This is a genomic window from Candidatus Palauibacter sp. (assembly GCF_965197445.1).
Taxonomy (GTDB): Bacteria; Gemmatimonadota; Gemmatimonadetes; order Palauibacterales; family Palauibacteraceae; genus Palauibacter.
On record NZ_CBDANE010000004.1, the window covers coordinates 230,687 to 346,029 of the forward strand.

Annotated in this window: 104 protein-coding genes, 1 tRNA gene and 1 pseudogene (2 of these 106 running past the window's edge); 87 read left to right on the forward strand and 19 right to left on the reverse strand. The window is 68.7% G+C overall.

Translation table 11 applies throughout. From position 1 onward, the window contains the following. A protein-coding gene (gene mtnA, locus ACN9M6_RS04775; protein WP_419161779.1) for an S-methyl-5-thioribose-1-phosphate isomerase crosses the window boundary here: on the reverse strand, window positions 1–881 show its 5' portion. Its footprint begins 220 nt before the window's first position; only the first 881 of its 1,101 coding nucleotides appear in the window; the start codon lies at window positions 879–881; its stop codon lies off the left edge, out of view. A 102-nt stretch (window positions 882–983) separates the two neighbouring features. Here mtnA and ACN9M6_RS04780 point away from each other — a divergent pair, with 102 nt between their 5' ends. From ACN9M6_RS04780 to ACN9M6_RS04790, 3 genes are read left to right on the forward strand one after another with little or no spacing between them, the layout of a single operon-like run. Then, window positions 984–3,098: a prolyl oligopeptidase family serine peptidase gene (locus tag ACN9M6_RS04780; RefSeq protein WP_419161780.1), complete on the forward strand. Its 2,115-nt coding sequence runs from the start codon at window positions 984–986 to the stop codon at window positions 3,096–3,098. Then, complete coding sequence (locus ACN9M6_RS04785) at window positions 3,095–5,041, forward strand: NAD(P)-binding protein (RefSeq protein WP_419161781.1); 1,947 nt, start codon at window positions 3,095–3,097, stop codon at window positions 5,039–5,041. The genes ACN9M6_RS04780 and ACN9M6_RS04785 overlap by 4 nt, the downstream gene beginning before the upstream one ends. Next, a complete protein-coding gene (locus tag ACN9M6_RS04790; RefSeq protein WP_419161782.1) occupies window positions 5,041–5,811 on the forward strand; it encodes a glutaminyl-peptide cyclotransferase in 771 nt (256 codons plus the stop codon). Before ACN9M6_RS04785 ends, ACN9M6_RS04790 begins: the two co-directional genes overlap by 1 nt. Window positions 5,812–5,820: 9 nt before the next feature. On the opposite strand, the pseudogene ACN9M6_RS04795 reads toward ACN9M6_RS04790, so the two are convergent. From ACN9M6_RS04795 to ligD, 4 genes and pseudogenes are all read right to left on the reverse strand, one after another. Continuing rightward, window positions 5,821–6,654: pseudogene (locus tag ACN9M6_RS04795) on the reverse strand (nucleotidyl transferase AbiEii/AbiGii toxin family protein). A 1-nt stretch (window position 6,655) separates the two neighbouring features. After that, window positions 6,656–7,252: a DUF6088 family protein gene (locus tag ACN9M6_RS04800; protein ID WP_419162253.1), complete on the reverse strand. Its 597-nt coding sequence runs from the start codon at window positions 7,250–7,252 to the stop codon at window positions 6,656–6,658. 90 nt (window positions 7,253–7,342) lie between these two features. Beyond that, window positions 7,343–8,527 carry a pyridoxal phosphate-dependent aminotransferase gene (locus ACN9M6_RS04805; protein ID WP_419161783.1) on the reverse strand — a complete coding sequence of 395 codons (1,185 nt, stop codon included), beginning with the start codon at window positions 8,525–8,527 and terminating at the stop codon, window positions 7,343–7,345. Further along, complete coding sequence (gene ligD / locus ACN9M6_RS04810; RefSeq protein WP_419161784.1) at window positions 8,524–11,103, reverse strand: DNA ligase D; 2,580 nt, start codon at window positions 11,101–11,103, stop codon at window positions 8,524–8,526. The genes ACN9M6_RS04805 and ligD overlap by 4 nt, the downstream gene beginning before the upstream one ends. A 107-nt stretch (window positions 11,104–11,210) precedes the next feature. Here ligD and ACN9M6_RS04815 point away from each other — a divergent pair, with 107 nt between their 5' ends. The 19 genes from ACN9M6_RS04815 (at window position 11,211) to dnaJ (ending at window position 30,313) form a co-directional block, all read left to right on the forward strand. Continuing rightward, a complete protein-coding gene (locus ACN9M6_RS04815) occupies window positions 11,211–12,029 on the forward strand; it encodes a Ku protein (protein WP_419161785.1) in 819 nt (272 codons plus the stop codon). A gap of 30 nt (window positions 12,030–12,059) precedes the next feature. Beyond that, window positions 12,060–14,513 (forward strand): penicillin acylase family protein, encoded by a 2,454-nt coding sequence (locus ACN9M6_RS04820; RefSeq protein WP_419161786.1) that lies wholly within the window; start codon window positions 12,060–12,062, stop codon window positions 14,511–14,513. Window positions 14,514–14,612: 99 nt separating this feature from the next. Beyond that, the gene (gene rpmE, locus ACN9M6_RS04825; RefSeq protein WP_419161787.1) at window positions 14,613–14,864 is read left to right on the forward strand and encodes a 50S ribosomal protein L31; all 252 of its coding nucleotides are present in this window, start codon (window positions 14,613–14,615) and stop codon (window positions 14,862–14,864) included. After that, window positions 14,864–15,949 (forward strand): peptide chain release factor 1, encoded by a 1,086-nt coding sequence (gene prfA / locus ACN9M6_RS04830; protein WP_419161788.1) that lies wholly within the window; start codon window positions 14,864–14,866, stop codon window positions 15,947–15,949. Before rpmE ends, prfA begins: the two co-directional genes overlap by 1 nt. After that, window positions 15,946–16,902, forward strand: a complete 957-nt coding sequence (gene prmC / locus ACN9M6_RS04835) for a peptide chain release factor N(5)-glutamine methyltransferase (RefSeq protein ID WP_419161789.1) — start codon at window positions 15,946–15,948, stop codon at window positions 16,900–16,902. Before prfA ends, prmC begins: the two co-directional genes overlap by 4 nt. A 190-nt stretch (window positions 16,903–17,092) precedes the next feature. Next, a complete protein-coding gene (locus ACN9M6_RS04840; RefSeq protein WP_419161790.1) occupies window positions 17,093–17,443 on the forward strand; it encodes a YlbF family regulator in 351 nt (116 codons plus the stop codon). After that, window positions 17,440–18,096: a CDP-alcohol phosphatidyltransferase family protein gene (locus tag ACN9M6_RS04845; protein WP_419161791.1), complete on the forward strand. Its 657-nt coding sequence runs from the start codon at window positions 17,440–17,442 to the stop codon at window positions 18,094–18,096. Before ACN9M6_RS04840 ends, ACN9M6_RS04845 begins: the two co-directional genes overlap by 4 nt. Before the next feature lie 23 nt (window positions 18,097–18,119). Further along, window positions 18,120–19,451: an inositol-3-phosphate synthase gene (locus tag ACN9M6_RS04850; protein ID WP_419161792.1), complete on the forward strand. Its 1,332-nt coding sequence runs from the start codon at window positions 18,120–18,122 to the stop codon at window positions 19,449–19,451. Beyond that, a complete protein-coding gene (tmk, locus tag ACN9M6_RS04855; RefSeq protein ID WP_419161793.1) occupies window positions 19,452–20,147 on the forward strand; it encodes a dTMP kinase in 696 nt (231 codons plus the stop codon). It begins immediately after the preceding gene. A 49-nt stretch (window positions 20,148–20,196) separates the two neighbouring features. Next, the gene (locus ACN9M6_RS04860; protein ID WP_419161794.1) at window positions 20,197–21,855 is read left to right on the forward strand and encodes a S41 family peptidase; all 1,659 of its coding nucleotides are present in this window, start codon (window positions 20,197–20,199) and stop codon (window positions 21,853–21,855) included. Between the two features lie 46 nt (window positions 21,856–21,901). Continuing rightward, on the forward strand, window positions 21,902–22,333 hold the full coding sequence (locus ACN9M6_RS04865) for a hypothetical protein (RefSeq protein ID WP_419161795.1): 432 nt from the start codon (window positions 21,902–21,904) through the stop codon (window positions 22,331–22,333). A gap of 6 nt (window positions 22,334–22,339) precedes the next feature. Next, entirely contained in the window at window positions 22,340–23,023 is a 684-nt protein-coding gene (locus tag ACN9M6_RS04870) for a TIGR04282 family arsenosugar biosynthesis glycosyltransferase (protein ID WP_419161796.1), read from the forward strand. Next, window positions 22,975–24,003 carry an asparaginase gene (locus ACN9M6_RS04875; protein ID WP_419161797.1) on the forward strand — a complete coding sequence of 343 codons (1,029 nt, stop codon included), beginning with the start codon at window positions 22,975–22,977 and terminating at the stop codon, window positions 24,001–24,003. The genes ACN9M6_RS04870 and ACN9M6_RS04875 overlap by 49 nt, the downstream gene beginning before the upstream one ends. Continuing rightward, the gene (locus tag ACN9M6_RS04880) at window positions 23,993–24,667 is read left to right on the forward strand and encodes a carboxymuconolactone decarboxylase family protein (protein ID WP_419161798.1); all 675 of its coding nucleotides are present in this window, start codon (window positions 23,993–23,995) and stop codon (window positions 24,665–24,667) included. Before ACN9M6_RS04875 ends, ACN9M6_RS04880 begins: the two co-directional genes overlap by 11 nt. Continuing rightward, complete coding sequence (gene obgE, locus ACN9M6_RS04885; protein ID WP_419161799.1) at window positions 24,652–25,692, forward strand: GTPase ObgE; 1,041 nt, start codon at window positions 24,652–24,654, stop codon at window positions 25,690–25,692. The genes ACN9M6_RS04880 and obgE overlap by 16 nt, the downstream gene beginning before the upstream one ends. Next, complete coding sequence (gene dprA, locus ACN9M6_RS04890; RefSeq protein ID WP_419161800.1) at window positions 25,680–26,861, forward strand: DNA-processing protein DprA; 1,182 nt, start codon at window positions 25,680–25,682, stop codon at window positions 26,859–26,861. The genes obgE and dprA overlap by 13 nt, the downstream gene beginning before the upstream one ends. A 41-nt stretch (window positions 26,862–26,902) precedes the next feature. Further along, the gene (hemW, locus tag ACN9M6_RS04895; RefSeq protein WP_419161801.1) at window positions 26,903–28,093 is read left to right on the forward strand and encodes a radical SAM family heme chaperone HemW; all 1,191 of its coding nucleotides are present in this window, start codon (window positions 26,903–26,905) and stop codon (window positions 28,091–28,093) included. Continuing rightward, complete coding sequence (gene hrcA, locus ACN9M6_RS04900) at window positions 28,090–29,133, forward strand: heat-inducible transcriptional repressor HrcA (protein WP_419161802.1); 1,044 nt, start codon at window positions 28,090–28,092, stop codon at window positions 29,131–29,133. Before hemW ends, hrcA begins: the two co-directional genes overlap by 4 nt. A 31-nt stretch (window positions 29,134–29,164) precedes the next feature. Beyond that, window positions 29,165–30,313, forward strand: a complete 1,149-nt coding sequence (gene dnaJ, locus ACN9M6_RS04905) for a molecular chaperone DnaJ (protein ID WP_419161803.1) — start codon at window positions 29,165–29,167, stop codon at window positions 30,311–30,313. Here dnaJ and tal read toward each other — a convergent pair. Genes tal through tkt form a run of 3 tightly spaced genes read right to left on the reverse strand, consistent with a single transcriptional unit; the run spans window position 30,303 to window position 33,957 of the window. After that, window positions 30,303–31,457, reverse strand: coding sequence for a transaldolase (tal, locus tag ACN9M6_RS04910; RefSeq protein ID WP_419161804.1), 1,155 nt, complete (start codon window positions 31,455–31,457; stop codon window positions 30,303–30,305). The two genes, dnaJ and tal, sit on opposite strands and share 11 nt — an antisense overlap. Continuing rightward, entirely contained in the window at window positions 31,454–31,921 is a 468-nt protein-coding gene (gene rpiB, locus ACN9M6_RS04915) for a ribose 5-phosphate isomerase B (protein WP_419161805.1), read from the reverse strand. The genes tal and rpiB overlap by 4 nt, the downstream gene beginning before the upstream one ends. Beyond that, a complete protein-coding gene (tkt, locus tag ACN9M6_RS04920; protein WP_419162254.1) occupies window positions 31,918–33,957 on the reverse strand; it encodes a transketolase in 2,040 nt (679 codons plus the stop codon). Before tkt ends, rpiB begins: the two co-directional genes overlap by 4 nt. 198 nt (window positions 33,958–34,155) lie before the next feature. Here tkt and ACN9M6_RS04925 point away from each other — a divergent pair, with 198 nt between their 5' ends. From ACN9M6_RS04925 to rseP, 30 genes are all read left to right on the forward strand, one after another. Further along, window positions 34,156–34,947: an RsmE family RNA methyltransferase gene (locus tag ACN9M6_RS04925; RefSeq protein WP_419161806.1), complete on the forward strand. Its 792-nt coding sequence runs from the start codon at window positions 34,156–34,158 to the stop codon at window positions 34,945–34,947. Continuing rightward, the gene (locus ACN9M6_RS04930) at window positions 34,944–35,279 is read left to right on the forward strand and encodes an HIT domain-containing protein (RefSeq protein ID WP_419161807.1); all 336 of its coding nucleotides are present in this window, start codon (window positions 34,944–34,946) and stop codon (window positions 35,277–35,279) included. The genes ACN9M6_RS04925 and ACN9M6_RS04930 overlap by 4 nt, the downstream gene beginning before the upstream one ends. 5 nt (window positions 35,280–35,284) lie before the next feature. Beyond that, window positions 35,285–37,672 (forward strand): endonuclease MutS2, encoded by a 2,388-nt coding sequence (locus ACN9M6_RS04935; protein ID WP_419162255.1) that lies wholly within the window; start codon window positions 35,285–35,287, stop codon window positions 37,670–37,672. 48 nt (window positions 37,673–37,720) lie between these two features. Further along, window positions 37,721–39,553 carry a DNA primase gene (dnaG, locus tag ACN9M6_RS04940; RefSeq protein ID WP_419161808.1) on the forward strand — a complete coding sequence of 611 codons (1,833 nt, stop codon included), beginning with the start codon at window positions 37,721–37,723 and terminating at the stop codon, window positions 39,551–39,553. A 14-nt stretch (window positions 39,554–39,567) separates the two neighbouring features. Next, window positions 39,568–40,290, forward strand: a complete 723-nt coding sequence (locus tag ACN9M6_RS04945; protein WP_419161809.1) for a zinc ribbon domain-containing protein — start codon at window positions 39,568–39,570, stop codon at window positions 40,288–40,290. A 13-nt stretch (window positions 40,291–40,303) separates the two neighbouring features. Further along, the gene (rsmD, locus tag ACN9M6_RS04950) at window positions 40,304–40,837 is read left to right on the forward strand and encodes a 16S rRNA (guanine(966)-N(2))-methyltransferase RsmD (protein ID WP_419161810.1); all 534 of its coding nucleotides are present in this window, start codon (window positions 40,304–40,306) and stop codon (window positions 40,835–40,837) included. A gap of 26 nt (window positions 40,838–40,863) precedes the next feature. After that, on the forward strand, window positions 40,864–41,367 hold the full coding sequence (gene coaD, locus ACN9M6_RS04955; protein WP_419161811.1) for a pantetheine-phosphate adenylyltransferase: 504 nt from the start codon (window positions 40,864–40,866) through the stop codon (window positions 41,365–41,367). Further along, complete coding sequence (locus ACN9M6_RS04960; RefSeq protein ID WP_419161812.1) at window positions 41,364–42,221, forward strand: phosphate acyltransferase; 858 nt, start codon at window positions 41,364–41,366, stop codon at window positions 42,219–42,221. Before coaD ends, ACN9M6_RS04960 begins: the two co-directional genes overlap by 4 nt. Continuing rightward, window positions 42,218–42,550, forward strand: a complete 333-nt coding sequence (locus tag ACN9M6_RS04965; RefSeq protein ID WP_419161813.1) for an STAS domain-containing protein — start codon at window positions 42,218–42,220, stop codon at window positions 42,548–42,550. Before ACN9M6_RS04960 ends, ACN9M6_RS04965 begins: the two co-directional genes overlap by 4 nt. Before the next feature lie 19 nt (window positions 42,551–42,569). Then, window positions 42,570–44,396, forward strand: a complete 1,827-nt coding sequence (locus ACN9M6_RS04970; protein ID WP_419161814.1) for a PP2C family protein-serine/threonine phosphatase — start codon at window positions 42,570–42,572, stop codon at window positions 44,394–44,396. Continuing rightward, entirely contained in the window at window positions 44,393–45,229 is an 837-nt protein-coding gene (gene rsmA / locus ACN9M6_RS04975) for a 16S rRNA (adenine(1518)-N(6)/adenine(1519)-N(6))-dimethyltransferase RsmA (protein ID WP_419161815.1), read from the forward strand. The genes ACN9M6_RS04970 and rsmA overlap by 4 nt, the downstream gene beginning before the upstream one ends. A 54-nt stretch (window positions 45,230–45,283) precedes the next feature. Further along, a complete protein-coding gene (locus tag ACN9M6_RS04980) occupies window positions 45,284–45,937 on the forward strand; it encodes a redox-sensing transcriptional repressor Rex (RefSeq protein WP_419161816.1) in 654 nt (217 codons plus the stop codon). Between the two features lie 31 nt (window positions 45,938–45,968). After that, a complete protein-coding gene (locus ACN9M6_RS04985) occupies window positions 45,969–46,871 on the forward strand; it encodes a PolC-type DNA polymerase III (RefSeq protein WP_419161817.1) in 903 nt (300 codons plus the stop codon). A 10-nt stretch (window positions 46,872–46,881) separates the two neighbouring features. Continuing rightward, entirely contained in the window at window positions 46,882–48,099 is a 1,218-nt protein-coding gene (locus ACN9M6_RS04990; protein WP_419161818.1) for a thiolase family protein, read from the forward strand. Between the two features lie 8 nt (window positions 48,100–48,107). Further along, entirely contained in the window at window positions 48,108–48,938 is an 831-nt protein-coding gene (locus tag ACN9M6_RS04995) for a CPBP family intramembrane glutamic endopeptidase (protein ID WP_419161819.1), read from the forward strand. Beyond that, on the forward strand, window positions 48,935–49,804 hold the full coding sequence (locus ACN9M6_RS05000) for a 3-hydroxyacyl-CoA dehydrogenase family protein (protein ID WP_419161820.1): 870 nt from the start codon (window positions 48,935–48,937) through the stop codon (window positions 49,802–49,804). The genes ACN9M6_RS04995 and ACN9M6_RS05000 overlap by 4 nt, the downstream gene beginning before the upstream one ends. Continuing rightward, window positions 49,801–50,994, forward strand: a complete 1,194-nt coding sequence (locus ACN9M6_RS05005; RefSeq protein ID WP_419161821.1) for an acyl-CoA dehydrogenase family protein — start codon at window positions 49,801–49,803, stop codon at window positions 50,992–50,994. Before ACN9M6_RS05000 ends, ACN9M6_RS05005 begins: the two co-directional genes overlap by 4 nt. After that, entirely contained in the window at window positions 50,991–52,301 is a 1,311-nt protein-coding gene (gene glyA, locus ACN9M6_RS05010; RefSeq protein ID WP_419161822.1) for a serine hydroxymethyltransferase, read from the forward strand. The genes ACN9M6_RS05005 and glyA overlap by 4 nt, the downstream gene beginning before the upstream one ends. 83 nt (window positions 52,302–52,384) lie before the next feature. Continuing rightward, window positions 52,385–52,747, forward strand: a complete 363-nt coding sequence (locus ACN9M6_RS05015) for a Minf_1886 family protein (RefSeq protein ID WP_419161823.1) — start codon at window positions 52,385–52,387, stop codon at window positions 52,745–52,747. A gap of 427 nt (window positions 52,748–53,174) precedes the next feature. Next, window positions 53,175–54,695 carry an NAD(P)H-hydrate dehydratase gene (locus tag ACN9M6_RS05020; protein WP_419161824.1) on the forward strand — a complete coding sequence of 507 codons (1,521 nt, stop codon included), beginning with the start codon at window positions 53,175–53,177 and terminating at the stop codon, window positions 54,693–54,695. Further along, window positions 54,695–55,705 (forward strand): thiamine-phosphate kinase, encoded by a 1,011-nt coding sequence (thiL, locus tag ACN9M6_RS05025; protein WP_419161825.1) that lies wholly within the window; start codon window positions 54,695–54,697, stop codon window positions 55,703–55,705. Before ACN9M6_RS05020 ends, thiL begins: the two co-directional genes overlap by 1 nt. Next, the gene (locus ACN9M6_RS05030) at window positions 55,702–56,433 is read left to right on the forward strand and encodes a lysophospholipid acyltransferase family protein (RefSeq protein ID WP_419161826.1); all 732 of its coding nucleotides are present in this window, start codon (window positions 55,702–55,704) and stop codon (window positions 56,431–56,433) included. The genes thiL and ACN9M6_RS05030 overlap by 4 nt, the downstream gene beginning before the upstream one ends. A gap of 146 nt (window positions 56,434–56,579) precedes the next feature. Next, window positions 56,580–57,869, forward strand: coding sequence for a phosphopyruvate hydratase (eno, locus tag ACN9M6_RS05035; protein WP_419161827.1), 1,290 nt, complete (start codon window positions 56,580–56,582; stop codon window positions 57,867–57,869). Window positions 57,870–57,871: 2 nt separating this feature from the next. Then, window positions 57,872–58,198, forward strand: a complete 327-nt coding sequence (locus tag ACN9M6_RS05040) for an FtsB family cell division protein (protein ID WP_419161828.1) — start codon at window positions 57,872–57,874, stop codon at window positions 58,196–58,198. 65 nt (window positions 58,199–58,263) lie between these two features. Beyond that, a tRNA-Met gene (locus ACN9M6_RS05045) sits at window positions 58,264–58,337 on the forward strand. Between the two features lie 560 nt (window positions 58,338–58,897). After that, window positions 58,898–60,460 (forward strand): tRNA uracil 4-sulfurtransferase ThiI, encoded by a 1,563-nt coding sequence (gene thiI / locus ACN9M6_RS05050; RefSeq protein ID WP_419161829.1) that lies wholly within the window; start codon window positions 58,898–58,900, stop codon window positions 60,458–60,460. A 33-nt stretch (window positions 60,461–60,493) separates the two neighbouring features. Then, window positions 60,494–61,249, forward strand: a complete 756-nt coding sequence (gene uppS / locus ACN9M6_RS05055) for a polyprenyl diphosphate synthase (RefSeq protein WP_419161830.1) — start codon at window positions 60,494–60,496, stop codon at window positions 61,247–61,249. 17 nt (window positions 61,250–61,266) lie between these two features. Then, a complete protein-coding gene (locus ACN9M6_RS05060) occupies window positions 61,267–62,121 on the forward strand; it encodes a phosphatidate cytidylyltransferase (RefSeq protein WP_419161831.1) in 855 nt (284 codons plus the stop codon). 13 nt (window positions 62,122–62,134) lie between these two features. After that, the gene (gene dxr / locus ACN9M6_RS05065) at window positions 62,135–63,331 is read left to right on the forward strand and encodes a 1-deoxy-D-xylulose-5-phosphate reductoisomerase (RefSeq protein WP_419161832.1); all 1,197 of its coding nucleotides are present in this window, start codon (window positions 62,135–62,137) and stop codon (window positions 63,329–63,331) included. Further along, on the forward strand, window positions 63,328–64,437 hold the full coding sequence (gene rseP / locus ACN9M6_RS05070; RefSeq protein WP_419161833.1) for an RIP metalloprotease RseP: 1,110 nt from the start codon (window positions 63,328–63,330) through the stop codon (window positions 64,435–64,437). Before dxr ends, rseP begins: the two co-directional genes overlap by 4 nt. On the opposite strand, the gene ACN9M6_RS05075 is transcribed toward rseP, so the two are convergent. Genes ACN9M6_RS05075 through ACN9M6_RS05085 form a run of 3 tightly spaced genes read right to left on the reverse strand, consistent with a single transcriptional unit; the run spans window position 64,430 to window position 67,532 of the window. Continuing rightward, window positions 64,430–65,284, reverse strand: coding sequence for an MBL fold metallo-hydrolase (locus ACN9M6_RS05075; protein WP_419161834.1), 855 nt, complete (start codon window positions 65,282–65,284; stop codon window positions 64,430–64,432). The two genes, rseP and ACN9M6_RS05075, sit on opposite strands and share 8 nt — an antisense overlap. Next, entirely contained in the window at window positions 65,281–66,486 is a 1,206-nt protein-coding gene (locus tag ACN9M6_RS05080; protein WP_419161835.1) for a putative sugar nucleotidyl transferase, read from the reverse strand. The genes ACN9M6_RS05075 and ACN9M6_RS05080 overlap by 4 nt, the downstream gene beginning before the upstream one ends. Continuing rightward, window positions 66,483–67,532 carry a mannose-1-phosphate guanylyltransferase gene (locus ACN9M6_RS05085; RefSeq protein WP_419161836.1) on the reverse strand — a complete coding sequence of 350 codons (1,050 nt, stop codon included), beginning with the start codon at window positions 67,530–67,532 and terminating at the stop codon, window positions 66,483–66,485. Before ACN9M6_RS05085 ends, ACN9M6_RS05080 begins: the two co-directional genes overlap by 4 nt. Window positions 67,533–67,656: 124 nt before the next feature. Here ACN9M6_RS05085 and ACN9M6_RS05090 point away from each other — a divergent pair, with 124 nt between their 5' ends. Genes ACN9M6_RS05090 through ACN9M6_RS05105 form a run of 4 tightly spaced genes read left to right on the forward strand, consistent with a single transcriptional unit; the run spans window position 67,657 to window position 73,149 of the window. Further along, window positions 67,657–68,265, forward strand: coding sequence for a hypothetical protein (locus ACN9M6_RS05090; RefSeq protein WP_419161837.1), 609 nt, complete (start codon window positions 67,657–67,659; stop codon window positions 68,263–68,265). 35 nt (window positions 68,266–68,300) lie between these two features. After that, window positions 68,301–69,623 (forward strand): serine--tRNA ligase, encoded by a 1,323-nt coding sequence (gene serS / locus ACN9M6_RS05095; RefSeq protein WP_419161838.1) that lies wholly within the window; start codon window positions 68,301–68,303, stop codon window positions 69,621–69,623. After that, the gene (locus ACN9M6_RS05100; RefSeq protein WP_419161839.1) at window positions 69,620–70,849 is read left to right on the forward strand and encodes a sensor histidine kinase; all 1,230 of its coding nucleotides are present in this window, start codon (window positions 69,620–69,622) and stop codon (window positions 70,847–70,849) included. The genes serS and ACN9M6_RS05100 overlap by 4 nt, the downstream gene beginning before the upstream one ends. After that, window positions 70,846–73,149 carry an ATP-dependent helicase gene (locus tag ACN9M6_RS05105; protein ID WP_419161840.1) on the forward strand — a complete coding sequence of 768 codons (2,304 nt, stop codon included), beginning with the start codon at window positions 70,846–70,848 and terminating at the stop codon, window positions 73,147–73,149. Before ACN9M6_RS05100 ends, ACN9M6_RS05105 begins: the two co-directional genes overlap by 4 nt. 10 nt (window positions 73,150–73,159) lie before the next feature. Here ACN9M6_RS05105 and ACN9M6_RS05110 read toward each other — a convergent pair whose 3' ends face one another. Next, window positions 73,160–73,627 carry a hypothetical protein gene (locus tag ACN9M6_RS05110; RefSeq protein WP_419161841.1) on the reverse strand — a complete coding sequence of 156 codons (468 nt, stop codon included), beginning with the start codon at window positions 73,625–73,627 and terminating at the stop codon, window positions 73,160–73,162. A 155-nt stretch (window positions 73,628–73,782) separates the two neighbouring features. Between ACN9M6_RS05110 and murA the strand changes: the two genes are divergently transcribed. The 27 genes from murA (at window position 73,783) to ACN9M6_RS05245 (ending at window position 102,967) form a co-directional block, all read left to right on the forward strand. After that, complete coding sequence (murA, locus tag ACN9M6_RS05115) at window positions 73,783–75,069, forward strand: UDP-N-acetylglucosamine 1-carboxyvinyltransferase (RefSeq protein WP_419161842.1); 1,287 nt, start codon at window positions 73,783–73,785, stop codon at window positions 75,067–75,069. After that, on the forward strand, window positions 75,069–75,884 hold the full coding sequence (locus tag ACN9M6_RS05120) for a polyphenol oxidase family protein (RefSeq protein ID WP_419161843.1): 816 nt from the start codon (window positions 75,069–75,071) through the stop codon (window positions 75,882–75,884). The genes murA and ACN9M6_RS05120 overlap by 1 nt, the downstream gene beginning before the upstream one ends. 92 nt (window positions 75,885–75,976) lie before the next feature. Further along, complete coding sequence (gene rimP, locus ACN9M6_RS05125) at window positions 75,977–76,570, forward strand: ribosome maturation factor RimP (protein WP_419161844.1); 594 nt, start codon at window positions 75,977–75,979, stop codon at window positions 76,568–76,570. Beyond that, the gene (gene nusA / locus ACN9M6_RS05130) at window positions 76,567–77,970 is read left to right on the forward strand and encodes a transcription termination factor NusA (RefSeq protein ID WP_419161845.1); all 1,404 of its coding nucleotides are present in this window, start codon (window positions 76,567–76,569) and stop codon (window positions 77,968–77,970) included. The genes rimP and nusA overlap by 4 nt, the downstream gene beginning before the upstream one ends. A gap of 17 nt (window positions 77,971–77,987) precedes the next feature. After that, window positions 77,988–78,347 carry a L7Ae/L30e/S12e/Gadd45 family ribosomal protein gene (locus tag ACN9M6_RS05135; protein WP_419161846.1) on the forward strand — a complete coding sequence of 120 codons (360 nt, stop codon included), beginning with the start codon at window positions 77,988–77,990 and terminating at the stop codon, window positions 78,345–78,347. Then, window positions 78,344–81,067, forward strand: a complete 2,724-nt coding sequence (gene infB, locus ACN9M6_RS05140) for a translation initiation factor IF-2 (RefSeq protein WP_419161847.1) — start codon at window positions 78,344–78,346, stop codon at window positions 81,065–81,067. Before ACN9M6_RS05135 ends, infB begins: the two co-directional genes overlap by 4 nt. A gap of 16 nt (window positions 81,068–81,083) precedes the next feature. Further along, window positions 81,084–81,368, forward strand: a complete 285-nt coding sequence (locus ACN9M6_RS05145) for a DUF503 domain-containing protein (RefSeq protein WP_419161848.1) — start codon at window positions 81,084–81,086, stop codon at window positions 81,366–81,368. A gap of 28 nt (window positions 81,369–81,396) precedes the next feature. After that, the gene (gene rbfA / locus ACN9M6_RS05150) at window positions 81,397–81,753 is read left to right on the forward strand and encodes a 30S ribosome-binding factor RbfA (protein ID WP_419161849.1); all 357 of its coding nucleotides are present in this window, start codon (window positions 81,397–81,399) and stop codon (window positions 81,751–81,753) included. After that, entirely contained in the window at window positions 81,743–82,657 is a 915-nt protein-coding gene (gene truB, locus ACN9M6_RS05155) for a tRNA pseudouridine(55) synthase TruB (protein ID WP_419161850.1), read from the forward strand. Before rbfA ends, truB begins: the two co-directional genes overlap by 11 nt. Further along, entirely contained in the window at window positions 82,654–83,589 is a 936-nt protein-coding gene (locus ACN9M6_RS05160) for a bifunctional riboflavin kinase/FAD synthetase (RefSeq protein WP_419161851.1), read from the forward strand. The genes truB and ACN9M6_RS05160 overlap by 4 nt, the downstream gene beginning before the upstream one ends. Window positions 83,590–83,623: 34 nt before the next feature. Continuing rightward, the gene (locus ACN9M6_RS05165; RefSeq protein WP_419161852.1) at window positions 83,624–84,712 is read left to right on the forward strand and encodes a hypothetical protein; all 1,089 of its coding nucleotides are present in this window, start codon (window positions 83,624–83,626) and stop codon (window positions 84,710–84,712) included. Beyond that, window positions 84,709–85,848, forward strand: coding sequence for an ATP-binding cassette domain-containing protein (locus ACN9M6_RS05170; protein WP_419161853.1), 1,140 nt, complete (start codon window positions 84,709–84,711; stop codon window positions 85,846–85,848). Before ACN9M6_RS05165 ends, ACN9M6_RS05170 begins: the two co-directional genes overlap by 4 nt. Before the next feature lie 152 nt (window positions 85,849–86,000). Then, on the forward strand, window positions 86,001–86,264 hold the full coding sequence (gene rpsO / locus ACN9M6_RS05175; protein WP_419161854.1) for a 30S ribosomal protein S15: 264 nt from the start codon (window positions 86,001–86,003) through the stop codon (window positions 86,262–86,264). Window positions 86,265–86,504: 240 nt separating this feature from the next. Then, complete coding sequence (locus ACN9M6_RS05180) at window positions 86,505–88,601, forward strand: polyribonucleotide nucleotidyltransferase (protein WP_419161855.1); 2,097 nt, start codon at window positions 86,505–86,507, stop codon at window positions 88,599–88,601. Window positions 88,602–88,711: 110 nt separating this feature from the next. After that, window positions 88,712–89,989 (forward strand): M16 family metallopeptidase, encoded by a 1,278-nt coding sequence (locus ACN9M6_RS05185; protein ID WP_419161856.1) that lies wholly within the window; start codon window positions 88,712–88,714, stop codon window positions 89,987–89,989. 2 nt (window positions 89,990–89,991) lie between these two features. Then, window positions 89,992–91,125, forward strand: a complete 1,134-nt coding sequence (ald, locus tag ACN9M6_RS05190; RefSeq protein ID WP_419161857.1) for an alanine dehydrogenase — start codon at window positions 89,992–89,994, stop codon at window positions 91,123–91,125. Between the two features lie 164 nt (window positions 91,126–91,289). After that, complete coding sequence (locus tag ACN9M6_RS05195) at window positions 91,290–92,324, forward strand: rod shape-determining protein (protein ID WP_419161858.1); 1,035 nt, start codon at window positions 91,290–91,292, stop codon at window positions 92,322–92,324. 42 nt (window positions 92,325–92,366) lie between these two features. Further along, a complete protein-coding gene (locus tag ACN9M6_RS05200) occupies window positions 92,367–93,239 on the forward strand; it encodes a rod shape-determining protein MreC (RefSeq protein ID WP_419161859.1) in 873 nt (290 codons plus the stop codon). Beyond that, complete coding sequence (locus ACN9M6_RS05205; RefSeq protein ID WP_419161860.1) at window positions 93,236–93,697, forward strand: hypothetical protein; 462 nt, start codon at window positions 93,236–93,238, stop codon at window positions 93,695–93,697. Before ACN9M6_RS05200 ends, ACN9M6_RS05205 begins: the two co-directional genes overlap by 4 nt. A 25-nt stretch (window positions 93,698–93,722) precedes the next feature. Further along, window positions 93,723–95,558, forward strand: coding sequence for a penicillin-binding protein 2 (mrdA, locus tag ACN9M6_RS05210; protein WP_419161861.1), 1,836 nt, complete (start codon window positions 93,723–93,725; stop codon window positions 95,556–95,558). Further along, window positions 95,555–96,769: a rod shape-determining protein RodA gene (gene rodA / locus ACN9M6_RS05215; RefSeq protein WP_419161862.1), complete on the forward strand. Its 1,215-nt coding sequence runs from the start codon at window positions 95,555–95,557 to the stop codon at window positions 96,767–96,769. The genes mrdA and rodA overlap by 4 nt, the downstream gene beginning before the upstream one ends. A gap of 1 nt (window position 96,770) precedes the next feature. Then, a complete protein-coding gene (gene accD, locus ACN9M6_RS05220; protein WP_419161863.1) occupies window positions 96,771–97,607 on the forward strand; it encodes an acetyl-CoA carboxylase, carboxyltransferase subunit beta in 837 nt (278 codons plus the stop codon). After that, window positions 97,601–98,986, forward strand: coding sequence for a bifunctional folylpolyglutamate synthase/dihydrofolate synthase (locus tag ACN9M6_RS05225; RefSeq protein WP_419161864.1), 1,386 nt, complete (start codon window positions 97,601–97,603; stop codon window positions 98,984–98,986). Before accD ends, ACN9M6_RS05225 begins: the two co-directional genes overlap by 7 nt. Beyond that, window positions 98,952–99,344 (forward strand): BrxA/BrxB family bacilliredoxin, encoded by a 393-nt coding sequence (locus ACN9M6_RS05230; protein ID WP_419161865.1) that lies wholly within the window; start codon window positions 98,952–98,954, stop codon window positions 99,342–99,344. The genes ACN9M6_RS05225 and ACN9M6_RS05230 overlap by 35 nt, the downstream gene beginning before the upstream one ends. 4 nt (window positions 99,345–99,348) lie before the next feature. Then, window positions 99,349–100,647: a histidine--tRNA ligase gene (gene hisS, locus ACN9M6_RS05235; RefSeq protein WP_419161866.1), complete on the forward strand. Its 1,299-nt coding sequence runs from the start codon at window positions 99,349–99,351 to the stop codon at window positions 100,645–100,647. After that, window positions 100,644–102,179, forward strand: a complete 1,536-nt coding sequence (gene guaA / locus ACN9M6_RS05240; protein WP_419161867.1) for a glutamine-hydrolyzing GMP synthase — start codon at window positions 100,644–100,646, stop codon at window positions 102,177–102,179. The genes hisS and guaA overlap by 4 nt, the downstream gene beginning before the upstream one ends. Window positions 102,180–102,184: 5 nt before the next feature. After that, entirely contained in the window at window positions 102,185–102,967 is a 783-nt protein-coding gene (locus ACN9M6_RS05245; RefSeq protein WP_419161868.1) for a Nif3-like dinuclear metal center hexameric protein, read from the forward strand. 19 nt (window positions 102,968–102,986) lie between these two features. On the opposite strand, the gene ACN9M6_RS05250 is transcribed toward ACN9M6_RS05245, so the two are convergent. From ACN9M6_RS05250 to ACN9M6_RS05270, 5 genes are read right to left on the reverse strand one after another with little or no spacing between them, the layout of a single operon-like run. Next, window positions 102,987–103,910 (reverse strand): MlaD family protein, encoded by a 924-nt coding sequence (locus ACN9M6_RS05250; RefSeq protein WP_419161869.1) that lies wholly within the window; start codon window positions 103,908–103,910, stop codon window positions 102,987–102,989. Then, the gene (locus ACN9M6_RS05255; RefSeq protein ID WP_419161870.1) at window positions 103,907–104,653 is read right to left on the reverse strand and encodes an ABC transporter ATP-binding protein; all 747 of its coding nucleotides are present in this window, start codon (window positions 104,651–104,653) and stop codon (window positions 103,907–103,909) included. Before ACN9M6_RS05255 ends, ACN9M6_RS05250 begins: the two co-directional genes overlap by 4 nt. Beyond that, complete coding sequence (locus tag ACN9M6_RS05260; protein ID WP_419161871.1) at window positions 104,650–105,435, reverse strand: MlaE family ABC transporter permease; 786 nt, start codon at window positions 105,433–105,435, stop codon at window positions 104,650–104,652. Before ACN9M6_RS05260 ends, ACN9M6_RS05255 begins: the two co-directional genes overlap by 4 nt. Continuing rightward, complete coding sequence (locus tag ACN9M6_RS05265; RefSeq protein WP_419161872.1) at window positions 105,432–105,851, reverse strand: hypothetical protein; 420 nt, start codon at window positions 105,849–105,851, stop codon at window positions 105,432–105,434. Before ACN9M6_RS05265 ends, ACN9M6_RS05260 begins: the two co-directional genes overlap by 4 nt. Next, window positions 105,812–107,872: an OPT family oligopeptide transporter gene (locus tag ACN9M6_RS05270; RefSeq protein ID WP_419161873.1), complete on the reverse strand. Its 2,061-nt coding sequence runs from the start codon at window positions 107,870–107,872 to the stop codon at window positions 105,812–105,814. Before ACN9M6_RS05270 ends, ACN9M6_RS05265 begins: the two co-directional genes overlap by 40 nt. Before the next feature lie 301 nt (window positions 107,873–108,173). Between ACN9M6_RS05270 and clpB the strand changes: the two genes are divergently transcribed. Then, window positions 108,174–110,807 carry an ATP-dependent chaperone ClpB gene (clpB, locus tag ACN9M6_RS05275; protein ID WP_419162256.1) on the forward strand — a complete coding sequence of 878 codons (2,634 nt, stop codon included), beginning with the start codon at window positions 108,174–108,176 and terminating at the stop codon, window positions 110,805–110,807. Between the two features lie 435 nt (window positions 110,808–111,242). Here the strand turns inward: clpB and ACN9M6_RS05280 are convergent, their stop codons facing one another. Together ACN9M6_RS05280 and mce are read right to left on the reverse strand one after the other, a co-directional pair. Beyond that, complete coding sequence (locus ACN9M6_RS05280) at window positions 111,243–112,001, reverse strand: TIGR04283 family arsenosugar biosynthesis glycosyltransferase (RefSeq protein ID WP_419161874.1); 759 nt, start codon at window positions 111,999–112,001, stop codon at window positions 111,243–111,245. Next, complete coding sequence (gene mce / locus ACN9M6_RS05285; RefSeq protein ID WP_419161875.1) at window positions 111,998–112,432, reverse strand: methylmalonyl-CoA epimerase; 435 nt, start codon at window positions 112,430–112,432, stop codon at window positions 111,998–112,000. Before mce ends, ACN9M6_RS05280 begins: the two co-directional genes overlap by 4 nt. 135 nt (window positions 112,433–112,567) lie before the next feature. Here mce and trxA point away from each other — a divergent pair, with 135 nt between their 5' ends. The 3 genes from trxA to ACN9M6_RS05300 all read left to right on the forward strand — a co-directional run. Continuing rightward, window positions 112,568–112,906, forward strand: coding sequence for a thioredoxin (trxA, locus tag ACN9M6_RS05290; RefSeq protein ID WP_419161876.1), 339 nt, complete (start codon window positions 112,568–112,570; stop codon window positions 112,904–112,906). Window positions 112,907–113,007: 101 nt separating this feature from the next. After that, on the forward strand, window positions 113,008–113,856 hold the full coding sequence (gene rsmI, locus ACN9M6_RS05295) for a 16S rRNA (cytidine(1402)-2'-O)-methyltransferase (protein WP_419161877.1): 849 nt from the start codon (window positions 113,008–113,010) through the stop codon (window positions 113,854–113,856). Beyond that, a protein-coding gene (locus ACN9M6_RS05300) for a hypothetical protein (protein WP_419161878.1) crosses the window boundary here: on the forward strand, window positions 113,849–115,343 show its 5' portion. It continues 1,871 nt past the right edge of the window; only the first 1,495 of its 3,366 coding nucleotides appear in the window; it begins with the start codon at window positions 113,849–113,851; its stop codon lies beyond the right edge, outside the window. The genes rsmI and ACN9M6_RS05300 overlap by 8 nt, the downstream gene beginning before the upstream one ends.

The window sequence follows — 115,343 nt, forward strand, 5'->3', positions numbered from 1 at the left end:
GGGATGTCCGCACCGGTCGGCGTGCCGAGATCCACTGTCGATGTCGGGGCGAGCACGTAGAAGGGGACGCCGTGGCGGTGGGCCAGCACGGCGAGGGGATAGGTCCCGATCTTGTTTGCCACGTCGCCGTTGGCCGCGATGCGGTCGGAGCCGACGAAGGCGATGTCCGGCGGGGTCGAGGCGAACAATGAGCCGGCCATGTTGTCGGCGAGGATCGTGACCTCGATGCCGGCGCGTGACAGCTCCCAGGCGGTGAGGCGGCTCCCCTGGAGGAGGGGGCGGGTCTCGTCGGCGAAGACATGCACCTTCCGCCCCGTCTCGGCGGCGACATAGACCGGGGCGAGCGCCGTGCCGATGCCGCCGGTCGCGAGCGCGCCCGCGTTGCAGTGCGTGATGACCGCCTCGCCGTCCGCGAGCAGCGTCGCCGCGTGCTCGCCGATCGCCCGGCACATGCGACGATCCTCGGCGTGAATGGCGTCCGCTTCGGCCGCCAGCAGCGTGGCCAGCTCCCCGGCGGTTCCGGTCGCCGCCTCCAGACGGGCCCGCAGGCGGCGGATTGCCCACAGCAGGTTGACCGCCGTCGGGCGCGCGTCTCCGAGCCGGTCGGCCCAGCCGGCGAACCGCGCCCGCAGCTCGTCCGGGGTGACCCTCTCGGCGGCGGACTGTCGCGCCAGAGCCGCGAGGCCGATGGCGGCGGTGATCCCGATCAGCGGCGCGCCACGCACCCGCAGGCTCTGGATCGCTTCTACGAAGTCGTCGAGCGTGGAGAGTTCCTTCTCCTCGAACACTCCGGGAAGGAGCGTCTGGTCGAGGATGAGCGCGCTCGTCCCCCCACGGGCCCAGCGAATGGTCTCCGGAATCGGCAACGCGGGATCGTTCATGGCGCGCAACTTATCCCGCGGGGTGAAACGCGCTACCTTTGCTGGCCCGGGCGGGGCTTCCAGGTACGCGGACCCCGCGAGATCGCAGTCCCAGGAGGCGTCATGAAGTCGTCACGGCAACGCGCGGCGTTCGGCCGCAGGTCCCTCTTCTTCACCTTCACCTCGGTGGTCGCCACAGTGGCGCTCGCGGTCTCTCTTGTGCCGGCCACGCCGCTCGCCGCGCAGGAACGGGATCCGAACCACTTCGGGCCGGCCGACGTGTTCGAACTCGAGGTCGCCGGCGACCCCCGCATCTCGCCGGACGGCTCGCAGGTCGTGTACGCGCGCACGTTCATGGACATCATGACCGACCGCGAGCGGCGCAACCTGTGGATCGTAGACTACGACGGCTCGAACCACCGGGCGCTCCTCACCGGCCAGCAGAACTTCTCGTCGCCGCGCTGGTCGCCGGACGGCACCCGGCTCCTCTACGTGGCGAGCGACGAGCACGGGAAGTCCCAGCTGTACCTGCGCTGGATGGACACCGGCCAGACGGCCATGCTCACGCACCTCGAGCAGGGTCCCGGCGGGCTCTCGTGGTCTCCGGACGGCCGCATGATCGCGTTCAGCATGTTCGTCCCCGACACGCCGCCTCCCTTCGCGAGTATGCCGGCCAAGCCCGAAGGGGCGACGTGGGCACCCCCCGCCACGACGTACGAACGGCTCTTCTACCGTTCGGACGGACGGGGCTTTCTCCCCCTCGGCTATTCGCAGGTCTTCGTGCTCCCGGAGGAGGGAGGGACGCCGCGCCAGGTCACCCACGGTCCCTACAACCACGGCGGGACCCCGGAGTGGACCCGCGATTCGCAGCACCTCCTGATCTCGGCCACCCGGCGCGACGACTGGGAGTACGTGCGCGACTCGGAGGTGTTCGAGGTCTCCGTGGCGGACGGGTCGGTCCGGCAGCTGACGGACCGGCAGGGTCCCGATCAAAGCCCGAAAGTGTCGCCCGACGGCCGACTCATCGCGTACACGGGGTACGACGACCGCTTCCTCGGGCACCAGGTGTCGAAGCTCTACGTCATGAATCGCGACGGCTCGGGCTCACGCATGCTCGCGGACGACCTCGACCGCTCGATCGGCAACCTGCACTGGGCGAGCGACGGGCAGGGGCTGTTCTTCCAGTACGACACCGAGGGGAACACGCGGCTGGCCCACGTCGACCTCGACGGAACGGTGACGGACATCGTGTCCAGCGTGCAGGGCCTGTCGCTGGGCCGCCCCTACGGCGGCGGCACCTTCTCCGCCTCGGGCAACGACAGGTTCGCGTACACCTACGGGACCCCGGACCACCCGGCGGACCTCGCCGTGACAAACCGGAACGGGGACTGGCAGCGGCTCACGCATCTGAACGAGGATCTCTTCGCGCAGAAGGCGATCGGCGAGACCGAGGAGGTCTGGTACAAGTCGTCGTACGACGGGCTGGACATCCAGGGCTGGATCGTAAAGCCGCCGGGCTTTGATCCGAGCCGCAAGTATCCGCTCGTGCTCGAGATCCACGGCGGTCCGTTCTCCAACTACGGAGACCGCTTCAGTGCCGAGGTCCAGTTGTACGCCTCGGCGGGCTACGTCGTTCTCTATACGAACCCCCGCGGCAGCACGAGTTACGGAGAGGATTTCGGGAACGAGATTCACCACGCGTATCCCAGCTACGACTTCGACGATCTCATTTCCGGGGTCGATGAAGTGATCTCGCGCGGATATGTCGACGAAGACCAGTTGTTCGTCACCGGGGGGTCCGGCGGCGGCGTTCTCACGGCCTGGATCGTGAGCCACACGGACCGCTTCGCCGCGGCCGCGTCGCAGAAGCCCGTCATCAACTGGTATAGCTGGGTGCTGACGGCGGACATGGGCGGTAGCGGGGGCCTCAACTACTGGTTCCCGGGCGCGCCGTGGGACAACCTCGACCACTACATGGACCGTTCGCCGATTCACCACGTCGCCAATGTGACGACGCCGACGATGCTCATCACGGGCGAGGTCGACTGGCGGACCCCGATGTCGGAGTCGGAGCAGTTCTACCAGGCGCTGAAGATCCGGAAGGTGCCGTCGGTCCTGGTCCGGATCCCCGAGGCGAGCCACAGCATCGGCGCGCGACCGAGCGGCCTGATCGCCAAGGTGGAGCACATCCTCGCCTGGTTCGAGCGCTACCGGAAGGACGGGACGACGACGCAATGACGGACCGGGATCTCGGTCTCGACAGGGAGATCACGCGCCGCGACTTCGTCCAGCTTGCGGGGGCGGGGATCGCCGGTTCCGCGCTGCTCGGGTGCGGGATGGACGGCGGTGCGGGTCGCGGGCCGGAGGTCGCCGCCGGCGCGGGGTCGGGTGCGCCCGTCGAGCCGTGGTCCGAGATGCTCGGCGCGGATTGGTACGGGCCCGGCGGGGTGGGGGACTACGCGCCTTCGCATGGGAACACGCCGGAACTCGTCCGGGTCGCGCACCGGCTCAGGGATGGCCGCCCTCCCGTGGGACAGGTGACGGACACGGGGGAGCGTTTCGACGTCGTCATCGTCGGAGGCGGCCTCTCCGGGCTCTCCGCCGCGCACCACTTCAAACGGCACCGTCCGAACGGTCGCTGCCTCGTGCTGGACAACCACCCGGTGTTCGGCGGCGAGGCGAAACGCAACGACATCGAGGTCGACGGCGTACGGCTGTCCGGCCCGCAGGGGTCGAACGACTTTGGTGTACGGCCCGCGACGGGGGAACCGGACGACTACTTCACGTCGCTGGGAATCCCGCGCGAGTTCGAGTACGCGCCCTACGACGGGGACGTGCAGGCGCCGCTCGAGAACTACGGCTTCATGCACTGGGTGCAGGACCAGTTCTCCGTCGGACACCACTTCGGCGGAGGCGGCGGCTGGTCCGGTAGCGGGGCGGGCCACTGGGTGAAGGAGTTGTGGGACGATCCCTCGCGCGCGCCCTGGACACCCGAGGTCCGCGCCGGCTTCGACCGCTGGCGCGCGGCCCGGGTCGGCGACCACATCCCGCCGGACGCGCCGGGAGGCCCTGACAACCCCGGGGCCTGGCTCGATGGCATGACCCTCAAGACGTACTACGAGGACGTGCTCGGCCTGCCTCCCGAGGTCACGGCGTACGTCGACCCGATCCTGGCCAGCATCATCGGCCTCGGATGCGACGCCGTGTCGGCATGGTGGGGGATGCACTTCGATCTGCCCGGATTCGGGGGACCGTCCCGCTACGACGGCATGACCTTCCACTCCTTCCCGGGCGGGAACGCCGGCATCGCGCGGTATTTCGTCAAGGATGTGGTGCCGGACGGGATCGCGGGCGGGCCCGATCTGGGAGACGTGATCAACGGGAGCATCGGCTTCGACAGCCTCGACCGCCCGGATCAGACGGTCCGGCTGCGGCTCGGGGCGACGGTCGTCGACGTCCGGCACACGGGAACCGGCGATGGCCGGGTGCTCGTCACCTATGTACACGGGGACCGGGCGTATTCGGTCGAGGCGGACGGGGTCGTGCTCGCGAGCGGGGGGTGGATGAACCGCTATGTGGCGGCCGATCTGCCGGACGGACACCGCGCCGCCTACGGGCACTTTCAGCACGCCCCGATCCTCGTGGCGAACGTGGCGCTCCGGAACTGGCGCTTCCTGGACCGGCTCGGCATCGCCGCCTGCATCTACGAGGGGGACCTCGGCTTCTCGTGCAACATCCGCCGCCCCATGTATGCCGGCGACTACCGGCCGCCGTTCGCCCCGGACCAGCCGGCCATGCTGACGTTCTACATCACCTTCGAATCGCCGGGCTCGTCCGCGGCGGATCAGGGGATGGCGGGGCGCATGGAGATGCTGAGCGCGCCCTTCGCGGAGTACGAGCGACGGCTACGTGAGCAGATGGTCGCACTGTTCGACGAAGGGGGCTTCGATCCGGCCGAGGACATCGGCGGTCTCGTCCTCAACCGCTGGGGGCATGCCTACGTGGCGCCGGGTCCGGGGTTCTTCTTCGCGCGAGGAGGTGCGCCCGCGCCCCCGGACGTGATCCGGGAACCGTTCGGCCGCGTCGCGATCGGCCATTCCGAACTCCGCGGGCACCAGAACTGGACGGGCGCCGCCGCGGAGGGACGGCGTGCCGTGGAGGCGGTCCTGGACCTCATCTGATGCCACACGCACCCGGCGTTCGCCGCGTCCTGTTGGCGATCGCGCTCATGGGACTCGCGGGCTGCGGGGCGCCGGTCCCATCCATCGACTACGAGATCCTGGGGACGTTCCCGCACGACCCGGCGGCCTATACGCAGGGGCTCCTCTTCCACGACGGCCAGCTCCTCGAGAGCACCGGCCGTTACGGAGAGTCGAGCGTGCGCCGGGTCGACGTGCCAACGGGTGAAGTCCAGGCCCGGGTGGCGGTGGACTCGGCCTTGTTCGGGGAAGGGCTGGCGCGCGTCGGATCGGAGTTGATCCAGCTCACCTGGAAGTCGGGCCGGGCCTTCGTCTACGATCTCGAGACGTTCGAGGTTGTACGCGAGCACGTTTACGACGGAGAAGGATGGGGGCTGTGCTACGACGGTGAATCGCTCTGGATGTCCGACGGATCGAGCACCCTGGAGCGGCGTAACCCGCAGACGTTCGCGGTCGTGGCGACGATGGAGGTCACGGCGGGCGGCGCGCCGCAACGGCGGCTGAACGAGCTGGAATGCGTGGGCGACTGGATCTACGCCAACGTGTACCAGACGGACCGCATCGTGCGGATCGACAAGCGAAACGGCGAAGTGCTCGGCGAGCTGGACCTCTCCAGCGTCCCCCTAAGCGCGCGCCGCCCCGGCGACATCGAGGCCGTGCTCAACGGCATCGCCTACGTCCCCGAGACCGGTGTCTTCCTGGTGACCGGCAAGCTGTGGCCGAAGCTGCTGGCCCTCCGACTCGCCGGGTAGCGCGCGGTCTCAGCCGTTGTTGGCTCTCACCTCGATATCGGCACACCGACTCATGAGTTCGTCGAACGGTTCCTGATCATCCAACAGCATGCCGTCGCCGGTCATGCGTTCGTAGTCGGCCGCGAGTTCGTCTCGGAACGGACCCTGGGGGCGCAATTGCAACCCGCCTGAAACGGTGGCTTCGTAGTCGATCCAATGTCCCGCTGCGTCCTTCTCTCGAAAGAACATCGACTTGTGGCGGGCGACCGACTGTGCCAACTGCCGGTCGGCCAACGCCCCCTCCGCGAAGCCGGCGTCGTCCAGGCGAACGAGGTCGTGCCAGTGTCGCGAGAGACGTGTCCCCCGCTGTCGCCGTCGCCGACAGAAGACATGGATGGCCGTGGCCTTCTCCCAGAAAGTTCGCTCGGCCAGCATGACCGAGGGCGCGCGGAGGGAAAGCGAACCTCGGGCACGAACCTGGTCGCGTCACATTCGGTCACCCGCTCCTGGCGCGGCTCGCCGGTCGAGCGTGCCCCGAATTCCACCAGCACAGCGCTGTTCCTGGCTCCGCGTCGGCGGAAGCGCGTCCTCGCCGGCACCGGCCACCAGTTCGGGGGCGAAGCGGCGGATGTCGTAGGTGACCTGGACATACTCGGAAAATCGGCGGATCGCCTGGTAGGCCTTTGCCAGCGACGTCCCTCCCTTGAACACCAGATTCCGCCCGAACGAGGCACCGAATAGCACAGAAAGGGTGTCAACGACCCAGATGTCCTTCTCCAGCAGGTGCAGTGGGCGTCCACTGAGGCTCGCGGCGGAGCTGAGCACCTCGCGCCGTTCGGAGGTGGAGAGGGACTGGAAGGAGATGCTACCCACGAGCCACCAGGGCGCTGACCGGCCCGGCGATCCACGCCGGCAGGATCGCGCGTGCGGCGGATAGCTCCGCAAGATCCGTCGGGGACAGTCGGCGGGCGATGGTGTCGAGGCTGTCTTCGACTTCCTGCGGGCCCAGCCAAGCCAAGGCACGGACGGCAAGGCCGGAGGTCTGCCCTGGGGCGACAAGTTGCCAGCGAGGCGCATGGCGCAAGCGGACGGTCAACGCAAGGAGCCTCAACGTACGGCTCGGTCCCGACGTCAGGTACACCAATCGTACCGGCACCTGAGTCGTGAGTCCGAGTACGTTCGCTGCGGCGCCGCCGCAGGGGACGATGGTCTCCCCCCACAGCGCACCCAGAGTCGAGATGACGGTTCCCACGGTCGGTGCGCGAACGCCAAACCGCGTCTCTATCGGTCGCACGTACACGCCCCTGCAGACCCGGAGCAGTTGCCCCCGCCGAGCGAGGCGAGACAGGGCCTGGTCGACGGCGGCGCGGTTGCCCATGTGCAGGAGGGCGTGCGGGCAGATCGGTGCGCCCTCGGGCAACGCCGCCGCGTGTTCCCGGATTCGGCGTGGCAGACTTGGCACGGTTGTCACCGGACTCTCCTCGGAATGAAATGTCAGAAACTAAATCATAATACTGACACCTGCGACCAGCAAAAAATGTGGGACGCGACACTAGAGGATGCGGGCGAAACGATCACCCAGGTCCCGGAAACGGGCCACCGGCTCGTTGCTGAACACGAGGCGGAGCTGGTACGCGGCGCCGGGTCCGCCCCACGCGTCCATGGGAGTGGCGGCGACTCCTCCCTCGGCCAGAAGCCGTCGCGAGAGTGCTCGCGCCGGTAGCCCAAGCGCCCGGGTGTCGACCAGAAGGGACCAGCCGCCCGCGGCGGGGCGGACCGGGTAGTCCCGCAGCGCTTCGAGCACCGCGTCGCGCCGCCGCTCCCAGCGCCGAACGCTCGCCGCCACGTCATCCGCTTCATTCGCGGCGGTCAGCGCCGCCAGCGCGCCGGGCTGCCCGATCCCGACCCCGGTGACGACGTTGTAGATCCCCACCTTGGCCACATCCGCAAGGGCCGCCGCCGGTCCCACGACCCAGCCCACGCGCCAGCCGATCATCCGGTGCTCCTTCGAGACGGAACCGACGGTGATCGTTCGCTCACGCATCCCGGGAAGACCGGCCGGGTGCAGGTAGGGCCGCCCGTCGTACAGGATCCGCTCCATGGCCGCGTTGTAGATGAGCCACAGATCGTGGCGCGCGCACAGTTCCGCGATTGCGGCCCATTCGTCGGGGTCGAGTACGCCGCCGGACGGCATGGAGGGGTTCATGATGAACAGCGCCCGGGTCCGGTCGCCGACGCGCCCGGTGAGGGCGTCGAGGTCGAGCCGCCAGCCCATGGCCGGATCGAAGACCCAGGGCGCGAGCCGCGGGGTCGCACCGGCCAGGCGCACACGCTGCAGCATGCCGGCGTACGTGGGGTCGGTGACGATCACTTCGTCCCCCGGGTCCACGGTCGCGAGCAGCGCGTTGAGCAGGCCCTCCGTGCCGCCCGCCGTGATCACGCACTCCCGGTCGGGGTCGTACTGCCGCCCGGCGAGCCGGGCGACGTGCCGCGCGGCCGCCGCCCGGAGGTCCGCCCGGCCCGTGAAGGGCAGGTAGCTGTTGGCGGCGGGCGATTCCAGCGCGGCGCGGGTGGCGGCCACGGCCGCAGGGGGCGGGCGCAGGTCGGTGTCCAGGTTCTCAAGCCTGAGGATGTCGGGATCGCCCTCCGCCGTCCGCGCCACCCTGTCGATATCGAAGCCCGGGATCCCGGACAGCCGCCCGGGGAGCGTGGGTCCGCGGCCCTCGGAGGCGCTCACGCGCCCATCCTCCGCTGCAGCGATTCGAGCGCCCCCATCAGGTCGGGCTCGTCCGTGAGCACGCCGAGAAGCGGATCGGGATCCAGCGACCGCACGCGCTCCGGCATCGTGCGGATCGTAAAATCCTCCATCGACACCCCCTCCTCGACCTCTGCCCAGCTGAGCGGTGCGGACACCGTGGCTCCCGCGCGCGGCCGCACGGCATACGGCGCCACGACGAGTCGTCCGCGCCCGTTCTGGACGTAGTCGATGTAGATCTTTCCCTCACGCCCCGACGGGTTCCGAACGATGGTGGCCCGATCGGGGATCTCCGCCGCGACCGTCTTCGCGAGCAGCAGGGCGAGCGTCCGCGACTGCTCGTAGTCCAGTTGTCCTCCGAGCGGAACCATCACGTGGATTCCCGACGAGCCGCTCGTCTTGGGATAGCTCGGCAGTCCGATGTCCCGGCACAGCGCGTGGATCGTCCGCGCGACCTCGACGACATCCTCGAATGGCGCGTACACCTCCTCGCCGTCGCGCTTGTGTTTCGGGTCGAGGTCGAGGAGGCACCAGTCGGGGCGGTCGAGGCTCCCCAGGCGGCTCGCCCACACATGCAGCGGGATCGCCCCCAGATTCGCGATGAACACGAGGACGGCCGGATCGTCGGCGATGAAGTAGTGGATATTGCGCTCGGACCCTTCGCTCCAGATCGGCTCGGTGCGCACCCAATCCGGCTGAGAGCCGGGGGCGTTCTTCTGAAAGAAGGACTTCCCGTCGATGCCGTCCGGATATCGCGTGAGCACGAGCGGGCGGTCTTCCAGAAAGCGCAGGAGCCACGGCGCGATGTCCCGGTAGTACGCGATGAGGTCACCCTTGGTGTAGCCCTCATCCGGCCAGAAGACCTTGTCCAGGTTCGAGACCGGGAGCTCGTCCACCGGCGGCGCCGCCGTGTCCACGCGAACGGGGTCGGTCAGAGCGGCACGCGGATCCCGGGGACGACGGCAATCCGTGGGCAGCACGTCGCCCGCCAGCCCGAGGAATGCAGGGTGCCGGAGGAGACCCCCTTCCGTGACCTCCTTGTAGCGCACCTCGGCCACGAGTTCGGGGGCCACCCAGGTGTGCTCGTCTCCCGCGGGGGCGGGCGTGACGAAGGCGGGCTCTCCCGCTCTGAGCCCATCGAAACGCTGCCGGAGCGTCGAGAGACTCTTCTCGTCGAAGCCCGTGCCCACGCGGCCCATGTAGTGGAGTGCGAGACCATCCTCCTCTGCGGCTTCGCCTTCGGTGGCGGGGCTGTAGGCGCCGACGTGGAGCGCCCCGAACCCGGTGCGCGACCCGCCGGGGTTCGTGAACCCGACGATGACGAAATGGGACTCGCGGCCCGCGTGGATCTTGCGCCAGTCGGAGGAGCGGCCGCCGACGTAACGGGAATCGGCGCGCTTGGCCATGATCCCTTCGAGACCCATCTCCTGCACCTGGCGAAAGAGCGCCGTGCCGCACTCGTCGAAGTACTCGCTGAACCGGATCGGGCCGGCCTCCGGAACCACGTCGCGCAGGAGCCTGCGTCGCTCGGAGAGCGGAAGGTCGCGCAGATCGCGGCCATCGAACGCGAGCAGGTCGAAGGCGTAGAAGCTCGCCGGAGTCACGAACGAAGCCCGGTGTACGTCGAGTGGCTTCGAGAGCCGGGCCCGCGTCTGGAGCTTCTGGAAGCTGGGATAGCCCGTCGCATCGTGCACGACGACCTCGCCGTCCAGCACCACCTGCTCGAAGGGCAGCTTGCGGAGCGAGCGAGCGATCTCGGGGAAGCTGGCCAGCGCGTCGTGCCTGTTCCGCGTGAGGAGAGTCGCTCTGCCCCCGCGCGCGGCGGCCAGCATTCGGTATCCATCGAGCTTCAGTTCGAACTGCCAGGCCGGGTCGTCGAACGGCTCCTCCCGCGGCGTGGCGAGCATGAACTCGACGTCGGAAGGCTCAACGGGCCCCTCGCGCGCGCCGGCTCGCGACACCGCCGCGGCCTGATCCGCGCCCGGATACCAGCCGCCCTCGCGTCTCGCCATCTGGCCGACGGTGAGGCCGGAGAGGATCGATGTCTCCGGCATCGACCCGTCCGGCAGGATCGGGTGCCCTCCGCGCTTCTCGCGGATCAGCAGCCACTCGTTGCCGGTCTCGCCCTTGGCCAGCCGGACCAGCGTCCACACTCCGCGCAGCTTGTGGCCCCGGAGTTCGAACAGGAGCTTGCCGCTTTTCAGCCCCTCTTCCGGGTCCTCGAGCGGGATCCAGCGCCCCAGGTCCCACACGATCATCTCGCCGGCCCCGTACTCGCCCTCCGGGATCACGCCCTCGAACTCGATGTACTCGACCGGGTGATCCTCGACGTGGACCGCGAGTTTCTTGTCGGCGGGATCGGCGGAGATCCCCTTCGGGACGGCCCACGACACGAGCACGCCGCCCCACTCCAGTCGCAGGTCGTAGTGCATGCGGCTCGCGGCGTGGAGCTGGACCACGAACACACCCGCCCCGGTTCCGGACGCGCCCCCGAAGGGCTCGGGCGTACGCTCGGCGGCCCTCTTATCGCGGTAGACTTCCAGCCGTTCGGGGGGCATTTCGTGACGATCCGTCCTTCGGCGCGGGGCGTGGTGCTGCGGAACCTATTATCTTGGCCCGCTACGGGCTGCCAGGGGTTCGGCACGGAACGGAGGCGCGGCAAGCCATGAGTCCTCGACCTATCGCGACGGCAACAATTTCCTTCGGGCTCGTTTCGATCCCGTGTCAACTCTTCTCGTCGGCCGAGAATTCGCAGAAAGTACGCTTCAACTTCCTCTCCCCCTCCGGGACGCGCGTGAAACAACAGTACGTCGACGCGCAGACCGGGGATCCGGTCGAGCGACGGGAACTCGTCAAGGGCTATCAGTTCGCCAGGGACAAGTACGTCACCTTCACGCCGGAGGAACTGAAGGCGCTGGAGGCGCGGGCCACCCAGGCGATCGAGATCGTCGAGTTCGTGCCCGTGGATCAGGTCGAGCGGGCGTACATCGGGAAGACGTACTACCTCGGAGCGGGCAAGGGGGGCGATAAGGCCTACCGGCTTCTGGGCGCCGCCATGAAGAAGACGGGCTGGGCCGCGCTCGCGAAGTACGCGGCGCGCGGCAAGCAGTACCTGGTCCTCGTCCGTCCGGTGGGTGACCACCTCGTGCTCGAGCAACTGCACTACGCGCACGAAGTCCGTGACATCACCGGCGTGCCGGCGGGGGAGGCCGAACTCCAGGACGCCGAACTGCAGTTGGCCGTCCAGCTCATCGAGCAGATCGCATCGGATGAGTTCGACCCGGGCAAGTACGAGGACGAGGTCGGTCAACGCGTGCTGGAGGCGATCGAGAAGAAGGTGGCCGACGGGGCCGAGATCGAAGCGCCGGCGGAGGAGGAGCCTACGGCGCAGGTGATCGACCTCATGGCCGCGCTCAGGGCCAGCGTCGAAAGGTCCGGGTCGGCCGAGGAGAAATCCGGGGAGCAGAGAGCCACCGGCTCCTAGGTCGCGCAACCTTTATCACGGGAGAGTCGCATGCGGGTTCGAGTGGTCGCTCTTGCCGCGCTCATCGTTTTTCTGCCGACCTGGCCGAAGGAGACCGGGACGGAGACGCTGCGGGTTCAGGGGCTCGAAGCGCGAGTCGAGATCCTCAAGGATCTGTGGGGCGTCTCCCACATCTACGCCGAGACGGAACACGATCTGTTCTTCGCGCAGGGGTACAACGCGGCGCGGGACCGCCTGTTCCAGTTCGAGATGTGGCGCCGCCAGGCCACCGGCACGGTCTCCGAGATCCTCGGCGCCCGCGAGATCGAACGGGACCGGGGTGCGCGGCTGTTCCAGTACCGGGGCGACCTGGAGGCGGAGCTGAACCACTATCACCCACACGGGGCGCAGATCATCCGCGCGTTCGTCGACGGGATCAACGCGTACATCGCCGAGACGGAACGCGACCCGGATCTCCTCCCGGTCGAATTCGAGATGCTGGGCATCACGCCTGCCGCCTGGACGCCGGAGATCGTGATCTCGCGGCACCAGGGTCTGCTCATGAACATCGGGCAGGAGCTGGACCTCGGCGTTGCCGTCGCGAGGGTCGGAGCAGAGAAGGTGAAGGAAGTTTCCTACTTTCATCCGGGAGACCCGGACATCGAACTCGATGACGCGGTCGACGGATCACTGCTCCGGAGCGAGATCCTCGATGTCTACCGCGCGTTCCGCGGCCAGGTCCGATTCCGCCCGGAGGACATCGCCCCGCGTTTCCGCGCGGCCGCCTCCGAGGGGAACGACGACGAGTGGACGGAGGACGACAGCTACGGCGGGGACGCGCTGCGCCTCGAAGCGGAGCGGGCCGCGACCGGGAGCAACAACTGGGTCGTGGCGGGGAGGCGGACGCTGAGCGGCCGCGCGCTCATGGCCAATGACCCGCACCGGGTGCAGGCGGCGCCCTCGCTCCGCTACCTCGTGCACCTGGTCGGCCCGGGCTGGAACGTGATCGGCGGCGGTGAGCCGGTGCTGCCGGGCATCTCCATCGGCCACAACGAACATGGCGCCTGGGGCCTCACCGTCTTCCAGACGGACGCGGAGGACCTGTACGTCTACGAGACCCACCCGGACAACCCGAACCGCTACCGGTACGACGGTGCCTGGGAGGCGATGCGGGTGATCGAGGATGAGATTCCGGTCGGGGGGCAGACCGCGGTGCGCGTCCGACACAAGTACACGCGACACGGGCCGGTGGTGTACGAGGACCGGGACAACCACGTCGCCTATGCGGTCCGCGCCGGGTGGATGGAGATCGGCGGCGCCCCCTACCTCGCCAGCCTGCGCATGGATCAGGCGAAGACGTGGGAGGAGTTCGTGGACGCCTGCAACTACTCCAACATCCCCGGCGAGAACATGGTGTGGGCCGATGTCGACGGGAACATCGGCTGGCAGGCGGTGGGGATCGCCCCCATCCGACGTAACTGGTCGGGGCTCGTTCCGGTACCCGGGGATGGCCGGTACGAGTGGGACGGCTACCTCGAGATCCGCCACAAGCCGCACGTCTTCAACCCTGCCAAGGGCTTCTGGTCGACGGCGAACCAGAACCTCGTCCCGCCCGGTTACGAGCACCGGGACGCGGTGGGCTGGAGCTGGAGCGATCCTTTTCGGAGCGCGCGGATCGACGAGGTCCTCGCGACGGGCCGGCGCTTCACGATGGCGGAGATGATGCAGCTGGCGACGGACTATGTGTCGCTGCCTGCGCGCTCGCTCGTCCCCATGCTGCGCGGAGTGGATCTTTCCGGCGCGACGACCGCCGCCGCGCGGGACGAGGCGGCACGCGGCGAGCTTCTCGACTGGAACTTCGAGCTGGCTCCGGATTCACGTGAAGCGGCGATCTACGTGTCGTGGGAGCGGGAGATCCAGAGCCAGATGGTCCCGCTCGTCGTGCCCGCAGAAGTTCGTGCTTCGCTGGGCCGTCTCTCGATGAAGAAGATCATCGACTGGCTCGGGTCGCCGCCGGCGTGGTTCGCGCCGCTGGGAGACGGAAACCCGGTGGCCGGCCGCGACGCGTTCCTCGCCCGGACCTTCGCACGCGCGCTCGACGGACTGGAGGAGCGCTTCGGGGCGGACCCGTGGCGCTACGGTGATGCCCGCTTCAAGCACGTGCGCCTGCGGCATCCGCTCTCCGGCGTCGCGAACCCCGAGACGCGCGCGCGCCTCGGGGTGGGACCGCTCCCGCGCGGCGGCAACGGCTTCACCGTGAACCAGACGGGTGGGGGCGACAACCAGACCTCCGGTGCTTCCTTCCGCGTCATCACCGAGGCGGGCGACTGGGATGCCGCGGTGTTCACCAACACGCCGGGACAGGCGGGGGATCCCGACCATCCCATGTACCGCAACCTGTTCGAGGGCTGGGCGAAGGACCGCTTCTTCCCCCTCTATTTCTCGCGCGACCGTGTGGAGGCCGTCGTCGCCGATCGGGTAGTGCTCACCCCCGACGGAGGATGATCGCGCAGATTGTTTGCCGGAGGCGGGCACGAACCGATATTCTCTCCGATTGATTCGGCGACGCCCGACAGGGCGGGAATGGAAGCTCGAGGAAGACCAATGAAGACAGGCATACATCCGGATTACGCGCCGGCGAAGATCACCTGTGCGTGCGGCCGGGACACGGAGACTCGTTCGACTGTGGGAGAGATCCACGTCGAGATCTGTTCGCACTGCCACCCCTTCTTCACGGGGCGGCAGAAGCTCGTCGACACGGCGGGCCGCGTGGAGAGGTTCCTGGCCAAGTATGGCGATCGCACGAGCGGCGAAGCCGCGAAAAAAGAGGCGGAGGCGGCCGCGACGGATGCCTGATGTTGGATCGTGACAGGCTCGTCGCCGGTCTTCGCGAGGCCGTCGAGCGGCGCGATGAACTCGGCCGGCTCATGGCCGACCCCGAGGTGCTGTCGGATCTGCCGCGCCTGAAGGAGTTGGCGCGGGAGTACTCGGGACTCGCACGCCTGGCGCGGGCGGCGAAACGCCACTTCAAGCTGCTCGACGACCTGAGGCAGGCGCGCGAGGTCGCGGCGGAAACCGACGGTGAACTTGCCGACCTGGCTGCCGCGGAGGCGGCCGAACTCGAGACCGAACGGGAAACGGCCGAGGTCGAGCTTCGCCGGCTCCTCGTCCCGAAGGACCCGTTGGACGATCGGCCCGCCGTGGTCGAGATCCGGGCCGGGACCGGGGGGGACGAAGCCGCCTTGTTCGCCGCCGACCTCTACCGGATGTACGCCCGCTTCGCCGCGGAGTCCGGGTGGGAGGTCGAACTCGTCAGCACGAGCGAAGGCGCGCTCGGCGGGCTCAAGGAGATTGTCTTCGTGGTGCGCGGGCCGGACGTCTACGGCCGTCTCCGGTTCGAATCCGGTGTACACCGCGTGCAGCGCGTGCCTGAGACGGAAAGCCAGGGTCGAATCCACACGTCGGCGGCGACCGTCGCGGTGCTGCCGGAGGCTGAGGAGGTCGATGTCGAGATCGACCCGGCCGACCTCAAGATCGACGTGTTTCGTTCATCCGGTCCCGGCGGTCAGTCCGTGAATACGACCGACTCCGCGGTGCGGATCACGCACCGCCCCACGGGACTTGTGGTCTCGTGCCAGGACGAGAAATCGCAGCACAAGAACAAGGCGAAGGCGCTGCGAGTGCTGCGCAGCCGGCTGCTCGACCGACTGGTTGCGGCGCAGGAGGCCGAGCGGGCGCGCGAGCGGCGCACGCAGGTGGGGACCGGTGACCGTTCCATGAAGATCCGGACCTACAACTTCCCGCAGAACCGGGTGACGGACCACCGGATCCACTTCACGAGCCACCGGCTCGAGGCCATCCTGGGGGGCGATCTGGGCGAGGTCGTCGAGGCGCTCCGGCTGGCGGGAGTAGAGGAGCGACTGGCGGCGGGGGCCGGATGACGGGCCCGCCGCGGGGCGGGGCGGGGCGCCGCCCTGCGGGTCCGACGCGCCGCGAGATCGTGCAGGGTGTGCGGCGCGAGCTCGAGCTGGCCGGCCTGGAGGCGCCGCGTGCCGAGGCCGAGCGGCTCGTGGCGGCGGCGCTCGCCCTGTCCCGCAGCGAGCTCGGCGCCGCCGGCGGGGAACGCGTCGATCCCCTCGCGGCGGCGGATGTGGCGCGCGCGGTTGCCCGCCGCCTCGAGGGGCAGCCGCTACAGCACATCGAGGGCACGGTCGACTTCCGGCGCGTGCGCCTCGTGTCCGATGGCCGAGCGCTCATCCCGCGACCGGAGACCGAACAGCTCATCGACCACATCTCCGCTTGGCACCGCGCCCGGCCCGCGCCTGTTGAAGCGCTCGACATCGGCGTCGGATCCGGCGCGATCGCGATCGCGCTTCTGGACGAGGGCATCGCGGCACGCGTCGTGGGCCTCGACATCTCGGCTGCCGCGCTCGACCTGGCCCGCGCAAACGCCCGCCGTGCCGGCGCGGAGGGGCTCGAACTGCGCGCCTGCCCGGCTGACACCTGGTCCGCGCTCGGCCCCGACGAGCGCTTCGATCTCATCGTCTCGAACCCGCCCTATGTGACGACCGCCGAGTGGGCGGCACTCGACCCCGTGGTGCGTGACCACGAACCGAGGGCCGCCCTCGACGGCGGCGCGGACGGCCTCGACGCGGTCCGCACGATCGTCTCCGGCGCCGCCGCCCGCCTGCGGGAGGGCGGGGCGCTCTTCATCGAGATCGGCGAGTCTCAGGGTCACGCCGTCCTCGGACTCCTGGAGGCGGCAACGTCGTTTTCCGAAGCCCGAATCGCCCTGGACCTGGCCGACCGACCCCGCTTCGCCAGGGCGCTCAAGGCGGCCCGGCCGGAGCAACCTCGGGCGGATCCGGACAACCCATTTCGAGGGGAGTCATGAGGGCGCCGGCAAGTCGCGTGGGGGCCGGGGCCGGGTTATACTCGGGCGTCGGATTGCCGGCTCCGGCCCGCCGCATGGGGGCTGATCGGGCGCGCGCGATCCGGATTCCCGCCCGCCGGCGTCTCGCTGCGCTGGCCCGCGGCGCTTCCTGATTCCGTTTCGAGCCGGGGACATGGACGAACGAGACCGCATGTTGGAGAAGGCGGGGGAGGTAGGTCGCATCATCTCCCAGTTGCCGGAATACGCCTACCTTCGCGCCGCCCGCCGCGAGATCGACGCGGACCGCGAGGCGACGGAGATGCTGAACCGAATGCGCGACCTGCAGCAGACGCTGATGGAAGCGATCGGCCGCGGGGAGAAGCCGAGCGAGGAGCAGGAGCAGGAGTTCGGGACCCTGCAGGAGCGGATCCAGCTGAACACCCGCTACCAGGCGCTCGTCTCGTCGCAGGCGAACTTCGAGAAGTTGATGGACCGGGTGGACCGGGCGATCGGCGAGGGCATCCGGAAGGGCGAGGAAAGCCGGATAATCATCCCGACATGAAGGCGGTCCGCGATCTGGGAGAGCGCGCGCTGCGCGCCATCTTGGAGCCGGTCATGGGCTGGCTCACGAGACGCCGTGTCCACCCCAACCTCATCAGCACGCTCGGCTTCCTCATCACCTGCAGTTCCGGGTATTTCTTTCATCAGCACCATGTGAGCACGGCCGGTTTCCTCATCCTGCTCGGCGGCGTGTTCGACCTCCTGGATGGAACGGTCGCGCGCCGCACCGGACTCGCTTCGTCCTTCGGCGCCTTCTACGACTCGACGCTCGACCGGCTGTCCGAGATCGTCGTGTACCTGGGACTCCTCTCCCTCTACAACGACTATCGAATGGAGCTCGGCGACGTCGGGATGATCTACTGGATCGTGCTCGCCCTGGCCGGGTCGCTGATGATCAGCTACACCCGTGCCCGGGCCGAGGCGCTCGGGATCGACTGCCATGTCGGTCTCATGCAGCGTCCCGAACGCGTCATCCTGATCGGCTTCGCCGCGCTGATCTTCGGCGAAACCACCATGCTGGGAGAGCAGGGTCTCGTACTCAGAGCGGTGATCATCGTTCTCGCCATTCTCACGAACCTGACGGCCTTCCAGCGGATCTGGTGGGTGTACCGCAATACGCGGCCGGACGGTGAACCCAGACCGAAAACCGACTAGCAGATACGGAGTGAACCACCATCGTGGACTCTGACAGATCCCCTGGATCACCCGAAGCCATCGCCCCGGCCGAGGGGACGCTCGGCGTCCTCCTCGTCGGGCTCGGAGCGGTTTCCACCACCTTCATCGCCGGAGTGGAAGCCACGCGTCGCGGACTGAACCGTCCGATCGGATCGCTCACACAGATGAACACGATCCGGCTCGGCAAGCGGACCGAGAACCGGACCCCGCTGATCCGGGACTTCGTGCCGCTGGCCGAACTCGACGATCTCGTGTTCGGCGCCTGGGACCCGATTCCCGACAACGCCTACGAGTCCGCCAAGGTGTGCGGCGTCCTCCGGCCGGAGGACATCGACCCGCTGGCCGACTTCATGCGGGGGATCGAGCCCATGCCCGCGGCCTTCGACCGCGCCTACGTGAAGAAGCTGGACGGCCCCAACGTGAAGACGGGGGCGAACAAGCGTGAACTCGCCGAGCAGCTGCGCGCGGACATCCGCCGTTTCAGGGAGGAGAAGGGGTGTGACCGCCTCGTGATCGTGTGGGCGGCGTCGACCGAGACCTTCATGAAGCCGGGCCCGGCCCACGACTCGATCGCCTCCTTCGAGCGCGCGATGGAGGAGAACAACCCGGCCATCGCGCCGTCGATGCTCTACGCCTGGGCCGCGCTCATGGAAGGCGTACCCTTCGCCAACGGAGCGCCGAACCTGACCTGCGACATCCCCGCTCTCCTCGACCTCGCGGCCGAGAAGGACGTGGCGATCGGGGGGAAGGACTTCAAGACGGGCCAGACCCTGATGAAGACGATCCTCGCGCCGGGACTGAAGGCACGCATGCTGGGGCTCCACGGCTGGTTCTCGACCAATATCCTTGGGAACCGGGACGGCGAGGTGCTGGACGATCCCGAGAGTTTCAAGACGAAGGAAGAGTCGAAGCTGGGCGCACTCGAGTACATCCTCCAGCCGGAGATGTATCCGGACCTTTACGGCGACATGTATCACAAGGTGCGGATCAACTACTACCCGCCGCGGGGGGACAACAAGGAGGGTTGGGACAACCTCGACATCTTCGGCTGGATGGGGTACGGGATGCAGATCAAGATCGATTTCCTGTGCCGGGACTCGATCCTCGCGGCCCCGATCGTGCTCGACCTCGCCCTCTTCCTAGACCTTGCCGCGCGGGCCGGACTGTCGGGGATCCAGGAGTGGCTCTCGTTCTACTTCAAGGCGCCGCAGACGGCCCCGGGACTCTACCCGGAGCACGACATCTTCATCCAGCACTGGAAGCTGAAGAACACGCTTCGCTGGTTGATGGGAGAAGGGCAGATCACCCACCTCGGCGTCGAATACTACGACTGAATGAGTGAAGGGACGGGCTTGGGCCGCTTCGTCGTCTTCGAGGGTCCGGAGGGGGCGGGGAAGTCATTGCAGATCGAACGGCTCTCGTGCCGGCTGTCGGAGCGGGGCGTCGCCCACGTGACGACGCGGGAGCCCGGTGGGACGGCGGCGGCGGAGGCGATCCGGGAGGTGATCCTCGAGCGGCCGGAACTGCGCCTGGACGGGATCGCTGAACTGCTACTCTTCTCGGCCGCGCGCCGCGCGCATGTGGAGGAGATCATCCGTCCGGCGCTGGAGCGGGGAGATGTCGTGCTCTGCGACCGCTTCGAGCTCTCGACACGCGTCTATCAGGGGTGGGCGAGAAGGGTGCCCGCGGAGACGGTCGGGCGGGTGACCCGTGCCGCGACCGGCGGCTTGCTCCCGGACCTCTATCTCGTGATCGACGTTCGCGTGTCGGTGGGGCTCGACCGCCAGTGGCAGAACCAGGAGAAAACTGATCAGTTGGCCTTCTTTGCACCTCCGCCCGATCGCATTGAGAGTGAAGCGCGATCGTTCAGGGAGCGCGTGCGCGAGAGGTATCTGGAACTCGCCGCGACCGATGACCGGATTGAGGTCGTCGATGGCGCCGGCGCCCCGGATGAGGTAGAGCGGGCCATCCTCGCGCTGCTGGAGGAACGTTTCCCGAATCCTTTTCGGGGTCCGAGCTTTCGCCGTTGACTGCGGGGTGAGACATTGACGATCACAAGGCTGCCAGAACGGAGGATGCATGAAAGTGGACCGATCCTGGACGACCGGCTTGCTGGTGGGTGTCATCGCCCTCACGACCGGCGGTTGGCTCATCAACCAGGGCGGGACCGCCGGAGCGGGAGAGAGCCGGCGACTCCTCGATGAGATCCATCGTCTGATCGCCGAGCACTTCGTCGACGAGGTGTCGCCCGACGAACTGTACCGGATGGCCATCGACGGGATGCTCGAGAACCTCGGGGATCCGTACACCACCTTCCTCGAACCCCGGGATTCCGAGGATCTGCGTTTCACCACGACCGGCAACTACGGCGGCCTGGGCGTGCGGATCGAACCCAAGGACGGCTGGATCACGGTCGTTCAGGTGCTTCCGAATTCGCCGGCCGTCCGCGAAGGACTCGAGGTCGGCGACCGGATTATCGAGGTCGAAGGCGAATCCGCCGAAGACTGGTCGGTGGACAGGGCGGTCAACACCCTCCGCGGTGAGCGAGGGGCCGGAGTCAACCTCACGATTGCCCGCGTGGGCGTGGATCGGCCGCTCGCGATCCACATCGTGCGCGATGTCATCCAGGTGCGTCAGGCACAGGGGTTCATGCTGGACGACCGGATCGGCTACGCGACGCTGCGCGGGTTCAGTCGCGGGGCCAAGGAGGAGTTGGTCGAGACGCTGGACGGCCTCGTCGAGGGCGGAGCGGGCGGACTGATCCTCGATCTGCGCCGGAACCCGGGAGGTCTGCTCCCCGCCGGCATCGAGATCACGGATCTCTTCCTCGACCGCGGACGGGAAGTCGTGGAGACGCGTTCCCGGGTGGCGGACCAGAACTACGTGTTCACGGCGCCATCCCGCGATCGATACGCGGACGTGCCGCTGGTTGTCGTCGTGGACGGTCTCAGCGCGAGCGCCTCGGAGATCGTGGCCGGCGCGCTGCAGGATCACGACCGCGCCGTGATCGTGGGGACGACCACCTTCGGGAAGGGCTCGGTGCAGACGCTCTATCACCTGTCCGGGAACAACAGCATGAAGGTCACGACCGCCCGTTGGTACACGCCGGTGGGGCGGTCGATCACGAAGGACTTCGACCGCGAGAGCGCCCTGCGCGAACTGGCGGCGAGCGCGGTTGCGGTGTCCGGGGAGCCGGTCGCCGCGCCCTCCGAGCCGGAGGAGCGCGAGGAGTTCGTGACCGAGGGAGGACGGACGGTCTACGGCGGCGGAGGGATTACGCCGGACCTGGTCGTCTATCGCGACACGCTGTCCACGAACGAGCAGGAGCTTCGGCGTCTCGCGACGCGCTCGGGGGCGATTCCACGGAACATCGTGTTCCGGTGGGCGGTCGAGTACGCGAACGATCACGACTTCAACGAAGGCTTCGCCGTGACGCAGGCCATGCGCGACGAAATCTGGGACGCGCTCACGGCGGCCGGAGCCGAGGTCGAGCGCGACCTGTTCGACGGCTCGCAGACCTACGTGGACTGGCTCATCGCGGATGAATTGGCCGGGTCGGAATTCGGCGAGGTGCCGCAGCTCAGGAGCCGGGTCACCCGCGACGCGCAGGTGCAGGCGGCGCTGGACCTCCTCAGAGACGCCGATTCGCCGGAGACGCTGCTCGCGATTGCGGCCCGCGCGGCCGAAGAGCGGGCCGCCGAAGGGACGCCGGGCGGGGCACCGGGCGGCGATCGGTGAACGTTGTCGGCGGGCTCCGGTTCGCCAACAGAGCAGGAGACGTGAGATGAACGAGCGCAGGCGAAGATCAGCCGCGATCGCAACCGCGATGGTCCTGATGGTGGCGGCCGCGTGCGCCAGCGCCGGTAGGCCGGGGACGTACACGCGGCTCCTCATCACTGGCAGCGAGATCCGGGAAGCGGGATACCAATCGGCCTACGAAGCGCTTATAAACCATCGGGATCTGATCGTGTTCGAGGGTGAGATCGGCTTCAAGGGCGGGAACGACCGCTCGACGTTCGGTCGAGAGACCCAGGACTATTACCTGCCGATGCTCGTCGTGGACGGCGACTTCAACCTGAACGACGCGGTCACCACGCTACGCCGGATTCCGGCGGACGAGATCGTGACGATCCGCCTCTACTACTCGAGCATGATTCCGGCCAAGTACCGCAGGCCGGGTGCCGAGGGCGGCGTGATCGAGGTCAACACCCGCTAGCAACCATTGGGGCGTCCGCGGCTGATCGTCTTCGGCCGGCTTCCCGAGCCGGGCCATGCCAAAACACGCCTCATCCCCGGCCTGACCGCGGCGGGGAGCGCCGAGCTGTACGAGGCGTTCCTCGAAGATGCGATGGGACTCGCGCCGCGGGGGGTGGAGACGCAACTGTGGGTACCCGACCGGCCGCGGGCGGTCGAGCGGCTGGGCGCCCGATATCCCGGGGCAAGTGTCCGCCTTCAGCCGGAGGGCTCGCTGGGTGACCGGCTCGAGATGGCGTTCGCATGCGCCTTCAGCGAGGGGGTGGGGCGCGCGGTCGCCGTCGGCAGCGATCATCCGACGCTCCCGCCCGATTTCATCGACGCTGCGTTCGAAGCCCTGCGAACCGCCCGTCTCGTGCTCGGGCCGACCCGCGACGGAGGGTACTACGCGATGGGCCTCTCCTCCCCGGCCTGGCCGACGGCGCAGGCGCTCTTCGACGGGGCACCCTGGTCGGAGTCCGATCTGTGCGGTTGGACCCGGGCCCGCGCCGTGGCGCTCGGCCTTCGCTCCGTCGAACTGCCGTCCTGGTACGATGTGGACCTGCCCGGGGACCTGGCCCGGATGGAGGGAGATCTGAGACAGGGTTCGGCGACGGCGAGGGCGTGGGCCCGCCTCCGCTCGCCCTCGGCGACCGGCACGCGAGGGCCGTGAAGGCGATCCGCGTTATTCTGGAGCGCGGCGGGACCCCTGAATCGGCGCACGTCGTGGCCGGAGACGTGCATGAACTACGCTCGGGTCGCAGCCAGTCGTTCGGCGACCCGGAACTGGCAACCTTCTGGCGTTCGTCCATGAAGCCCTTCCAGGCGCTCCCCGTGGTGAGGGACGGCGTCCTGGCGCGCCTGGGGATGGGGCCGGAGGTGCTGGCCCTGGCGTGTGCTTCGCACCACGCCACGCAGCGGCATGTGGACCTCGTAACTTCCGTGCTGGCAGCGATCGAGTTGAGCCCCGAAGCGCTGGTTTGCGGGCCGCATCGCCCGTTCGATGCCGACGCCGCACAGCAACTGGACCAGGCGGGCGTGCTGCCCGGCCGAGTCCATAACAACTGTTCCGGGCAGCACGCCGCGATGCTGGCCCTGGCTGTGGCCCGCGACTGGACCGTCACGGGGTACCACGAACCGGAGCACCCGCTGCAGCAGGCCGTGCGCGCCGAGCTATCCGCCTTGCTGGGGCTCGACTGCGAGGGGCTGCCGTGGGGCGTGGACGGCTGCGGGTTGCCGACGCCCGCCCTGTCGCTGCAAGAGATGGCGCGGGCGTACGCGAGGTTAGGGTGCTCGGACGAGGCGCCTGTACGCGCCGTTGCCGCCGCGATGACGGCGCATCCCATGTTGGTCTCGGGGCCGACAGCGCTGTCGGCGAACGTCATGCGGGCTACGTCCGGTCGGATCCTCGCGAAGGAAGGGGCCGAGGGGCTGCTCTGTCTCGCGAGCCGGGAGGCCGGGTGGGGTGCGGCCTTCAAGGTGCTGGACGGGGCGACCCGAGCGCTGGGGCCCGCCATCGTGCATGCGCTCTCGAGCCTGTCGCTCCTGAGCGTGGAAGAGGCAGACCGTCTGAGGGAGTTCGCGCGACCGGCGGTCTCGAACACCCGCGGCAGGGAAGTGGCGGCGCTGTCGGTCGAGCGCGATGGCGGGTGAGGCGGGGCTCGACGCCGCGACCCGGGCGCTCGTGCGGCTGTCGGCCGCGCTGGCCGTCTCGGACGCGCCTGCATGGCGAGACGCGCTCGCTGCGGCCGCCTCGCACGCGAGTCGAACGGAAATCGAGGAGACGCTGCTCCAGGCGCACCTGTTCGTGGGCTTCCCGGCAGTGCTCAACGCCCTCATCGAGTGGCGGAAGCTCGAGGGGGAGGAAGCCGCCGCGCGCCGGACCGGGGCGGCGCGTGACGCGCGCGGAGGCGACGTCGACGCGGCCGTTGACGGGGAAAGGCTCTGCCGCGCCGTGTACGGGAGACGCTATGAGAAGCTGCGAAGGAACGTGCGCCGGCTCAGCCCGGATCTCGATCGCTGGATCGTCGAGGACGGATACGGGAAGACGCTGTCCCGCCCGGGGCTCTCCGTCGAGACGCGTGAACTGTGCATCGTGGCTCTGCTCTCCGCGGGCGGGCACGACAGGCAGCTCCGGGCGCATCTCCACGGGGCCCTGAACGTGGGCTGCGCGCCGGACCGGGTCGAAGCCGCATTGCGCCACGGAGTCGGGGCAGCTGGTGCGGTGCGTGGGCGGGGAACGGACCCCGCGCGGCTATGGAGAATCTGGGAGGAAGTGGTCGATCGCGTGGAGAAGAAGCTGTGTTCGTCGACGTAGCGAGCGTACATGTGACCGGCGGGGCAGGCGGTGCCGGCGCGGTAGCGTTCCGACGTGAGAGGGGCGTGCCGCGCGGGGGGCCCTCGGGCGCGCGGGGCGGGAACGGGGGGGGTGTGGTACTCGTCGCGGACCTCCGGCTCGACACGCTGCTCGACTACTCCTACCGGGAGCACTACAAGGCGGGGCGGGCTGGTCACGGCGAAGGCGGCAATCGAGTCGGCGCTTCCGGGAAAGACCTGCGGCTGCCCGTTCCGCTCGGGACGCTCGTGCGCGACATCGAGACCGGGGAGCGGATCGGCGAGCTGCTCGAAGAGGGGGACGAACTTGTCGTGGCCCGGGGAGGTCGTGGAGGCCGCGGCAACGCGAGTTTCGCTTCTCCGACCCGCCAGACGCCACGCGAATGGGAACCCGGGGAATGGGGCGAGGAACGGCATATCGAGCTGGAACTCAAGCTCATCGCCGACGTGGGCCTGGTCGGAGAGCCGAACGCTGGAAAGTCGACGCTCCTCGCCCGGGTGACGGCGGCGAGACCCCGGGTCGCGGAATACCCGTTCTCGACTCTCACGCCCAACCTCGGGGTTGTGGGTCTGAGCGGAAGCCGTTCGTTCGTGATGGCCGACATCCCGGGCATCATCGAGGGGGCGCACGAGGGCCGGGGTCTGGGAACCCAGTTCCTGCGGCACATCGAGCGCACGCGGACGCTCGCACTGCTGGTGCCGGTGGACGAGAAGGACCCGCAGGCGACGTACGACCTGCTGCGCGAGGAGCTGCGAGCGCACGATGCGGCGCTGGCGGGGATCTCGCACTGTGTGCTTCTGACGAAATCAGATCTCGGGCCACCCGAAGCAGGCGTCTCGGTCGATGCGCCGGAGAGCTGGGGACAGTTCCGGATCTCGGCGGTCACGGGGTCGGGCCTGAACCAGGCCCTCGAGGACCTGTGGGCTCGCGTGAAGGCCGAGAAGGAAACCCCGGACGATGAGGCGGCCGGGGACCCGTTCGAGGGTGCCGAAGCGTGGCGCCCCTGATCCGCGAGCGTCCTGCCGGCCAACAGGCGTCGGACGGCCGCGGGGACCGGGAGCTGATCGCCCTTATCGTGCTCACCCGCGCTCCGGGCCTGGGTCTGCGCTCGGTGCGGCGGCTCGTCGACCGCTGTGGCGGGGCCGTCCGGGCACTGCGAGCCGTCCGGGCGACGACGCCGGGCGAGTTGCGCGAACTGTGCGGCAGCCGGCGGGTGCCATCGACCCGGACGGTCCGGGCGCTGAGCCCCCAGGCCGCGGCGGCCGCGCGAACGCTCCTTCGCGACGCGCGGGCGAAAGGGCTCAGCGTCGTGGGCTACGGCGATCCGGTCTACCCGGAGGGCCTGCGAGACCTTTCCGATCCCCCGCCCTTCCTGTTCTCCCGCGGGGACGGATCGCCCGACCCCGCGCGTGCGGTGGCCGTCGTGGGGACGCGAGCCGCCTCTTCGTACGGTCTGCGGACGGCCTACAGCCTGGGGCGGGAGTTGGGGCGCTGGGGCTGGACGGTGGTGAGCGGGATGGCGCGCGGGATTGACGCCGCCGCCCATGCCGGTGCGCTCGACGCCGACGGCGGGTCCATCGGAGTCCTCGGGACCGGGCACGACCGAGAGTACCCGGCCGAGAACCGGGATCTGTACCGAAGGATGCGGGCGCACGGGCTGCTCCTGAGTGAGTTCGAGCCGGCGACGCCGCCGACGCGTTCCGCCTTCCCACGCCGGAACCGGGTGATCGCGGCCCTCGCACGCGGCGTGATCGTCGTGGAGGCCGGCGGGAAGAGCGGCGCCCTCAACACCGCCGACCATGCGCTCGATCTCGGTCGGGAGGTCCTCGCCGTGCCGGGTCGTATCGACGACCCGGGCGCGGCCGGGTGCCTTCGCCTCCTGCGGCAGGGAGCGGGGCTGGTCGCGGGAGTCCAGGATGTGTTCGACGCGCTCGGATGCCTTCACCTGGCCGCGGAGGACGCGCCTCCGGCTGCGGGAGAGGGAGTACCGTCGCGCGATGGCCGGTTACTGGGTGCGCTCGCCCGTGGCCCGCGATCGCCGGACGAACTGGCCGTGGGGCTGGAGATGCCCGTCGCGCGGGTGCTCCGAGGGCTTGGCCGCCTCGAACTCGAAGGCTGGGTCGAGCACAGGCCGGGCGGGGTCTTCGCGGCCGTGCGCAGGCCAGGCCGGTCATGACGCCGGGTCGACAGCCGAGGGCCGATTCCTCAGAGGTTCGGTTGCGCCCCGCCGGCGCGCCATTCAACGCCGGGGAGACACGTTCCGCCGGCCCGCCACGCGCGCTCTACGTGCACTTTCCATTCTGTGCGCACCGCTGCCACTACTGCGATTTCTCCGTCACGCGGGCGGCCGCGCCCCCGGTCGACCGCTGGGTGTCCGCCATCGAGCGCGAGCTGGCCTGGTGGTTCGAGCGCGGCGGCTGGGATCGCGGCGCCGTACTCGACACGATCTTCGTCGGCGGGGGCACCCCCTCGCTGCTGGGATCGACAGGGATGGAGGAGCTTGGCGACCGGATCGCGGCCTGGTTCAGGGTGGACCCGGTTCGCACCGAGTGGACGGCAGAGGCGAACCCCGCTTCGTTCGATGCGCGTCTCGGTGCCCGCTGGCGGGCGGCAGGCGTGAACCGGCTGAGCCTGGGCGTCCAGTCACTCGACGATGCCGTCCTCACGTGGCTGGGGCGGCTGCATGACCGGTGCCGCGCCACCGAGGCCGTGTCGGAGGCGAGGACCGCCGGCTTCGAACGCGTGAGTCTGGACCTGATGTTCGGTCTCCCGCCCGACGTGGCGAGGGACCTGGCGGCCGAGGCAGATGCCCTGGTCGCGCTCGACGTGTCCCACATGAGTTTGTACGGCCTCTCGGTCGAGCCCCGCACTCCACTGGCCGAGTGGATCCGGATGGGCCGCGTCAGGGCGCCGGACGAGGATCGGTACGCGGCCGAATACCGGCTCCTGTCCCGCCGCCTGCGCGCCGCGGGGTACGAGCACTATGAAGTATCGAACTTCGCCCGGCCGGGTGAGCGGTGCCGGCACAACTGGTCGTACTGGAACCAATCATCTTATCTTGCCCTCGGCCCGTCGGCTCACGGGTTCCTGCCGCCGATCCGTAGCTGGAACGTATTTCGCTGGGACCGGTATGAACGCGCGCTCCTCGCGGGCCACGGTCCGCTCGAAGGCTGGGAGCGCGTGGGATCCGCGGAAGAGGAGCTGGAACGGATCTGGCTGGACCTTCGTACCGATCGCGGGCTGGCGCCCGAATTGATGGAGGAGTTCGCGGGGAACGGGGCCCGCCCGGAAGATTGGATCGAGGCGGGATGGCTGGAGGAACGGGAACGACGCTGGGTGGCGACGATCGAAGGCTGGCTCCGGCTCGATACGATCGTCGCGGCACTCGCCGGAGCCGAGAGACGATGACTCTCCCGACACTGACAGAGCGCGAACAGGCCGTCCTCGCGGCGGTGATCGACTCGTTCGTCCGTACGGCCGCCCCGGCCGGATCGCGGAAGATCGGGAAGGACTACTCGCTTGGCGTCTCGCCGGCGACGATCCGCAACACGATGGCCGATCTCGAAGGCAAGGGTCTGCTGACGCACCCCTATACCTCCGCGGGACGGCTGCCCACGGACCTTGCCTACCGGTACTACGTGGATGGCATCATGCGCTGGGGCAGCATCCGGGCGCGCGACCGCGCGAAGATCGAACGCGAGTTCCGGAGCGTCGAAGTCGGCGGGGTTGAGGATCTCGTGGGCAAGGCGGCGCGCGTCCTGAGCCTCCTGACGGGTGAACTCGGTCTCGCGATCGGCCCGACGCTCGCGACGGCCACCCTGGAGCGGCTCGAGCTCGTTCCCGTCTCGAGCGAGAAGGTGCTCCTCGTGTTCACGATCGAGTCCGGTGTCGTCCGCACCGTCTACGTGGACGTAGCGACCCGTTTGCCGCGCACGACGCTCCACGCGGTATCGCAGGCGCTGAACGAACGTCTGGCGGGGAGCGTGCTGTCCGAGATCCAGGCGACGATGCGCGAGCGGCTGGGGGACCTGCACTTCGACAACGAGGGCGCGCAGGAGCTGATGAATATCTTCGTACACAGCGGCCCCGACATCTTCGAGTGGGCACGGCAGGAGCGCGAGGTCCACCTCGGCAGTACCGCGGCTCTGGCCGAACAGCCGGAGTTCACGACCAGCGACCGGCTGCGCCAGCTCCTCCTCCTCACCGAACGCCGGGAACTGCTTGCCTCGGTTCTCGGCGAGCGCGGCGCCTCCGACGGCCCCCAGGTGACGATCGGCACCGAGCACGGCCAGCCCGAGCTCGAGGATCTGACGATCGTTACGGCCAACTATTCCGTCGGCAGCCTGCAGGGAACGGTCGGCGTGATCGGCCCGACCCGGATGCCGTACGACAAGGTGGTCTCGATCGTCGACTGGACATCCGATCTCCTCACCCGCCTGACGCCGTGAAGATTTCTGCCACCCGCGGAGAGACCCGCGGATGAGCCGCGACTACTACGAATTGCTCGGCGTATCGCGTGACGCGGGCGCGGACGAGTTGAAGAAGGCGTACCGGCGCCTGGCCATGCAGTACCACCCGGATCGCAACTCCGCGCCTGACGCGGAACAGCGGTTCAAGGAAGTGACCGAGGCCTGGGAAGTACTCAGGGATCCGGGCAAGCGGGAGCTGTACGATCGATACGGGGAGGCCGGCGTGCGGCGCGGCGGCGGCGGCGAAGCGCCGTTTACGGGCTTCGGCAACTTCTCGGACGCCTTCGACGTGTTCATGCGCGAGTTCGGCGGGGGCGGTTTCGGCGACCTGTTCGGCGGCGCGGGAGGTGCGAACCAGCCGCACCGCGGCTCCACGCTGAAGGTGTCCGTAAGCATCATGCTCGAGGAAGCCGCGGAGGGAGCCAAACGCTCGCTTCGCGTGTCGGTGCTGGAAGAGTGCGGGCGCTGCGGGGCCACGGGCGCCGAACCGGGCACGACGGCAGAGACGTGCGACACCTGCCGGGGCGCCGGTGAAGTACGCATGGTTCAGCGGTCCATGCTGGGACAGTTCGTTTCGGTGCGCCCATGCGGCGACTGCGACGGCGAGGGAATCCGGATCGCGGCGGCATGCGGCGACTGCGGCCGGACCGGACGGGTGCGAGCCGTCCGTTCCATTGATATCGAGATCCCTGCGGGCATCTCTTCCGACGACTACCTGAAGCTGCGAGGACGCGGCAACGCAGGCCCGCGCGGTGGTCCGCCCGGGGACCTCATCGTGCACGTGGAGGTCGAGCCGCACGAGCGGTTCGAGCGCAGGGGCGACGATCTCCTGCTGGACCTGCCGGTCACGTTTGCGCAGGCGGCCCTGGGCGTCGAGATGGAAGTGCCGACGATTCTCGGGCAGGCCCGGCTCACGGTCCCGCCGGGCATCCAGGCCGGGCAGGTGCTGAGGCTTCGCGGGCAGGGGATGCCCCGCTTGCGGGCTGAGGGCCGCGGAGACCAGCTGGTGCGGGTCCATGCCTGGACGCCGAGCCGGCTGTCACGCCGGCAGCGCGAGATTCTGGAGTCGCTGCGCGAGGTCGAAGACGCCCCGCCGGAGCCGCGCCGGGGCGAGGATCCGAGTTTCTGGGAGCGGGTGAAAGCGGCCTTTACGGCGTAGCCACCTCGGAACTGACCGCCACCGCGGCCGGCTGGCGCGCCATACGCTCGCCGAGGCTGGCGAGAAGCTGGTCGAACGGGACGGCGAACTTCTCCACGCCCTCCGCCAGCAGTTGATCCGTGACGTCGCCCAGGTCGATCCCGACCTCCGCCAGCCGCTCCATGGTACGGCTGGCCTCATCCACGCCTTGGCTCAGCGTGCTGCCCGCCCTTCCGTGGTCCCGGAAGGCGTCGATTGTCTTCTCGGGCAGAGTGTTGACCGTAAGGTCGCCGATGAGCGGCTCGACGTACTTCACATCGGAGTAGGCCGGACTCTTGGTGCTCGTGCTCGCCCACAGCATCCGCTGGGGGCGGGCTCCGTGGCCGGCCAGGCGAGCCCACCGGGCGGTTGCGAGCCGCCGCGTGAACGAGCGATACGCGAGCTTCGCATTGGCGATGGCGGCCTGGCCGAACAGCGCCTCGAAGCGGGAGATGTCTCCCTCGGCCGCAGCGGCCATTTCGCCCAGCCGCCGGTCCGCAAGGGCATCGATCCGGCTCACGAAGAAGCTGGCGACCGAAGCGATCCCGTCGACTGCGCGCCCCGCCTCGATCCGCTGCTCCAGCGCCTCCACGTGCGCTTCGGCGACTGCCTCGTAGGCGGCGATGGAGAACAGGAGCGTGACGTTGACGTTCACGCCCTCGAACAACGCCTGTCGAATGGCCGGGACGCCGGCGGGCGTTCCCGGGATCTTGATCATCACATTGGCGCGGCCGACCGCCTCGTGCAGGCGGCGAGCTTCCCGAACGGTCTCTTCGGTGTCGTTCGCCAGGTGAGGGGAGACCTCGAGCGACACATACCCGTCGAGTCCTTCCGTACTCTCCCAGACCCCCCTGAGGAGGTCGCACGCACCCTGGACGTCGGCGATGGTGAGCCGGTCGCATACCTCTTCGACGCTCAGGCCCTGAGCCGAGAAGCGGGAGATGTCTTCATCGTACTGATCGCTGCCGGTGATCGCGTTATGAAAGATCGCGGGGTTGGAGGTCACGCCTCTGAGACCCTCTGCCTCGACCCGACGGGCCAGTTCTCCGTCGAGCAGCATCCCGCGCGTCAGGTTGTCGAGCCAATAGCTCTGGCCGTGTTCCTGCAGCTGAAGTAGCGCGCTCATCTGTCTCCACCTCCCCTCATGTGTCGTGCCTCGATATCGAGGACCTTGCCGAGCCGGCGCCGGTGCCTCGGTTCGGCTGAAAAGTTTGCCCCCAGAAACGCGTCGGTGATCGCGCGGGCGAGAGCGATACCGATCACGCGCTCCCCCAGGCAGAGGACGTTCATGTCGTCGTGGTCGACCCCCTGCGCCGCGGAGTAGGTGTCATGGCAGACACCGGCCCTCACGCCCGGCACCTTATTGGCGGCGATGCACACGCCCACCGCGGAGCCGCAGATGACGATGCCGCGTTCCGCGTCGCCGTCGGCTACGCGTTCGGCCACGGCCAGAGCGAAGTCCGGATAGTCGACCGAGTCGGTCCCGTGCGTCCCGACATCGACGACGTCATGACCGGCCTCGCGCAACTCCGTTGCGAGCAGGTCCTTGTAGCCAACGCCCGCGTGATCCGCCCCGACGGCGAGCCTCACCGGGAGTGTTCCGGGTCGACGGTGGCGACCGCGCGCTCGACCAGGGCCTCTGCCGTAAACCCGAAACGGGCGAAGTTGTCTGCCGCCGAAGCGGATTGTCCGAAGCGGTCGATGCCGATGACGGAGCCGTCGGGCCCGGTCCATTCGGCCCACCCCAGCGTGGCGCCGGCCTCGATCGCGAGTCGGGGAATGCCGGGGGGGAGGATCTCGTCGCGGTATTCCGGTGGCTGGGCGCGGAAGAGTTCCCAACTGGGGAACGAGACGACGCGCGCCGCCACCCCTCGGGTTGCGAGCTGCTCCGCCGCCTCGACGGCCACCTGCAGCTCCGAGCCGCTGCCCAGCAGAACGACCTGGAGACGGCCCGACTCGGGCCGGAGTACGTAGGCCCCCCGTGGCACGCCGCGGTCCGCCGCCCCCTGGGCCCGGGGCAGGTGGGCGACTTTCTGTCGGGTGAGGACGAGGATGGTCGGACCCTCGCGCCGCTCGATGGCGATGCGCCAGGCGTGTACGGTCTCCTCCGGATCGCCGGGCCGGAGCACGACCACGCCCGGCATGGCCCGAAACGAGGCCAGATGTTCGATGGGCTGGTGCGTGGGGCCGTCCGCGCCCAGGCCGATCGAATCGTGCGTCATCACGTAGATGTTCGGCAATTCCATCAGCGCGGCGAGTCTCATCGCCGGGCGGGCGTAGTCCGTAAAGGTAAAGAAGGTGGCGACGTACGGTCGCACCCCGCCGTGGAGTGTGAGTCCGTTGGCGATGGACGCCATCGCGTGCTCACGGATTCCCCACCGGAGATTTCGGCCTTCCGGGGCCTCTCTCGAGAAGTTCGGTGAGTCGATGAGCGTGTTGTTGGAACCGGACAGGTCGGCGCTCCCTCCGACGAGTTCCGGGAGCCGGGGGGCCAGGGCAGCAAGGATCTTTCCGGAGGCCGCTCTCGTGGCGAGCGGGTCGTCGTCCGGCCCGAAGCGGGGCAGATCCTCATCCCATCCCGGGGGCAGCGCCGATCGTACGCGGCGCTCGAGTTCCGCCGCGACCTCCGGGTGATCGGCTCGATAACGCTCGAAGCGATCTTTCCACTCGGCGGCGAGTGCCTCGCCGCTCGCGGCCTGTCGTCCCATGTGGGCACGGACCGCATCCGGGACGAGGAAGGGCGGTTCCTGCGGCCAGCCGTAGGCTTCCTTCGCGAGCCGGACCTCTTCCTCTCCCAGCGGGGCGCCGTGCGCCGCGGCCGTATCCTGCTTGTTCGGCGCGCCGTAGCCGATATGCGACCTGATAATGACGAGTGACGGACGGTCCGCGATGCTGCGCGCCCGCTCGATCGCCACGTCCAGCGCCGGGACGTCGTTCGCGTCAGCCACATCCTGCACGTGCCAGCCCAGCGCCTCGAAACGCCTGCGAACATCCTCGGAAAAGGCGAGATTGATGTCGCCGTCGATGGTGATCCGGTTGTCGTCGTAGAGCCAGAGCAGCTTTCCGAGGCCCAGGTGTCCCGCGAGCGAGGCAGCCTCGTAGGAGACACCCTCCATGAGGTCGCCGTCGCTGCAGATCACGTAGGTGCGGTGATCGACGATCCGATGGTCCGGCCGGTTGAAGACCGCGGCCAGGTGGGCCTCGGCGATCGCCATCCCCACGGAGTTCGCGATCCCCTGGCCGAGCGGACCCGTGGTCGTCTCCACTCCGGCCACGAGCCCGTGCTCGGGATGTCCCGCCGTCCGGCTTCCAGCCGTGCGGAAACGACGGATCTCGTCCAGCGGCAGGTCGTATCCGGCGAGGTGGAGGGCGGCGTACTGGAGGATCGCTGCGTGGCCCGCTGACAGTACGAACCGGTCTCGTCCGAACCAGGACGGATCACGGGGGCTGTACCGCATGTGCCGCTTCCACAGCGTATACGCCACGGGGGCGAGGGCCATGGCCGTGCCGGGATGTCCGGACCCGGCCTGCTGCACGGCGTCCATGGCGAGGGTGCGAATCGTGTCGATGGACTGTGATACCACGGATGAGTCGGGAGAAGCGGACCCGGGATTGGCTTCGGCCATCGTCGTTTCGTTCAATAGCCCCTCGCAGGCGCCACGGATCGCGGACTGTACGAGATCAGGAGAGCCGGAGATCCGCGCGACAGGCTTTCCGCGGGTGTACCGGTTCGGCGGAGCGAAGATAGGCCCCGGGCCGGTGACGGAAAAGCCTGTCGGAATGTCGGTGGCGAGGGCCCGCCGGCGGCACATACGTTGCCCGTCGTGAGCGACCCAGGAGATGGCCGAAGCCCGCAGCCGCGCCCGCTGCCGACGTTCCTCGCCGACGGTCTCGCGGGCCGGAAGTCCGCCGTGCAGGCCGACCTGGCGGTGGACGAAGTTACCCACGTTCGCGCCGCCCGCATCCGTCCCGGAGACCGCCTCGCGGTGGCGGACGGCGCCGGCCGCCGCTGGGAGGGCGAGCTGATCGAACTGGGGCGGCGCGGGGCGCGCTGCAGGCTGCTCCGGGCCCTCCCCGCGCGACCGCCGCTCCCGGTGTGCGTCTGGGCTCCGGTGGCGAATCGTGACCGTTCACTGTGGCTGGTCGAGAAGGTGGTCGAGTTCGGCGTGTCCGAAGTGACGTGGATCGAGTGGGAGCGCTCTCGGTCCGTGGGCGACGCCGGCCGTTCCGAGAGTTTCCGGCAGCGGGCCGCGCGGCGTGCGCGCGCCGCGCTCAAGCAGTCGGGCGGAAGCTGGCTTCCACGCCTCCTCGGCCCCGTCTCGCTCAAACAGGCACTGGCCGGCCACGAGGGGGCGGGGTGGCTCGCCGACCGTGGCGGTTCGCCTTTCTTCGCGGGCGGGACGGCCCTCGAAGTCGCGCCGGTGCGTTCGGGGAGCCTGCTCGCCGTGGCGGTAGGGCCGGAAGGCGGTCTCACGGCTGAAGAGCGGCGGCGCTGCGAGGCGGCGGGGTTCGAACTCATCTCGCTGGGTCCGGGGACGCTCAGATTCGAGACGGCGGCGGTGGCGGCGGTCGCGCTGGCCGCGGCCGTCATCCGAGACACGGAGGGGATGACATGACGGATTGCGTGTTCTGCGGTATCGCGACAGGGGCCATCGACGCGACCCTCGTGGCCGAGGGTGAGGGCTGGGTGGCGTTCCGGGACCTCGAGCCTCAGGCGCCCGCTCATGTACTCGTGGTCCCGCGTGCACATGTGTCCAGCCTCACGGCCCTGTCGAGCGAGGCACTCGGCGGGGAACTCCTGATCGCCTGCGCCACGGTGGCCCGCGCGGAGGGGTTGACGGATGGGTATCGCGTGGTCACGAACACGGGTGCGGACGGAGGTCAGGCCGTGCCTCACCTCCACTTCCACGTGCTCGGGGGCCGCCGCATGGGCTGGCCGCCCGGTTGAGTTCCGTGGATCATGCCCTGCGGGTCCTGGAGTTCGATCGCGTACTGGAGGCGATCGGGGAACGTGCGGTCTCCGAGGCGGGGCGATCGAAAGTCCGCGCCCTCCGGCCGCTCCCCGACATGGCCTCCGCCCGGCGGCAGCTTGCGGCTGTGGACGAACTTCAGGCGATTCTCGGCAGCGGGGAGGGGTGGACTCCGGGCCCGATTCCGGAGCTCGCCGCGGCCTTGCGGCGTCTCGCGATCGAGGATGCCTGGCTCGACCCGCCCGAGCTGCTCGCGTGCGGGGACGCCATGGCTGCGGCTCGCGCCGCCCGGCGGCTCGCGGAACGGCTCGACCCGGACGGCCTCCTGGCGCTGTGGGCCGGACGGCTCTGGGGTGATCCGGGGCTCGAGAAGCGGATCGCGGCCACGTTCGACGACACCGGCGGGGTCGCGGACGGAGCGTCGGCCGAGTTGCGGAGCATCCGCCGGGGGCTGGCCACCCGTCGCGGTCGGCTCGTCGAAGACCTGACGCGTTTCGCGCGATCGTTGCCCGATCGCATCCGCGTGCCCGACGCGTCCGTCACCGTACGGAACGGACGCTACTGCGTCCCCGTGCGGCGCGAGGGGAAGGGAACCGTCGGCGGCCTCGTGCACGACGCCTCGGCCAGTCGCCGTACTCTGTTCATCGAGCCGGCCCGCGCCATCGAGGCGATGAACGATATCCGGGAACTCGAACTCCGAGAGGCCCGCGAGATGGACCGGATTCTGCGGGATCTTTCCTCCGCCGTACGGAGCCATGCCTCGGAACTCGCCGCTTCGTACGGGGCGCTGGTCGAACTGGATGCGCTGCGCGCCCAGGCATTGTTCGCACTCGAACTCGAGGCGTCGCCCCCGATCTTCGCCGACACGACCGCGGATGGGATCCGGATCCGGGGGGCGCGGCATCCCCTTCTCGCCCTTGACTCGGGCGGTGCGGTGCCGTTCAATCTCGATCTCTCGTCGAGCGAGCGGGTGCTCCTCGTGTCGGGTCCGAACGCGGGCGGGAAGACCGTCTTCCTCAAGACTCTCGGACTCATCTGCGCGCTGGCGCAGAGCGGAGTCATGCCGCCTCTGCACGCGGCAAGCCGGCTTCCGTTCTTTCGCCGGTTCTTCGCGGTCATCGGCGACGAACAGTCGATCGACGCATCGCTGTCCACCTTCGGGGCGCAGGCGCGCAACCTGGCCGAGATCCTGCACGAAGCCGACGAGCGCGACCTCGTCCTCTTCGATGAGATCGGGAGCGCCACCGACCCGGCGGAAGGCGGTGCGCTCGCGGCGGCGGCCCTCCGGCGTCTGGCGGAACAGGCGCGACTCACCGTGGCCACGACTCACCTCGGCGACCTCAAGCGGCTCGGCGACGAGAGGGCGGCGGCCGTGAACGCGTCGCTCGAGTTTGACGGCGGGCGCCTCGAACCCACGTACAGGCTTGTCCGGGATCGGCCGGGCCGAAGCTATGCTCTGGTCATCGCGGCGCGGCTGGGGGTCCCCGAGGATGTGCTCGCCGACGCCCGCGCCCGGCTGGGCCCGGAGCACGTGTCGCTCGACACCCTTCTGGCTCGCCTCGAAGCGGAACGGGGAGAGGTCGACGACCTGCGCGCGCGACTGGAACGCCGGGCGGGAGAGACCGCCGAGCGCGAACGGGATCTCGCCTCTCGCGAGACCGCGCTCGCGGCTTCTGAACGGGAGGCCGTCCGCAGTAGGGAGGCGGCTCGGCAAGAAGTGTTGCGAGAGGCCCGCGAGCGCGTCGAAGCGGCGATCGCACGGCTGGAATCGCAATACGAGGACGGCGACGAAGCGGCGCGGCGCAAGGCGCAGCGGGCAGCTCGGGGCGAAGTGGAGCGGGCGCTTCGGGTGTCTTCCCGGACGCTGCGCAACATGGGTGACGCCCGGACCCCCACCGGCGGCGGAGGCATGCCGCTGGTTGGGGAGGCCGTGCGCTGGAGTGCATCAGACCGCCCCGCCCGACTCGTGGAGATTCGGGCCCGGCACGGCGTCATCGAAATCGGGGGCTTGCGGCTGACGGTACCGCTGGGGGACCTGGCTCCGCATCCTGATACGGAGATCGACCTGATTGCACGCGGCGGGTCCGGTGACTCGGGCGCGAAGGCGGACCGGCGCCCCGAGCTGAGGGTCCAGACGGAAATCGACCTGAGAGGGCTGCGGGCCGACGAGGTGGATGCCGCGCTCACGCCGGCGCTCGATTCCGCGGTGGTGGGAGATCTCCCGTGGCTCAGGGTCATTCACGGGAAGGGTACGGGCGCACTCAGGGTGCGCGTACGGCAACTCCTGAGCGAGGACTCCCGGATCCGACTGTTCAGAGACGGGGGCGCGAACGAAGGGGGAAGGGGCGTTACGGTCGTGGAATTCGGGTGAGCTGGCGATGAGGGGCGATACGGGCTCCGTCGGGGGGGCGCGGACGTGGTGAGCGACAGCCTCGTCGAGGACATCCGGGCGCGCGCCGACATTCTCGAGATCGTGGGCGAGCACGTGCAGCTCCGGCGATCGGGGAAGAGCTACCGCGGTCCCTGTCCCCTGCACGGGGGTGATGGCCCGAACTTCGCCGTCGATCCCCAGCGCCAGATCTTCAAGTGCTTCGTCTGCGGTGAGGGTGGCGACGTCTTCGGGTTCCTGATGAAGCACCTCGGGTTCGAGTTTCCAGACGCGGTGCGACATGTGGGGGCGAGGGTCGGAATCGAAGTCCCGGAGCGCGACGAACACCGGGAAGATCCGTACGCGCCGCTGCGGGGCGTGCTCGCCTTTGCGGCGGAGTGGTATCGCGACCGGCTGCGGGAGCCTTCCGGGGAGGGGGCTCGCAACTATCTGCGCGGCCGCGGCCTGTCGCTGGAGGATGCCCTCGACTTCGGGATCGGCTACGCCGACGACGAATGGAGGGCGCTGCGGACCGCCGCGACGCGGCACGGTATCGAAGAGCGGACGCTGCTGGAGCTGGGGCTGCTCGCGACGAGTGAGAAGGCGGAGGAGCCCTACGACCGCTTTCGCGGACGCCTCATGTTCACGATCCACGACCTGCGCGATCGTCCGATCGGTTTCGGCGGCCGGATCCTCGATGCTCGGTCCGACGCACCCAAGTACATCAACTCCCCCGAGTCTCCCGTCTTCCACAAGGGAGAAGAACTCTACGCTCTGGACCGCGCGCGCCATGCGATTCGGCGCGAGGACCACGCGGCGATCGCGGAGGGGTTCACCGACGTCATCGCCCTGCATCGGGCCGGACTCGAGTTCGCGGTTGCGGGGCTGGGGACGTCGTTCACGGCCGCTCAGGCCCGACGGCTCGTCCGCTACTCGCAGCGGGCATATCTGCTCTACGACAGTGATTCGGCCGGACTGCGCGCAACGTTTCGAACCGGGGACATCCTGCTCGCCGCCGGCGTCCACCCGATGGTCGTCTCGCTCCCGTCCGGGGAGGATCCTGATTCCCTGATCCGCAAGGAGGGACCGGCCGCCATTCGGCACCTCATGGACGACGCCGTGGACCTGCTCGAGCGGAAGCTCCAGATCCTGCGTCGCGAGGGCTATCTCGACCGGGTGGAAGGGCGGCGGCGGGCGGTGGACGGCCTGCTCAGCACGCTGCGCGCCGTGGCCGACCCGGCGCTGCGCGACATATACGTGGACCGGGCCGTCGAGGGCCTCGGCATACGGCGCGAGACGCTCGTTCACGAGATCGTCCGTTCGGGCGGGCCCGGCGCTACCCGCCGTCCCCCGGCACCCACTGCGCGAACACCGGACGACCATCCCCGCGTGGAGTCACGTATCGAGCGGGAGTTCCTTCTCCTGCTGGTGCGCGACCCGGCCCTGGCACGGCGGGCCCTGCGCGTCGGGCTGTCGTCCGATCATCTGCGCGACCCGCCCGCACGGGAGATCTTCGAGATCTTCTCCATGGCGGTCGACGAGGGAGAGGACACGGTGGATTGGTCCTCCGCTTCGCCAGCGGCCCGGGAGCGGCGGGCGGAGCTGCAGGAAGTCGACGAGGAGATCCGGGATCCCGGTCAGGTCTTCGAAGCCGCGGCCCGCCGGCTCCTCTATCGAGGACATCGCGAGCGGTTGGACGAGATCAACCGCGAACTGCAACTTGCGGATACCGAGCAGCAACGTCGATTGTTGAGCGAGAAACAGGAACTCGCACAGGAACTTCGAGCCGCGGGCGAGGCCGCCACGTTCATGCCCCGACCGGGCCAGGGACGGCCGGCCTCCGCGGGTCGGCAGGGGGCTGCCTCCGCCGGGTTTACCGGTTGACAGCCGGAGAGAGTATGCAGGCGACCGATACCGTCGAGGAATTGCTCACGCTTCAGGAGATCGATCTCGAGATCCTGAGGATCGAAGGTGAACTCAGGCGTCTCGGCGAAGAGGTTGCAGAACTTCGCGAGACTGTGGAAGGACTGGAAACACAGGTCGGCCGGATCCGGGCGGAGGTCGAGGAAGCCGAGACACGGGTGCGCCGGTTCCACCGCTCCGTAGAGGCCGGACGGGCGACGCTCAAGCGCCTCGAGGCGCGCTCGGCCGCGGTCGCGAACATGCAGCAGCATCTTGCGGCGCGGAGTGAGACCGACACTGCCAGACGCAACCTGCGAGCGGCGGAGGACGACCAGCTCGATGCGATGCAGGATGTCGAGACGGCGCGCGGGGCCCTGGCCGCGGCCGAGGGCGAATTGAGCGAGGCGGGCGCCGCCCTGGCCGCGCACACAGCCGCGGTGGACGCATTGCGCGCGACGCTCGAGCGGGAACTGCAGGCGCACGGCGCCAGCCGGAAAACCCAGGAGGGTCGTCTGGATCGGAGGACACTCCAGCTCTACCGCTCGGCGGGCGGCGGGGGCAGCCACACGGCGCTTGCCGAGCTTACGCTCGACGGCGTGTGCGGCCGTTGCTACACCTCCGTGCCGAAGCAACGCCAATCCGAGATCCGGACCCGGCGCAGTCTCGCCCTGTGCGAGGGCTGCGGGATCATTCTGTACCCGGTGTCCCCCGGCGTCTGACCCGCCCGGCGGCATGAAGCTGCGGATCATCGCGGGCGATCTGGGGGGCCGGTACATCGACGCGCCGTCCGGTCGGCGTATCCGCCCTACCGCCGCGCGAGTGCGAGAGGCATGGTTCTCCGCGCTCGCGGCCGATGTCGCGGACGCGCGGATCGCCGACCTCTACGCGGGCTCCGGGGCGTTGGGCATCGAGGCGTTGTCGCGTGGCGCGGCACACGTCCATTTTGTCGAGTCGGACCGGCGGACGGCATCGGTGCTGGGACACAACATCACCGCGCTCGACCTTGGCGATCGCTCGCAGGTCGTATGCGGTGACGCCATCGCCTGGATCGACGGCCTGGCCGCGCCTCTCGATCTCGTCTTTGCCGATCCGCCGTACGGGTCGGCGGGCGGTGCCCGGCTCGTGGAGCGCTTCCGCCTCAGACCCTTCGCTACGCAACTTTGGGTCGAGCACGGCTCGAACGCCGGGTGGGCCACGGTGGCCGACTGGACGAGGGAGTACGGCGACACCCGCGTCAGCCGGTTCCGCCCTCCGGCGGGCCCCTGAAACTCGACACCTCAACGGAAGCTCGGATGAACAAAACTACCGCCGTATACCCGGGGTCTTTCGATCCGCTCACCATCGGGCACGAAGACATCGTCCGAAGGAGTCTGCGGATCGTGGACCGGTTGATCGTCGCGGTGGCCGAGACGGCGACGCAGTCCAAGTCGGGACTTTTCCCCATCGACGAGCGCGTCGATCTGATCCGGGAAGTGTTCGGGGACGAACCGAGGGTGGAGGCCACCTCGTTCTCGGGTCTGCTCGTGGATTTCGCGCAGGCGCGCGAGGCCCGGGTCATCATCAGGGGCCTGCGGGCGGTGAGTGACTTCGAGTACGAGTTCCAGATGGCGCTGATGAACCGCTCGCTGTGGCCCGAGGTGGAGGTTCTGTTCATGGCTCCGGCCACCCGTCACACGTTCCTGAGTTCTTCGCTTGTGCGCGAGGTCGGGCGGCTCGGCGGCGATGTCACCGATTTTGTCAGTCCAGGGGTGAAGACGCGCATGGACCGCGCATTCGGGCGCGCCGCCCGGGAGTGAACGCGCGGCAGGCTACGCCGGGCTTCATCGACCGGCTCAGGGCGCGAGCCGCCGAGGTGCAGCGCCGCATTGGCTTCCCGGAGGCCGACGAGGCGCGCACGGCCCGAGCGATCCGGCGTCTGCGGGCCGGGGGGTGGGTGCGCCCGGTGGAGATCGGCGCTGACCATGGCGGACTCGCCGAGGCCGCGCGACGCCTGGCGGAGGGGGAGCTGGACGGCGCAGTGGCGGGGGCCGCGCACCCGACGGCCGACGTGATCCGCGCCGGGCTGCAGGTTGTCGGTCTGGCCGAGGGGGCCGAGACCGTTTCCGCGGCCTTCCACATGATTCTCCCGCCGCCGCGCGAACGGGTGCTGACGCTGGTGGACGCCGCGGTCGTGCCCGCGCCGACCCCGGAGCAGATGGCGGAGAGCGCCTCGGCGGCGTGTGACGCCCGACGGGCGATTGTGGGTGACGAACCGGTCGTCGCCTTCCTGTCGTACTCGACGAACGGCTCGGCCTCCGGTCCCGCGGTGGACCATGTGCGGGAAGCGGCGGAACGGTTCTGGCGGCGTCGGCCGGAAATCGCGGCGGACGGCGAGTTGCAGGCCGATGCGGCGCTCGTCCCGGACATCGGAGCGACCAAGGCCCCGGGGTCGCCTGCCGCGGGCCGAGCCAATGTCCTGGTGTTCCCGAGCCTCGACGCCGCGAACATCGCGTACAAGCTGATCGAGCGGCTTGCCGGCGCACGCGCACTGGGCCCCATCCTTCACGGACTGCGCCGACCTCTGAACGACCTCTCCCGCGGCGCGTCCGTCTCCGATATCGTGGACGTCGCTTGCATCACGGCACTCATGTCCTCCGGGGGCAAAGGATGACGTTCTCGATAGAACAGTTGGAGACCAGGACGGTCGTCGCGGTGGACGGTCAGCTGACGATCAACAATCGCGGCGAGTTCAAGGAACGCGTGCTGGCACGCCTGGCGGAGGGGGACTCGGACTTCGTCATCGACTTCACTGACGCCGATTACATTGATTCGTCGGGTCTGGGGGTGCTCGTCAGCCTGTCGAAGCACATCCGCGATGAGAACGGGCGCCTCAAACTGGCCGCGCTGAACGAGGATCTTCGCAGGCTCTTCGCGCTGACCAAGCTGGATTCCCTGTTCGACATCGCCGACACCCGGGCGGCCGCACTGGGCGAATCCTGACCCGAGCGGCCGGTCCCCTGTGAAGGCCGGCGACCCGGCCCGCATCCTGGTCCTCTCGAGCCGGCCGGACATCCTCGACGCCGTACTGGAAGCCGCTTCGGGGATCGAGCCGATGCCCGAAGTTCGCGGGCTGTTCGGCCAGCCGCTGACCGTGCTCGACTCCGATCTCGTCCTCGTCGACATCGCGGAGCCCCGTGCGACGATGCCGTACCTGCAACGGAGGTTCGGTCCGGGGCCCTCCCTCGTGGCGCTCATCGAGGCCGCGTGGATCGATCGCCTGGGGTCGGCGGTCGCGGAGGATTGGACGGACTACCTGTTCTATCCTCTGAATGCCGACGAACTGGGGCTCGTCTGGCAGAAGCACACGGCCCCCGCGGACGCGCCCGAACTGAACCTCGATGTCGACGAATCAGGCCGCATTCGCGTCGTTTTCCCCTCCAGTGTGCGGTACCAGCGCGCCGTCGTCGAGCGGGTTGTGATCGCGTGCAGGCACCTCGCGGACCTCGATGGAGACACCGCGTTCCGGCTCCGGGTGACCCTCGGGGAAGCCGTCGCGAACGCGATCCTGTACGGCAGCGGAGACCGCGCCGGGGCGGTGGTGCGAGTCGAAGCGGCGGCGTACCGGGACCGTCTGCGCGTGAGGGTCTCGGACGAAGGGGAAGGCTTTGATCCCGATGCCGTCCCCGACCCGATCTCGGAGGACGGCATCGAACGGGCTCGGGGTCGTGGGCTCTTCCTTCTGCGGCAACTGGCCGACGCGGTCGAGTTCAACGAAGTCGGCAACGAAGTCGCGCTGACATTTCGCGGAGCGCCCGATCCCCTGGTGAGAATCGAGCCCCTGCTGGGTCGGTTCGCGGAGGTGACCGGGTTGAAGTTCCGGCTCGACCGCCTGTTCGAGGACGGCTCGCGGGTGCTCTTCGACAGTTGGGCGGGCGCGGAGGCGTCGGCCGACCCCGGGAAGATGCACGAGACATGGCCGCTGGGGGCGGACGGAAGGCTCCGCCTCGTTCACGAAACGAGGGAGGGCGGTGGGTCCCCGCCTGCAGGAAGCGACATCGCCGCCTCGCTGTTGGCGGGGTGGCTCGCCGCCGTCGCGGAGGGTGAACAGGCAGGCGAGCGTCTGTTGGCGAGAAGATTGCGCCGCGAGCGGGTGCTCGCCGAACTCGAGGTCGCGAGGGACCTGCAGCTGCGGCTCCTGCCGCCGCCCGACGACTTTCGCGACCTCGCGCGTGTGGCCGCCCGGTGCGATCCGGCGCTCTCGCTGGGTGGGGACTTCTACTACCTGGCCCGACTCCCCGGCGGCCGGCTCGGCGTCATGCTGGGCGACGTGAGTTCGCACGGCCCCTCGGCCGCGCTGATCATGGCCCGCACACTGAGCGCGGTGGCTGTGGCGACCGGAGTCGAGACGGAGCCGGCCGGGACACTGAACGCGATGCACGGGCATCTGCGAGCCGCGCTGGAGTCGACCGAGATGTACATGACTCTCTTTTACGGCGTGCTCGATCCCGTCCGCCGGGAACTCCGCTACGCGAACGCCGGGCATCCCTACGCGTATCGGATCGAACCCGACGGCATCCGGCGGCTCGCGGCGCTCGATCCCCCCGTCGGTATCGCCCCGGTTCGCGAGTACCGGCAGGAGCGGGTCCCGTGGTCCGGCGGAACGCTGCTCGCTTTCACCGATGGGCTCGCGGAGTTGAGCGATCCCCTCGCGACCCCCGGCGCCCGGATCCGGAAACGGATCGACCGCGGCGATCTCGATCCCGATGCGCTGGTGGCAGCTCTGTTCGCCGACAGCGACGATGAGATGCGGCTGGACGACCGGACCGCGGTCGCGGCGAGTCTGTGACCCGCGAGGACGCGACGCGTCCGCGGGCGAAGCGGTCCCTGGGTCAGAACTTTCTCGTCGACCCGAACATTCAGCGCAAGATTGTGGACGAACTCGATCCCCGGCCTGCGGACACCGTGCTCGAGGTCGGACCGGGCCACGGGGAACTGAGCCGACATCTGCTCGACCGCTGCCGGCGGCTCGTCCTGGTCGAGAAGGACCGGGATCTCGCCCGCGAGCTGGAGGCGCGATGGGGCGGGCGCCCGGGTGTCGAGGTGGTGGAGGGCGACGCCCTGCGCCTCGATCTGTCCGCGGCGGCCCGACCGGACTCCCCGGTTCGAGTCGTGTCGAACGTCCCCTACAACATCACCTCGCCTCTGGTGTTCGCCTTTCTCGGGCTCGACCCCGCCGCCGCCCGCATCGTGATCACCGTGCAGCGGGAGGTGGCCGAGCGAATTGTCGCGACCCCGGGGTCCAAGGCCTATGGCGCACTGTCCGTCGGAATCCAGGCGATCGCCGATGCGGGGCTCGCCTTCCGGGTCGGGCGACAGGCGTTCCGTCCCGTGCCGGCGGTCGACTCGGCCGTGGTGCGCCTGTGGCCTCGACCGGACGCCGCCGAGGTGGACAGGACCGCGCTCAGGAGGCTGACACGGGCGTGCTTCAACCGACGCCGCAAACAGCTTCAGAAGACGCTCCGAACGGCACCCGAGCTGGGGTTCGAGGGGGACGCGGCGGCCGTCCTGACGGATCTCTCCATCGACCCCGCGGCGCGACCGGAGTCTCTCGATCCGGTGACATTCGTTGCTCTGGCGACGAGGCTGGACGCGCTACGGGGCCAGGTCACCTCGCGTTGAGTTGAGGACGATCCGGGCCTATCTTGGTTTGTGAATACTTTCACAAGGCTTGGGATGAGCGGCAGAATTTCCGATTCGACGGTCCGGCGTCTCTCCCTGTACCTCCGCATGCTGCGTGACCTGGAACGTGCCGGCGTGGAGGTTGTGTCCAGTTCGCAGCTCGCCGAACCCTCGGGCGCGACATCGGCGCAGGTTCGAAAGGACCTCAGCCATTTCGGTTCGTTCGGGAAGCGCGGGCGCGGATACTCGGTCGAGCGTCTCGTGGGGGCGCTGCAGGAGATCCTCGGGCTCACTCACAGTTGGCGCCTGGCGCTCGTCGGCGTCGGCAAGATCGGTTCGGCGCTCCTCGGCTACGGCGGCCTCGCAGCCCGGGGGTTCGATGTGGTGGCCGCGTTCGATGTCGACGAGGCGAAGATCGGGACTCACTCTTTCGGTCTGACCATCCGGCCGATGCCGGAGCTCCGGCACGTCATCTCGGAATTGGGCGTGGATATCGGAGTTGTCGCGACCCCCACGGACGTAGCGTCGGAGATCGCGGCGGAGCTCGCGCGAGCGGGAGTGGGGGCGATCCTCAACTTCGCACCGATCGAACTCGCCGAAGTGAACGGAGTGCCGATCCGGACCGTGGATATTGTTCTTGAACTGGAAGGCCTGAGCTACCTGCTATCGGAGGTAGGCCGGCGGGTTGCGAGCGGCGCTGGCGCGTGAGCGTCCGGGGAGGAGTCGCTACGGCGGGGAGATGTCGCGGCTTCCGGCGGTGAGCTTCGCTCCGGAAGGGGTTCTGGTTCGCAAGGCCCTGGATCGCCTGGAGCGGGGCCCCTGTGGAGCGCATGAGCTCGCCGCCGACGTGTTCGGCCTGCGCGGTGGACCCCGCGAAATGGCCACTCGGCTCGTGGCACAGCTTCTAGATGACGTCCCCGAGGTCGTCCGTGGTGGGCCGGACGGCGAGGTCTGGCGGCTGGCCGGGCGCGGAGGGGCCACTGCGGAGCAGCCGGCCCGCGGGCTGCGCGACCTTCGGTTCGCGGTGGTGGATGTGGAGACGAATGGCGGCATCGCGGGGGCCGGCGGCCGGGTGGTGGAAATCGCGATCGTCGACGTGGACCGGGGCGCCGTCGGGGGGTGCTATTCGACCCTCGTGGACGCGGGGGTGACGATCCCGCCCTGGATCACCCGCCTGACCGGGATCCGTACGGAGATGACCCGGGGCGCGCCCAGCTTTTCGCAGATATCCGACCGTGTGCGCGAGCGACTGAGCGGTCGGGTGTTCGTCGCGCACAACGCGGGGTACGATTGGGGTTTCCTGCGCGCCGAGATGAGACGAGCCGGAGCCGCCGTGCCGCGCGGACCGCGCTTGTGCACGGTCCATATGGCGCGCCGACTTTTGCCGGGGCTCGAGCGTCGCGGGCTGGACGCGGTCGCCGACTACTACGGAGTCGAGATCCGCGACCGGCACCGCGCCCGGGGGGATGCTGTCGCGACGGCCCAGATCCTCGTCCACATGCTCGGGGAGGCCGAGAGGCGCGGGTGGACGACGTGGCCGGCGCTTCGAAGGGGTCTCGGGCGGCTTCCGCGGCGTAAGGGTCGGGCCAGGACTGCCGCAGAACGCCGGAAAGGGCCTCCATCAGAGAACGACAAGGGATGAACGACAGAAGATGAACGACAGAGACAAGGACCGGACCCCCGTAATCGTGTCCGCCGCGCGGCTCCCCACGGGTCGTTTCATGGGCGGACTCTCCTCCCTCAAGGCTCCGGACCTCGGCGGACTCGCGATCTCGGCGACGGTCGAACGGGCCGGCGTCGAGCTCGACGACATCGACGACGTGATCATGGGGAACGTGGTACAGGCGGGCGTCGGGCAGGCCCCGGCGCGCCAGGCCGCGATTCTGGGCGGTGTGCCGGAGACGGTCCCCGCGGTGACCATCAACAAGGTCTGTGGCTCGGGTCTCAAGGCCGTCATGCTCGCGGCCCAGGCGATCAAGGCGGGGGACGCCCGGGTCGTCGTCGCGGGCGGGATGGAATCGATGTCGAACGCACCCTATCTCCTCCGAGGGCATCGGGAAGGCGTCAAGTTCGGCGACCGGTCGCTCGTCGACGGTCTCATCCACGACGGCCTGTGGTGCGCGTTCGGGACCTGCCACATGGGGGGACACGCCGAATACACAGCCCACAAGGCGAGGGTGAGCCGGGAGGACCAGGACGCCTTCGCCCTCCTGAGCCACCAAAGGGCGATCCACGCGATCGATGCAGGGGAGTTCACGGCAGAAGTCGTGCCCGTTCACATCGAAACGCGCAGGGGCACCGTGACCGTCGACGTGGACGAGCCCCCCCGTCGGGGCACCTCGATCGAGGCGCTGGCGAAGCTCAGACCGGCGTTCGCCGGAGACGCACCCGCCGAAGTCACCGAACCCAGCGTCACGCCCGGGAATGCCCCGGGTCTCAACGATGGGGCCGCCGCGACCGTGGTCACCTCCGAAGCCTACGCCGAGGCGCACGGGCTCACCGTTCTGGGCCGAATACGGGCCTACGCCGTCGGAGCCACGGCGCCGCGGGATCTGTTTTTCGCGCCGGTCGCGGCCGTGACGAAGCTCATGACGCTCGACGGTGCGGTAACGGCGGACTACGGGCTGGTCGAGATGAACGAGGCGTTCGCCGTGCAGGTGCTGGCGGACGCCCGCGAACTGAGGCTGGACCTGGATCGCGTGAACGTTCGCGGCGGGGCGATCGCGCTCGGGCACCCGATCGGAGCTTCGGGCGCGAAGATCCTCACGACGTTGCTGTATGCCATGCGGGACAGGGATGTCGAGCGAGGCATGGCCACGCTGTGCCTCGGTGGTGGGAACGCCGTCGCCATGAGTGTCGAGCGAGTTTGAACAGGGAGATGACGAGATGGGCCTGGGTCGGGAGGCTGGCGGGGTTCGTCGCCCTCTTCATGGCCTGCGCGTTCGTGTTTTTCATTGGGGCTGCGCTGCTCACGGGGAGCCTCGGCGCCGGGTCGTCGCCGGTGCTCGACTGGTGGACCGTGCTTCCAGGGCTGGCGGCGGCCTTCGCCGCGACCTGGGTGCTGGCCGTAACGATCGATGGACGCCCGCTCGCCTGGCTCGGACTCCGGGGCGGGCGCCGGGGGGCGGTCGAACTCGTCCTCGGGTCCCTGGCCGGGATGGCGATCGTGGGGGCTACGATCCTCGTCCTGGCCCTCGCGGGCTGGGTGTCGTGGAGCGCCGGTACACACGGGGGCGTGCTGATGGCGCTGGAGGTGTCGCTGCTCCTTCTGGCCGCCGCCTTTGCGGAGGAACTGCTCTTCCGCGGTTATCCCTTCCGGGTCCTCGAGGGCCGGTTCGGGCCGGCCGTGGCCCTTGGCGCGACCTCTGTGGCGTTCGGGCTCCTGCACGGCGGCAACCCCGGGATCGGCCCGCTGGCGCTGGTCAACCTCACGCTCGCCGGGGTGATGCTCGGCGTCGCGTACTGGCGGTCCCGGAGCCTCTGGTTCGTGGGCGGCCTGCACTTCGGATGGAACTGGGCGCTGGCGGCCAGCGGCCTGTCCGTGAGCGGGATCGAAGTGTCAATATCCGGTCTCGATCCGGTCGTCTCCGGCCCGCCGCTGTGGACGGGGGGGACGTTCGGGCCCGAGGGCGGGTTGACGGCCACCTTTTTGACGGCGCTGGGGACGGTCTGGCTGTGGCGGATCGCCGGCTCCGGGCGGGGCGGATGATTCGAGCGGATGATGTGATGCGCGTCGGTGTCGTCGGGGCGGGCACGATGGGGAGCGGGATCGCGCATGTCTTCGGACTCGCCGGCATCTCCTGCCGCCTGGTCGATGTCGACACGGAGGCGCTTGGCCGTGCACGCGACTCCATCGAGAGCAACCTCACGCGACAGGTCCGTCGCGAACTCATCTCCCCGGACGAGGCCGAAGTGGCGCTGGGCCGGATCAAGACCGGCCGGAACCTCGATGCCATGGGCGACGCCGAAGTCGTGGTGGAGGCCGCCAGCGAGCGCCCCGCCCTCAAGTTCGAGCTGGTCGAGCAGCTGTCGTCGATCGTAGCGGCGGACACGCTGCTCGCCTCCAATACCAGCTCGATTTCGATCACGGAGATCGCGGCCAGGGCCGCCGCCCCCGCGCGTGTGATCGGGATGCACTTCATGAATCCAGTCCCCGTGATGCGGCTCGTCGAAGTCATCCGCGGGCTCGAGACCTCCGACGAAGCAACCACACTGACGCTGGGACTCTGTAAGCGGCTGGCGAAGACCGCGGTGCTGGCGAACGACTTCCCGGGTTTCGTCGCCAATCGGATCCTCATGCCGATGATCAACGAGGCCGTGTACTGTCTCATGGAAGGGGTGGCCGACATCGAGGCGGTGGACACCGTCATGAAACTCGGGATGAACCACCCCATGGGGCCGCTCGCGCTGGCCGACCTCATCGGGCTCGACACATGTCTGGCGATCATGCGGGTGCTGCACGCCGAACTCGGCGACGGCAAGTACCGCCCGTGCCCGCTACTCGCGAAGTACGTGGCCGCGGGGCGGCTGGGCCGCAAGACCGGACGCGGCTTCTACGACTATGCGGGCGGATGACGACGCATCGACGGGCCTGGTCGGCTCTCCAACTCTCGGCCGAGGCGCGGCAGGTCCTCGGCCTCGCCCGGCAGTTCGCCGAGGAACGGCTGAGGCCGACGGCCGAGACCCGGGATGCGAACGAAGAAACGTTCGACGTCGCGATCCACGGCGAACTGGCGGAGCTCGGGTTCCTCGCCATGCGGGTGCCGGAGCGCTACGACGGCCTGGGGCTGGATCTCGTCACCTACCTCTACGTGCTGGAAGAGCTGGCGTGGGGCGACGCGGGTGTCGCGGTGTCCGTCAGCGTGCACAACTCGCTCCCGGTTTCGATTCTGCTCAGGCGGGGCAGCGAGGCACAGCGTCAGCACTGGCTCCCGCGGATGGCCGGCGGAGAGGTCCTGAGCGCCTTCTCGCTCTCGGAAGCCGGCGCGGGCACCGATGCGGCGGCGCTTCGCACGCAGGCCACACGGACGGATGGCGGTTGGGTGCTCAACGGGGAGAAGTTGTGGGTGACGAACGGCGGCTCTGCCGATCTCATCCTGATCTTCGCCCGGACCGACACGCCGGAAGACCGGAGAGGCTCGCGGGGCATCGGGGCCTTCCTCCTACCGGCCGGGGTCGAAGGCCTGTCCGTGGGCAGGAAGGAGCGCAAGATGGGACAGCGCGGCTCGGAGACCGTCGCGCTGTCACTCGAGAACGTCTTTCTCGGAGATGAATGCCTGGTCGGAGAACCCAACTACGGCTTCTCCTATGCCCTCGAGGGGCTGGAGGGCGGGAGGCTCGGTATCGCGGCCCAGGCGCTCGGCATCGCCTCGGCCGCGGTAGACGAGGCCTTCGAGTATGCGCACACTCGCCGGCAGTTCGGTCGTGCGCTGCGGGAGTTCCAGGGGATGGAGTTCAAGCTGGGTGACATGGTGACCCGCCTCGAGGCCGCGCGAGGACTCCTCGAGCGAGCGGCCGCCGCGCACACCATGGGCGATCCGCGGGCGCGCCGACTGTCCAGCGTGGCGAAGCTGTTCGCCAGCGAGACCGCCATGCAGAATGCCCGCGAGGCGGTCCAGGTCTTCGGAAGCTACGGGTATTCCCGGGAATACCCGGTGGAACGTCTGTTCCGGGACGCGAAGGTTACGGAGATCTACGAGGGCGCCAACGAAATGCACCGCAGCCTGATCGCGCGACAACTCTACAGGGAAAGGGAATACGCGTGAGTTCGACGGCGGAACGTACTCGAATCGGCCAGCTGGACCCCCGCCCTCTGCGCCAGACCGATCCCGCGGTGGCGGATGCGATAGATCGCGAACTCGAACGGCAACGCACGGGCCTGGAACTGATTGCGAGCGAGAACTTCGTGTCGCGCGGCGTCCTCGAGGCCACGGGCAGCGTGATGACGAACAAGTACGCCGAGGGCTACCCCGGGCGCCGGTATTACGGCGGGTGCGAGTTCGTGGACGCGGTGGAGGATCTCGCCCGCGACCGGGCCCGTGAACTGTTCGGGGCCGACCACAGCAACGTGCAGGCACACAGCGGCTCCGGCGCGAACATGACCGCGCTCCAGGCGCTCACCGAGCCGGGATCGACGCTTCTCGGGATGGACCTGTCGCACGGCGGGCACCTCACGCACGGATCCAGAGTCAACTTCTCGGGGCTCTGGTATCGCGTCGTGCCCTACGGCGTGCGGGCCTCGGACCGGACCATCGACTACGACGCTCTCCGAGAGACCGCGCTCGAGGTGCGGCCGGCGGTGATCATCGCGGGGGCCAGCGCCTACCCTCGCGAGATCGATTTTGCGCGCTTCGCGGAGATCGCTGCGGAATGCGGGGCTCGCGTCCTCGTCGATATGGCGCACATCGCGGGGCTAGTGGCCACGGGACATCATCCGTCGCCCGTCCCGCACGCCGATGTCGTAACGACCACGACCCACAAGACACTGCGGGGGCCGCGCGGCGGACTGGTGCTCTGCCGCGAGGAACACGCCGCAGCGGTCGACAAGGCTGTGTTTCCCGGCTTGCAGGGCGGTCCGCTGATGCATGTGATCGCCGCCAAGGCGGTAGCGTTGGGAGAGGCGCTCCGACCGGGGTTCCGCGACTATTCCGTGCTCGTCGTGCGAAACGCACGCGCGCTGGCGGCCCGCCTCGCCGAGCACGGTTACGATCTCGTCGCAGGCGGGACGGACACACACCTCATGCTCGTAGACCTGCGCACGACGAGTCTCACGGGCAAGGACGCCGAGGCGCTCCTGGGCCGGGCCGGCATCACGGTAAACAAGAACACGGTGCCGTTCGAGACACGCTCTCCCTTCGTGGCGTCGGGCATCCGGATCGGTACGGCGGCCCTGTCCACCCGCGCCATGGACGAGACCGAAATGAGGAAGATCGCCGACCTCATGCACCGGGCCCTCTGTTCGGAGGGCGACGAAACGGTCCTGGCTGCGATCGAGGCGGAAGTTCGAGCGCTGTGCTCCGATTTCCCCCTCTATCCGGAGAGCGCGGGCGTATCGAAAGGCCCCGTGGCTTGACGCCAACTTTTTCCCGCGTCTAACTTTTGATGCAAGACCTTTGCGGGCAGAGCATATCGCGGTCGGGAAAGGGCGGTGCAGAAGTGGACACACCAGGCGCTCTAGCGGGAATCAGGAAGCGCAATCCCAGGTATACGGAAGCCGCATACCTGTTCCTGCTTTCCGCGCTTCAGCGCCGGCTGTCCAGCCTGGAGTTGCCGCGCCATATCAGCGGCGCCGAAGTTGCCGAGGCCGTCAGGGAACTCGCGCTGGAACGCTTCGGTCCCCTGGCCCGGACGGTTCTGGAGCACTGGGGCGTGCACGACACAACGGATATCGGCGAGATCGTCTTCGCGCTGGTGGATGGCGGGGTGCTCATAAAGGAACCCGATGACTCGCGAGAGGATTTTGAGGGGCTCTTCACCTTTGACGAGGCCTTCGAAGACAGCTACCCGTGGAGTGCGTAGGGGAGGAACTCAGGGTCGACCACGCAGCCGTGGGGCGGCGGGGGACGGCAGGCGGCGGTGACCGGATCTGAGCCGGGAGACCGTCCAAACTCGGGGAGGGGTGATCGCGTGGCCGATACGGGGTCGTTTACGGTATGCTTGAGTTGCAGTAAAGGGGTGCTGCTTCCGCTCTCGGATTACGGGCGCGATGGGGCGCCGATCCGGTACAAGGCATGGGTCTGTTCGAAACCCGATTGCGGGTTCAACATCCGGATCGACAACGGTGAGATCAGCTTCGGGCGCAGCGTCCAGCAGTCCTACAAGTAACCCCCCCGGGCAGGCCGACGCCGCCCGCGGAGGGATCCCCGCCAATCCGGCATCTCTTCTCTCGCCAGCGGACTGGTGGCGCTTCGCGGCGTCCGAGGTCTGGCTGCCCACGGCGACCGAGATGGCGGAGATCGATCGGGTCGCGGTGGAATCCGGAGCGATACCGGAACGCGCCCTGATCGAGAACGCCGGACGGGCCCTGGCTCGTCACCTTCACGAAAAATATCCCTCCGGGCGGATCGTGGTGCTGGCGGGCAGCGGCCACAACGGGGCTGACGCACTGGTGGCCGGCCGGACGCTCGCTGCCTGGGGGCGCTCCGTGGGGTTCGTCCAGTGCGGGAGCCGTCTCCCGGCTCCGAGGGTCCTCGCCGGCTGGGATCTGCCGATCGAATCGGCGGAGGCGCTGGAGCACGAACTCGCGGCCGCTACGGTCGCAATCGACGGCATCCTCGGAACCGGCCTCCAAACGGTGCCTCGCGCTCCCCAGGCTCGAATCATCGAGTGCGCGAATGCCGCGCAGGCGGCGGTCGTTGCCGCCGATGGTCCGAGCGGCGTGGACTTCACGACGGGCGGCGTCCCCGGTGCGGCGATCCGCGCCGACCTGACGGTGACCTTCGGTTGGCCCAAGATCGGGTTGCTGCGATTCCCGGCGCGCGCGCAGGTGGGAGATCTGGTCTGTGTCGAGATCGGTTTTCCGCCGCCCGATCCCGTGCCCGGAACCCGCGCGGTGACCGCCTCCTGGGCGGCGGAGTTGCTGGGCGGGCGCCCACCCGCCGGACACAAGGGAGATGCCGGGTATCTCGCCATCGTGGGCGGCGAACCCGGCATGGCGGGAGCGGTGGTGCTGGCGGCCCGTGCGGCGGTCCGGTCGGGGATCGGGATCGTACGGGTGGTGAGCGCCCCCGAGAACCGGGACATCCTTCAGACCAGCGTCCCCGAGGCCGTGTTCGTCGACTGGACGGACGCGGAGGCGGTCGAGGCCACGCTGGGGTGGGCCGATGCTGTGGCCATCGGTCCGGGCCTGGGGACCGGCTCGGCCCGGGTCGCCCTCGTGGAGAGGGTGCTGGCGGCGGCCACGGTGCCGCTCGTGGTCGACGCGGACGGGCTGAATGCTCTTGCCGCTTCCGCGTCGGTTGCTCTTCGCGACCCGGCCGCATCAGGCCGTCCGATCCTGTTGACCCCGCATCCCGGCGAAATGGCGAGGCTGCTGGGGTCGTCCGTCGCCGAGGTGCGTGAAGATCCCCCGGCGGCGGCGCGACGACTGGCAGACGCCGCGAGCGTCACGGTGCTGCTGAAGGGTGCGCCGACCTGGGTAGCTCGGCCGGGGGGCGAGCTGCGCGCGACCACGCTCGTGAGTTCCGCGTTTGCCAGCGGCGGGATGGGTGACGTGCTGACGGGCGTATGCGGGGCATATCTGGGGGTCGGCCTGGCTCCCGCGGATGCGGCGACCGCGGCGCTGGCTGTGACCGCCCTCGCGGTACTCCGCGGGGTGGACGAGGTCGGAGGCTCTGCGGCTGACGTGCCGGAAGCGCTCGTGTCGGCACGGCGGGCTCTTGCGACGCTGCGTCCGGGGGCATGGCCGGGCGTGCCTCTCGCGCTCCCCGCCGTGCCGGGGCGCGGGCCCGCGGAGGGGCCGAACTGATGTCTCTCGCTGGCCTGGGGATGGCGGTAGGCCCCGAGACGGCGCGCATCCAGGCGTTTCTGGACGAAGCACGCCGGGGCCGGAGCCCGTCGGATTCGGGGGTCACGATCACGCTGCCGCCCGGCGATGATGCCGCGGCTTTCCGCGTCCCGACGGGTGAACAGGTCGTTGTAAGCAGTGATGCCAGCGTGGAGGGCATTCACTTCCGCCGCGAATGGATGACCTGGGAGACGATCGGCTACCGGGCGGCGGCGGCGGCGCTCAGTGACCTGGCCGCCATGGCCGCGGCGCCGATCGGTCTCGTCGTCTCGGTGGCGCTCCCGCCTGAACTCGGCATCGAGATCGCGTCGGCGCTCGGTCGCGGCGTCGGGGAGATCGCCGCCCGGACGGGCGCCGAGGTGCTGGGAGGTGACCTTGTCGCATCGCCCGGGCCCGCGTTCCTCGACGTCACGGTCCTGGGCCTCGCCTCGGCCCCCACGACGCGCCGGGGGGCACGGCCCGGCGACGAACTGTGGGTGACCGGCGAACTGGGCGGTGCCGCCGCCGCCCTGCGGGACCTCGAGCGGGGGCTGGAGCCGGACCGCACGGCCCGCTCGGCATTCGACCGCCCGTCGCCCCGGATCGACGAGGCGAGGTGGCTTGTGGAACGGGTGGACATTCGGGCCGCCATCGACCTCTCCGACGGCCTCCTGCGCGATGCGCGACACGTTGCGGCGGCCTCGGAAGTTGCGCTGCGGATCGATGCTGACCGGGTCCCGGTCGCTACGGCTCTGGACGGATTCCGGCAGACTCCTGCCGCGGCGAAGCTGGCCCTCGCCGGCGGCGAGGACTATGAGCTGCTCCTCGTCGTGCCCCCCGGGGCCCTGCAGACGGCGACACCCGCCTTCGCGGCGGCCTTCGATCTCCCGCTGACACGTATCGGGCGCGTCACCCGAGGGAAGGGCGTCTCGGTCGATGGGCTCGAAGACCCCGGGCTCGCCGGTTTCGACCACTTCACGTGCGATCCTTGATCCGAACCGTTCTGTTCCGCGCGGTCCTGGTATTGTCGACGGCGTTCTTCTCGATCCTCGCGGTGGTCTTTGTGGGGATGGGCGGCGGCGGCGCCGGTGTCAACTGGATCAACAGGAGCTGGGCGCGCTCGCTGCTGGCGGTCGCGGGCGTACGGGTCCGGGTGGAGGGGCTCGAGCACCTGCACCTCTCGGGGCCTCAGATCATCGTCGCCAATCACCAATCGTACTTCGACATCTGGGCGCTCCTGGCCGCCCTCCCCGTATCGGTGCGCTTCATCGCCAAGCAGGAGCTGTCACGCATTCCGCTGCTGTCTCGGGGCATGCAGTCGGCGGGACACGTATTCATCGATCGTGACCGTCCGCGGAGAGCACGCGAGACGTTCCGGACGGCCGGTCGTCGCATGCACGCCGAGGGTCTGACTCTCGTGCTGTTTCCTGAGGGGACCCGCTCGCGTGACGGCAGGCCGGGGCGTTTCCTGAGGGGTTCCTTCGCGCTGGCCCTGGAGACGGACGCGCCCCTCGTGCCCGCGGCCGTCGATGGCGGCCACCGCGTGTACCGGCCCGGGGCCAGGCGCGTGCGTCCTGGCCGGATCTCCGTGCGATTGGCCGCGCCGATCCCGCTCGATGGAGCGAATCCTCCGGACCGGCGGACCGTCATGCATGAGGTGCGCTCGGCGATCGAAGCCATGCTTGCCGAGAGAACGGAGGAACACCTGACCCCGCAGTAGCGTGACGGAGTTTTGCCACGAGCTTCGCGGGCCCTATCTTTCACGTCCGGGTGGAGGTTGCCTCGATCGAATCGAGGTCGCTTGGAGGGGTGGGGGGGGCACGCCTGCATGACAGATCCTGCACAACAGCGAAGCGAGATGGCCGGATGACGGCCATCGTGGATGTCGTGGGCCGCGAGATCGTGGATTCGCGCGGCAACCCGACGGTCGAGGCCGACGTGCGTCTCGAGGACGGGACGGTCGGCCGGGCCGCGGTGCCGAGCGGCGCATCGACAGGCGAGCACGAGGCGGTCGAGTTGCGGGACGGCGACGACACGCGGTACGGCGGGAAGGGGGTGCTGCGCGCCGTTTCGCACATCAACGGGGCCCTCGCCGCTGCCGTCCGCGGGCTCGAAGCGGCTGACCAGCGGGGGCTGGACTCCGCGCTCATCGCGCTCGACGGGACGCCGAACAAGGGTCGGCTGGGCGCGAACGCCATCCTCGCCGTCTCCATGGCGACCGCGCGCGCCGCAGCCTCGGCGACCGGGAGGCCTCTCTTCCATCACCTCGGATCGGGCGAACCGCACCTCCTCCCGGTCCCCATGCTCAACATCCTGAACGGCGGCGCACACGCGAACAACACGGTCGACATCCAGGAATTCATGGTGCTCCCTCTCGGCGCGCACAGCTTTTCCGAAGGGCTCCGGATCGGGATCGAGGTGTTTCACGCGCTGCGGCGGCGACTTTCGGCCGCCGGACACAGCACCGCCGTGGGTGACGAGGGTGGGGTCGCGCCCAATCTCGGATCGAATCGGGAGGCGCTGGACCTCATCATGGGTGCGATCGCGGACGCGGGATACGAGCCGGGCCGGGACGTGGCCCTCTCGCTCGATTGCGCGGCGTCCGAATTCTATGACGGGGAGGCGGGAGCGTACCGACTCGGGAGCGCCGGAGAAGCCGGCCTCCTCGGCGCGGAGGCGCTCGTGGGCCTCTACGAAGACTGGCTGGACGCGTACCCGATCGTCTCGATCGAGGATGGCCTCGCGGAAGACGACTGGGACGGCTGGGCGGTCCTCACTGCCCGACTGGGTGACCGCGTCCAACTCGTCGGCGATGACCTCTTCGTGACCAATGTCGAACGTCTGGCCCGTGGTATCGAAGGCGGGATCGGCAACGCGATCCTCATCAAACTGAACCAGATCGGGACCGTAAGTGAGACGCTCGACGCGATCCGGATGGCGGCGGAGGCGAACTTCGGCGTCGTGATTTCGCACCGTTCCGGAGAGACGGCCGACACCTTCATCGCGGATCTCGCGGTGGCCACGAGCGCCGGGCAGATCAAAACGGGCAGCGGCTGCCGGTCGGAACGGGTCGCGAAGTACAATCAACTCCTCCGAATCGAAGAAGCGCTGGGGCACGCCGCGATCTATCCCGGATCCACCGTGTACGGAGGCTGACGATGGCCGAGGCGACGAACCGACGGCTAAGCCGCACCTTGACCTTCGTGGCCCTGGTCGGGGCCGGCTACTACTGGATGGTCGGTGGCGAATACACGAGAGCGGGCCTGCATCGTCTCGAGCAGGAGATCGCGTCCCGAAAGGCGGAGATCGCCGCTCGCGAAGCGGAGCTCGCCACCGTGCGCGCGTGGGCCGATAGCCTGATGGCCGACCGGTGGGCGATCGAACGCGTCGCCCGCGAACGATACGGATTCGTCCGGCCCGGGGAAGTGCTCGTGCGGTTCGTCGATCAGACGGCCGATGACGAACCCACGTCCGGGACGCGTTGAGTCGCGAAAGGGGATGTCGGGTTGACCCGGGGGCCACGACGTGTAGGATAGCGCACCCACAGCGCGGCAGGGTAGCTCAGCCTGGTAGAGCAAGGGACTCATAAGCCCTGGGTCGGGGGTTCAAATCCCCCCCCTGCCACTCGATCACGATTCAGGCCTTGCACGGGCAACCGGGCGGGGCCGGAATCTCTTCCGGGCTTACGCCCGTACGTGTCGGCTAGCGTTTCGATGGGTCCTGTTACGCTTCGCCCTATCGCCAGACGGTAGCTTCCATGAAAAGACAGGGACGGGCACCAGACGGATCCCGCTGGCTGCAGGGACTGGGACGTGACCGGTTTGAAGCTGCGATCAATCGTGTGCGCGAAAGCGGTGACTGCGACTTCGACGTTCCGTCGGACAGTCATGGCTCGATACGCATCGTGGGACGAAAACAGGCAGGCCTGATCCGCCTGACGGCAGAGCCGGATGCCGGCGGTGAGCGCACGTCAGGCAGAGTGCCGATGCCGGGTGGACGGTGTCGTCTGATGGCCGGCACTGCGTCACGCTGATGTCGGGGGGTACCAGCCGGAGTGTCAGTCACTTCCCCCTTGGGCCGCTGAAGGATCAGGTTACGCTCTTCGAGCAGTGAGGGTCCGCCGGATCCATGAGGGAGCGCCGGGCTCGTTTACGGTGTTGGGCCGGGCGAAGTAAACTGTCCCCATGACCGCCCGTGACGAATCCCGTCAGAGCAGGCCTCCCCATAGCGGGCCTGCCGAGTTCCCCGACCGTCCGCCCGAAGGGGCGCAGCCGGTTCGGGCTCTCGTGCGTTTTTCCGGAGAACTCTCCACCAAGGCGCGGCGTACGCGGTCTCGCTTCCAGAACCGGCTCGCACACAACCTGCGCGACGGGTTCGCGACGGAGCGCGTCCAGGCGACGCTTCGGCCCGAGTGGAGCCGCTTCTACATCGACGGAGTGGATCGCGGCTTCCTCGGGCCGCTCACGCGGACGTTCGGCGTGTCCAGTTGCTCCATCCTGGCCGGCGAGTGTGAAGCGGAGCTGGACGTCATCGTCAAGGTCGGGACGGAGTTGTTCGCCGAGGCGGTGCGGGGCCGGAGCTATGCCGTGCGCGCGCGGCGCTCGGGCTCGCACGGATTCTCATCTTCGGACATCCATGTGCGTCTGGGGGCGGCCCTGAACCCCGGGGCCACCGTCGATCTCGGTGACCCGGACGTCACGGTATTTGTCGAGGTCCGCGACGGTCGCGCTTTCTTCTACGAAGACAGGGTCCGGGGACCTTCCGGCCTTCCGCTCGGGGTGCAGGGGCAGGCGCTCGCGCTCATCTCCGGTGGCTTCGATTCGCCGGTCGCGGCCTGGATGGCGCTGAGGCGGGGCATCCATCTGGACTACGTCTTCTGCAACCTCGGGGGACGCGCGTACGAGCGGATGGTGGTCGAGGTGACGAAGATCGTCGCGGACCGCTGGAGCTACGGGACGCGGCCTCGCCTGCATGTGCTCGAATTCGGTCCGGTGGTCGAGGCGATGCGGAGCCGTGCGAAGCCCGCCTACCTGCAGGTTGTGCTCAAGCGCATGATGTATCGCGCGGCGGCGGAGATCGGGACCCGCATCGGGGCCGAGGCGTTGGTCACGGGCGAGTCGGTCGGGCAGGTGTCGTCCCAGACGCTGCGCAACCTGCGGGCCATCGAGAACGCCTCCTCTCTGCCCGTCCTCCGGCCGCTGCTCGGGTTCCACAAGGAAGAGATCCTCGAGCGGGCACGGGAGATCGGCACATACGAACTGTCCTCCCGCGTCCGGGAATACTGCGACATCGTGCCTCAGCGGCCGGTCACCGCGTCGTCCCCGGCAGCCGCGGAGGCGCAGGAGGCGGCGGTGGGTCTGGAGGAACTGGCCGCCGCGATCTCCGGCGCGACGGTGCACGATGTGCGCGGACTCCGCCCGGAGTCGATGGCCGGGGCGTCCCTCTACGTGACCGACGTCCCCCAGGGTGCGGCGATCATCGACACCCGTCCACGGGAAGCGTTCGAGTCCTGGCACTGGCCGGGCGCGACGCGTCAGGACCTGCTCGCGCTCGAACGTGACTTCGGCGGCCTGGACCGCGAAACGACCTATATTCTGTGCTGCGCGGAAGGCGTGCGGACGGCCTATCTCGCCGAGGTCATGCAGCGGGCCGGTTACGAGGCGTACTCCTTTCTCGGCGGGGCCCCCCGCATGCGCCGCGCCATGCCCGGGTCACCGCACGGATTGTCTGATCGCGATGCGTTTTGACACCCCGGCCCACGGGGGGCGAGCTTGGGCCTCATGAGCGGGCTGAGAGACGGCACGACGTCCTCGCTGGAGGCCGTGCGAGAGGGCGAGGTGCCGACCCATGTCGCCATCATCATGGACGGCAACGGCCGCTGGGCGAGACGGCGCGGGCTCCCGCGGTGGGAGGGCCACCGAGCGGGCATGACGGCGGTGCGGGAGGCGATCGAGGGGGCCGCGAAAGCAGGCGTGTCCCACCTCACCCTGTACGCGTTCTCCGACGAGAACTGGTCCCGGCCACCGTCGGAAGTGGACGCGCTCATGGCGCTGCTCGAGGAGTACGTGCGGAGTCAGCGGGAGGCGCTGACGAGGCACAGCATCCGGGTCACCGTGTTCGGCGATCGAATGCGGCTTCCGCAGGCGGCGCGGGACGCGATCGGGGAGCTCGAGTTGTCCACCGCGGGCGGGACCGCTCTGCATGTGCACCTTGCGATCAGCTACGGCTCGCGGGCCGAGATCGTGGGTGTGGCCCGCGCGCTCGCCCGGAGGTGCACCCGGGGAGAACTGTCCCCTGAAGCGATCGATGCCGAGTGCTTCGCGGGGGAACTCCTCACCCGGGAGTGGCCGGACCCCGACCTGTTGATCCGTACCTCGGGAGAGCAACGGATCTCCAACTTCCTTCTATGGCAGCTCGCGTATGCGGAGATCTTCGTGACGGACGTGCTGTGGCCGGACTTTACCCAGGAGCACCTGTTCGGGGCCGTGGTCGACTATCGGGGCCGTGAGAGACGATTCGGACTGGTGAAGACGTGACCGGACACGGTCGCGCCGTGAACACAAACCTGGGCAAGCGGCTGATCGTTGCCGGCGTGGGTGTTCCGCTCTGCGTGCTGGTCACCTACGCCGGTGGGTACGTGTTCGTGGCCGGCCTCGGTGCCGTCGCCGCGATCGGGTATCGGGAACTGGCGACGATGATCCGCGCGTCCGGACCCCCCGTGTTCGTCGCCTCCGGCGCGGTCGCGGCGTTCCTGTTCCCTGCGGTCGTGTTCATGGGTCGGCTCGAAGGGGCCGCGATCTACGCGGCCGTCCTGTTGCTGACGTTTTCGGCCCTCGCGATCGCGACCGTCGATCTGGCCGACAAGCCGATCAGGAGTGCGGCCTGCACGACGTTCGGCGTGATGTACATCGGAGGTCTCCTCGGATTCGCCATCCCCCTCCGCGAAGGCTGGATTCCGCTCGCGCCCATGGACGGGATCACCGCCGGCCGGATACCCGGAACTCTGCTCTTTTTCCTTCCCGTGACCATCACCTGGCTCGCCGACACGGCCGCGTATGTCGGCGGCCGGGCCCTGGGCAAGCGACCGCTCGCGCCTCGCGTGAGCCCCAACAAGACGATCGCCGGGGCCGTGTGTGCCCTGCTTGCGGGCCTCGTCGTCGCGATCCTCTATCCGCGACTCCTGCTTCCGGACGTGTGGACGCTGGATCTGGTCCGCACGCTCGGGTTCGGACTCGCGGTCGCAGGCCTCGCGATCGTTGGAGACCTGGTGGAATCGGCTCTCAAGCGCGAATGTGGCGCGAAGGACTCGTCCAGCCTGCTGCCGGGGCACGGCGGGCTGCTGGACCGGCTCGATTCCGTGCTGTGGGCGCTGCCGGCGGCGTTCCTCTTCCTCGCCCTCGCCGGATGAGGGGAGGGACAGGTTGAAGCGCGTCGCCATCCTCGGCGCCACCGGGTCCGTGGGTGAGGCGACCCTCCGGGTCATACGTCGTCACACGGACCGCTTCCGGGTCGGGGTTCTGACCGCGAACCGCCGGTGGGAGGCTCTCGACGCGCTCGCGCTCGAATGGGATCCCGAGTTCGTCGTCCTGGGAACGGAGCCGCCGGACGGCTTCGCGCCTCGCTGGTCGGGAGAATGGCGAACCGGTCCGGGCGCGCTGGAGGGTGCGGCCAGGACTCGGGGCGTCGATCTCGTGCTCAACGCGCTCGTGGGGTTCGCCGGGCTCGGCCCCACTCTGGCAGCCCTCGGGGCGGGGAAGCGGCTGGCTCTGGCGAACAAGGAGTCTCTCGTGGCGGGGGGGAAACTCGTGGTCCGCGCACTCCGCGAGGGAGGGGGCGAGTTGCTGCCGGTCGACAGCGAGCACTCGGCGGTGCATCAGTGCCTCGACGGGCGCCCCGTGTCGGAGGTCGCGCGGATCACGCTGACCGCCTCGGGCGGTCCGTTTCGGACCTGGCCGGCGCCGAGGCTCGCCGAGGTCCGACCGGCGGATGCGCTGAGTCATCCCACATGGTCCATGGGATCCAAGATCACCATCGACTCCGCCACGCTTGCGAACAAGGCGCTGGAGGTCATCGAGGCCCATATACTGTTCGGCCTTCCATACGAGCGGATCGACGTGGTCGTGCACCCGACGTCCATCATCCATTCCGTGGTGGAGTTTCACGACGGCTCCTCGCTCGCCCAGCTGGGCCGACCCTCGATGGAGATCCCCATCCTGTGGGCTCTTGGCTATCCGGAACGGCTGGAGGACCCGCGGGTGGAGCCCGGCTTCGATCCCCTGCGCGATGGGCCGCTGGAGTTCGAGCCCGTGCGCGAAGATGTGTTCCCGCTCTTCCGGGCGGGGGTCGCGGCGGGGAAGGCGGGAGGCGAGTTTCCCGTGGCCTTCAACGCGGCCAACGAAGTCGCCGTCGAGAGCTTTCTCTCTGGCCGCATCGGCTTCCAGGAACTCGCCGGGGTCGTGATCCGTACCCTGGAACAGTTCTCGTCGCGTCCCATCAGTTCCGTGGAGGACGCGCGGCACGTTGACGCCCGGGCCCGCAGTGTGGCCCGCAAATCGGCGAGGGGAATGGGGTCCGGGGACGCAGAGCCGCGGACCGAAGAATCGGAGACTACTGAGTGATCATCACCATCCTGGTAACCGTCCTCGTCCTGGGCGTACTGATCTTCGTGCACGAACTGGGGCACTTCGCTGCGGCGAAGAGCGTCGGCATCGACGTTCCGAGGTTCTCGATCGGTCTCGGTCCGAAGATGCTGGGCTTCCGGCGCGGAGAGACCGAGTACGTGCTCTCGTGGATCCCCCTCGGCGGCTATGTGAAAATGGCCGGGATGGCCGACGAGGAAATCACCTCGAAGCTCGAGGGAGGTGGAGACGATCGGCCCGGGACGGCAGGACATCCAGTGCCGGGCAGCTCGCCACGCGATTTCGACGCGAAGCCATTCCCGGCGCGCGTGCTCGTGATCTCGGCGGGTGTGATCATGAACTGGCTCTTCGCCGTCGTGGCGTTCGCGGCGATTGCCATGGGTCGCGGGGTCCTCGAGCCGCGGATTGTAGAGGTCGAGGAGGGGTCGCCCGCTGCCGAGGCCGGTCTTCGGAGCGAGGATCTGATCAAGAGGGTGGACGGAGTGTCGGTCCGCGATCCGACCCAGGTGACCATGCGCATCGAACGCAGGGCCGGCGAGGCCGTCGACATCCTCGTCGACCGCGACGGGCAGGATCTCACCTTTGTCGCGACCCCGGACGCGGTCGAGCAGTACTCGGACATCACCGGCGAATCCAGAACCGTGGGGCGCATCGGCATTCGGATCGGCGCCGATGGCGGACGGGCGGGGCCCATCGAGGCGTTGGGTCGAGGCTGGTCCAACGCGGCCTACTGGGGAGGCGCGGTGGTCCAGTTCCTGGCCGATCTGGTCACGGGACGCAGCTCGGCGCGCGAAGTCGGCGGCCCGATCCTGATCGGGGAGATCTCCGGCCGCGCCGCGCGCGCCGGATTCTGGGAACTCCTCGGCTTCATGGCGATCATCAGCATCAACCTCGCCGTCTTCAATCTGCTGCCGATCCCGGTGCTTGACGGGGGGCATCTCCTGTTCCTCGGGATCGAGGGCGTGCGCGGGAGGGCGCTGACCATCGAACAGCGCGTGCGGTTCACCACGGTGGGTATGGTCTTCGTGGTCGCGCTCATGCTGTGGGCCGTGGGTAACGACATCCTGAGGGTGGTCCTCAGGTAGAGGCCTTCGGCCCGGGCCCCGTGAAGAGGGACAACTGCGCGCCGTCGGCCCGATCCCTCACGAGCTCCACCACGTTGTAGCGGGGGCTGGGGGCGTCCTGCCCGGCGGCTTCCAGGAGCCCGCGGAATTTCGATCGAGCGAGCCCGTCGGCGACCCGATCGAGCGCGAGATCCGGATCGTTACATTCCTGACTCAGGTGGGCGAGCAGGATGCCGCCCAGCCCCGGGTGGGCCAGCTCGCGCGCGAAGTCCGCCGCATGGCGGTTCGACAGGTGCCCGCGGCTGCCCCCGATCCGCTGCTTCACCCGCCACGGATAGGAGGCTGCCCGGAGCCGGCGCTCGTCGTGGTTCGCTTCCAGGATGAGGAAGGCGCAGTCGCGAAGGGCGGCGCGGACGGGGGTGGTGGGTCTCCCGAGATCCGTAGCGATGCCGGCCCGCAGTCCGGTAGGCCGGTGGAGGACCGTGATCGCCACCGGCGCCGCCGCATCGTGGTGGGTCGGCGCGGTCTCAATGGTGAGGTCACCGACATCGAGACCGAGGGGAGGCAGCTCCTCGCACGCCTCTCGCCCGCGCAGCAGCGGCCCACACGCGGTGCGGGTCCGCGCGTTCATGGCGAGGCGCCAGCCCCAGCGGCGAGCGCCGATGCCGATCCCGGCCGAATGGTCCCGGTGCTCGTGCGTCAACACGACCATATCGATGGCTTCGGGCTCCACGTCCAGGGTCTCCAGTCGACGCGCGAGCTGCACCCCGGAAAAACCGGCGTCGACCAGCACGCGGGCGTTCCCGGCTTCGACCAGGAACGCGTTGCCGCGGCTGCCCGTGCCGAGGGAGGCGACGGAGAAGGTCACGGCCCGCCGGCCTCGTTCCAGATGTCCCCGAGCCAGTCTCGAAACCGCGAGTCGGCCTCGATGCCGCGCCTCGCGGCGACGCGGACCGCGGTGGCGATGAAGTCGGCGCGGCGGACGCGCTCCAGCGTCCGGCCTCCTCCCCACGAGAACGGTTCGACCCATTTGGGCGGCATGTCCGCCCCGAACAGACTCGAGCCCGCACCAATGATTGTGCCGGTGTCGAGGCGCGTCCCGATCCCGGTCTTGACGTGATCGCCCAGCAGACAGCCGAACTTGACCAGCCGGGTGTCCGTCCGGGCGTCCGGCGGACCCACGCGGATCGATCCGTAGGTGTGCTTCAGGTCACTGTTCGTGGTCATCGCTCCCAGGTTGACCCAGCGCCCGAGATACGCATGCCCGAGGAATCCGTCATGGGGTTTGTTCGAGTATCCCAGCACCGTGACGCTGTCGACCTCACCGCACACGAACGAGAACGGGCCTCCCGAGAAGCGGGAGATTGCGCCCCCGAGAAGTCTTGAGTGGGATCCCGCGTACAGAGGTCCGGCCAGGCGCGTGCCGGTCGCTATCTCGACCCGGGCACCGAGTTCAATCGGGCCTTCCCTTGTGTCGAAGAGCACACCCGGTTCCACCCGCACGTCTTCTCCGAACCGGATCGGGGCCTCGCCCAGCTGCCAGCAGCCGCCCGGCAGTTCCTGCACTCCCGTCGCGGGGGTCGCCGCCAGGTCCGCGGCCAGACGGCTGGGGCCGGCGGACACGAGGTCCCATGGATGGTGCAGCCAATCGCCGGGCACCGCGCGGTCGGCGAGTCCGGGCACGGGGTCGGGTGCGGCGAACCAGTCCGGTCGCGGCGGAGGCGCGCCGGCGGCAAGGTTGACGCCCGCCAGCCGTCCGGCGACCCAGAGGTTGGCGGGCGCTGGGTCCCACGCCGCGTCGAGCGCCGGAACAGCCCGTGAACTCCAGTAGCTACAGGCGTCGGGCAATCCGTCGAGTCCGCCGGGATCGAGGGCCGGGGGCGCCCCGGCCTCTACGAACCGGGACAGCCAGGGGCGGGTCACGTGGCCCGCCAAACGTGTGCCGGCGAGCCGCTCCAGCCGCTCCCGCAAGGTCCAGCGCCCGTGGAGGAGTTCGCCGCACGGTCGGGTGAGTGAGAAAGGAGCCCAGCCGTCGGCCTGCGAGTCGTCGAACAGGAAGAGCGCGGTCACGGCTCCCGGTCGTCAGGAGGCTCGCCGGCCTCGTCAATCTGCCGCAGGTGGCTGTCGAGGCGCGCGGCTTCCTCCCGAGGCATCACGAGCAACTCGCCGTTCGCCTCCGCGATCACGAGGTCGGAGACGCCGATGACCGTCGCCCGGCGCGTCTCCGTCCACACCACGTTGCCGGTCGCATCGAGCAGACGCGCGGAACCGACGACCGAGTTGCCCGCTTCGTCCGTGCCGCGCCCGCGGGGAAGGGCGCCCCAGACGCCCAGGTCATCCCACGCGAAGTTCGCCTCGACCGTCGCCACGCGATCCGCCCGTTCCATGACACACACATCGATGGAGACGGGCTCGGCGCGTTCGAAGAAGGTCCGCTCGTCCCCGCGTTCCAGAGCCGGCCAGCCTGCCGTCAGTTCACGCGCCTGACTGCGGGCCACCTCGAGCAGATCGGCCGCTCGCCAGACGAAGATCCCGGAGTTCCAGAGGGATTGCCCGGAGTCCAGATACGCCTCGGCCGTCGCGGCGTCGGGCTTCTCCACGAAGCGTGTGACTTCGCGCGCCCCCGCAGCAATCTCGCGTCCGGTCTCGACGTAGCCGAAACCGGTCTCGGGTCGGTCCGGGCGCACCCCGACGCAGCACAGGTATCCGTCCCGGGCGGCTTCGAGGGCAGGTCCGAGCGTCTCGAACAGCCCCCTCGCCGGGGAGATCCGATGATCCGCGTGCATCGAGATCATCAGAGCTCCGGGATCGGCCCGCTCGATCTCGCTCGCGGCCCACACGAGCGCGGGCCCCGTTCCACGCGCTCGCGGCTCGATCAGGGTGTCGACCCCCGCAGCCTCCAGACTCGACCGCATGAGGCGAGCCAACCGCGGGGGGGCGACGACGCGAACCCGGTCCGCCCCCACGAGTCCGACGGCGCGCGCCAGTGTCTCGTCGATCAGGGGAACGGGGCTCGCGAGGGGCAGGAACTGCTTGGGTCGGTCCGGGGTGGAGGCGGGCCAGAAGCGACGTCCGATCCCGCCCGCGAGGACCGCGCAATACGCCTTGAAGTGCACCGACAAGGCCTCCCTCCCATCCTCCGTACCGCCCCGTCTCGTGCGCCGGGAAACTCCCCGTCGCGGGTCGGCCACGACGCGGCCAAGCTATGTTCGGGCCTTGCCCCGCGCCACGTCCGTTTTCTTGCCCGAGGCCCCGGCGAGCGCCAGTTTCCGCGCCATGCTGCCCCGGAACCCCATCCTGCACGCCCGGCTCCTTGCCGCGCTGGTTTTCACGCTCGCCACGCTCGCCTGTGATGATCCGTTCGCGGCGTTCCTCGGCGACGTGCCGCTCGCGCCGACGGAAGTCACGCTGTACGACTACGTGACCGCGCGTCTCGAGGATCCGCCCGCCTTTGACGTCGTGCTCGCGATTCCGGCACGGGTCGACCAGACGCTGAACTGGGATTTCCTGTTTCAGATCCGGGGCGGAGTACCGGAGCTGGTTCCTTTCTCCGCGGCCACGGACAGCGTGACCGACTCAGGTCTGCGGATCACGAGCGAGAGGTTCGAGGCCCTGCTCGAGGCGCCCGAGGACGGGTATACGCTGAACGCCCCGGTCACGGTCCGGGCCGGCGACGTCCTCATCGCCCGCAGCCGCGTCGATCCAACCCAGTTCCTCGCCTGCAGCAGGTATGCCAAGCTCCACATCCTGGCCATCGATCCCGACGAGGGGACGATCACCTTCCGGCATCTTGCGAACCCGAACTGCGGCGACACGGTGCTCGAACCCGGACAACACGGCTCATTGTGATGCCCGGCCCGTCAGGTCCCGGACCCGCGTAGACCATGCTCGACCTCAAAGTGCTGCGCGATGATAGCGCGCGCGTGCTCGCCGCCATGCGACGCCGTGGCGACGAACGGGCCATGCGGCTCGTGGAGGAGACCCTGGGAGCCGACGAACTGCGCCGGCGCCTCATCCGCAGGGTGGAGGCCCTCAAGGCGGAGCGGAACGCGGCATCGAAGGCCATCGGAGAGGCGAAGAAGAGCGGCGAGGACGCGTCGGCTCAGATCGAGGCGATGCGCACCGTGGCCGGCCGGATCAAGGCCCTGGACGCCGATCTCGCGGGCGCGGAAACCGCCATTCGGGACAAGCTCCTGCAGATCCCCAACCTGCCCGACCCGCGCGTGCCACCGGGCGAAGAAGGGGAGGGACCGACGGTCGCGGCGTGGGGCGCCCCGCGAAAGGACGCTGTCCCTCCGCACTGGGTGCTCGGCGCGACCCACGGGTATCGGGATCCCGGCAGCGCCCGCCTTCCGGGAGGCCGGACACCGTCGCTGGACACTGAGCGCGGGGCGAAAATCGCGGGCACGGGCTTCCCCCTGCTCGTCGGAGGAGGGGCTCGCCTCAGCCGGGCACTCGTCCAGTTCATGCTGGACCTGCACGTCCGCGAGCACGGATATCTGGAGATCCTGCCCCCGCTCCTCGTCTCGCGCGACTCGATGACGGGCACCGGACACATCCCGAAGTTCGAGGATGATGCCTATCGGACGGATCCCGACGACCTTTTTCTCGTGCCCACTGCCGAGGTTCCCCTCACGAACCTGCACCGGGGCGAGATCCTGGCGGACGAGGATCTGCCGCTCGCCTACACAGCCCACACCCCGTGCTTCAGGCGGGAAGCCGGCGCCGCGGGGCGCGACACCCGCGGGCTCCTGCGCGTGCATCAGTTCGACAAGGTGGAGATCGTCCGCATCTGTCGACCCGAGGAGTCGGAGGAGCAACTGGAGCTGCTTACCCGCCACGCCGAGCGCGTGCTCGAGCTCCTCGAGGTGCCCTACCGCCGCGTACTGCTTCCGCTGGCAGATCTCGGGTTCGCGAACTCGATCACCTACGATCTGGAGATCTGGGCCCCCGGCGTGGGAGCGTGGCTGGAGGTGTCGAGCTGTTCATCGTACGGGGCCTTTCAGGCGCGGCGAGCCGACATCCGGTTCCGGCCCCGCCCCGGCGCGCGCCCCGTGTATCCGCACACGCTCAACGGCTCGGCTCTTGCGGTAGCCCGGCTCCTCGTCGTCCTGCTTGAGACCGGCTTTCGCGAGGGCAAAGGGATTCTGCTGCCGGAGATCCTTCACCCCTACCTCGGTTTCCAGCGGCTTGAGCTCTGCCGGTGATCCGGCTCTGGAACCGGCGCGTCGGCGCCCTCCTGGTCGCGATCCTGTCCTCCGGCGTTCTGCTGTCGTTCGTCGTGTTTTCCAGACAGCAGGCAGAGGAGCGCCGGCTGGACGCGGCAGTCTTCGGGCAGTTGCGGGCCATCAGCATCGCGACCGCGGCCGGCAACCTCTCGGTGGAGGAGGTTAACGACCTCTGGAACGCAGCCTCCGGCGAGGTCGTCATCCAGGTTACGCGACTAGAGATCCCCGTCGTGCTCACGGACACACTGGGAAACCCGACCAGTTCGGCGCACCTGCCGGAGGATTTTCCGCGGGGACCGACCGGCGAGGCCGACGAACAGGCACTGCGTGCCTTCGCCGCGGAACTTGATGAGATCCGGCCTCACCTCGAGGTGCCCGGACTCCGGATACACGTCGGCGATCCGGAGTTTCTGCGTCGCCTGAGATTGATTCCGTGGTTGCAGGCAGCTGCACTCCTGGTCGTCGTCGGCAGCGGCGTGTGGCTCCTCGTCACCTCCTTCAGGAGCGAACGGGAACGGATCTGGTCGGCCATGGCGCGGGAGTCGGCCCACCAGATGGGGACCCCCCTCAGCTCACTCGTCGGGTGGCTCGAAGTCCTTGAAGCGCGGCCGCGTCCCATGACCACGGAGGTGGGCCAACCCGACCTCATCGACGAGATGGCCGCTGATGTGAGCCGTCTGCAGAAGGTGTCCCGGAGGTTCGAACTCATCGGCCACAAGCCGAAGCTGCAACCGGTGTCGGTTCGTGCCACGGTCGTCCATCTCAGGCAGTACTTCGAGGCGCGCCTCCCGACACTCGCGCGTACGCGCAAGATCGATATCGAGGTGAGCATCGAGGCCGATGCCCCGAGAGTCCTCGGGAACGCGACCCTCCTGGAATGGGCCTTCGAGAACCTGATCAAGAACGCCGTGGACGCGCTGGCCTCCGATGGCGGGCGGATCGTGATTTCCCATCTGGGGCCGAACGGCCGGCGGTCGGTCTATCGGGTCCGCGACACCGGACCCGGGATCCCCCCCGCGCTTCGCAACAAGATCTTCGACATCGGTGTCACGACGAAGGAGAGCGGCTGGGGCGTCGGGCTCTCGCTCGCCCGCCGCATCATCGAGGACATGCACGACGGCTCCATCAAGCTGGAAGATGCCCCGCGGGGCGCGAGCTTCCGGATCGAACTGCCCCGTCACCGGCCGCGGAAACCGGGCTCGTGAGCGGACTCAGGCTCAACCCGGAGCAGAGGGAAGCCGTAGAGCACCGCGAAGGGCCGCTGCTCGTGCTTGCGGGGGCCGGCTCCGGAAAGACGAGAGTGCTCACCGCCCGCGCCGCCCGCCTGATCGAGTACGGGCTGGAGCCGACCCGTCTCCTCGCCGTCACGTTCACGAACAAGGCGGCCGGCGAGATGCGGGAGCGGATCGAGGGGCTGATCGGCCGTTCGACGCGAGGCCTCTGGATCGGGACCTTCCACTCGATCGCCGCGCGACTCCTGCGGATCGAAGCGCCGCATACGTCCCGTACGCGCGCCTTCACGATCTACGATGAAGACGATTCCGTCCGGACGGTGAAGGACGTGATGGTGTCGGTGGGTTACGATCCGAAGCGCTGGTCGCCACGCGCGGTGCGCGGCCGGATCTCAACCGCGAAGAACGCCCTCGTGGGACCTGCGGAGTACGCGTCGGAAACCTTCGATCTGCTCACGGACGTGATCACCAAGGTCTATCCCGCGTACCAGCGCGAACTGGAGCGCCGGAACGCCTACGACTTCGACGATCTCCTGTTCGAGACCGTCCGGCTTCTGGAGAAGGCTGAAGGAGTGCAGGAACGATACAGTGCCCGCTTCGAGCACGTACTCGTGGATGAATATCAGGACACGAACCACGCCCAGTATCGGATCGTGAAGGCGCTGGCCGCGACTCACCGCAATCTCTGTGTGGTCGGGGACGATGATCAGGCCGTGTACGGCTGGAGGGGCGCGGACATCCGGAACATCCTCGACTTCGAGGCTGACTTCAGTGGAGCCCATGTAGTACGGCTGGAACAGAACTACCGCTCCACCGGGTCGATCCTCGAGGTGGCGAACGCCGTCATCTCGCAGAACCTGGCGAGAAAACCGAAGCGACTGAGGACTCGGCGCGAGACCGGAGACCCCATCCAGGTCGTGCGCTGCGGCGATGAGCGTGCCGAGGCGGGGTGGGTGTCGTCAGAGATCGGGACGGAGCGCGCGGTCCGAGGACTGAACGAATTCGCGGTGCTGTACCGAACGAACGCCCAGTCCCGTGCGTTCGAGGAGGCGTTCCGGCGGCGGGGCCTCCCCTACCGCATCGTGGGGGGCGTTCCGTTCTACGAGCGCCGCGAGGTAAAGGACGTCATCGCCTACCTGCGGCTGCTTGTGAATCCGGCGGACGATGTCGCGTTCCTGCGTGCGGTGGGCTGGCCGCGGCGGGGCGTCGGAGCGAAGAGTATCGAGCGCCTCGCTGCGCTCGCCGTCCTCCGGGACGAGCCGCTGGCTCTGGCCGCGGCACGGGTCGGCCAGGGTGACGGGATCCCCCGGGCTGCCTTGCGAGGTCTGGGGCGGTTCACGGACGCGCTGCGGGAGGTGCAGGTGTCGCTGGCTGACTGCACCGCAAGGGAGGCGATGGAGAACTGTGTCGCGACCTTCGGCCTCGCGACGGCGCTCGCGGAGGAAGAGGACGGACCGGACCGCCTGGAGAATGTTAGCGAACTGTTCGCCGCGGCCGAGGCGTTCGAGCGCGACGACGCGGAGGATGCGATCGAGGAGGCCACCGACCTCGAGCTGTTCCTTCAGTCCGTGTCGCTCCGGTCGGATCTCGACGAGGCGGACTTCGACGGTGAGGCCGTGACCCTCATCACGCTCCACAACGCGAAAGGACTCGAATTCCCGGTCGTCTACCTCGCGGGGCTCGAGGAAGGACTCTTTCCGCTCTCGAGGGCCGTCGAGACGCCCGGCGGGCTGGAGGAGGAACGGCGTCTGTTCTACGTGGGCGTGACCCGTGCCATGGACCGTCTGAGCCTGACCTACGCGGACCAGCGGTGGCGCGCCGGCATGGCGAGTCGTTCCGCCCCCTCGAGCTTCCTCGATGAACTGCCCGCCGAACACGTTCATCCGCGACTCGCACGCCCGACGTGGGGCGGCTCCCGGCCGACCCGGAGCGGCCCCCCGGGATCCGGGCGACGGGCGTTCGGAGGTGGTGTCCCGTCAGGCTGGTCGCTCCCGGCGCCGGACGAGCCATCCTTCGCCTGGAGGCGGGACGCGACGAAGGGGTCAGGCCGCGAACCCGGGTCTGGCACACCGGGCGAACTCGAGTACGATTTCGAGGACTCCCAGGTGCCACTGGCGCTGGCGCCGGGCGTCCGCGTGATGCACCCCCGATTCGGTACGGGAGAGATCCTGCAGGTGCACGGGTACGGTCGGGAGGCGAAGGCCGACATCGACTTCGACGACGCCGGCCGCAAGAGGGTCGTCGTCGCCTACGCGGGGCTGCGTCCGGCCTGAGTCCGGCGGCTCAGCCTTTCCGGCGGTCCCCAATCGCGCGTTTCATCTGCTTTGCGGCCGACACTGTGCGGCTTCCGCGCCGGAACCCGCGCAGGAGCGAGGCCGTGGTGACGAACGTTTCCTCCGCCTCCTCCTGGACGATCTGAAGCAGCGCCGCGACCTCGACGACGCGTTCTTCGACGAGGTCCACCATGCGGCCGGTCGATTCGCTGGCGCTCCGGAGGGTTCGGCCCACGTCGTCGGCGTCCGTCTTCAGCCGCGCCGCGATCCGGCGGGCCTGCTCACTCGCCTGTTCGACGTTGCCCAGAACTGGCTTCAGACGCTCGTTCAGGTCGCCGACAGTGCCGGACACGCGCCTCAGCGGCTCCCGGGCCTCCCGCAGGAGCCGGATCGCGTACAGGAGGCCGACGAGGATCGCCACCGCAACGACGATCCATAGTGCCATGCCGACAACGATCGCGATCTCGTACGTGCTCACTGCCGCTCCTTCGAGGGAGAGTCGGAGGAGAGTATAGGTCTGGCTCCCGAGGCGCTCAACATCGTTTGCCCCCTTCTGCCGGCTGGCTACTTTGGCGCGGCGGATATGGCGGCCCGGGTCGGGAGCCGCGCCAGGGACGGGCGGGAGGACGAACGATGCACTTTCGGATCGAAGGCGGACACGAGCTGAGCGGCGTGTTCACACCCGCCGGCAACAAGAACGCCGCTCTACCGATCCTCGCGGGGGTACTGCTCACTCGCGAGCCCGTCCGCCTGGAGAACGTCCCGCGAATCCGCGATGTGGAGACCCTCCTCTCGCTTCTCGCGAGCATGGGTGTGGAGGGCGGCTGGACAGGTCCGGGAGTCCTCGAGTTGAGCGCCGCCGATCTGGGTCCCGGCCGCAGCCTCGACCCCGAACTTGCCGGGCGCATCCGCGGCTCGGTCCTGCTGGCGGGTCCGCTGCTGGCGCGTCTGGGTGCGTTTCAACTCCTGCAGCCCGGCGGCGACTTCATCGGCCGGCGGCGCCTCGACACGCACATGCTTGCGTTGCAGGCGCTCGGCGCGTCGGTTGACATCGGGGACCGCTATCTCCTTCGGACCCCCGGGCTCATGGGCGCTTCGATCTTCCTCGACGAGCCTTCCGTCACAGGCACCGAGAACGCCGTCCTCGCGGCGGTGACGGCCCGGGGAACGACCGAACTCCGGAACGCCGCAACCGAGCCTCACGTGCAGGATCTGTGCCGCTTTCTCGCCACGCTCGGGGCCCGGATCGAGGGGATAGGGACGCCACGGCTGCTGATCGAAGGGGTGGAGGCGCTCGGTGGCGGCACCTTCCGGATCGGGTCCGACCACATCGAGATCGGAAGCGTGATCGGCCTTGCGGCGGCGACGGGTTCGACTCTCGGCATTGCGGGCGTGGACCGAATCCATTTCGATCCGCTTCGGGTCGGGTTCCAGCGGCTGGGCGTGGAATTCGAGTGGCGCGACGCTCACCTCATCGTACGCGGCGCCGGCGAACTCGAGATCCAGCCGGATCTCGGCGGCCAGATTCCCAAGATCGACGACGGGCCGTGGCCGGCCTTTCCCGCCGACCTGATCAGCATCGCCCTGGTGGCCGCGACCCAGTGCCGGGGCACCGTTCTCATGCACGAGAAGATGTTCGAGTCGCGGATGTTTTTCGTGGACAAGGTGATCGCGATGGGCGCCAGGATCGTCCTCTGTGATCCGCACAGGGCCGTCGTGGTGGGACCGTCTCCCCTGAGAGGAGCGACGCTGGAGAGTCCGGACATCCGTGCGGGAATGGCGCTCCTGATCGCGGCCCTGGCGGCGCGGGGGACGAGCCGCGTGCACAACATCGGCCAGATCGAGCGTGGGTACGAGCGAATTCACGAGCGTCTGGGCGCGCTCGGCGCGCGGATCGCGCGCGTTGGGTCGGACGGCTGATGACACCCCTGCGGGAAAGGCCGGCCACAGCACCGCGGGAGGTTCTCGCGGCACGGGAGCTCGACGGGCTTCAGGTCGCGGAGACGCTCGTGGATGGCCTGCTGCGGCTGACCGCGTGGGAGGCGCTGGATCCGGCGCTCGTCTGCGGGGTCACGACGGCTGCGCACGGAGACTACTGCGTCGTTGGGGAGGCATCGGCTCGCGTCGCGACGGTCTACGCGGAACTGGCCCGCGGGCTCGGCTTCGACTACGTCTCCGTACCGACGCAGGTCCACGGAACCCGGATCCGCGAGGTCTCATACGACCCCCTCCGCGATGCCACCGCCCCGTTCGTCGCGCAGGTCGGTCACCTAGATGGGCAGTTCACCGCCGAAAGGGGCTGTCTCCTGGCCGCCACGGCGGCGGATTGCGTTCCCGTCTATCTCTGGCGTCGTACGAGCCGACAGGTCGGATTGATCCACGCAGGGTGGCGGGGTACAGCGGCGGGGATTCTGGGCCGCGCGCTGGCCCGCCTCGGGCGACGCGGCGACGGCGCCGGTCCGGCGCTACGTGTCCACCTGGGCCCTGCCATCTGCGGGCGTTGTTACGAAGTGGACACCCCGGTCCTCAAGGCCTTCGGCTTCGCGGGCGAGCGAGCCAGGCTGGATTTGCGCGGTCTGCTCTCCGCGCAGGCGGTCGCGGCCGGGGTAGATCGGGCCGCCATTTCAAGCTCTCGCCACTGCACTGCGTGCGGTCCGGCGCGGCTGCATTCGCACCGGGCGAGTGGGGGGATCGCGGGTCGCATGGCCGCGTTTGTGGGGCTCCGACACGGCTGAGCGGGACCGGCAAACTCCGGTTGCAGCGTGTCGGGGCCCGCCGTATCTTCCGGCTCGTATGTTCACATACGTCCGCGCGGGGTCGGCGGGCGATGGCGTTACTCGAAGTGGGGAAGCTGTACGGACCCCACTTTTTTGTTGCGGTCAAGGTGAACCGGTGCCTCCGGAGGTCGACTATTCGGGACGCGGCGAACATCGAGCAAACGGTCGAAGCCCTCGGGTTCGAGGTCGTGCAAATGGAGCGTGGCGGCGGCCGCCGGAGACCTCTCATGCGGCTCCGTATCGACCGTCCGGCGCCGTCGTCCGGGCGCTCGGGCGTCACGATCGACGATTGCGCGGCGGTGATGCGGGCACTCCGTGGTGTGCTGGACAGCGGCGATGGATCGGGAGAGGACTGGGTGCTCGAAGTGTCCTCTCCGGGCGTGGAACGACCACTGGTGAAAGCCGCGGACTACGCGCGGTTCGCGGGCTCGAGAGTGCGTGTGAAGGGCTTCGCGCCGCTGGCCGCCCGAAGCCGACGGCTCGACGGCACGCTTCTCGGGCTGGCCGTCGACTCTGGGGAGGCGTTCATGCTGGAGATCGAGGGGGATCGTGTGGAGATCCCGCTGGAGGCTGTAGCCTCGGCCCGCCTGGTCTACGACTGGGACGCGGCCGCGGGTGACGATGGAGATCGAGGGAAGAGATGAGCGATCAGATCCCGGTCGTTGAAGCGTTTCGTATGATGGCGGCCAACAAGTCGCTGACGGAAATAGAGTTGCATGAACTCATCCGTGAAGGGATCCATGCGGCGCTGGCCCGGCGTTTCGGCGGCCCGGTCGATGCGGAGATCGACGTCACGGACGAAGGCGACATCTCGATCATCGTGCTCAAGGAAGTGGTCGAAGATGTCGAGGATGCGGCCCGCGAAGTCACCCTCGAGCAGGCACGCTGGGATGATCCCGAGTTCCAGGTCGGCGACCTCATGGAGATCCCCGTCGATTTCAGGGACTTCGGACGCAGTGCCGTCATGGCCGCCAAGCAGAGGATCATACAGCGCATTCGCGAGGGAGAGCGCGACCGAATTCGCATGGAGTTCAACGATCGCGTCGGTGACCTCGTCTCGGGGGAGGTTCAGGCCAGCGAGCGGGGAAAGCTCGTCGTGATGCTGAATCGCTCCCGCGAGGCGGAGGCCATCATCCCGTGGCGGGAGCAGAACCCGCGGGAGCGTTTCCGCCAGGGCGAGCCGATCCGTGCCGTGCTGAAGCTGCTCGAGGAGACACCGCGTGGTCCGCGGCTCATCCTGTCGCGGGCGGACCCGCAGTTCGTCGCATCCCTGTTCGCGCTCGAAGTGCCGGAGATCTACCAGAACATCGTGGAGATCAAGGAGATCGTCCGGGAAGCGGGTGGGCGCACCAAGGTCGCGGTCGCGTCCCGCGACGAAGCGGTGGATCCGGTGGGCGCGTGCGTCGGCCTGAAGGGCTCTCGCGTACAGGCGGTCGTCTCGGAGTTGAGCGGCGAGCGTATCGACATCGTCCCGTGGCACCCCGACCCGGAAATCTTTGCACGTCGCGCGCTGGCTCCGGCCCGCGTGGCCAAGGTGATCTCCGACCAGGGCGGCCACGTGATCACCGCGATCGTGGATGAGGACCAGTTGTCGCTCGCGATCGGCCGCAACGGGCAGAACGTCCGTCTGGCATCGCAACTCATCGGATGGCAGATCGACCTCTACTCGAGCCGCGACTGGATGGAGCGGGGCGGACAGAGCGGTCTGTTCGCCGGGGGTGACGAGTACGAGATGTCCGATTTCCCGCTCTCCGAACTGGAGGGCATTGCCCCCGCGACGCTGGCGGCGCTTGAAGCGGCCGGGATCAGCAGCTTCTACGGCCTTCTCGAGATGGACCGGAGTGATTTTCTCCAGGTTCCGGGCATCGGGCCGGATGAGGCGGATATCCTCGAGGCGCTGATCGATGAGTTGACGGTGGTCGACGAGGCACAGTCGAACGCGGCCGGAGCCGGCAAGGCGGAAGAGGACGAGGGAGAAGAGATTGCTGAGGACGCGGTGAGCGACGCGGTGAGCACAGCGGCGTCGGCGGAGAGTACCGCCTGAATCTCGGGGATGTCCGGATGACCGCCGGAGGCGGGACGCTCGGGCTGCTCGGGATCGCCACCCGGGCCGGTCGGTTGGCGCTCGGTACGCGGGCGGTGGACAGCGCGGCGCGCAGGGGGCGGCTGGCGCTGCTCGTGATCGCGGGCGACGCATCGCGGCACGCGCTGGGTCGTCTGACGCCAGAGGCCCGCGCGGCCTCTCGCGTTACGGTCGCGAGCCGGAGGGCGCTCGGACAGGCGCTGGGGCGGAGCGATGTGGCCGTGGTCGGAGTCACTGATGTGGCGCTGGCCTCGCGGATTATCGAACGGGAGCGTGGGCCCGCAGGGGGCGACGACAGCTCCGGGTCGCCAGAAGACCCGGAAGGGCGGATGCCTTGACAAAGAAGCGTGTCTTCGAGGTCGCGGAGGAACTGAGACTCGAGACGAGTCACCTTATCCAGATGCTCCGCGAAATGGACGTTCCCGTGCGAAGCCACATGTCGATCGTGGATCCGGCGAGCGTGGCGCGCCTTCACGCGCGTCTGGAACGAGAGCGACGCGGCGAGACCGTGGCCGGAACGGCCACCCGGGTCCGCCGTCGGCGGCGCCGTCGCAGGGTCACTCCCGCGACGCTGGCACCCTCCGGCGGGCCGGCGGTCGAGATCGGGGAGGCCCCCGAGCCGTCCCCGGAGCCCCCCGTCGAAGAGCTCTCCGCCGAGGAAGCTGCGGTCGACGAGCCTTCCGCCGAGGAGGTCTCCGTCGACGAGATCGCCGCCGCCGCGGAAGCTGAGCCGACGATCGTCGAGCCTGCGGTCGAGGTTGGAGTCGAGACTCCGGAAGTCGCGGAAGAGCCGGCGCCAGCGGAGGGAATCCCGGTCCCTCCGGAGCCCGCCGCCGTCGTCGAATCCGAGGAGGCGCCCGCCGGCACCGAGGTGGATGCGGCCGCCGAGTCGGGCACCGCTGAAGCCGAGCCGCTGCCGGAAGGGGAGGTTGCGGCAGACGCCGCGTCGCCGCGGCCGGCACGCCGCCCAAAGCCGGTTCGTCGCGACATGCCGGCGGAAACCTCGCCGCCCGCCGACTCGGGCCCGACGGCCACGGCCGGACCGGGCGGCAAGGTGAGAATCTCGGCCGAGGGATACACCGTCGACGGCCGCCGAAAGTCGCGGGCCGGCGAGCGGAAGAAGCGGCGCCGGGTGGATCGAAACGCAGTCCAGCAAAACTTCAAGAAGACGCTGGCCGCAATGGGCCAGTCCTCCCCGCGCAAGCGGCGCCGGGACACGCAGCAGCAACAGCGCGAGGCCGAGGAGGAGCAGCGCGAGCTCGAGCGACGCGTAGAAACCGTCACGGTGCGAGTCAACGAATTCCTCACCGTGTCCGAACTCGCGGATCTGATCGAGGTTCCGCCGCAGGCGATCATCACGTCGGCGTTCAAGAACCTGGGTCTGATGGTCACCATCAACCAGCGGCTCGACTTCGGGCAGATCGAACTCATCTGCGAAGAGGCCGGCTACACCGCGATCCGGGAGGAGGCCTTCGAGGCGGACATCTCGACGGACGATGGAGAGGACGTTGAGGACGAGAGCGCGCTTTCGCCGCGTCCCCCGATCGTGACGGTGATGGGTCACGTGGACCACGGGAAGACCTCGCTGCTCGACCGGATCCGCAGTACCAACGTGATTGCGGGCGAGGCGGGAGGGATCACACAGCACATCGGTGCCTACCACGTCCAGCTCTCGGGGGGACGGAAAATCACCTTCCTCGATACGCCCGGCCACGAAGCTTTCACGGCCATGCGCGCTCGGGGGGCGGACGTCACGGACGTCGTGGTCCTCGTGGTCGCAGCCGACGATAGCGTCATGCCGCAGACGGTCGAGGCGATCAGCCACGCGAAGAACGCGTCGGTGCCGCTCGTCGTAGCGGTCAACAAGATCGATCTGCCGTCGGCCGACGTGAGCAAGGTGAAGCAGGAACTGCTATCGCATGAGGTCATCCTCGAGGAATTCGGCGGCGAGGTCCTGGGCGCGAACGTCTCGGCCAAGACCGGGAAGGGACTCGACGACCTGCTCGAGAAGGTCCTCCTCCAGGCCGAACTGCTGGAGTTGAAGGCGAACCCGGATCGGGATGCGCGTGGCACGGTCGTCGAGGCCCAGCTCGACAAGGGCATGGGCCCCATGGCAACGGTTCTCATCGAAAGGGGTACGCTGGAAGTGGGTACGGACTTCGTGTGCGGCCTCCACGGCGGACGCGTCCGGGCACTTCTCGACGAGCGGGGGCGCAAAGTGCCGAGTGCGGGTCCGGGGATCCCGGTGCGGGTGCTCGGGCTCGAGGGTGTCCCGCAGGCGGGTGATTCGCTGGTCGTCCTCCCGGCCGCCCGCGTCAGGGAGATCGTGACCCGCCGCCAGCAACTTGAACGTGAGAAGGACATCCGCCGCAAGGCGACCGGGACGCGCCTGGAAGACGTCTTCGAGGCGGTGAAGGCGGGCGAGCGAGCGCGTCTGAACATCGTAATCAAGGGCGACACCGACGGATCGGTCCAGGCCCTGTCCGACAGCCTCGAACGGCTGTCGACCGAGGAGGTTTCGGTCGAGGTCATCCACCGCGCGGTCGGCGGCATCAACGAGTCCGACATCCTGCTGGCCTCGACATCGCGCGCGATCGTTGTCGGCTTCCACGTCCGTCCCGACGCCGGGGCGGCCGCCACCGCCGAACGCGAGTCGATCGAGATCCGGATCTACAACGTCATTTACGAGGCGGTGGAAGAGGTCAGGCAGGCCCTCGAGGGCCTGCTCGCGCCGGAGCAGCGGGAGATCACCATGGGCATGGCGGAGATCCGCGAACTCTTCCGCGTGCCGAAGGCGGGGACGATCGCGGGGTGCTACGTGCAGTCCGGCACCATGCGGCGCAACCTTCCGATCCGCCTGCTGCGCGACCAGGTCCAGATCTATCAGGGACGGATCGAGAGCCTGCGGCGGTTCAAGGAGGATGTCCGCCAGGTGAAAGACGGGTACGAGTGCGGGATCTCCATCGAGAACTACAACGACATCAAGGTCGGCGATGTGATCGAGTGCTACGAAGTCGTGGAGGTCGCCCGCACGCTGTCCGGAGCACCAGCCGGCTGACGCGTCGGGAGCCGCCGTGGCCGTCATCGGAGTGGGTCGCTGGGTGTTTCACCTTCCAGGGTGCCGGTCTCTCAAGGCGAAGCGGTCCGTGATTCGCAGCCTGCGCGAGCGCTCGATCGGAAAGTTCCGTATTTCGGCGGCTGAGACGGGTCTCCGCGACCGCGCCTCGATGGCCGAGATCACCGCCTGCGTCGTCGCGGGAGAGCGCCGGCAGGCCGAATCGGTGCTCGGTCACGTGGACCGGTTCCTGCGATCCGATCCTCGCGCGTACGTCGTCGAGTCGGAGACCGAGTTCCTTTGACGGCGGCAGGCGGCGCCGAGGCGGGCGCGTGACTCACCGGCATCGGGGCGAGCGCCTGGGCGAGTTGTTCCGGCGGGAGTTCACGCGGCTGCTCATGGGGCCTCTGAAGGATCCCCGGCTCGAGGGTGTGACCGTGACCGAAGTGCGGGCGACACGGGACCTCTCCTTCGCCACCGTCTACGTGCGGTCGGAAGATGATGTCGAGGAGGGTATCGAGGCGCTGGAGCGTGCGGTCGGTTTCATACGCCGCGAGTTGGGTCGATCGCTGCGACTCCGGAAGATTCCGGAATTCCGTTTCCTGCCCGATGAGACGCCCGAACACGCGAGCCGGATCGAAGCGCTCCTCCGGCAGGTTCACGAGAGCGACGGACAGCGTGAGGGCTGAGGCCGGCCTGCTCCTCGTGGACAAGCCCGCCGGCGCGACGTCTCACGACATCATGCTTCGTCTCCGCCGGGCGCTCGGGGCGCGAAGGGTCGGCCACACCGGCACGCTCGACCCGTTTGCCACCGGGCTGCTCCTGTCACTGGTCGGACCGTTCACGCGTCTCGCGGATCTCTTCCACGAGATCCCGAAGTCGTACGATGCCACCCTGGAATTCGGTCGGGAGACGGACACCGATGACGTGACCGGCACGACGGTCTCTGAGAGCCCCGGCTGGCGGGAGTTCGACGCCCCGGCGGTGCGGGCGGCCTTTTCCGCCCGGAAGGGGACCGGCCTCCAGGTTCCGCCGGCGTACTCGGCCCGACGGGTCGGCGGAGAGCGTGCGTACGCCGTGGCCCGCCGCGGCAGGCAGCCACAGTTGGGGGCGCGTGAGGTGGTGGTTCATGACATCGCGGTCACGGGTATCGACCTGCCGGAGGTCCGCTTTCGGGCGCGGGTGTCCACCGGCACGTACGTACGCGCGCTGGCCCGCGACATCGGGCGAGATCTCGGGTCCGCAGCGCACTTGACCACGCTGAGACGCACCGCGATCGGGCCCTTTCGGGTGGAAGATGCGACCGTCCCGGAGGAGGCAGCGGGCGCGGTGGCCTCGGAATCTCCTGCGTGGCGGCCGGGCGTCGCGGCGCTCCCATGGATCCGGGGGCGGGAGCTAAGCGCGGGCGAGCAGATTGAGATCAGGCACGGTCGGCCCGTGGAACGCGGCGATCTGCTTCCCCCGGTCTGGACGGGTGTCGCGCCTCGCCCCGCAGAGGCCGGCTCGGTGGCGCTCTCCCGCGGCGACAGGCTCGTCGGCATCGCCCTGGAGCGGGACGACCGCCTGTTTCCGAAGCGGGTGTTCCCGGCGTGAGCGGACTTCCGCCTCACGTGCGCGGCACCGTCGTGACAGTGGGAACCTTCGACGGAGTCCATCTCGGCCATCAGGCGATCCTGCGCCAGATCCGGCACCGCGCGCAGGCGCGGGACCGGCACGCCGTCCTGCTCACCTTCGACCCGCATCCGCTGCGCGTCGTTCGCCCCGACGCGGCGCCGCCGCTGCTCACGATGCCGAACGAGAAAAAGGAGATTCTCGCCCAGTTCGATCTCGACTACGTCGCATTCATCCCTTTCACGATCGAGTTCTCGCGCTACTCGCCGGAGAGGTTCGTGGAAGAGGTGCTCGTACGCCGCCTGCGGGCGGCAGAGCTGGTCATCGGATACGACCACGGGTTCGGGCGCGGGCGGGCCGGTGACGTGGATGCGCTCGAACGGCTCGGGGCCGTGCACGGGTTCGAGGTCTCCGTGGTCCGGGGCGTGGAGGTGGGCGGCTCGGCCATCTCCTCCACCCGCATCCGACACGCCGTGGCGGCGGGCGACATGGAAGCCGCGGCCGCCGGGCTGGGTCGTCCCTATTCGCTGAGAGGCACCGTGATCCACGGGCTCGGGCGCGGCCGCACGCTGGGCTTTCCGACGGCCAACCTCACGGCTCCCCCTCCGGACAAACTCCTCCCGGCCGAGGGCATCTACGCGGTCCGGGCCAGCCTCGGCCCCGAACTCCTCCGGGGGCTGCTGCATCTGGGTCCGCGGCCGACCTTCGCGGGGTCCCCGCCGACGATCGAGTTGTTCCTGCTCGACTTCGACCGTGACATCTACGGCGAGCGGGTCGTAGTCGAGTTCCTGCACCGGCTGCGCGAAGTGCGGCCGTTCGCGACGGGCGAGGAACTGGTCGAGCAGATGGAACGCGACCTGGAGACTGGACGGGAGTTCTTCGCCGAAAACAAGGGAGGCGGAATTGTCCGCTGACATCCGATGTCGTCCGGGCACGAGGGCGGTGAGGGTGGCTGCATGGAGCCTCGCCGTTCTGCTGGGGGTCCCCGGGTTGTCGACGGCCCAGGCCGTGCGCCCCATAAGGGGCCCGGCCGACCAATGTACCGTTCAGCTCCGCGAAACCCTCCGTCTGGGTTCACTTGAGGATCCGGGGACGATCGGGAGCCGTCCGGAGATCACGCGCACCGAACGGGGCGAACACATCGTCGCAAGCGCGGAGAACCGGGGGGAACTGCTGGTCTACGACTCGGAGGGCGGTTTCCGCGGCACCTTCGGGAGGGGCGGCGACGGACCCGGCGAATATGTGATGCCGGGGCGCATCCGCCTCGGACCCGATGGGAGCCTGGTGATCCTGGACCTCCGCAACCGCCGCATCACGCGGGTGTCGGGCGAAATGGAACTTCTGGAAACCGTGGGTGTCCGTTCGCTCCAGGGGCTGGATTTCGTGACCCTCGATGCCGGCTCGCGGTATGCCGTGTCGGGCTTTGGACAGGTGGACGGACGACTGAACGCGACGACGGAATTGATCGGTGGCGACGGGGAGCGGATCGCAGGATTGGGAGACATGCCCGTGGAAGCGTGGATCGTGAACTTCTTCCGGTCGCCGGTGGCCGTCGATGGACAGGGTCGCGTATGGTCGGCCAGGGCAGGGGAGTACGCGTTCGAGGGGTGGGAGCCCGACGGGGCTGAGGAGGCGGTCGTGCGGCTGGCAGGGGAAGCGGACTGGTTCGATCCGGGGCCGCCGCAGCCGGGCGTGCCGGTCACGGCGCCAATACCCTCCGTCGTCATGAGCCTCCGCTTTGACGAGGGTCTGATGTGGGTCGGCACCTGGGTGGCCGACACGAACTGGGCCGACAACGCCGGCATCGAATCGTCCGCGCTGGACCTGGACGGACTGCTCGACACGATCCTCGAAGTGATCGACCCCGACACCGGCCGGATCGTCGCGCGAGCGAGGCGCGACGAAGCGCTCCGCGGAACCGGCGACGATGCGTTGCTGTTCGGCGTTCGCGAAGAAGGCGGAATCCCCCGTGCCGTACTCTACGAGACCTCTCTCGCCGGCACCGGGTGTCCCGCTTCGGATCGACCCCGCATGTGACAGGAGCCGCCCGGGCTACCCCGCAGCCCATCTTCGCGGCGGAAGGGTTCGCGAAACGATTCGGCGAGACGGAGGTTCTGAAGGCTGCGGCGGTTCAGGTGCGGCCCGGTCGGGTCACCGTCCTTCTGGGACGCAACGGCTCCGGGAAGAGCACCCTCCTGCGCTGTGCGCTGGGACTCTTGAGGACGGAGACGGGAAGCGTCCTGTGGCGTGGCAGGGCCACGCTGCGCCCCCGTATCAGCCGCATGGCTCCGGAGGGTCTGTTCTTTGTGCCCGACCGCGGTCTGGCGGTGCCTCCACAAAGGGTCGGCCCGCACTTCGACAGCCTGCGGGCGGCGTACCCCGGGGTGCGGAAGTTGGAGGACTGGGATCCTCTGAACGTGGCGCCCTTCCTTGGGGCCCGGATCCGGCAGCTCTCGACCGGCGAGCGGCGGCGTGTGGAACTCACGCTCGCGCTGTTGCGAAATCCGGCGTGCCTGATCGCCGACGAGCCCTTGACCGGATTGGCGCCGAACTACCAGAGCGTGGTGACACGGGCGCTGCGCGACGCGGCACAGGGCGGCTCCGCCGTGCTGATTACGGGCCACGAGGTTGAGTGCCTGATGGCGGTCGCCGACGAGGTTGTATGGATTGTCGCCGGCGGTACGCGCGTACTCGGCCCTCCCGAACAGGCGTGGGCGCATCCCGAGTTCGCCCGCCAATACCTGGGTCGCAGAAGACCCCTCGCGAACCCTTGGGACGGTAGCGAACCCGGCCTGCCCGGACGCGAATCCGACCGTGGCGAGGAGGGCGACGGCCAGGGCGAGGCCGGGCGCCGCGTATCGGGTTGGGTCGCACGCGCCGGCCGGGTGTGGCTGCCGCTCGCCGGCTCGGCCGCGGCGGTGTGGTTCGCCGTCCGGGTCTCTGTCGCGATGGTGGGTGCCGCCGCCGGGGTGTCGTCGTCGTTCGAGATGAGGAGCTCGCTCCCGCTGGTCGCACTCTGTGTCCTGCTGACCGGGATCGACCACCGCCGTCGCGGGGCGGCTCGGTGGTTCGACAACCTGGGCATGGGCCGCGGGGCCCGCGTGCTCATCTGGGGCCTGACGTGTCTGGCGCTGGAGTTCCTGGCGACCGCGGCCGCGGCCCTGCTCCCGTGAGACCGTTGGGGGCGGGGGAGACGACACGGCACGGCACACTTGCACCGTACTTTACAGCGACCGGCGACGATTCTACGTTTATGGACTGTATATGAAGCGGCCCCGCGGGGGTTCGCCGCGCGGGCGTGTGGATCAAGGGACATCGAGACACTGTGGAAAAGACCAGGAAGCAGGGAATCATAGAGAAGTTCTCGCGACGCGAGAACGACCAGGGGTCGGCACCGGTGCAGGTCGCGCTGCTCACTGCCCGTATCCAGGAGTTGACCGGGCACTTCCGGGATCACCCGAAAGATCACCATAGCCGCCGCGGACTGCTGAAGATGGTCGGCCGTCGTCGCCGACTGCTGAACTACCTTCGCAAGACCGATCTCGACCGCTATCGATCGGTCATCGAGGAGCTCGGGCTACGCCATTGAGGCCATTCAGGCGCCGGCCTGCCCCGAAGTTCTCAACCTCCGCCGCCCACGGCCCGGCTCATCGGGCCACCCGCTGTCCTTCCCACGGATCGACCCGGGTTTCCCCTCACCCGGGGCGTTGAGTCGAACAAGCTGATGCAAGGATGAGCAACACACCATGAGCGCCCCGGCCGATTGCCGGCGGGCGCAGCGCCCGACCAACCGTGGCGCAACACTCGAAGAAAGAAGAGAAGACAAAGAATGACGCACAGAATCGAAACCGAATTCCATGGCCGGCCCCTGATCCTCGAGACGGGCCGGATGGCCCGCCAGGCGGATGGCGCCGTCTACGTGCAGTACGGTGAAACGGCCCTCCTGGTCACGGCCACGGCGGATCGGAAGCCCACGCACCTCCCCTTCTTCCCGCTCACTGTCGAGTATCGGGAGAAGACCTACGCCGCCGGCAAGTTCCCCGGCGGATTCATCAAGCGAGAGACACGCCCCGGGGACAAGGAGACCATCTCGGCGCGGCAGATCGATCGCCCGCTGCGGCCGCTCTTTCCCGACGACTATCGCAACGACACCCAGGTCGTCTGTTTCGTGATCTCCGCCGACCAGCAGAACGACGCCGATGTCATCGGCATGCTGGGGGCCTCGACGGCGCTGCTGCTCTCCCCGATCCCCTGGGACGGACCCATCGCGGGCGTCCGCATAGCCAGGATGGACGGCCAGTGGCTCGTCAACCCGACGTTCGACGACCTTGAGATGTGCGACCTCGAAATCGTGGTGGCCGGCTCCGAGGATTCGATCGTGATGGTCGAAGGCGCCTGCCTCGAAGCCACGGAAGAGGAGTTTCTGGAGGCGATGAGCGTAGGACAGAAAGCCATCGTCGAGCTGATCGGCCTCCAGCGCGAGCTGGTGGCGATGGCGGGGGCTCCGGAGACGATCGAGTACGAGCCCGTGGGGCCCGATGCGGATGTCGTCGCGAAGGTCACGGCGGAGGCCGCCGGCCGCGTCGGCGATGCGCTGAGGATGGCTGACAAGGAAGAACGCGGACGGGCTCTCTCCGCGCTGCGGAAAGACGTCACGCAGCGCCTCGAGGGAGAGCACCCCGAGTGCGGAAAGGATGTCGGTGCCGCCCTGCGGAAGCTGGAGAAGGAGATCATGCGCCACCGCATCCTGGAGGACGGAGAGCGGATCGACGGCCGGGGGGTGAACGACCTCCGCGAGATCACCTGCGATGTCGGTCTCCTGCCGCGAACGCACGGCTCCGCCCTGTTCACGCGCGGGCAGACGCAGGCGCTCGCCGTGGCGACGCTCGGGACGGTCAGAGACGAGCAACGCATCGACTCGGTGGACGTCCGGGAAGAGACTTCGAAGTCGTTCATGCTCCACTACAACTTCCCCGGCTTCGCGACGGGCGAGGTGCGGATGTTCCGGGGTACGAACCGCCGCGAGACGGGGCACGGGATTCTGGCCGAGCGCGCGCTCCAGGCGCTGCTCCCGGCGTACGAGGATTTCCCGTACACGATCCGGATCGTGTCCGACATCCTGGAGTCGAACGGATCGAGTTCGATGGCCTCGGTCTGCGGGGGCTCGCTGTCGCTTATGGACGCGGGCGTGCCGGTGCGCGCCCCGTGCGCGGGGATCGCCATGGGGCTCATCAAGGAGGGCGACCGGGTCGAGATCCTGACCGACATCCTCGGCGTGGAAGACGCCCTCGGCGACATGGACTTCAAGGTCGCCGGGACCGAGCGGGGGATCACCGCGGTCCAGATGGACATCAAGGCCGACGGACTGTCGGTCGCCACGATGCGGGAAGCGCTCGCACGGGCCCGCGACGCGCGGCTGCAGATCCTCGCGAGGATGAACGATACGCTGCCTTCGGCGCGCGAGGAGATGTCGCCGCATGCCCCGCGGATCGTGACGCTCCAGATCAACCCCCAGAAGATCGGCGAGGTCATTGGGCCGAAGGGGAAGACGATCCGGATGATTCAGGAGGAGACGGGTACCGAAGTCAACATCGAGGATACCGGCGTGGTGACCATCGCGGCGCCTTCGGGCGAGGGCGCGCAGCATGCGAAGGAGATGGTCGAGGCCATCGTCCAGGAGCCGGAGGTCGGACGCATCTACCGCGGCGTCGTGAAGAACACGACCGACTTCGGGGCGTTCGTCGAGATCATTCCCGGAGTGGAAGGCCTGTGCCACATCTCCGAACTCGAAGAGGGGCGGACCGAGAAGACCGAGGATGTCGTGAAGCCCGGCGACGAAGTGAAGGTGAAGTTGCTGGCGGTGGATGACCGCGGACGCATGAAGCTCTCGCGCCGTGCGGCCCTCACTCCCGCCGGGGAGGGCTGAGAACGGCACATCCCGGCCTGCCGCCGCACGGGCCGGCCGGGAGCCCTGGGTCGCTCCCTTCGGTTGACGGAGATCGCCTCCTGCCCGCGCGCGAATCCGAGCGACTCGACGTGGCGGTCCACCGGACCCGCCTCGAGAACGGCATCACGGTGCTCAGCGAGCGTATGGATTCCGTGCGTTCCGTGGCGGTCGGTTTCTGGGTGCGTCAGGGACGAGTCCACGAGGACGAAGCCGTGGGCGGAGTGTCGCACCTGCTCGAACACATGGTGTTCAAGGGGACGCGCCGGCGGTCGGCCAGGGATCTCGCATGGGAGCTCGAGCGGCTCGGTGGAGCCCTTGACGCCTATACGACGCACGAATGCACGGCCTTCCAGGCGCGCGTACCGGCGGCCGATCTCGGCGTGGCTCTCGACGTGCTGTGTGACCTCGTCTTCCGGCCCCTCCTCGAGGAGCGCGATCTCGAGGTGGAGCGGGAAGTCGTGCTCGAGGAAATCGCCTCCGCCGCGGAAATCCCTGAAGACCTGGCGTTCGAGGCGCACGCGCGCTTTCTGTATGGCGGTCATCCGTACGGGGAGCCGATCCTCGGAACCCGGGCCTCTGTAGGAGCGCTCCCCCTGAGGGCGCTGGCAGAAGTGCACGGCCGCGCGTACCGGCCGGGGAACATCGTCGTCGCGGCGGCTGGAGCGGTCGAGCATGCAGCTCTGGTGGAGGGGCTGGCGCGGTGGCTTCCAGACCGGGCGGCTGTGCCGCGTCCCGAGGATCCTCCCCCAGCCAACGGCGGGTCCGGTTTCCGACGCCTCCGACACGCCGGCGGACGCCAGACGCACGTCGTGACCGGCGCGCCCTCTGTCCCATGCCGAGACCGCCTGCGTTACGCGATCTACGTGACCTCGACGGCTCTCGGCGGCGGGATGAGTTCGCGGCTCTTCCAGCGCATCCGCGAGACGCGCGGTCTGGCGTACTCCGTGTATAGCTTCCATGCCCTCCATGCGCGGGCAGGGCATGTGGGTGCCTATGTCGGTACGAGACCCGAGACGGCCGGGGAAGCCCGCGAGGCGTTGACGGAAGAACTGGCGCTTCTGGCCCGTGAGGGACTAACGGGGGATGAACTGGACGACACCCGCAGCCAGCTCAAGGGACAGTTCCTGATTTCACTGGAATCGCCGGTGTCCCGCATGAACCGGCTGGCCGGGATCGCGCTCTACGAACACCCGTATCTTACCCTGGACCAGGTGGCGGCCCGCATCGATGAAGTGAACCGCGCTCAGTGTCTCGAAGCCGCCGCATACTTCTCGCCGGAGCGGCTCGCCACGCTCGAGCTGTCGCCCGGAGACGATCCCGCAGGATCCACACCGGACCCAATCCGACCTTCCGCCTGGAGCCAATAGAGATGATCGTCGGCGTACCGAAGGAGATAAAGACGGATGAGAGCCGGGTAGCCCTCGTCCCGGCGGGCGTCACCGCGCTGGTCGCTTCCGGACACACGGTGTGTATCGAGCGAAACGCGGGAGTCCGCAGCGGCTTCCCGGACGAGGCCTACGTCGACGCGGGGGCCGAGGTCCTGGGCTCGGCGGGAGAGGTGTGGGAGCGGGCGGAGTTCATCGTCAAGGTCAAGGAGCCCATCGAGCCCGAGTATGACCGGATGCGGGCGGATCAGGTCATCTTCACCTACTTCCACTTCGCGGCGGATGAGCGGCTCACGCAACGCACGCTCGAGAGCGGCTGCACCGCCATCGCCTACGAGACGGTCCAGCTTCCGACGGGCGAGCTTCCGCTCCTCACGCCGATGTCGGAGGTGGCGGGGCGCATGGCCATCCAGGAAGCGGCCAAGTATCTGGAACGGACCGCCGGCGGATACGGCATCCTGCTCGGCGGCGTGCCCGGCATCCTCCCCGCCGAGGTCGTGATCCTCGGAGGAGGCGTTGTCGGCGCGAACGCCGCGACGATTGCCGCGGGGTTCGGCGCCCATGTGACCGTTCTCGATGTGAGTCTCCCGCGTCTTCGTTACCTCGCGGAAGTCATGCCCGCCAACGTCGATACCCTGTACTCGAACCGTCACGCGATCCTCGAACAGATCGAACGCGCCGATGTCGTGATCGGTGCCGTCCTCGTCCCGGGCGGAAAAGCTCCGAAGCTCGTACGCCATGACGACTTGAAGCGGATGAAGGACGGCTCCGTGATCGTGGATGTCGCCGTGGATCAGGGGGGCTGCGTGGAATCGGCCCGCCCGACGACGCATAACGACCCCACGTACACGGTCCACGGCGTGATCCACTACTGTGTGACGAACATGCCGGGGGCCGTGCCCCGCACCTCCACGCTGGCCCTCGCGAACGCCACGTTCCCGTACGTCCTGAAGGTCGCGAACCAGGGTTGGAGGGCCGCGTGCCGCGCGGACCCGGACCTCGCGCTCGGGGTCAACACCGCGGATGGGCGGGTCACCTACCGGGCGGTCGCCGAGGCGTTCGATCTGGAATACACGCCTCTGGACAACTGCCGGCCCGATCCCCGGAACTGGACGTGAACCCTCCCCCCAAAACCGACTTTCCTGCGTCTGGAACCGCCTGTACATTGGTGCTTTGTACGCCCCGGCGGGGCGTTCCCGCTACGACCAGCCGCCCTGGAGGTCTCCCGCCTGTGTCCCGCAGCCGCGCCAGCTCGAACGCTCCCGGGAGATCGGGCCTCTAGATGGCGAAGTGGTCGTTGCGCGGCAGTCTCCTGCCGATCAGCAAGATCGGGGTCGATCTGGGGACTGCGAATACACTGGTACACGTTGAGGGCGAAGGCATCGTGCTCAATGAACCCTCGGTCGTCGCCGTGCGGAAGGAGAGCGGGCGCATCGAGGGAATCGGTCTCGCCGCCAAGCGGATGCTCGGTCGTACTCCGAGCGGGATTGAAGCCGTCCGCCCGCTGAAAGATGGCGTCATCGCCGATGTGGACATCACCGAGATGATGATCCGCTATTTCCTCAAGGAAGTGATGACCTCGCGGTTCTTCAAGATCAGGCCACTCGTGGTGGTGGGAGTGCCCTCCGGCATCACGGAACTTGAACGCCGCGCTGTCCGGTCGAGTGCTCATGCGGCCGGCGCCAAGGAAGTCTACATGGTGGCGGAGCCGATGGCGGCCGCCGTAGGCGTCGGACTTCCCGTGGAGACCCCGACGGGCAATATGATCATCGACGTTGGAGGCGGGACGAGCGAGATCGCGGTCATTGCGCTTTCGGGATCCGTCGCCGACACCTCGATTCGGGTCGGGGGGGATGAGCTGGACTCGACGATCGTTTCCTTTCTCCGAAAGAACTACAACCTCCTCATCGGCGAACCGACGGCGGAAGCCGTCAAGATCCAGATCGGATCCGCCTATCCCACCGACGAGGACAAGGAGATGCTGGTCAAGGGCCGGGATCTCGTATCCGGGATTCCGAAGACGGTCCGAGTGCACTCCGCGGAGATTCGGGAATGCCTGCAGGAACCGATCCAGCAGATCGTAGCCGCGGTGCGGCGGGCGCTCGAGATCACGCCGCCGGAACTTGCATCGGATATCGTGGACCGTGGCGTCGTGATGACAGGGGGAGGAGCCCTGGTGCGGGGATTGGACACGTTGCTCGGGGAAGAGACGGGACTCCCGATCCATGTCGACGAAGAGCCTCTCACGTGTGTGGTCCGGGGGTGCGGGAAGATCCTCGAGCAGTTCGGGCGATACCGTGGGGTCCTCACCAGCTGACAGCCCAATGGCGGCAATTCCGTTGTCCCTGAGCATGCGGTCGTGACCTATCCGGGTGTCCAGCCGCCGGGCCGGGGCACGCTCGAACTCACGACCCTCCTGCTTGTCCTCATACTGGGTGGGATCGCCGCCAGCCTGTCGCGCGAGCGCCAGAGTCAGATCGAGTCCGCGGTTCGCGCCACCGTCCTCTATCCCTTTCTCGCCCTCCACCGCGCGGCGGCCGAGCGGGGGCAGATCGAGCGCCACAACCGGGAACTGCTGGTGGAGCGGGAATCGCTGACGGAGCTGGTGATGCGAACCCGCGCTCAGGCGGCTCGGGCAGTTGGACTGAGGGCGGCCGAAGTGCTCCCGCCCCTGCTGGTGGGATCCGCGACGCCCGCCGTCGTGTATCCCGGCCGCCCCTACGTTGGAAACCCGGACGTGTTCATGCTGGACGGACCCGATTTCTCCGGTCGCGAGTTCCCGATCGGCGTATTCACGGGCACCGGGCTGGTGGGCGTCGCCAGGGCGCCTCACGGGAGAGGGGCCAGCGGAGAGTTCTGGAGTCACGCGGACTTTCGGGTCACCGTAATGGCCGAAGACGGGGGCACATCGGGGTTCGTCCGGTCGATACGGGCCGAGAGCCGTCAACCGGTGCTGCTGCTCGAGGGTGCGCCCTTCCAGGCCGACATCCCGGTCGGAACCCTGGTGGTGACGACCGGGATCGGCGGCGTGTACCCGCCGGGCATCCCCGTGGGGTGGATACGGGAGCCTTCGACGCCCGAGGCGGGGTGGATGAAGCGGTACGTGGTGGAGCCCGCGGTTCGGCCGCCGGAGGTCCGAGACGTGTTCGTATGGGAGCGCCCCGACCTGTCGGTCGGGGTCGAAGCCGACAGTGTGTCCGTCCCGGCGGACTCGGGCTCGGTCGGTCGATGACCGCGGCCGGAAGATGGCTCGTTGTCGCGTTGCTGTTGCTCGCGCATTTTGCGCTGCACCCGCTGTGGAGTCGATGGCCGGTCGGGCTCGACCTGGTCGCCGGCGGGCTCTTCCTGGGCTCGCTGCTCCTGCCGTGGGGCCGGGCGGCGGCGTTCGGGGGCCTGATCGGGCTCCTGGAGGCCTCGATATCGCTCGGGCCTCTGGGCCCTGTGATTCTGCTGTTCTCTCTCGTCGGGTGCCTCGCGAGCTGGCTTCGCCATCTCATCTATTCGGACTCGAGCCGCTTCACGGCTATCTTTCTTTTTCTCGGGGTGTGGGTCCTTCGGATCGCCTTGACGGCTCTGGTCGGCGGGGAACTGTCGTTCGCTTCGGTGCTCGTATACACTCCGGCGTCGGCCGCGCTGACGACGGCCGTCTGCTGGGTTGCGGAACGACTCGTGTCGGGCGTGGTCGCGTGACGGGCTGCCGGGGAGGGGAAACGCCGTGAAGAGTAACCAGGTGCATCGGCTGCACCGGAGACGGCGCGGGCGCGCGGCAGGGAGCGGGGTACTCATCCTCCTCGTGTTCGTCGCCGCGAGCTTCCTTCGACTACAGATCTTCAGCGGAGAGCAGTACGCCCTTCGCTCAAGCGAGAATCGCCTTCGGACCATCACGGTCCCGGCGCCGCGCGGGACGATCTACGACCGCTACGGTCGCGCGATCGCGGACAATGTGCCGGGCTACGACGTGTCCCTCCTCTCCGGCCCGCCGGACTCGATTTCGGCCGGTCTGGAGCGCCTCGCGAGCCGCCTCGAGCTGTCGGCCGGGCGGCGTGAGGAGTTGCTGGCGCGGAACCGGGCGCGGCCGAACGAATCGCTGGTCGTGCGCGAAAACGCGAGCTTCGAACAGGTCGCGTTCATCGAGGAGCGGCGTCCGCAGTTTCGGCGGGTCGTGGTGGACCAGCGCCCGCGTCGGCGATATCCGGCGGGTCCCGCCGTGGCGCACATGGTCGGGTATATAGGAGGAATCAGCGAAGAAGAGTTGGCGAGACCCGAATACGCGGGATATGAGACCGGTCAATCCCTCGGGAAGACTGGCCTCGAAGCGCAATACGAGAACCGCCTGGCCGGCAGTAACGGAATCCGATATGTGGAGGTGAACGCGCTGGGGACGATCGTGAGGGACCTCGGCGTCGGCCCGGGGCGAGCCTCGGTGCCGGGGGAAGACCTGCACCTGGGGATCGATCTCGACCTGCAGGCATTCGCTGACTCGACGTTCCCGGCAGGAATGCGCGGGGGGGTCGTGGCCCTGGATCCGGCCACGGGTGAAGTCATCGTCCTCTACAGTCATCCCACGTTCGATCCGAACGACTTCATAGGCGGCATTCCGCTCGATCTCTGGGATGCGCTTCGCGAAGATCCCGACAAGCCGATGCTGAACCGGGTGTCCATGGCCTCGTACCCGCCCGGGTCGACCTGGAAGCTCGTCATGTCCGCGGTCGGCATGAAGACCGCCGACCTCACCATCGACACCTATCACACGCACACCTGCGCGGGCGGACTCGCCTACCGGAACCGATACTTCCGCTGCTGGTCGGCGGGACACGGGCGTCTGGATCTGTCGGAAGCGATCATGCACTCCTGCAACGTCTGGTTCTATCAGGCGGGGCAGCGTATCGGGCTGGACCCGCTCCTCGAGGAGGTGGGCGAGTTCGGTTTCGACGGGCCATCGGGGATCGACCTCCCGTTCGAGATCGGCGGCCAGTTTCCCGAGTCGAGACAGTGGTACGATCAGCAGTACGGCCCCGGCGGCTGGTTCGAATCCGAGATCATGAACCTCTCGATCGGACAGGGAGCCAACGCGCAGAGTCCGCTGACCATGGCGCAGTTCTATGCCGCGTTGGCCACGGGCCGGGCACCCGTGCACCCGCACCTGGTGCGCGACGAGACCCTGGCGGAGCGGCGTGTGGACTGGCGACTCGACCTCCGGGAAGTCCAGCGGCACCAGTTGGTCGACGCCCTCGTCCGGGTCGTGAACGAGCCGGGCGGCACCGCGTACGGCAGCCGTCTCTCACGCTGGACGCTGGCAGGGAAGACGGGAACGGCCCAGAACCCGCACGGCGAGCCGCATTCCTGGTTCGTAGGCTTCGCGCCTGCGTACGCACCGCGCATCGTGGTCGCGGCCATCGTGGAGCACGGCCATCCCGACAATACACCGTCGCTCGCCGTGCCTCTCGCATCCGGGATCGTGGACCGGCACCTGGCGACGATCGGCCTCCCGCCGGAAGCGACACCGGGCGTCCGCCCCGTGGAAGGGGCCCCGGCGGAAGGGGGCGGATGATCTCGTCTCGTCGGATCCCGGGTATCGGCGATCCCTCGCTCCTGGCGCTCGTGTTGATCCTGACCGGTCTCGGGATCGCGATGATCTATTCGGCCGGACAGGTGGATGTGCGATCGCCCGCCACCGGAATCTGGCTGCGCCAACTCACCTGGTTCGGCGTGGCAATCGTCGCTCTGGCGGTGGCTTCTCGCTTCTCCCTGCGTTTTCTCGAGTGGCTGGCGCCCTGGTGCTACGGGGTTTCGATCCTCCTGCTCGTGCTTGCGCTGGCCATCGGCACGGGCCCGAACGGGAGCTGGCTCGAACTGGGACCGGGCCGGCTCCAGCCGGCCGAGGTCGCGAAGCTGGGTACAGTTCTCATGCTGGCCCGGGTGATGGGGGATGGGCCGGAGCGATATGAACGGTTATTCGATCTCTGGAAGCCCGCGGTGCTCGCCCTCATCCCCCTCGTGCTCGTGATCCGGCAGCCGGATCTGGGGAGCGCCATGATCTTCGCCGTCATCTTCATCGCCGCTCTGTTCTGGGGCGGGGTCCCGCTGTTCAGGATTTTCCTGATCGCGACGCCGGGCCTCAGCCTCCTGCTGGGGTTCAACTGGATCGTGTGGGGCCTGTGGTTCCTGGTGGTCGCGGCCTGTCTGTACGTACGTCGCCTCTTCATCATCGAATCGGTGGGCGTACTCCTCGCGAACATCGCCGCCGGAGCCCTCACCCTGCGGATATGGGATTCGCTCGCCGACTATCAGCGGAACCGGCTCCTGGTGTTCCTCGATCCCGAGATCGATCCTCTCGGCGCGGGCTGGCACCTCATCCAGTCCAAGGTCTCCATCGGATCGGGGGGACTGTTCGGGGCCGGGTTCGCGAACGGACCGCAGAAGCGGCTCGCCTTTCTGCCGGAGCAACACACCGACTTCATTTTCTCCGTGGTGGGGGAGGAGCTGGGCTTCGTCGGGGTCGCGGTGTTTCTCGTACTGTTCGGGCTGCTGCTGTGGCGGGTGCTCTACGCGGCGATCGACACGGAGGATGACTTCGGAAGTTCGATTGCATTCTGCGTGTTCGCCATCCTTCTGACCCACCTGGTCGTCAACCTCGGCATGACCGTCGGAGTGCTGCCGGTGACGGGGTTGCCCTTGCCGCTCGTAAGTTACGGCGGGAGCTTCCTGCTCATGCTCTACGCGGCGTTCGGGATGGTGCAACGCGTGGTGTGGGAGAGGTAATTTGTCCTGGTTCAAGAAACCGAAACAGAAGCTCGTTTCGCAGAAGCGTGAGCTCCCCGGCGAGATGTGGGACAGGTGCGGCGGCTGTGGCGAAATCCTCTACAGCGGGCGGCTCGAGGAGAGTCTTCACGTCTGCCCGAACTGCGGCCATCACTTCCGTATCACGGCGGAATCCTACGAGGCCTTGCTTCTCGACGGCGGCGGGCTCGAAGTCGCGTACGACCAGACGCTGCGCTCCGCCGACCCCCTGGGGTTCGTGGATTCTCGCAGCTACGCGGAGCGCGTCTCTCAGGCGGAGAAGCGGGGAGGCGACCAGGACGCGATCCGTACGGGGCGGGGCGAGATCGATGGCAGGGAGGTGCACCTCGGGACCATGGACTTCCGGTTCATCGGTGGTTCGATGGGCTCGGTCGTGGGGGAGAAGATCCGCCGACTCGCCGATCGGTCGCTTGAGCGGCGAGTCCCGCTCATCATCATCTCGGCCTCGGGTGGCGCGAGGATGCAGGAGGGGATCCTGTCGCTCATGCAGATGGGCAAGACCGCGACGGCCCTCGAGCAACTGGCTGGCGTGGGCATCCCCTACCTGAGCGTTCTCACCAACCCGACCACGGGAGGGGTTACGGCGTCCCATGCCATGCTCGGAGACGTGATTCTCGCGGAGCCCGGCGCCTTGATCGGATTCGCCGGCCCCCGGGTGATCAAGGAGACGATCCGGCAGGACCTCCCGGAGGGCTTCCAGACTGCCGAGTTCCTCGAGGAGCACGGGATGATCGACCGCATCGTCCCCCGGCCGGAACTGCGCGGTGCGATCTCGAGCCTGTTGGCCCACATGTGCTGACCGGGGGTGAGGACGCGCTCGCGGCCCTCCTCGGCCCCCACCCGGTCACCACGGCGCGCTGGGGCCTCGACAGAATCGAAGCTCTTCTGGATCAGCTCGGACGGCCCGAGCGCACGTTCAGAGCCCTTCATGTCGCCGGGACGAACGGCAAGGGCTCGACCGCGAGCTTCGCTGCGAGCATGCTGGCGGCGGGGGGGCTGCGGACCGGACTCTACACGTCACCTCACCTGTCGGACGTGCGGGAGCGATTTCTCGTGGACGGTTCGTGGATCGAGGAATCGGTCGTCCAGTCGGCCGCCTCCCGGATCCTCGACTGCGACGCCAGTGACGCCTGCACGTACTTCGAGGTCTCGACCGCGCTGGCCTTCCTGTGTTTCGCGGAATGCGGGGTGGAGGTGACCGTCGCGGAGACGGGCCTCGGCGGTCGCCTGGACGCGACGAACGTGCTCCGGCCGGCCGGCACTGCGATCACACCGATCGGATTCGATCACACGGACCTGCTCGGGTCCTCTCTGCGGGCGATCGCGGGAGAGAAGGCGGGCATCTTCAAGCGTGACGTTCCGGCCAGCCTGGGGCGGATGGACGGAGTGGCCCTCGAGACACTGGAGCGTATCGCTGCCCGCACGGGGTCGCCCGTCGCGCGGCTCGGGCGGGAGGCGGAAGTGTCCGAAGTCCGGAGCGAGCCTGAGGGTACCCGGTTCCGTTACGTCTCCAGGGCCCGTCCGGGCGGGGTGCCGCTGGCGACCCGGCTCCCGGGGCGGTACCAGGCGGACAACGCGGCGCTCGCGCTCCTCATGCTCGACCGCTCAGGCTATGAACTGGACGAGGCGCGAGTGAGGCGGGGCGTCGCGCAGACACGCCTGCCCGGCCGCTTCGAACTCCGTCGCGAGGGTCCCGCTGGCGGGACGTGGGTGTTCGATATCGCGCACAACCCTGCGGCGGCCGAGGCGCTGTGTGCGACGCTGGCGGAGTTGTCCCCTCCGCGCCCCCTGGTCGCGGTCGTGGGGTTGCTGGCCGACAAGGACTGGAAGGCCGTTCTCGGGCGCCTCGCGCTTGACAGCGACCATATGATTCTGACGTGCCCCGCCGCCCCCGAATGCCGGGTGTGGGACCCTGCGGAGGCGCAGGCGTGGATGTCACGCAAGGGCGCCGGGGACGTTACAGTGTCTGTAAGTGTCGCGGAGGCCGTTGCGCGGGGCCGCGAACTCGCCGGTTCGGGAACCGTGCTGGTGACCGGATCCGCGTACACCGTGGGCGAGGCAAGGACGCAGCCGGTCGTGGCCGGTACGCAGAGAGAGGAGCGGAGGGAGAGACATGCTGTACGATCCGAGATTGTTGCAACCGATGAGGGCCGAGCTGACGCGTCTGGGCGTGCGTGAGCTTCGGACCTCCGATGAAGTGGACGAGGTGCTCGGAGCCGGCGGAGATACTCTGGTCGTCGTGAACTCCGTGTGCGGGTGCGCAGCCCGGAACGCGCGGCCCGCCGTGGCGATCGCCATGCGTCACGAGGTGCAGCCCGAACGGGTGGTCACGGTCTTCGCAGGTCAGGATGTGGAGGCGACGGCCCGCGCGCGGCAGTATTTTACCGGCGTCCGCCCGTCATCGCCGTCGATCGCGCTTCTTTCCGGCGGCGAGTTGCAGTTCATGCTCGAGCGGCACCAGATCGAGGGACGAGAAGCGCACCAGATCGCCGCCGACCTCACGAAGGCGTACGACGAATTCTGCGCGACCAACTGAGTTTGTGAGTTCCGGGGAAATCCGCGGTCTGCCCGGCTTTCGGGACTTCTTCCCCGAGGATTTCGCACTCCGTCGTCACATCTTCTCGGCTTGGCGCCGGGTCGGCGCTCGCTACGGGTTCACGGAGTACGACGGCCCCCCGCTCGAGCCGCTTGAACTCTACACGCGAAAGTCGGGCGACGAGATCGTCGGCCAGCTGTACGAGTTCGCGGACAAGGGCGGGCGCGCCGTCGCGTTGCGGCCCGAGATGACCCCGACGTTCGCTCGCATGATGGCGGCCCGAGCCGGTGGGCTCGCGAAGCCGGTGCGGTGGTTCTCCATCCCGCAACTGTTCCGTTACGAACGGCCGCAGCGCGGGCGCCTCCGGGAACACTTCCAGCTCAACATGGACATCGTCGGGGAAACGGACCCCCTCGCGGACGCGGAGATCATCGCGGCCGGGATCGATGCGCTGCGAGAACTGGGGCTCGGCTCGGCCGACATCGTCGTCCGCATCTCGGACCGTCGGCTTGTCGGAGCGCTTCTCGTTGCGCACGGGATCGGCGAGGTCGACCACGTGGCGGTGTTCGGCGCCCTCGACCGCCTGGAGAAAGAAGGGGAAGAGGGCGCCCGGGCCAGACTGGCCGCGGCTGGCGTGGAGGCGACGCAGGCGACCGGCCTGCTCGAGGCCATGCGGCTCCCGCTGGACGCGCTCAAGGCGGCGCACGCGGGGGACAGGCCGGTCGCGGAGGCGGCCGGGCGGCTTTCCATCGTGTTCGGCCACCTGCGCGCGGCGGGGTTCGACGAATTCCTTCGCTTCGATGCCGGTCTCGTCCGGGGGTTGGCTTACTACACGGGGACCGTGTTCGAGATCTGGGACCGCAGGGATGAACTGCGGGCCATCTGCGGCGGAGGCCGCTACGACAACCTGCTCCTGGCGCTGGGAGGAGTGGATCTCCCGGCGCTCGGCTTCGGGATGGGCGATGTGGTTCTGGCCGAACTGCTCAAGGACCGGGGTCTCGTTCCGTCGCAGCTTCGCCGGGTGGACGACTACATCATCTGCGTGTCCGATGCCGAACGCGAGGCGGCGCTCGGCCTGGCCCGGGCGCTGCGGGATCGTGGACGTCACGTACTGTACGACCTCCGCGCGCGTGGCGTCGGGCGGCAGTTCAAGGCGGCGCATCAGGCGGGAGCCGCGCGGGCCATCGTCCTCGGCCCGGACGAACTGGCCCGCGGCGTCGTCTCGCTCCGCGACATGGCATCCGGGGATGAACGGGAAGTCGCAATCGGAACGCTGGCGGGTGAAGCGGAGGAGGTGCGGTGAGCCGCGTACTCATCCTCGATTTCGGTTCTCAGTTCACCCAGCTCATTGCGCGCCGCATCCGTGAGGAGGGGGTGTATTGCGAGGTCCACGCGCCGACGCGCAACCCGGATTGGGTCCGTCGCTTCAAGCCGGCCGCCATCGTCCTCTCCGGAGGGCCCGCCAGTGTATATGACGAAGGCGTGCCGACGGCCCGGCGCGAGATCCTGGCCATGGGCGTGCCGATCCTCGGGATCTGCTACGGCATGCAGCTCGTGGCGGACCTGGTGGGAGGGGAGGTGTACCAGGCGGCCCGACGCGAGTACGGACGGGCCCAACTCGAGGTGCGGTCGACCGACGGACTCTTCCACGGGTTCTCCGACGGCGAGGCCACGCAGGTCTGGATGAGCCACGGGGACTCGCTCCGTGACCTCCCTCCCGGCTTCGAAGTGCTGGGCACGACGGAGAACTCGATCGCCGCCATCGGGTCGGAGGAACGGCGGATCTGGGGCGTACAGTTCCACCCCGAGGTTGCTCATACGACCCGGGGCGGCGAGATACTCCGGAACTTCCTGTTCGAGATCGCCGGCTGCAAGATGAGCTGGAACGCGGCGAACATCATCGATCACCAACTGGCGGCGGTGCGCGAAGCCGTGGGGGATGCCGAGGTCATCCTGGGCCTGTCCGGCGGGGTGGACAGTTCGGTCGCCGCGGCTCTCGTGCAACGGGCGGTAGGGGATCAACTCACCTGCATCTTCGTCGATACCGGGCTGCTGCGGAAGGGCGAGCGGGACGCGGTGAAGGCGGTGTTCGGAGCACACATGGGGATGCGGCTCGAGGTCGTCGACGCGGCGGATCTGTTCCTTGAGCGGCTTGCCGGCGTCGAAGAACCCGAAGAGAAGCGGGTCATCATCGGCCACACGTTCATCGACGTGTTCGAGGAGGCCGCGGGTCGACACGGCGATGCCCGGTTTCTCGTGCAGGGGACACTCTACCCCGATGTGATCGAGTCCGTGTCGGTGTGGGGTCCGTCCGTGAAGATCAAGTCGCACCACAACGTCGGGGGACTGCGGCCCGACCATCCGTTCCAACTCATCGAGCCGCTGCGGGAGCTGTTCAAGGACGAGGTGCGCGCGGTGGGCCGTGAACTGGGACTGTCGGAGGAGATCGTGGGCCGCCATCCGTTCCCCGGCCCGGGCCTGGCCATCCGCATCCTCGGCGATGTGACGCGAGACAAGCTCGACTCGCTGCGCGAGGTGGACGCGATCTACCTCGAGGAGATTCACGGGGCGGGACTCTACGACGAGATCTGGCAGGCGTTCGCCATACTCCTGCCCGTCCAGTCGGTGGGGGTCATGGGCGATGCGCGCACGTACGAGAATGTGGTCGCGCTCCGGGCGGTGACCTCCCTGGACGGTATGACCGCCGACTGGTTCCAGTTCCCGCACGACGTACTGGGCCGGATCTCCAACCGCATCATCAACGAGGTGAAGGGGGTGAACCGCGTGACGTATGACGTGTCCTCCAAGCCGCCCGCGACCATCGAGTGGGAATAGCCTCCGTGGCGACATCTCGCGGCGAGAGTGGGGCGGGCTGCCGGGAGATCGCGGCCTGGATGGACGAACTCCTGCGGGTGGCCGAGATCGAGGACTATCCGTTCGCCCTCAACGGGCTCCAGGTCGACGGGCGCCGCGAAGTCGCCCGCATCGGGGCGGCCACCGACGCCTGCCGGGCGACGATCGATCTCGCCGCCGAGGCCGGATGCGACCTTCTACTGGTGCACCACGGGCTGTTCTGGGGCGGCCTTCGCCCCTTCGTCGGCCCCGCCTACGAGCGGTTTCGACGGCTTGTGGAGAGCGGCATGGGCCTGTATTCGGCACACCTCCCCCTCGATGCGCACCCGCAGATCGGAAACAACATCCTCCTCGCCGCCGAGTTCGCCCTGCAGGCGATCGAGCGATTCGGTTCCTTCAGAGGAAACGACGGCATCGGCGTGATCGGGACCCTCGGCGCGTCACGGGAAGAACTCGCGGCCCGAGCGAAGGCTGTATGCGGCCGGATTCCGATCGTGATCCCCGGAGGGCCGGAACGCGTTACGCGGCTCGCGATCGTCACGGGCGGCGGCGGCTCCATGATCGAGGCCGCCGCCGTGGCGGGCGCCGACACCTTCCTCACCGGCGAGGGGAACCACCATACCTATCACGAGGCGATGGAACTCGGGATCAACGTGATCTACGCCGGGCACTACGCGACCGAGACGCTGGGGGTCAGGGCTCTGGCGGAGCGCGCGGCGGACCACTTCGGAGCGGAGCCCTTTTTCCTCGACGTACCTACCGGCCTCTGAGTCGCTGACCGCCGAAACTCTAGAAGACCGATACCTTGACGTCGTTCAGATAGCGATCCGGCCGCTCGCGGATGTCGCGCACGAGGAGCGCGATCTCTTCGCTGGCGGCGCGAAGCGTGGCGACCGTTTCCAGCAAGCCATCATACAGAGTGTCGTCGCGCAGCACCTTCCCGAGCGTCCCTTCTCCCTGCTCGAGGCCCCGCGTGATCTCGGCGAGAGACTTGCCCGTGGACGCGAAGTCCTCGCCGGCCCCGGCCAGCCGTGAAGAGAGCGTGTCGAGGTTGGCGAGCGTGCGGTCGACCTCATTTGACCCCGTGAGTCCCGACAGACGGGTCGAGAGCGTGTCCATATTGGCGAGCATGGCGTGGATCGAGGTTCGCTCCGTCTCGAGAAGCCCCGCCAGTTCACGCATGGCAAGGGTGAACGCCTCCGAGCCCGCGGCGACGTTCTCGGCCAGCCCCTCGCTGAGGAGCGATTCGAGTCGTCCAATCAGGGCTCCCGTATCATCGCCGAGCGTTGACGCCAGCGACGCGATATCCGAGGTGCGGTCGAGGACGATCGTGTCCCCCTCCGCGAGCATCCGCATGCTTTCGCCCGGCATCAGCTCGACCAGTTGCTGTCCGAGGAAGCCGTCAGGCTTGATCGTGCCGCGCGTGTCGGAGGGGAGAGCGGTCCTCGTGGAGAGCGTCATCGTGAGGACGACGTGCTCGAGTTCGAGCGCCACCGCGTCCACGGTCCCGACCTCGACTCCGCGCAGCAGGATCGACGATTCGGGCGAGATCCGTCCCGCGTCCGGTGCGAGCGCCCACACCTGCATGGACGGTCCGCGGAACGGAGAGCCGGAGATCCAGAACAGGCCGGCCACGGCGATGACTGCGGCCAGGATCAGGAAGACGCCGACCCGTATCTCGACCCCCCTGTCTCGCAGGCCCGGATCTCTCATGCCGGCCCCGGGGCGGGTGCGGCGTCGAGGAACTGGCGGACGGCCGGGTTGTCCGTGTCGCGCAACTGCTGCGGCGTCCCCTCCGCCTGGACCACGCCGTCGGCCAGCAGGACGATCCGGTCCGCCAGGAAGAACGCCGACGTTACATCGTGCGTCACGACGATGCTGGTCGCATCGACCTCGTGGCTCACGCGGGCGATCAACCTGTTGATCCGGGTGGCGTTGACAGGATCCAGTCCCGTCGTGGGCTCGTCGTACAGGACGTAGCGGCGCTTGCCGATGATGGCGCGCGCGATGGCGACCCGTCGCTGCATGCCCCCGGAGAGTTCGGCCGGGAACAGCGAGAGCACGTCCGGCTCGAGGTTCACATGGCCGAGCGCGGCCAGAACCAGTTCATCGCACTCCCCCTGGCGGCCCCGGCAGAAGCCCGCGGGGAGTCCCATGAGCAGGTTGCCTCGCACCGTCATCGAGTCAAACAGCGCCGAGTTCTGGAAGACGTAGGCAATCTTGCTGCGGACGGCGGCGATCCCCCTCCGGTCCGCGACCGGCACCGAGACGCCGTCGACGACGATGTCTCCCGCGTCCGGATCGAACAAGCCGACGATGTGCTTGAGCAGCACGCTCTTGCCTGTCCCGGAGGGACCCATGACGACGAGCGTTTCGCCCTCCCTCACCTGAAGGTTGACCCCGCGAAGGACAGGACGCCCTCCGAGCCGCTTGTGGAGGCCGATGATCTCGATCACGTGAGCGCCTTGTACACAGGCCCGAGCACGGTGTCCAGCACCATGATCGATACGATGATCGCGACCACCGCACGCGTCGCGGTTCGACCGACGCCGGCCGCCCCGCCGCGCGCCCGCAGACCCACGTAGCTTGCCGTGAAAGTGATGGCGAATCCGTACGCAACCGCCTTCACGAGCGAGAAGATCAGCGCGCCGTGGTGATAGTATCCCTTGGCCCCCTCCACGTATTCGCCGGAGGTGAGCCCGAGGATGGTGACCGACGTCACATAGCCGCTGAAGATGCCCATCGCGTCCGCGAGCAGGACCAGCGGAACCAGAATGACGGTGCCGGCGACAACCCGGGGGACGACGAGTTCGAGCACCGGGTCCCGGCCCATGGTGAGGAGTGCGTCGATCTGATTGGTGACCTTCATCGTCCCGAGCTCGGCGCCGATCCCGGCGCCGACGCGTCCGGCGAGTACGACCGCGGTGAGCACGGGTCCCAACTCGGTGAGCATGCCACCGACCACGCCGCCGGCGACGATCTCTCTCGGGAGGCCCTGCGAAAGCTGGTACATGGTCTGCTGGGCCATGACGGCTCCCGACAGGGCTCCCATGAGGAGGACCAGGGGCAGGCTGTCGACACCGATCTGTTTCGCGTGGGCGACCGTCTCGAGCGCATACGCGCGGGGTCGTGCAAGCGAGCGGAGTGTGGCCCAGCCGAGGAGGCCGACTCGTCCGGCGTGGAGGGCTGCGGTGCGCGCGGAGCGTCCCGAAGCGGCGAAGAGGTCGGGCGTCTTCAACGGCCTCCCTGCCGGGCCTCGTCGTGAACGTCTTCCAGCGCCTCCGCCTGCGACTCGGGCGGCCGGATGCCGTCGAGGATCTCCACCTCGAGACGGATCGCTTCCCACAAACGGTGCATGCGCCGGGGGTCGCCTCCATGGAGCTCGGCGAAGTCCCGCAGCTGCTGGCCGGACACGCCAAACTCGTCGAGCACCGCAGCCCGCACCGAGTCGCCGTCCGGTGTGCTGGTGTACCGTCCGCGAGCCCACGTCAGCTTGGCCATCACCTGGACGTACGTGTCCTCGTCGAGGCTGGCGTCACCGCCGCCGCAGCCCCCGATCGCCACGCTCGCCGCGAGTACGGCGATCAGGGCGGGCCGGGCCGCCCGGGGCCGCCTCAGCCGGACGAGCGAACGGATATGCGGTAGAGCCAGCATGTAAATCCGACGGCGGCGGCCGCCCCGATCCAGCTCGCGATCGGACCGAAACCGTCCGGAGCGAGGCTGAGCACGTCCGTGCTCTGGGTGGCCGCGAACGGTATGGCGAGGAGGATCCCGACGAGCGCCTCTCCGGTGATGAGTCCCGAGGCGAACAACAGGCCTCGATGGTTCGCCTTCTCTACGTCGCCCTCATCGCCTCCGCCCCGCCGTACGGACCGGCTCACGAGCCAGGCCACGACGCCCCCCACGAAGATCGGGACCTCGAGTTCGATCGGCAGGTAAATCCCCACCGCGACCGCGAGGACGGGAACGCGGAGGCTCGACCCGCGAGCCTTGAGGAGTTGGTCGAGGGCGATCACGCTGGCGGCGATCAGTGCCCCGATGCCGATCATCGCCCACGGCAGGTTCTGCGAGAACACCCCATCGGCGACGGAAGCCATGAGTGTGGCCTGCGGCGCCTGGAGCATCTCGTTCGGATCCATCCCTTCGCGGGGCAGGACGCCACCAAACCCGTACGCCTTGTAGAGAAGTCCGAGGATGGGCGCGATGACGAGCGCGGCCGCGACGACGCCGATGACCTGCATGATCTGCTGTCGGCGAGGCGTGGCTCCCACGATCCGGCCAGCCTTGAGGTCCTGCATGTTGTCGCCCGCGATGGCCGCCGCGCACGCGACGACCGCCCCCACCAGGATCGCGGTGGCCGCTGCCGAAAGGGCCTGCGGCCCCGAGATCGTGAAATCGATCTGCAATCCCAGCAGCATGTAGAGGATGAGAGAGATGGTGAGGATCGTGGCAATGGTGACGCCCGAGATCGGGTTGTTCGAGGAGCCCACGAGCCCCGCCATGTAGCCGGCGACCGATGCGAACAGGAATCCGGCCAGGAGGGCGAACACCGTCCCCAGGGCCAGCACGATCCAGTACAGGCCTGGCGTGATGCCGAGAGCCGTGCGGTCGACGACGAGGACGAACACCGCGAGGATCGGGACCGCGAGCGACACGGTGCCGACCGCGACCAGGTTGATCGGCATATCCCGCTCGGTGCGGGGGATTTCCGGCCCTCCCCCCGCCGCTCGGGAGGCGCGAAGCGCTTGTACCGACGACCGCACACCGTCTCGCACGGCGCCCAGGAGCGAGACAAGGGCCCACACGCCGCCCACCACCATGGCGCCGACTCCCATGAACCGGATTTGCGCGCTCCAGATCGCCTGGGCGGCGCCGTACCCGTCCGCGCCGTCCACAATACCGGCCACGGTCGCAGGGTCGGCCACGGCCAGGTAGATGGGGATCGCGATGAGCCAGGAGATCGCGCCGCCCGCGAGTACGAGGCTGCCGACCCGGGGTCCGACGATGTAGCCGACACCCAGTAGAGCCGGAGACAGGTCGGTCCCGATGCCGAAGATCGAGCGGCCGGCCGTGACCGCACCGTGCAGGGAACTCTCGGCGATCTTGAACCCGGTCTGCGACAGCTTCAAGAGGGCGGCGGCTACGCCTCCGAAGGCAATCAGCTTCGCCCCCGATCCGCCCGTCGCCCCCGCCTTGAGCACTTCAGCGGTCGCGACACCCTCCGGGAAGCGCAGGTCGGCTTCGATGATCAGGGCGCGCCGCAGCGGTATGGTGAAGAGGACCCCGAGTATTCCGCCGCAGAGGGCGATCCCCATCGTGGGCAGGAAGGGGAAACCCGCCCAGTGGCGGAGCAGGATGAGGGCCGGCAGCGTGAAGATGACGCCCGCGGCGAGAGACTCACCGGCCGAAGCGGCGGTCTGGACGATGTTGTTCTCGAGGATATTGTGCTCGCGGAACATCCTCAGGATCGCCATCGAGATCACGGCGGCCGGGATGGACGCGGACACGGTGAGCCCCACCTTGAGCCCCAGATAGGCGTTGGCGCCCGCGAGTACCGCCGAAAGGAGGATGCCGAGCACGATCGCCTTGCCCGTGATCTCCGGCAGAGATTGCGAGGCCGGGATGTAGGGCTCATGAGTGCGCGGATTCGAAGTGCCCGTAACCTGGTCCGGCATGGGCGTGCCTCCAACGTTCGCTCGGGGATCCGGCTCGGGGACGCGATCGACCGACCAGACGCTAGTTGCGGCTCCCGTAAGGGTCAACAGCGGGAGGGGCAAAACGGATGCTCGGACCCGGAGGTCGCGCCCGTGCTGCCGAACTGGCATTCGTGCGCCCGGGTGAGAAATCCATTCCCGCCTGTTCGGCGCGAGGCCCGCCTTTCCGGCGCATGCGGGGTGCGGGGCGTGTCCAGCGAAAGGGCACGGGAATTGCGTCAGGGGTAGGGTGTCGGAGACCGAGGGAGGCTAATAGACGATGATCCCGACCGATCGACTCACGCTGAAGGCCCGCGAGGCGATGGCCGAGGCGATCCTGGCGGCTCGCCGGGCGGACAATCCGGCCGTCGAGGACGTGCATCTCCTCACGGCTCTCTTGGCGCAGGACGGCGGCGTCATCGTGCCTGTCCTGCAGATCGTGGGGGTCGACCTCCCCGACCTGGAGGCCCGGCTGGGGGAGGCGGCCAGCCGGCTTCCGAGGCAGACTGGGGCCTCCCCGACGCCTAGCCGCGAACTCGAGCGCGTGTTCGACGCCGCGGACACGCTCGCCGGGGAGATGGGCGACGCGTTCGTGACCACGGAACACCTGCTCCTCGCCCTGGCGGGCGGGAAGGCTTCCACGACCGGTCCGCTGCTTCGAGGTGCGGGCGCGGACCCGGAGACCGCGAGGCGCGCGGTCGAGGAGGTGCGCGGGCCGCATCGCGTGACCGACGAAGATCCGGAAGGGAAGTACCGGGCTCTCGAACGCTACGGCGTCGATCTGACCTCGGAAGCCCGGGCCGGGAAGCTCGATCCCGTCATCGGCCGCGATGCGGAGATCCGACGCGTGATGCAGGTCCTGTCGAGGCGGCGCAAGAACAATCCGGTGCTGATCGGCGAGCCGGGCGTAGGCAAGACCGCCATTGCGGAGGGGCTCGCACAGCGCATCGTGGCGGGGGACATCCCCGAGTCCCTGCGGAACAAGCAGCTGGTGCAGCTGGACATCGGCGCCATGCTGGCCGGCGCCAAGTTCCGGGGCGAGTTCGAGGAGCGTCTCAAGGCGACGCTGAAGGAAATCACCGAATCCGGCGGTCGCTACGTCATCTTCCTCGACGAGCTCCATACCGTAGTCGGCGCGGGGGCCGCGGAGGGCGCCGTCGACGCGGGGAATATGCTCAAGCCGGCCCTGGCCAGGGGCCAGCTCCGCATGGTAGGTGCGACGACGCTCGACGAGTACCGCCTTCACATCGAGAAGGACCCGGCTCTCGAGCGCCGCTTCCAGCCGGTGCTCGTCGGCGAGCCCGGTCTCGACGAGACGGTGGCCATCCTTCGGGGGCTGAAGGAGCGCTATGAAGTGCATCACGGCGTCCGCATAACGGATCCCGCCCTTGTGAGCGCCGCGCGGCTCTCGGATCGGTACATCGGGGACCGCTTTCTGCCTGACAAGGCGATCGACCTCGTCGACGAGGCCGCGTCCCGGCTCAGGATCGAAATCGACTCCATGCCGGAGGAGATCGACGAACTGGATCGGCGGGTGACGCAACTCGAGATCGAACGCGAGGCGCTGAAGGATGAGGACGATACGCGTAGCCGGGAACGCCTGAAGGAACTCGAACACGACCTCGCCGCCGCGCGGGAGTCGCTCGCGGGGCTCAACGCCAGCTGGATTCGCGAGAAGGACACGATCGAGACCGTCCAGCGCTTCAAGCGGGAGATCGAGGAACTCGGCGTGGAGGCCCAACAGGCGCAGCGGCGGGTCGATCACCACCGGGCGGCAGAGATCCTGCACGGGGAGTTGCCGAAGCGGCGGTCGGAACTCGCCGCGGCCGAAGCGAAGCTGGCCGAGATCCAGGCGGAGGGTTCGTTCCTCAACGAGGAGGTCGGACCCGGCGAGATCGCCGAGGTTGTCGCGAACTGGACCGGGATTCCGGTGGCCCGAATGCTCGAGGATGAGAAGGACCGGCTCGCCACGCTGGAGGAACATCTTCACCGTCGCGTGGTGAACCAGTCGCATGCGATCGCAGCGGTCTCCGATGCGGTTCGGCGCAGCCGCGCCGGACTCCAGGATCCGAACCGCCCGATTGGCAGTTTCATGTTTCTCGGCCCTACCGGCGTCGGGAAGACCGAGACCGCGCGGGCCCTGGCCGAGTTCCTGTTCGATGAGGAGTCGGCCATGGTGCGGATCGACATGTCCGAGTACATGGAGCGGCACGCGGTGTCCCGCCTCATCGGCGCGCCTCCCGGCTACGTCGGTTACGAGGAGGGCGGCCAGCTCACCGAGGCCGTGCGCCGCCGACCCTACACGGTCGTCCTGTTCGACGAGATCGAGAAGGCGCACCCGGAAGTGTTCAACGTCCTTCTCCAGGTTCTGGATGATGGGAGGTTGACGGACGGGCGCGGCCGAACCGTCGATTTTCGCAACGTCGTGCTGATCATGACGAGCAATATCGGGAGTTCGACGATCCTCGCGCGCTCCGAGGCAGGTGAGCCGTGGGCGGATACCGAAGTCGAGGTAGAGAGCGCCCTGCGGGGGCGCTTCAAGCCGGAATTTCTCAACCGGGTGGATGAGATTCTCGTCTTTCGTCCTCTGAGCCGCGAGCACCTCGAGTCGATCGTCGGGATCCAGCTGGATCGGGTCGCCGGGATGCTGTCGGAGCGGGCGATCCGGATCGAGGTCACCGCCGCGGCTCGAAAGCGGATCGCCGAGGTCGGGTATGATCCGGCCTTTGGCGCGCGTCCGCTCAAGCGGGCGATTCAGCGGTTGATCGCGAACCCGCTTGCGATGGCCTTTCTGGAAGGGCGGTTCGGCGAAGGGGACTCGCTTCGCGTCGATCTCGATGCCGCGGGAGAGGGCCTCCTGTTCGTCCCGCTGGAGATGGCCGCCGCGGATTCGGCGGAGGAGGTCGGGGGGCCATGACCGAAATGGGAAGACGGACCCTGCTGGCCGTCCTCGCGGGCTTCGCGCTCGCCGGGTGCGCGTCGGGTCGCCGCGTCGGGGCATCGGGGTTCGGGGATCTGTACGGAGCGGGGTCCGCGGAATCGGCCGTGGGTCGGTTTCTCGACGCGGCGAACGCGCGCGACTATCCGGGGATGGCTCGGCTGTTCGGAACGGCCGAAGGCCCGGCCGAGCAGAGGTGGGGCAGGCCCGAAACGGAACAACGGATGTTCGTCCTCGCGGGCCTGCTCGCCCACCGAGCCTACGCCGTCCGTCCGCTCGCGGTGGCGGAGGTCGGAGGCGGCTCTCGGTGGATCGCCGATATGGCGGGCACACGTAACGGTGATGTGAGCGTGCCCTTCATTCTCGTGTCCAACCAGGGCCGCTGGTTCGTTGAACAGATCCTGACACAGGCGCTCACCGGTCCCTGGCAGCCCGTGGCGTCGGCCGGGCGTGGTACCGGCTCAGACGACTCGGATCGGCGCCCGCCGAGTATGCCACTCGTAGCGCCCAATGCTTCAGGACGGTACGCAGAAAACCCCCCTCCCAGCGGCGTCTCGACGTCAGGGCCGCCAGCGGGAGCTTTTCGAAGCGGGCTACACGGCGTACGGCACGGACGAACGCGACGTCTTCGAACAGGGGGAGGTCTCCGAATCCGCCGGATGCGTCGTAGGCTCCCCGCGAGGCGAAGATGGCCTGGTCTCCCGTCGCCGTGTTGAAGCACTGCGTGCGCCAGTTCACACCCCATTCGAGAAGCCGGTAGCGGAGGCCTCGGGCCGGTGGGTGCACGGCGAACCGGAAGCAGCCGGCCCCCGCACCCGCCCGGACGGCGGCACGCAACGCGTCCCCGCTCCCCTCCGGAAGCCAGGTGTCGGCGTGGAGGAAAATCAGGATCTGTCCCGTCGCGGCCCGCGCTCCCGTCGCAAGCTGCGTCCCGCGGCAACGCGCGGCCGCGAGCGCAGCGCCGTGGAGTGCCGCGATCTCCGCCGTGCGGTCCCGGCTGCCCCCGTCGACGACGATCAGTTCGCTCTCCGGGCCGAGCGCGGCCCGCGCGCGCCGCAGCGTCTCGTCGAGCCGGGATTCCTCGTCGAGCGTGGGGACGATGACGGAGAACTCCGGCACGGCACGATCCCGCGGGTGGGACTCCTCGCCGCCTCGCTCCGGACCGCCGGTCACCCGGCCGTCGGATCCTCCCGCATCTCCAGAAGGACCCCGCCCAGCGTGCCTGGATGCAGGAACGCGATGCGGGCCCCGCCGGCGCCGGTCCGGGTGCGCGGAGGGATGACCTCGGCCCCCGATGCCTCGGCCCGCTGGAGGGCGGCCTCGAGGTCCGCGACTCGTACGCAGATGTGGTGGATGCCGGGGCCGCGTCGCTCGAGGAATCCGGCGATGGGAGATTCCGGAGTCAGCGGGGCGAGAAGTTCGATCCGGCCGGAGCCCTCGCCGAAGAACGCGGCCCGAATCCCTTCAGAGGGGACTGTCTCCACTCCGGTCGGCGGCCCATCCAGGATGGCGGACCATCGTTGCGCGCCCTCCTCAAGCGAGTTGACCGCGATTCCGACGTGGTCGATTATGGGCGTCTTCGGGGATTGACTGGATTTCTTCACGCGGCCGGGCACCGTTCGTCGTATGACGCGCGACAGGTCGAAGCGCGCGTGCGAGAACGTATTGGCGGAACCGCGGCGGAGCCAGTTGGTAGTCGGAACAGAGAGACAAACCCGGGATGCCGGGAGGAGACTTGAATGACGGACGCAGCGAATGGAGGGCCGGTCGAGATCACGGACGCGAATTTTGCGGACGAGATCGAAGCGGCCGACGGCCTCTCGATGGTGGATTTCTGGGCAGAGTGGTGCGGTCCGTGCCGCCTTGTCGGACCGATCGTTGACGAGTTGGCGCGGGAATACTCGGGTCGCGTCAAAATCGGGAAACTCGATGTGGACGCGAACCCGAACACGGCGTTCCGGTTCAACGTCCGTTCGATCCCCAGTATCCTTTTCTTCAAGGGCGGCGAAGTCGTCGATACGGTGGTAGGTGCGCAGCCCAGGCGTGCGCTCGAGAAGAAGATCCGCGAGCACGCCTGAACCGCGCCCAAGCCACGGACCGCCGGGTCTGCGCGCCCCCCGAGCGCTACGTGCCGGGGGGCGCGAGCGCATCGAGTGGCAGGCAAGCGAGGACGCACGTCGTGACGGGAACGGTCTATGTGGTCGGGACGCCGATCGGCAACCTGGACGATGTGACGCCACGGGTAGCCAGCATTCTCCGCTCGGTCGACGTGTGCTACGCCGAGGACACCCGGCGAACCGGCAGGCTGCTCGTCCGCCTGGAAGCCGGCGTCCCTCTGCGGTCCCTCCACCAGCACAACGAGCGGTCGCGCGTGGACGAGATCCTGGCGCACCTGGCCGCCGGCCGGTCTCTGGCGGTAGTGTCGGACGCCGGTACGCCGACCGTTTCGGATCCCGGCTGCCGCGCAGTGGCCGCAGTCCGCAAAGCGGGCTTCGACGTTCGCCCCATCCCGGGCCCCTCTGCGGTGATGGCGGCACTGTCGGTATCGGGCCTGCCGGCGGATCGCTTTACCTTCTTCGGTTTCGCGCCGCGCCGCGGGAATGAGCGGACGGCCTGGATCGAAGACCTCCTCGGCTGCCGGCAGACCGCGGTCGTGTTCGAGGCGCCGGGGCGGTTCGGCTCGTTGCTCGAGGAGTTGTCGCGCGCAGGGCTGTCGGATCGGTACGCCGTCATGTGTCGCGAGATGACGAAGCTCCACGAAGAGATCAGGTCCGGTTCCGTGGCCGAGTTGGCACGGAGTTACGCGTCGGAGGGCGTCAGGGGGGAGGTCACGATCGTCCTCGCGGGCGCCGTGCCGGGCAACGAACGGCCCGATCTGGCGGTCTTGATGGAAAAGGCGCGACATTTGTCGGGCGAGGGTCTGCGGCGGCGCGAGATTGCCGACCGCCTGGCGGCGGAGTTCGGATTGAGCCGGAATGAGGCCTATCGTGTGAGCTTGCGGGTCGAAGGGGCGCCCTCGGATGACTGACGGATCGGGTTTCGAACGGCTTGCCGCGGCGTGTTCCGCGGCCCGCGCACGCGCCGCCGCGACGGCTGTCGCCCGTGCGCTCACGCTCGCCGGATCGCTGATCCTCGTCCTGTCGCTGATGCCCGCCCCGGCAAGGGAGGGCCGGGGTTCGCTGGTCCCGCTCGCCCTCGCGCTGGTGCTATGGGCCGGAGTGGCGGCGCTGGCCTGGCTCGGCCGCCGGGCGTGGTTCGCGCTGCGGCCTCGGGTGGTGGCCGAAGAGGCGGACGCCGCGGCGGGACTGGGCGCGGGCGACGTGCGGTCGGCGCTCGAGCTGGATCGCTCTTCAACAGCCGTGGGGGCCGGACTGGCGGCGCTCCACCGACTTCGCGTGTCCAGGGCGCTGGGACGGGTCTCGCCTCGACCGTTGCTCCCGGTCACCGCCTTGGGATGGAAGCGTCGAGCCCGCCGCTCGGGCCTGGTCGTGGCGGTCACGCTGCTCGCGATCTCCGGAGCCGCGCTCCTGCGGCCGCAGCCGACTTTTTCGGCCGCCGCGGCGCTGGGCGCGCCGTGGCGGACGGCCTTTCCCGCGCCGCTCCCGCGTCTCGGCCTGTCCGGCGCCGGCGGCGTGCCGCGCGGACAAGCGGCGACGGTCTCCATTTCGGCCGTGGGGCGTGACCAGGTGACACTGGTGTGGCGGGCCGCCGGCCGCGCGCTCGAGCGACGGAGCCTCGAGGTCCCGGCGTCGGGTTCGGTCGACGGGCGAACCGGCCCGATCGTCTCTCCGACCACTGTGTGGGTCGAGGATCGCGAAGGTCTGTCGAGCGACACGCTCCGGGTCCGGCCGCTCGAGCCGCTCCTCGTTCAGGATCTCCAGATCGTCCTCGAGTATCCCGCCTATCTGGGGCGCGGCTCGGAGACCTACCGCGGCAGGATTCCGCCCCTCGTGGCGCCCGAAGGGACGAGGCTGCGCCTGAGCGGAGAGGCGAATCTCCCCCTGGACGGCGGCGCGCTCGTGTGGCAGCCCCCTGCGGGAGAGCGCGGCGTACCGGACTCCCGGATGGCGCTCGATATCGCGGGCCCGACGTTCGCGGTGTCCTGGCTCCCGGAGCGCACGGGGGCCTGGGCATGGGAACTGCAGGCGGAATCGTCTCTCGGAGAGCCGATCGTCCCGGACCCGATCCGCGTGCTCGTCGTAGCCGATGTGCAGCCGCGCATCCGGCTGCTCTATCCGGCCCCCGACACGACGCTTGGATACGAGCGGGTAATGCCGGTCATCGTCGACATCGAAGATGACATCGGCCTGCGCCGAGCCTTCGTGAGGAGTTGGCGGTCGGGGCTGGGCGAGCAGGCCGCGGAACGCCGGGAAGCCCTGTCGCCGGAGCCGGCGGGCGCGGCGCGCTCGGTCTTCCGACACCTCCTCGACCGGAGTTCCGAGTCGTTTCTGCCGGGGGACACGCTCTTCTATCGGTTCGAGGCCCTCGACGGACACCCGACAAGGGGCCCGGCGC

Coding starts and splice junctions, on each gene's coding strand:
- ACN9M6_RS04780 (WP_419161780.1), top strand. CDS start 984: ATGAAGTCGTCACGGCAACGCGCGGCGTTCGGCCGCAGGTCCCTCTTC.
- ACN9M6_RS04785 (WP_419161781.1), top strand. CDS start 3,095: ATGACGGACCGGGATCTCGGTCTCGACAGGGAGATCACGCGCCGCGAC.
- ACN9M6_RS04790 (WP_419161782.1), top strand. CDS start 5,041: ATGCCACACGCACCCGGCGTTCGCCGCGTCCTGTTGGCGATCGCGCTC.
- ligD (WP_419161784.1), bottom strand. CDS start 11,103: ATGCCCCCCGAACGGCTGGAAGTCTACCGCGATAAGAGGGCCGCCGAG.
- ACN9M6_RS04815 (WP_419161785.1), top strand. CDS start 11,211: ATGAGTCCTCGACCTATCGCGACGGCAACAATTTCCTTCGGGCTCGTT.
- ACN9M6_RS04820 (WP_419161786.1), top strand. CDS start 12,060: ATGCGGGTTCGAGTGGTCGCTCTTGCCGCGCTCATCGTTTTTCTGCCG.
- rpmE (WP_419161787.1), top strand. CDS start 14,613: ATGAAGACAGGCATACATCCGGATTACGCGCCGGCGAAGATCACCTGT.
- prfA (WP_419161788.1), top strand. CDS start 14,864: ATGTTGGATCGTGACAGGCTCGTCGCCGGTCTTCGCGAGGCCGTCGAG.
- prmC (WP_419161789.1), top strand. CDS start 15,946: ATGACGGGCCCGCCGCGGGGCGGGGCGGGGCGCCGCCCTGCGGGTCCG.
- ACN9M6_RS04840 (WP_419161790.1), top strand. CDS start 17,093: ATGTTGGAGAAGGCGGGGGAGGTAGGTCGCATCATCTCCCAGTTGCCG.
- ACN9M6_RS04845 (WP_419161791.1), top strand. CDS start 17,440: ATGAAGGCGGTCCGCGATCTGGGAGAGCGCGCGCTGCGCGCCATCTTG.
- tmk (WP_419161793.1), top strand. CDS start 19,452: ATGAGTGAAGGGACGGGCTTGGGCCGCTTCGTCGTCTTCGAGGGTCCG.
- ACN9M6_RS04860 (WP_419161794.1), top strand. CDS start 20,197: ATGAAAGTGGACCGATCCTGGACGACCGGCTTGCTGGTGGGTGTCATC.
- ACN9M6_RS04865 (WP_419161795.1), top strand. CDS start 21,902: ATGAACGAGCGCAGGCGAAGATCAGCCGCGATCGCAACCGCGATGGTC.
- ACN9M6_RS04880 (WP_419161798.1), top strand. CDS start 23,993: ATGGCGGGTGAGGCGGGGCTCGACGCCGCGACCCGGGCGCTCGTGCGG.
- hrcA (WP_419161802.1), top strand. CDS start 28,090: ATGACTCTCCCGACACTGACAGAGCGCGAACAGGCCGTCCTCGCGGCG.
- dnaJ (WP_419161803.1), top strand. CDS start 29,165: ATGAGCCGCGACTACTACGAATTGCTCGGCGTATCGCGTGACGCGGGC.
- tal (WP_419161804.1), bottom strand. CDS start 31,457: ATGAGCGCGCTACTTCAGCTGCAGGAACACGGCCAGAGCTATTGGCTC.
- tkt (WP_419162254.1), bottom strand. CDS start 33,957: ATGGCCGAAGCCAATCCCGGGTCCGCTTCTCCCGACTCATCCGTGGTA.
- ACN9M6_RS04930 (WP_419161807.1), top strand. CDS start 34,944: ATGACGGATTGCGTGTTCTGCGGTATCGCGACAGGGGCCATCGACGCG.
- ACN9M6_RS04945 (WP_419161809.1), top strand. CDS start 39,568: ATGCAGGCGACCGATACCGTCGAGGAATTGCTCACGCTTCAGGAGATC.
- rsmD (WP_419161810.1), top strand. CDS start 40,304: ATGAAGCTGCGGATCATCGCGGGCGATCTGGGGGGCCGGTACATCGAC.
- coaD (WP_419161811.1), top strand. CDS start 40,864: ATGAACAAAACTACCGCCGTATACCCGGGGTCTTTCGATCCGCTCACC.
- ACN9M6_RS04965 (WP_419161813.1), top strand. CDS start 42,218: ATGACGTTCTCGATAGAACAGTTGGAGACCAGGACGGTCGTCGCGGTG.
- ACN9M6_RS04980 (WP_419161816.1), top strand. CDS start 45,284: ATGAGCGGCAGAATTTCCGATTCGACGGTCCGGCGTCTCTCCCTGTAC.
- ACN9M6_RS04985 (WP_419161817.1), top strand. CDS start 45,969: ATGTCGCGGCTTCCGGCGGTGAGCTTCGCTCCGGAAGGGGTTCTGGTT.
- ACN9M6_RS04990 (WP_419161818.1), top strand. CDS start 46,882: ATGAACGACAGAGACAAGGACCGGACCCCCGTAATCGTGTCCGCCGCG.
- ACN9M6_RS04995 (WP_419161819.1), top strand. CDS start 48,108: ATGACGAGATGGGCCTGGGTCGGGAGGCTGGCGGGGTTCGTCGCCCTC.
- ACN9M6_RS05000 (WP_419161820.1), top strand. CDS start 48,935: ATGATTCGAGCGGATGATGTGATGCGCGTCGGTGTCGTCGGGGCGGGC.
- ACN9M6_RS05005 (WP_419161821.1), top strand. CDS start 49,801: ATGACGACGCATCGACGGGCCTGGTCGGCTCTCCAACTCTCGGCCGAG.
- ACN9M6_RS05020 (WP_419161824.1), top strand. CDS start 53,175: ATGGCGGAGATCGATCGGGTCGCGGTGGAATCCGGAGCGATACCGGAA.
- thiL (WP_419161825.1), top strand. CDS start 54,695: ATGTCTCTCGCTGGCCTGGGGATGGCGGTAGGCCCCGAGACGGCGCGC.
- eno (WP_419161827.1), top strand. CDS start 56,580: ATGACGGCCATCGTGGATGTCGTGGGCCGCGAGATCGTGGATTCGCGC.
- ACN9M6_RS05040 (WP_419161828.1), top strand. CDS start 57,872: ATGGCCGAGGCGACGAACCGACGGCTAAGCCGCACCTTGACCTTCGTG.
- thiI (WP_419161829.1), top strand. CDS start 58,898: ATGACCGCCCGTGACGAATCCCGTCAGAGCAGGCCTCCCCATAGCGGG.
- uppS (WP_419161830.1), top strand. CDS start 60,494: ATGAGCGGGCTGAGAGACGGCACGACGTCCTCGCTGGAGGCCGTGCGA.
- serS (WP_419161838.1), top strand. CDS start 68,301: ATGCTCGACCTCAAAGTGCTGCGCGATGATAGCGCGCGCGTGCTCGCC.
- murA (WP_419161842.1), top strand. CDS start 73,783: ATGCACTTTCGGATCGAAGGCGGACACGAGCTGAGCGGCGTGTTCACA.
- ACN9M6_RS05120 (WP_419161843.1), top strand. CDS start 75,069: ATGACACCCCTGCGGGAAAGGCCGGCCACAGCACCGCGGGAGGTTCTC.
- rimP (WP_419161844.1), top strand. CDS start 75,977: ATGGCGTTACTCGAAGTGGGGAAGCTGTACGGACCCCACTTTTTTGTT.
- nusA (WP_419161845.1), top strand. CDS start 76,567: ATGAGCGATCAGATCCCGGTCGTTGAAGCGTTTCGTATGATGGCGGCC.
- ACN9M6_RS05135 (WP_419161846.1), top strand. CDS start 77,988: ATGACCGCCGGAGGCGGGACGCTCGGGCTGCTCGGGATCGCCACCCGG.
- ACN9M6_RS05180 (WP_419161855.1), top strand. CDS start 86,505: ATGACGCACAGAATCGAAACCGAATTCCATGGCCGGCCCCTGATCCTC.
- ald (WP_419161857.1), top strand. CDS start 89,992: ATGATCGTCGGCGTACCGAAGGAGATAAAGACGGATGAGAGCCGGGTA.
- ACN9M6_RS05195 (WP_419161858.1), top strand. CDS start 91,290: ATGGCGAAGTGGTCGTTGCGCGGCAGTCTCCTGCCGATCAGCAAGATC.
- ACN9M6_RS05205 (WP_419161860.1), top strand. CDS start 93,236: ATGACCGCGGCCGGAAGATGGCTCGTTGTCGCGTTGCTGTTGCTCGCG.
- rodA (WP_419161862.1), top strand. CDS start 95,555: ATGATCTCGTCTCGTCGGATCCCGGGTATCGGCGATCCCTCGCTCCTG.
- ACN9M6_RS05230 (WP_419161865.1), top strand. CDS start 98,952: ATGAGGGCCGAGCTGACGCGTCTGGGCGTGCGTGAGCTTCGGACCTCC.
- ACN9M6_RS05250 (WP_419161869.1), bottom strand. CDS start 103,910: ATGAGAGATCCGGGCCTGCGAGACAGGGGGGTCGAGATACGGGTCGGC.
- ACN9M6_RS05265 (WP_419161872.1), bottom strand. CDS start 105,851: ATGCTGGCTCTACCGCATATCCGTTCGCTCGTCCGGCTGAGGCGGCCC.
- ACN9M6_RS05270 (WP_419161873.1), bottom strand. CDS start 107,872: ATGCCGGACCAGGTTACGGGCACTTCGAATCCGCGCACTCATGAGCCC.
- trxA (WP_419161876.1), top strand. CDS start 112,568: ATGACGGACGCAGCGAATGGAGGGCCGGTCGAGATCACGGACGCGAAT.